At 45.3% G+C, this 115,343-nt stretch carries 105 protein-coding genes, 1 riboswitch and 1 other annotated feature (2 of these 107 only partly in view); of the genes, 49 read left to right on the top strand and 56 right to left on the bottom strand.

What is annotated here, in order from left to right:
• The 3 genes in view from VEJY3_RS06040 to VEJY3_RS06030 are tightly spaced (at most 52 nt apart) and all read left to right on the top strand, a layout consistent with a single transcriptional unit that may run on beyond the window.
• Window positions 1–2,062: the 3' portion of an OmcA/MtrC family decaheme c-type cytochrome gene (locus VEJY3_RS06040; RefSeq protein WP_014231554.1), read on the top strand. 251 nt of this gene lie to the left of the window's left edge; 2,062 of the gene's 2,313 nt are visible here — the last part of the coding sequence; its start codon lies off the left edge, out of view; its stop codon occupies window positions 2,060–2,062.
• A 52-nt stretch (window positions 2,063–2,114) separates the two neighbouring features.
• Window positions 2,115–3,101, top strand: a complete 987-nt coding sequence (locus VEJY3_RS06035; protein ID WP_014231553.1) for a DmsE family decaheme c-type cytochrome — start codon at window positions 2,115–2,117, stop codon at window positions 3,099–3,101.
• Window positions 3,102–3,111: 10 nt separating this feature from the next.
• Window positions 3,112–5,094 carry an MtrB/PioB family decaheme-associated outer membrane protein gene (locus VEJY3_RS06030; protein ID WP_014231552.1) on the top strand — a complete coding sequence of 661 codons (1,983 nt, stop codon included), beginning with the start codon at window positions 3,112–3,114 and terminating at the stop codon, window positions 5,092–5,094.
• Window positions 5,095–5,177: 83 nt separating this feature from the next.
• Here VEJY3_RS06030 and VEJY3_RS06025 read toward each other — a convergent pair whose 3' ends face one another.
• The 3 genes from VEJY3_RS06025 to rsuA all read right to left on the bottom strand — a co-directional run bounded on the left by VEJY3_RS06025 (window position 5,178) and on the right by rsuA (window position 8,178).
• Complete coding sequence (locus tag VEJY3_RS06025) at window positions 5,178–5,837, bottom strand: DUF2913 family protein (RefSeq protein ID WP_014231551.1); 660 nt, start codon at window positions 5,835–5,837, stop codon at window positions 5,178–5,180.
• On the bottom strand, window positions 5,837–7,039 hold the full coding sequence (locus VEJY3_RS06020; protein WP_014231550.1) for a Bcr/CflA family multidrug efflux MFS transporter: 1,203 nt from the start codon (window positions 7,037–7,039) through the stop codon (window positions 5,837–5,839). The genes VEJY3_RS06025 and VEJY3_RS06020 overlap by 1 nt, the downstream gene beginning before the upstream one ends.
• A 437-nt stretch (window positions 7,040–7,476) precedes the next feature.
• The gene (gene rsuA / locus VEJY3_RS06010) at window positions 7,477–8,178 is read right to left on the bottom strand and encodes a 16S rRNA pseudouridine(516) synthase RsuA (protein WP_014231548.1); all 702 of its coding nucleotides are present in this window, start codon (window positions 8,176–8,178) and stop codon (window positions 7,477–7,479) included.
• A gap of 121 nt (window positions 8,179–8,299) precedes the next feature.
• Here rsuA and VEJY3_RS06005 point away from each other — a divergent pair, with 121 nt between their 5' ends.
• From VEJY3_RS06005 to VEJY3_RS05975, 7 genes are all read left to right on the top strand, one after another.
• The gene (locus VEJY3_RS06005; RefSeq protein ID WP_014231547.1) at window positions 8,300–10,051 is read left to right on the top strand and encodes a DEAD/DEAH box helicase; all 1,752 of its coding nucleotides are present in this window, start codon (window positions 8,300–8,302) and stop codon (window positions 10,049–10,051) included.
• Between the two features lie 132 nt (window positions 10,052–10,183).
• Window positions 10,184–10,618, top strand: a complete 435-nt coding sequence (locus VEJY3_RS06000) for a PepSY domain-containing protein (protein ID WP_014231546.1) — start codon at window positions 10,184–10,186, stop codon at window positions 10,616–10,618.
• Window positions 10,619–10,629: 11 nt separating this feature from the next.
• Window positions 10,630–11,289 carry a response regulator transcription factor gene (locus tag VEJY3_RS05995; protein ID WP_014231545.1) on the top strand — a complete coding sequence of 220 codons (660 nt, stop codon included), beginning with the start codon at window positions 10,630–10,632 and terminating at the stop codon, window positions 11,287–11,289.
• Window positions 11,279–12,628: an ATP-binding protein gene (locus tag VEJY3_RS05990; RefSeq protein WP_014231544.1), complete on the top strand. Its 1,350-nt coding sequence runs from the start codon at window positions 11,279–11,281 to the stop codon at window positions 12,626–12,628. The genes VEJY3_RS05995 and VEJY3_RS05990 overlap by 11 nt, the downstream gene beginning before the upstream one ends.
• Before the next feature lie 284 nt (window positions 12,629–12,912).
• Complete coding sequence (gene rplY, locus VEJY3_RS05985; RefSeq protein ID WP_014231543.1) at window positions 12,913–13,191, top strand: 50S ribosomal protein L25; 279 nt, start codon at window positions 12,913–12,915, stop codon at window positions 13,189–13,191.
• A gap of 503 nt (window positions 13,192–13,694) precedes the next feature.
• On the top strand, window positions 13,695–15,398 hold the full coding sequence (gene ushA / locus VEJY3_RS05980; protein WP_014231542.1) for a bifunctional UDP-sugar hydrolase/5'-nucleotidase UshA: 1,704 nt from the start codon (window positions 13,695–13,697) through the stop codon (window positions 15,396–15,398).
• 419 nt (window positions 15,399–15,817) lie between these two features.
• Window positions 15,818–16,045 (top strand): hypothetical protein, encoded by a 228-nt coding sequence (locus VEJY3_RS05975; RefSeq protein ID WP_014231541.1) that lies wholly within the window; start codon window positions 15,818–15,820, stop codon window positions 16,043–16,045.
• Between the two features lie 98 nt (window positions 16,046–16,143).
• Here VEJY3_RS05975 and VEJY3_RS05970 read toward each other — a convergent pair whose 3' ends face one another.
• Window positions 16,144–16,392 carry a DUF1289 domain-containing protein gene (locus tag VEJY3_RS05970; protein WP_014231540.1) on the bottom strand — a complete coding sequence of 83 codons (249 nt, stop codon included), beginning with the start codon at window positions 16,390–16,392 and terminating at the stop codon, window positions 16,144–16,146.
• A gap of 178 nt (window positions 16,393–16,570) precedes the next feature.
• Here VEJY3_RS05970 and VEJY3_RS05965 point away from each other — a divergent pair, with 178 nt between their 5' ends.
• The 9 genes from VEJY3_RS05965 to VEJY3_RS05925 all read left to right on the top strand — a co-directional run bounded on the left by VEJY3_RS05965 (window position 16,571) and on the right by VEJY3_RS05925 (window position 26,774).
• Window positions 16,571–17,017: an META domain-containing protein gene (locus VEJY3_RS05965; RefSeq protein ID WP_014231539.1), complete on the top strand. Its 447-nt coding sequence runs from the start codon at window positions 16,571–16,573 to the stop codon at window positions 17,015–17,017.
• A 359-nt stretch (window positions 17,018–17,376) separates the two neighbouring features.
• The gene (locus VEJY3_RS05960; protein WP_014231538.1) at window positions 17,377–18,522 is read left to right on the top strand and encodes an ABC transporter substrate-binding protein; all 1,146 of its coding nucleotides are present in this window, start codon (window positions 17,377–17,379) and stop codon (window positions 18,520–18,522) included.
• Between the two features lie 9 nt (window positions 18,523–18,531).
• A complete protein-coding gene (locus tag VEJY3_RS05955; protein WP_014231537.1) occupies window positions 18,532–20,241 on the top strand; it encodes an ABC transporter permease in 1,710 nt (569 codons plus the stop codon).
• Window positions 20,207–20,854, top strand: coding sequence for an ATP-binding cassette domain-containing protein (locus VEJY3_RS05950; RefSeq protein WP_014231536.1), 648 nt, complete (start codon window positions 20,207–20,209; stop codon window positions 20,852–20,854). Before VEJY3_RS05955 ends, VEJY3_RS05950 begins: the two co-directional genes overlap by 35 nt.
• Window positions 20,847–21,458, top strand: a complete 612-nt coding sequence (locus VEJY3_RS05945; RefSeq protein WP_014231535.1) for a CDP-alcohol phosphatidyltransferase family protein — start codon at window positions 20,847–20,849, stop codon at window positions 21,456–21,458. The genes VEJY3_RS05950 and VEJY3_RS05945 overlap by 8 nt, the downstream gene beginning before the upstream one ends.
• A 124-nt stretch (window positions 21,459–21,582) precedes the next feature.
• A complete protein-coding gene (locus VEJY3_RS05940; RefSeq protein WP_014231534.1) occupies window positions 21,583–22,059 on the top strand; it encodes a glycine zipper 2TM domain-containing protein in 477 nt (158 codons plus the stop codon).
• Window positions 22,060–22,269: 210 nt separating this feature from the next.
• A complete protein-coding gene (gene norR, locus VEJY3_RS05935; protein WP_014231533.1) occupies window positions 22,270–23,799 on the top strand; it encodes a nitric oxide reductase transcriptional regulator NorR in 1,530 nt (509 codons plus the stop codon).
• A 174-nt stretch (window positions 23,800–23,973) separates the two neighbouring features.
• Entirely contained in the window at window positions 23,974–25,635 is a 1,662-nt protein-coding gene (hcp, locus tag VEJY3_RS05930) for a hydroxylamine reductase (RefSeq protein ID WP_014231532.1), read from the top strand.
• Between the two features lie 83 nt (window positions 25,636–25,718).
• Window positions 25,719–26,774 carry a hybrid-cluster NAD(P)-dependent oxidoreductase gene (locus VEJY3_RS05925; RefSeq protein ID WP_014231531.1) on the top strand — a complete coding sequence of 352 codons (1,056 nt, stop codon included), beginning with the start codon at window positions 25,719–25,721 and terminating at the stop codon, window positions 26,772–26,774.
• Between the two features lie 93 nt (window positions 26,775–26,867).
• Here VEJY3_RS05925 and VEJY3_RS05920 read toward each other — a convergent pair whose 3' ends face one another.
• The 3 genes from VEJY3_RS05920 to VEJY3_RS05910 all read right to left on the bottom strand — a co-directional run bounded on the left by VEJY3_RS05920 (window position 26,868) and on the right by VEJY3_RS05910 (window position 30,102).
• Window positions 26,868–27,800 carry a class I SAM-dependent methyltransferase gene (locus VEJY3_RS05920; protein WP_014231530.1) on the bottom strand — a complete coding sequence of 311 codons (933 nt, stop codon included), beginning with the start codon at window positions 27,798–27,800 and terminating at the stop codon, window positions 26,868–26,870.
• 30 nt (window positions 27,801–27,830) lie between these two features.
• Window positions 27,831–28,523 (bottom strand): TIGR01621 family pseudouridine synthase, encoded by a 693-nt coding sequence (locus tag VEJY3_RS05915; protein WP_014231529.1) that lies wholly within the window; start codon window positions 28,521–28,523, stop codon window positions 27,831–27,833.
• A gap of 208 nt (window positions 28,524–28,731) precedes the next feature.
• Window positions 28,732–30,102 carry a sodium-dependent transporter gene (locus VEJY3_RS05910; protein ID WP_237708178.1) on the bottom strand — a complete coding sequence of 457 codons (1,371 nt, stop codon included), beginning with the start codon at window positions 30,100–30,102 and terminating at the stop codon, window positions 28,732–28,734.
• Window positions 30,103–30,527: 425 nt separating this feature from the next.
• On the opposite strand from VEJY3_RS05910, the gene cls reads away from it, so the two are divergent.
• Window positions 30,528–31,982, top strand: coding sequence for a cardiolipin synthase (gene cls, locus VEJY3_RS05905; RefSeq protein ID WP_014231527.1), 1,455 nt, complete (start codon window positions 30,528–30,530; stop codon window positions 31,980–31,982).
• A gap of 240 nt (window positions 31,983–32,222) precedes the next feature.
• Window positions 32,223–33,428: a cystathionine beta-lyase gene (locus VEJY3_RS05900; RefSeq protein ID WP_014231526.1), complete on the top strand. Its 1,206-nt coding sequence runs from the start codon at window positions 32,223–32,225 to the stop codon at window positions 33,426–33,428.
• 59 nt (window positions 33,429–33,487) lie between these two features.
• Here the strand turns inward: VEJY3_RS05900 and VEJY3_RS05895 are convergent, their stop codons facing one another.
• The 7 genes from VEJY3_RS05895 to pspA form a co-directional block, all read right to left on the bottom strand.
• Window positions 33,488–34,057: a DNA-3-methyladenine glycosylase I gene (locus VEJY3_RS05895; RefSeq protein WP_014231525.1), complete on the bottom strand. Its 570-nt coding sequence runs from the start codon at window positions 34,055–34,057 to the stop codon at window positions 33,488–33,490.
• A gap of 63 nt (window positions 34,058–34,120) precedes the next feature.
• A complete protein-coding gene (gene vmeI, locus VEJY3_RS05890) occupies window positions 34,121–37,222 on the bottom strand; it encodes an efflux RND transporter permease subunit VmeI (RefSeq protein ID WP_014231524.1) in 3,102 nt (1,033 codons plus the stop codon).
• A complete protein-coding gene (locus tag VEJY3_RS05885) occupies window positions 37,219–38,304 on the bottom strand; it encodes an efflux RND transporter periplasmic adaptor subunit (protein WP_014231523.1) in 1,086 nt (361 codons plus the stop codon). Before VEJY3_RS05885 ends, vmeI begins: the two co-directional genes overlap by 4 nt.
• A 1-nt stretch (window position 38,305) precedes the next feature.
• Window positions 38,306–39,337: an efflux RND transporter periplasmic adaptor subunit gene (locus tag VEJY3_RS05880; protein ID WP_014231522.1), complete on the bottom strand. Its 1,032-nt coding sequence runs from the start codon at window positions 39,335–39,337 to the stop codon at window positions 38,306–38,308.
• Between the two features lie 159 nt (window positions 39,338–39,496).
• Window positions 39,497–39,886 carry an envelope stress response membrane protein PspC gene (pspC, locus tag VEJY3_RS05875; protein ID WP_014231521.1) on the bottom strand — a complete coding sequence of 130 codons (390 nt, stop codon included), beginning with the start codon at window positions 39,884–39,886 and terminating at the stop codon, window positions 39,497–39,499.
• A complete protein-coding gene (pspB, locus tag VEJY3_RS05870) occupies window positions 39,879–40,112 on the bottom strand; it encodes an envelope stress response membrane protein PspB (protein ID WP_014231520.1) in 234 nt (77 codons plus the stop codon). The genes pspC and pspB overlap by 8 nt, the downstream gene beginning before the upstream one ends.
• A gap of 14 nt (window positions 40,113–40,126) precedes the next feature.
• Window positions 40,127–40,798: a phage shock protein PspA gene (gene pspA / locus VEJY3_RS05865; protein ID WP_014231519.1), complete on the bottom strand. Its 672-nt coding sequence runs from the start codon at window positions 40,796–40,798 to the stop codon at window positions 40,127–40,129.
• 232 nt (window positions 40,799–41,030) lie between these two features.
• Between pspA and pspF the strand changes: the two genes are divergently transcribed.
• The 6 genes from pspF (at window position 41,031) to VEJY3_RS05835 (ending at window position 47,510) form a co-directional block, all read left to right on the top strand.
• Entirely contained in the window at window positions 41,031–42,038 is a 1,008-nt protein-coding gene (gene pspF, locus VEJY3_RS05860) for a phage shock protein operon transcriptional activator (protein ID WP_014231518.1), read from the top strand.
• 236 nt (window positions 42,039–42,274) lie between these two features.
• On the top strand, window positions 42,275–43,894 hold the full coding sequence (locus VEJY3_RS05855) for an ABC transporter substrate-binding protein (RefSeq protein ID WP_014231517.1): 1,620 nt from the start codon (window positions 42,275–42,277) through the stop codon (window positions 43,892–43,894).
• Window positions 43,894–44,856 carry an ABC transporter permease subunit gene (locus VEJY3_RS05850; RefSeq protein WP_014231516.1) on the top strand — a complete coding sequence of 321 codons (963 nt, stop codon included), beginning with the start codon at window positions 43,894–43,896 and terminating at the stop codon, window positions 44,854–44,856. Before VEJY3_RS05855 ends, VEJY3_RS05850 begins: the two co-directional genes overlap by 1 nt.
• A complete protein-coding gene (locus tag VEJY3_RS05845; protein WP_014231515.1) occupies window positions 44,843–45,730 on the top strand; it encodes an ABC transporter permease subunit in 888 nt (295 codons plus the stop codon). The genes VEJY3_RS05850 and VEJY3_RS05845 overlap by 14 nt, the downstream gene beginning before the upstream one ends.
• Window positions 45,730–46,725 carry an oligopeptide/dipeptide ABC transporter ATP-binding protein gene (locus VEJY3_RS05840; RefSeq protein WP_014231514.1) on the top strand — a complete coding sequence of 332 codons (996 nt, stop codon included), beginning with the start codon at window positions 45,730–45,732 and terminating at the stop codon, window positions 46,723–46,725. Before VEJY3_RS05845 ends, VEJY3_RS05840 begins: the two co-directional genes overlap by 1 nt.
• Entirely contained in the window at window positions 46,722–47,510 is a 789-nt protein-coding gene (locus VEJY3_RS05835; protein ID WP_014231513.1) for an ATP-binding cassette domain-containing protein, read from the top strand. The genes VEJY3_RS05840 and VEJY3_RS05835 overlap by 4 nt, the downstream gene beginning before the upstream one ends.
• Window positions 47,511–47,576: 66 nt before the next feature.
• Here the strand turns inward: VEJY3_RS05835 and VEJY3_RS05830 are convergent, their stop codons facing one another.
• Together VEJY3_RS05830 and VEJY3_RS05825 are read right to left on the bottom strand one after the other, a co-directional pair.
• Complete coding sequence (locus tag VEJY3_RS05830; protein ID WP_014231512.1) at window positions 47,577–47,966, bottom strand: DUF2750 domain-containing protein; 390 nt, start codon at window positions 47,964–47,966, stop codon at window positions 47,577–47,579.
• Window positions 47,967–48,041: 75 nt separating this feature from the next.
• Window positions 48,042–48,947, bottom strand: coding sequence for a manganese-dependent inorganic pyrophosphatase (locus VEJY3_RS05825; protein ID WP_014231511.1), 906 nt, complete (start codon window positions 48,945–48,947; stop codon window positions 48,042–48,044).
• 194 nt (window positions 48,948–49,141) lie between these two features.
• Here VEJY3_RS05825 and VEJY3_RS05820 point away from each other — a divergent pair, with 194 nt between their 5' ends.
• Entirely contained in the window at window positions 49,142–50,356 is a 1,215-nt protein-coding gene (locus VEJY3_RS05820; protein WP_014231510.1) for a putative manganese transporter, read from the top strand.
• Between the two features lie 60 nt (window positions 50,357–50,416).
• Here the strand turns inward: VEJY3_RS05820 and VEJY3_RS05815 are convergent, their stop codons facing one another.
• The 4 genes from VEJY3_RS05815 to torE form a co-directional block, all read right to left on the bottom strand.
• Complete coding sequence (locus VEJY3_RS05815) at window positions 50,417–52,156, bottom strand: glycoside hydrolase family 36 protein (protein WP_014231509.1); 1,740 nt, start codon at window positions 52,154–52,156, stop codon at window positions 50,417–50,419.
• A gap of 230 nt (window positions 52,157–52,386) precedes the next feature.
• On the bottom strand, window positions 52,387–54,849 hold the full coding sequence (gene torA, locus VEJY3_RS05810) for a trimethylamine-N-oxide reductase TorA (RefSeq protein ID WP_014231508.1): 2,463 nt from the start codon (window positions 54,847–54,849) through the stop codon (window positions 52,387–52,389).
• 25 nt (window positions 54,850–54,874) lie between these two features.
• The gene (gene torC / locus VEJY3_RS05805; RefSeq protein ID WP_014231507.1) at window positions 54,875–56,059 is read right to left on the bottom strand and encodes a pentaheme c-type cytochrome TorC; all 1,185 of its coding nucleotides are present in this window, start codon (window positions 56,057–56,059) and stop codon (window positions 54,875–54,877) included.
• A 50-nt stretch (window positions 56,060–56,109) separates the two neighbouring features.
• A complete protein-coding gene (gene torE, locus VEJY3_RS05800) occupies window positions 56,110–56,289 on the bottom strand; it encodes a trimethylamine N-oxide reductase system protein TorE (RefSeq protein ID WP_014231506.1) in 180 nt (59 codons plus the stop codon).
• Window positions 56,290–56,729: 440 nt separating this feature from the next.
• Between torE and VEJY3_RS05795 the strand changes: the two genes are divergently transcribed.
• Window positions 56,730–57,533 carry an ABC transporter permease gene (locus VEJY3_RS05795; RefSeq protein WP_014231505.1) on the top strand — a complete coding sequence of 268 codons (804 nt, stop codon included), beginning with the start codon at window positions 56,730–56,732 and terminating at the stop codon, window positions 57,531–57,533.
• Between the two features lie 245 nt (window positions 57,534–57,778).
• Complete coding sequence (locus VEJY3_RS25795; RefSeq protein WP_014231504.1) at window positions 57,779–57,916, top strand: hypothetical protein; 138 nt, start codon at window positions 57,779–57,781, stop codon at window positions 57,914–57,916.
• Window positions 57,917–58,016: 100 nt separating this feature from the next.
• On the opposite strand, the gene focA is transcribed toward VEJY3_RS25795, so the two are convergent.
• On the bottom strand, window positions 58,017–58,877 hold the full coding sequence (gene focA / locus VEJY3_RS05790; protein ID WP_014231503.1) for a formate transporter FocA: 861 nt from the start codon (window positions 58,875–58,877) through the stop codon (window positions 58,017–58,019).
• Window positions 58,878–59,179: 302 nt separating this feature from the next.
• Between focA and VEJY3_RS05785 the strand changes: the two genes are divergently transcribed.
• The 3 genes from VEJY3_RS05785 to VEJY3_RS05775 all read left to right on the top strand — a co-directional run bounded on the left by VEJY3_RS05785 (window position 59,180) and on the right by VEJY3_RS05775 (window position 61,191).
• Window positions 59,180–59,416: a TIGR02647 family protein gene (locus tag VEJY3_RS05785; RefSeq protein ID WP_014231502.1), complete on the top strand. Its 237-nt coding sequence runs from the start codon at window positions 59,180–59,182 to the stop codon at window positions 59,414–59,416.
• A gap of 312 nt (window positions 59,417–59,728) precedes the next feature.
• Window positions 59,729–60,556 carry an NAD-dependent epimerase/dehydratase family protein gene (locus VEJY3_RS05780; protein WP_014231501.1) on the top strand — a complete coding sequence of 276 codons (828 nt, stop codon included), beginning with the start codon at window positions 59,729–59,731 and terminating at the stop codon, window positions 60,554–60,556.
• On the top strand, window positions 60,553–61,191 hold the full coding sequence (locus tag VEJY3_RS05775; protein WP_014231500.1) for a YdcF family protein: 639 nt from the start codon (window positions 60,553–60,555) through the stop codon (window positions 61,189–61,191). The genes VEJY3_RS05780 and VEJY3_RS05775 overlap by 4 nt, the downstream gene beginning before the upstream one ends.
• 71 nt (window positions 61,192–61,262) lie before the next feature.
• Here VEJY3_RS05775 and VEJY3_RS05770 read toward each other — a convergent pair whose 3' ends face one another.
• Together VEJY3_RS05770 and cysS are read right to left on the bottom strand one after the other, a co-directional pair.
• Window positions 61,263–61,841 carry a thymidine kinase gene (locus VEJY3_RS05770; protein ID WP_014231499.1) on the bottom strand — a complete coding sequence of 193 codons (579 nt, stop codon included), beginning with the start codon at window positions 61,839–61,841 and terminating at the stop codon, window positions 61,263–61,265.
• A 78-nt stretch (window positions 61,842–61,919) separates the two neighbouring features.
• Window positions 61,920–63,302, bottom strand: coding sequence for a cysteine--tRNA ligase (gene cysS, locus VEJY3_RS05765; protein ID WP_014231498.1), 1,383 nt, complete (start codon window positions 63,300–63,302; stop codon window positions 61,920–61,922).
• Window positions 63,303–63,505: 203 nt separating this feature from the next.
• Between cysS and VEJY3_RS05760 the strand changes: the two genes are divergently transcribed.
• The 4 genes from VEJY3_RS05760 (at window position 63,506) to VEJY3_RS05745 (ending at window position 66,706) form a co-directional block, all read left to right on the top strand.
• Complete coding sequence (locus tag VEJY3_RS05760) at window positions 63,506–64,000, top strand: peptidylprolyl isomerase (RefSeq protein WP_014231497.1); 495 nt, start codon at window positions 63,506–63,508, stop codon at window positions 63,998–64,000.
• A gap of 60 nt (window positions 64,001–64,060) precedes the next feature.
• Window positions 64,061–64,789: a UDP-2,3-diacylglucosamine diphosphatase gene (gene lpxH, locus VEJY3_RS05755; protein ID WP_014231496.1), complete on the top strand. Its 729-nt coding sequence runs from the start codon at window positions 64,061–64,063 to the stop codon at window positions 64,787–64,789.
• A gap of 108 nt (window positions 64,790–64,897) precedes the next feature.
• A complete protein-coding gene (locus VEJY3_RS05750) occupies window positions 64,898–66,112 on the top strand; it encodes an EAL and HDOD domain-containing protein (protein WP_014231495.1) in 1,215 nt (404 codons plus the stop codon).
• A 90-nt stretch (window positions 66,113–66,202) separates the two neighbouring features.
• Window positions 66,203–66,706, top strand: coding sequence for a YchJ family protein (locus VEJY3_RS05745; protein ID WP_014231494.1), 504 nt, complete (start codon window positions 66,203–66,205; stop codon window positions 66,704–66,706).
• 68 nt (window positions 66,707–66,774) lie between these two features.
• On the opposite strand, the gene hisIE is transcribed toward VEJY3_RS05745, so the two are convergent.
• From hisIE to hisG, 8 genes are all read right to left on the bottom strand, one after another.
• Window positions 66,775–67,410 (bottom strand): bifunctional phosphoribosyl-AMP cyclohydrolase/phosphoribosyl-ATP diphosphatase HisIE, encoded by a 636-nt coding sequence (hisIE, locus tag VEJY3_RS05740; RefSeq protein WP_014231493.1) that lies wholly within the window; start codon window positions 67,408–67,410, stop codon window positions 66,775–66,777.
• Window positions 67,407–68,180, bottom strand: a complete 774-nt coding sequence (gene hisF, locus VEJY3_RS05735) for an imidazole glycerol phosphate synthase subunit HisF (protein ID WP_014231492.1) — start codon at window positions 68,178–68,180, stop codon at window positions 67,407–67,409. Before hisF ends, hisIE begins: the two co-directional genes overlap by 4 nt.
• Complete coding sequence (gene hisA, locus VEJY3_RS05730) at window positions 68,162–68,899, bottom strand: 1-(5-phosphoribosyl)-5-[(5-phosphoribosylamino)methylideneamino]imidazole-4-carboxamide isomerase (RefSeq protein WP_014231491.1); 738 nt, start codon at window positions 68,897–68,899, stop codon at window positions 68,162–68,164. The genes hisF and hisA overlap by 19 nt, the downstream gene beginning before the upstream one ends.
• Window positions 68,900–68,912: 13 nt before the next feature.
• The gene (gene hisH / locus VEJY3_RS05725) at window positions 68,913–69,527 is read right to left on the bottom strand and encodes an imidazole glycerol phosphate synthase subunit HisH (RefSeq protein ID WP_014231490.1); all 615 of its coding nucleotides are present in this window, start codon (window positions 69,525–69,527) and stop codon (window positions 68,913–68,915) included.
• Window positions 69,528–69,563: 36 nt separating this feature from the next.
• Window positions 69,564–70,637, bottom strand: a complete 1,074-nt coding sequence (gene hisB / locus VEJY3_RS05720) for a bifunctional histidinol-phosphatase/imidazoleglycerol-phosphate dehydratase HisB (RefSeq protein WP_014231489.1) — start codon at window positions 70,635–70,637, stop codon at window positions 69,564–69,566.
• 76 nt (window positions 70,638–70,713) lie between these two features.
• Complete coding sequence (gene hisC / locus VEJY3_RS05715) at window positions 70,714–71,754, bottom strand: histidinol-phosphate transaminase (RefSeq protein ID WP_014231488.1); 1,041 nt, start codon at window positions 71,752–71,754, stop codon at window positions 70,714–70,716.
• Between the two features lie 15 nt (window positions 71,755–71,769).
• Window positions 71,770–73,062, bottom strand: coding sequence for a histidinol dehydrogenase (gene hisD, locus VEJY3_RS05710; protein WP_014231487.1), 1,293 nt, complete (start codon window positions 73,060–73,062; stop codon window positions 71,770–71,772).
• Between the two features lie 5 nt (window positions 73,063–73,067).
• The gene (gene hisG, locus VEJY3_RS05705) at window positions 73,068–73,964 is read right to left on the bottom strand and encodes an ATP phosphoribosyltransferase (protein ID WP_014231486.1); all 897 of its coding nucleotides are present in this window, start codon (window positions 73,962–73,964) and stop codon (window positions 73,068–73,070) included.
• A 51-nt stretch (window positions 73,965–74,015) separates the two neighbouring features.
• Window positions 74,016–74,153: a sequence feature (His leader region), on the bottom strand.
• Between the two features lie 362 nt (window positions 74,154–74,515).
• Here hisG and VEJY3_RS05700 point away from each other — a divergent pair.
• Window positions 74,516–75,469, top strand: a complete 954-nt coding sequence (locus VEJY3_RS05700) for a sigma-54-dependent Fis family transcriptional regulator (RefSeq protein ID WP_014231485.1) — start codon at window positions 74,516–74,518, stop codon at window positions 75,467–75,469.
• Between the two features lie 174 nt (window positions 75,470–75,643).
• On the top strand, window positions 75,644–78,028 hold the full coding sequence (locus tag VEJY3_RS05695; RefSeq protein ID WP_014231484.1) for a hypothetical protein: 2,385 nt from the start codon (window positions 75,644–75,646) through the stop codon (window positions 78,026–78,028).
• 106 nt (window positions 78,029–78,134) lie between these two features.
• On the opposite strand, the gene tet(35) is transcribed toward VEJY3_RS05695, so the two are convergent.
• A complete protein-coding gene (gene tet(35), locus VEJY3_RS05690; RefSeq protein ID WP_014231483.1) occupies window positions 78,135–79,736 on the bottom strand; it encodes a tetracycline efflux Na+/H+ antiporter family transporter Tet(35) in 1,602 nt (533 codons plus the stop codon).
• Window positions 79,737–79,845: 109 nt separating this feature from the next.
• Window positions 79,846–80,026, bottom strand: a riboswitch (Lysine riboswitch).
• A gap of 591 nt (window positions 80,027–80,617) precedes the next feature.
• Between tet(35) and VEJY3_RS05685 the strand changes: the two genes are divergently transcribed.
• A complete protein-coding gene (locus VEJY3_RS05685; protein WP_014231482.1) occupies window positions 80,618–81,025 on the top strand; it encodes an H-NS family nucleoid-associated regulatory protein in 408 nt (135 codons plus the stop codon).
• 121 nt (window positions 81,026–81,146) lie between these two features.
• Here VEJY3_RS05685 and VEJY3_RS05680 read toward each other — a convergent pair whose 3' ends face one another.
• Together VEJY3_RS05680 and VEJY3_RS05675 are read right to left on the bottom strand one after the other, a co-directional pair.
• Window positions 81,147–82,451: an inosine/guanosine kinase gene (locus VEJY3_RS05680; RefSeq protein ID WP_014231481.1), complete on the bottom strand. Its 1,305-nt coding sequence runs from the start codon at window positions 82,449–82,451 to the stop codon at window positions 81,147–81,149.
• Between the two features lie 116 nt (window positions 82,452–82,567).
• Complete coding sequence (locus VEJY3_RS05675) at window positions 82,568–82,837, bottom strand: hypothetical protein (protein WP_014231480.1); 270 nt, start codon at window positions 82,835–82,837, stop codon at window positions 82,568–82,570.
• Window positions 82,838–83,028: 191 nt separating this feature from the next.
• On the opposite strand from VEJY3_RS05675, the gene mnmA reads away from it, so the two are divergent.
• From mnmA to purB, 3 genes are all read left to right on the top strand, one after another.
• Window positions 83,029–84,171: a tRNA 2-thiouridine(34) synthase MnmA gene (mnmA, locus tag VEJY3_RS05670; protein ID WP_014231479.1), complete on the top strand. Its 1,143-nt coding sequence runs from the start codon at window positions 83,029–83,031 to the stop codon at window positions 84,169–84,171.
• Between the two features lie 10 nt (window positions 84,172–84,181).
• Window positions 84,182–84,799, top strand: a complete 618-nt coding sequence (gene hflD, locus VEJY3_RS05665) for a high frequency lysogenization protein HflD (protein ID WP_014231478.1) — start codon at window positions 84,182–84,184, stop codon at window positions 84,797–84,799.
• A gap of 151 nt (window positions 84,800–84,950) precedes the next feature.
• Window positions 84,951–86,321 (top strand): adenylosuccinate lyase, encoded by a 1,371-nt coding sequence (purB, locus tag VEJY3_RS05660; protein ID WP_014231477.1) that lies wholly within the window; start codon window positions 84,951–84,953, stop codon window positions 86,319–86,321.
• A 97-nt stretch (window positions 86,322–86,418) separates the two neighbouring features.
• Here purB and VEJY3_RS05655 read toward each other — a convergent pair whose 3' ends face one another.
• From VEJY3_RS05655 to htpX, 9 genes are all read right to left on the bottom strand, one after another.
• Window positions 86,419–86,907: a DUF3833 domain-containing protein gene (locus tag VEJY3_RS05655; protein WP_041170322.1), complete on the bottom strand. Its 489-nt coding sequence runs from the start codon at window positions 86,905–86,907 to the stop codon at window positions 86,419–86,421.
• A 44-nt stretch (window positions 86,908–86,951) separates the two neighbouring features.
• On the bottom strand, window positions 86,952–87,548 hold the full coding sequence (locus tag VEJY3_RS05650; RefSeq protein WP_041170210.1) for a chalcone isomerase family protein: 597 nt from the start codon (window positions 87,546–87,548) through the stop codon (window positions 86,952–86,954).
• Window positions 87,508–88,020, bottom strand: a complete 513-nt coding sequence (locus VEJY3_RS05645; protein WP_014231474.1) for a DUF2878 domain-containing protein — start codon at window positions 88,018–88,020, stop codon at window positions 87,508–87,510. The genes VEJY3_RS05650 and VEJY3_RS05645 overlap by 41 nt, the downstream gene beginning before the upstream one ends.
• Window positions 88,021–88,026: 6 nt before the next feature.
• Window positions 88,027–89,283 carry a cyclopropane-fatty-acyl-phospholipid synthase family protein gene (locus tag VEJY3_RS05640; protein WP_014231473.1) on the bottom strand — a complete coding sequence of 419 codons (1,257 nt, stop codon included), beginning with the start codon at window positions 89,281–89,283 and terminating at the stop codon, window positions 88,027–88,029.
• On the bottom strand, window positions 89,277–90,086 hold the full coding sequence (locus VEJY3_RS05635; protein WP_041170321.1) for a DUF1365 domain-containing protein: 810 nt from the start codon (window positions 90,084–90,086) through the stop codon (window positions 89,277–89,279). Before VEJY3_RS05635 ends, VEJY3_RS05640 begins: the two co-directional genes overlap by 7 nt.
• 1 nt (window position 90,087) lies before the next feature.
• Complete coding sequence (locus VEJY3_RS05630) at window positions 90,088–91,380, bottom strand: NAD(P)/FAD-dependent oxidoreductase (RefSeq protein ID WP_014231471.1); 1,293 nt, start codon at window positions 91,378–91,380, stop codon at window positions 90,088–90,090.
• 13 nt (window positions 91,381–91,393) lie between these two features.
• Window positions 91,394–92,119, bottom strand: coding sequence for an SDR family oxidoreductase (locus tag VEJY3_RS05625; RefSeq protein WP_014231470.1), 726 nt, complete (start codon window positions 92,117–92,119; stop codon window positions 91,394–91,396).
• Complete coding sequence (locus VEJY3_RS05620) at window positions 92,116–92,535, bottom strand: nuclear transport factor 2 family protein (protein ID WP_014231469.1); 420 nt, start codon at window positions 92,533–92,535, stop codon at window positions 92,116–92,118. Before VEJY3_RS05620 ends, VEJY3_RS05625 begins: the two co-directional genes overlap by 4 nt.
• Window positions 92,536–92,738: 203 nt before the next feature.
• Window positions 92,739–93,608 (bottom strand): protease HtpX, encoded by an 870-nt coding sequence (gene htpX / locus VEJY3_RS05615; RefSeq protein ID WP_014231468.1) that lies wholly within the window; start codon window positions 93,606–93,608, stop codon window positions 92,739–92,741.
• 312 nt (window positions 93,609–93,920) lie between these two features.
• On the opposite strand from htpX, the gene VEJY3_RS25790 reads away from it, so the two are divergent.
• On the top strand, window positions 93,921–94,088 hold the full coding sequence (locus VEJY3_RS25790; protein ID WP_014231467.1) for a hypothetical protein: 168 nt from the start codon (window positions 93,921–93,923) through the stop codon (window positions 94,086–94,088).
• A gap of 69 nt (window positions 94,089–94,157) precedes the next feature.
• On the opposite strand, the gene bioD is transcribed toward VEJY3_RS25790, so the two are convergent.
• Genes bioD through bioB form a run of 4 tightly spaced genes read right to left on the bottom strand, consistent with a single transcriptional unit; the run spans window position 94,158 to window position 97,834 of the window.
• Complete coding sequence (gene bioD / locus VEJY3_RS05610) at window positions 94,158–94,841, bottom strand: dethiobiotin synthase (protein ID WP_014231466.1); 684 nt, start codon at window positions 94,839–94,841, stop codon at window positions 94,158–94,160.
• Window positions 94,838–95,644 (bottom strand): malonyl-ACP O-methyltransferase BioC, encoded by an 807-nt coding sequence (bioC, locus tag VEJY3_RS05605; RefSeq protein ID WP_014231465.1) that lies wholly within the window; start codon window positions 95,642–95,644, stop codon window positions 94,838–94,840. Before bioC ends, bioD begins: the two co-directional genes overlap by 4 nt.
• A complete protein-coding gene (bioF, locus tag VEJY3_RS05600; protein WP_014231464.1) occupies window positions 95,644–96,795 on the bottom strand; it encodes an 8-amino-7-oxononanoate synthase in 1,152 nt (383 codons plus the stop codon). The genes bioC and bioF overlap by 1 nt, the downstream gene beginning before the upstream one ends.
• On the bottom strand, window positions 96,782–97,834 hold the full coding sequence (gene bioB, locus VEJY3_RS05595) for a biotin synthase BioB (protein ID WP_014231463.1): 1,053 nt from the start codon (window positions 97,832–97,834) through the stop codon (window positions 96,782–96,784). The genes bioF and bioB overlap by 14 nt, the downstream gene beginning before the upstream one ends.
• A gap of 129 nt (window positions 97,835–97,963) precedes the next feature.
• Between bioB and bioA the strand changes: the two genes are divergently transcribed.
• Window positions 97,964–99,241, top strand: a complete 1,278-nt coding sequence (bioA, locus tag VEJY3_RS05590; RefSeq protein ID WP_014231462.1) for an adenosylmethionine--8-amino-7-oxononanoate transaminase — start codon at window positions 97,964–97,966, stop codon at window positions 99,239–99,241.
• A gap of 83 nt (window positions 99,242–99,324) precedes the next feature.
• On the opposite strand, the gene serS is transcribed toward bioA, so the two are convergent.
• The 5 genes from serS to lrp form a co-directional block, all read right to left on the bottom strand.
• On the bottom strand, window positions 99,325–100,632 hold the full coding sequence (serS, locus tag VEJY3_RS05585; protein WP_014231461.1) for a serine--tRNA ligase: 1,308 nt from the start codon (window positions 100,630–100,632) through the stop codon (window positions 99,325–99,327).
• 93 nt (window positions 100,633–100,725) lie between these two features.
• On the bottom strand, window positions 100,726–102,015 hold the full coding sequence (locus tag VEJY3_RS05580; RefSeq protein ID WP_308507399.1) for a replication-associated recombination protein A: 1,290 nt from the start codon (window positions 102,013–102,015) through the stop codon (window positions 100,726–100,728).
• Window positions 102,016–102,081: 66 nt separating this feature from the next.
• Window positions 102,082–102,708 carry an outer membrane lipoprotein chaperone LolA gene (gene lolA / locus VEJY3_RS05575; protein ID WP_014231459.1) on the bottom strand — a complete coding sequence of 209 codons (627 nt, stop codon included), beginning with the start codon at window positions 102,706–102,708 and terminating at the stop codon, window positions 102,082–102,084.
• A gap of 76 nt (window positions 102,709–102,784) precedes the next feature.
• The gene (locus VEJY3_RS05570) at window positions 102,785–105,865 is read right to left on the bottom strand and encodes a DNA translocase FtsK (RefSeq protein WP_014231458.1); all 3,081 of its coding nucleotides are present in this window, start codon (window positions 105,863–105,865) and stop codon (window positions 102,785–102,787) included.
• 152 nt (window positions 105,866–106,017) lie between these two features.
• Window positions 106,018–106,512 (bottom strand): leucine-responsive transcriptional regulator Lrp, encoded by a 495-nt coding sequence (lrp, locus tag VEJY3_RS05565; protein ID WP_005378234.1) that lies wholly within the window; start codon window positions 106,510–106,512, stop codon window positions 106,018–106,020.
• A 156-nt stretch (window positions 106,513–106,668) separates the two neighbouring features.
• On the opposite strand from lrp, the gene ald reads away from it, so the two are divergent.
• The gene (gene ald, locus VEJY3_RS05560) at window positions 106,669–107,793 is read left to right on the top strand and encodes an alanine dehydrogenase (RefSeq protein WP_014231457.1); all 1,125 of its coding nucleotides are present in this window, start codon (window positions 106,669–106,671) and stop codon (window positions 107,791–107,793) included.
• A 95-nt stretch (window positions 107,794–107,888) separates the two neighbouring features.
• On the opposite strand, the gene VEJY3_RS05555 is transcribed toward ald, so the two are convergent.
• Window positions 107,889–109,082: a methyltransferase gene (locus tag VEJY3_RS05555; RefSeq protein ID WP_014231456.1), complete on the bottom strand. Its 1,194-nt coding sequence runs from the start codon at window positions 109,080–109,082 to the stop codon at window positions 107,889–107,891.
• Between the two features lie 90 nt (window positions 109,083–109,172).
• Window positions 109,173–110,147, bottom strand: coding sequence for an HTH-type transcriptional regulator CysB (gene cysB, locus VEJY3_RS05550; RefSeq protein WP_014231455.1), 975 nt, complete (start codon window positions 110,145–110,147; stop codon window positions 109,173–109,175).
• A gap of 324 nt (window positions 110,148–110,471) precedes the next feature.
• Between cysB and VEJY3_RS05545 the strand changes: the two genes are divergently transcribed.
• The 3 genes from VEJY3_RS05545 to VEJY3_RS05535 all read left to right on the top strand — a co-directional run bounded on the left by VEJY3_RS05545 (window position 110,472) and on the right by VEJY3_RS05535 (window position 113,242).
• A complete protein-coding gene (locus tag VEJY3_RS05545) occupies window positions 110,472–111,236 on the top strand; it encodes a hypothetical protein (protein ID WP_014231454.1) in 765 nt (254 codons plus the stop codon).
• Between the two features lie 102 nt (window positions 111,237–111,338).
• Window positions 111,339–112,109 (top strand): tRNA isopentenyl-2-thiomethyl-A-37 hydroxylase MiaE, encoded by a 771-nt coding sequence (locus VEJY3_RS05540; protein ID WP_014231453.1) that lies wholly within the window; start codon window positions 111,339–111,341, stop codon window positions 112,107–112,109.
• Window positions 112,110–112,285: 176 nt separating this feature from the next.
• Window positions 112,286–113,242 carry an AEC family transporter gene (locus VEJY3_RS05535; RefSeq protein WP_014231452.1) on the top strand — a complete coding sequence of 319 codons (957 nt, stop codon included), beginning with the start codon at window positions 112,286–112,288 and terminating at the stop codon, window positions 113,240–113,242.
• Window positions 113,243–113,297: 55 nt separating this feature from the next.
• Here the strand turns inward: VEJY3_RS05535 and VEJY3_RS05530 are convergent, their stop codons facing one another.
• Entirely contained in the window at window positions 113,298–113,750 is a 453-nt protein-coding gene (locus VEJY3_RS05530; protein ID WP_014231451.1) for a MarR family winged helix-turn-helix transcriptional regulator, read from the bottom strand.
• A 99-nt stretch (window positions 113,751–113,849) separates the two neighbouring features.
• Window positions 113,850–115,343, bottom strand: partial view of an efflux RND transporter permease subunit gene (locus VEJY3_RS05525; protein ID WP_014231450.1) — the final stretch only. The gene runs 1,665 nt beyond the window's last position; only the last 1,494 of its 3,159 coding nucleotides appear in the window; its start codon lies off the right edge, out of view; it ends in the stop codon at window positions 113,850–113,852.

Genomic DNA, 115,343 nt, shown 5'->3' with positions numbered 1-115,343 from the left:
GAAAGCAATGCCGGCACGCAGTGACGTTGAAGATACCAGTGACCCCGCTTACGACTATAACGGGCGTAACGGCAATACCTTCTGGAAAAGTTTCCATCACTCCAGTGATGCTTCAAACAATAGAGCATCAATGGAGAGTGTTTGGGATGGCGATTTAGAGAAAACAGACGACGGCTATCGTTACACCTTTGCAATTACAGACATTTTGAAAGTCGCCGATCCGTATCCTGCCGATTCCGCTGATAATGACGGGTATATCAGCTGGGATGAAGATAAGTTGCACCGAATCGTGTTCGCTTACGGTGACCAAGAGGTCGGTTTTACTCATGTTTATGAGTGGGTACCAGGTACCAGTTCAGACAGTACTGTAACGAGGAATGTCATTGAAGACGGTACCTGTGCGAATTGTCATATGAACGAGCCCCTCCACCATGGTCCGGGTTATCGCTCAATAGACAACAACATCGCGGTTTGTACGTCTTGTCACAACGACAGTAACCCAGGTGCAGCACCCGCTCGTAGACCTCTTGCGGCCGTTGTACACCAATATCACGGCAACGTATTTAAACTTGGCAGTGACAGAAATGACCTGACTACGTACAAGCAGCCTGTTGATGACAGTGAACAGTTAGTCACTGACATAGACGGTCTTGTCGTTGAGGGCAGCCCATTCCCACAAGATGCGCGCAACTGTACGACTTGTCACTCGAGTGACACAGCAAAAGCATCGGATGCAAACAACTGGTTTGAACACCCAACCCAAGTTGCCTGTGAAACCTGTCACTTGTTCCGTGATCGCGGAGCTCATGCAAATCAAGTTGGTACAGCATGGATTCGAGACGGTTCCCCTCAAAATACTTGTACCGGATGTCATCGCCCTTATGAGCGCGATGAAAATGGCGACCCAATCATTGGCGAAGACGCAAGCAGAAGCGCTAAAACGGTTCACATGATGCGTTTAGCTAACCTATCAACCGCCAGAGACACGTTAGACGTCTCGATTGAACAAGCGCGTTTCATTGATGATAGCTTCGAAGTTCAAGTACGCATCATGAAAGACGGTGTGGGTATAAGCTCAATGGCTGACATTAGGCCTTTTATCAATAATGACGATCACTTCTACCTTCTTCTTAACTGGGATAACGGTGAAGGACCTCTATTGTCATATTTAAGTCCGCTAACTTTCTCGTCACCGTCGCCGCTCCCAACCGTTGATCTGAACATGTATGGAGACGGTGCGGTTGGTGATGGCTGTGTTGCAGAAGGTGATGGTATGTTCACCTGCCACAAAGACCTCAGTGCTTCTGATGTCAAACCAACCAGCACTTCTAAACTGACTGTCAACATTGCAGATGTACCTCTATGTGCTGACAGAAGAGAAGGCGTGCTAAGTGAGTGTGTCAACTTTACCGGTATTGATCTAATCAAGAGCCCGTTCATGATTGCAGCAAATAACACCTCTTCAGCCTTCGGCATTGGTGGTGTGGAAATTCCTCATAGTCTTCCAATGGGCGCGGATATTGAGAGCTGTAACGGTTGTCATAAAGAGCTGACAATCCACGCAGACTCTCACGCGGCGACTGATTTCCAGCAATGTAAAAATTGCCATAACTCAGAACGTCCATCTTTTTACACAGGCATACCGGCAGATCTGAAATACCACGTGCACTCGTATCACGCGTTTGGGTCTCATCGTAATGGTGAGGCGGTATTCCCAGGAGCAATCAACAATTGTGAATCTTGCCATACATCGTCTCAATTTAACCTGCCAAGTCAGGAAAATACGCGCCCATCATTGGCGATGAATACAGCTGGAGAAACAAAATACTTCAGCCCGGCTCTAGTGGCCTGTGGTGCATGTCACCTTGAATCAGCGCTCGCGGACGCAGATCCAGAAACTGTAGCTGGTGATGCAATACTGAGCCATATGATAAATAACGGCGCAGTCTTTGGTGCTGACACAGCAGCAGAAGCGATGGGTTCTGAGCAATGTTCGACATGTCACGCTATCGGGCAGTCTCAGGGCGTAGATAAGGTTCACAAGGTATATGACTACCGTTGAAAACGTCATTGATCATAAGTAATTAACGATTAAGGATGAAAAAGGAATTGTTATGAGAGCAATCATTCAGCGGTGGTTAGTGGTGTTAATACTCGGGTTTGGGGTAATTTCTTCAGTAAACTCTGAAGACGTTACCGAGCCCGAGGCAGAACCTGAAGCAGCGACCTTATCGAGAGAAGAGATACAGACCATACTGGATACGAAGTTTTCAGAAGGGAAATACTCTCGTCGTGGTCCTGATGGCTGTCTACGATGCCATGATGACACGTCTGATAAGCCTGCTACGGGTATTTTCGATAATGTACATGGTAAAGCTGCCAATATTCACGGGCCAATGAACGATAAGCAGTGTGAGGCGTGCCATGGCCCGGCAAATAACCATGAACGTAATCCTCGTAAAGGCCAAGTAAGGGAGCCAATGATCACCTTTGGTCCTAACTCCCCTGTTCCTGTAGAGAAACAAAATAGCGTGTGTTTGTCGTGCCACCAAGATGCTAAGCGTTCTACTTGGCACAGCAGTGAGCACGCTTTTGAAGGCCTATCGTGCTCGAGCTGTCACCAGTTGCATCAAAAGGACGATCCTATGATGGTCGCTGAGTTGCAAGCGGATAAATGTACAGATTGCCATATTAAGGCCAAATCTGACATTCATAAGCGCAGCAGTCACCCGGTACTGGATGGTGTGATGACCTGTTCGAATTGTCACAACCCACACCAGACAATCAACGAAGCGAGCCTCAATTGGTCATCAATTAATGACACCTGCTATGAGTGTCACGCGGAAAAACGCGGTCCAAACTTATGGGAACATGAACCCGTCACGGAAGATTGTACAACCTGTCACTCTCCTCACGGTTCAGTTAATAAAGCCATGTTAAACAAACGTCTACCAATGCTATGTCAGGAGTGTCACCGCGTTCCTCATGCTAACGTTGCGATGCCTGAAAACGACTTGAAGGTTCGTGGTGGTAGCTGTATGAACTGCCATACTCAAGTGCATGGCTCTAATCACCCACGCGGTCAGACGCTAAGATATTAAGGAGGGTGGCATGAAACTATCAAAAATCTGTATTGCTATTTCCCTTGCTTTATCTCTACAAGTACACGCAGAGGATTATTCGCTGCAGAATAGCCAAGAGGCTGATACCAGCCGCTGGAATTGTACTGACTGTAGTAGCGATGGTTTGTGGAGTGGTGATGTCAATGTGGGCGTCGGTTATCTCGATAACGACGGTTCAACACGATTCTATAACTGGAACCCACCTCTTCATGGCACTAGTTCAGACAACAAGCACCTAAATGCAAGCCTGAATGCGGATATTGAACGCTATGAAGATGATGGCTTCTACAATCGCTTACTGGTTGACGACTTAGGTCTTCAACGCTTCTTGATTCAATGGGAAATTGGAGAGTATGACGGTTTTCGTTTGGTAACAAGTTACAGCGAAACGCCCTACTACTGGAATCGCTCATCATTAAGTGCCTACCAAGGAAGTGACAACGTACTCACGAGTGGATCTTTGAGCAAATATGATCACGAAGTTACCCGTGATACCTTCAAATTTGAGCTCAAGTACACGCCTAAATCACCTTGGCAACCCTATGCATCGATGAAACATGAACGTAAAGAAGGTACAACGTCCCTCTATTCATCGACCATACCGGGTTATGGCAGCGGCCCCGGGTTCATTCCTAAGGCCGTCGACCATGAGACACTCAATACCCAAGTTGGTCTGAGTTATGTAGAAGATCTCTGGTTGGTTGACGTTGCTTACCGTGGTTCCTTCTTCCGCAATGACATGTCAGCGCTCTACTATGGCGATACTTCAGACCCGTATGCGAACCAACTTTCTAACGAGCCTGACAACGATTTTCATCAATTGGCTGTATCAGGTAATTATCGCGTGAACCAACAAACCTTTAACGGCCGAATTTTGTGGTCACAAGCCACGTCTGAAGGAGGTTTACTGCCATTTGCGTTGTCCCCTTCTAACTCAAATACATTTCACGGTGAAACCAGTACTTGGCAAATCAGTGGGGATTATCACAACAAACTATCACGTGATACCGCTCTGAAAGTGTCTGCTGATTACTCCGACAAAGACGACAAGTCTGATAGAAACGATGTGGTTGGTGCTACGCGCGAAAGCTATGACCGCACCAAAACAAAACTGGAAGCCTCGGTCACTCATCGCCTCAACAGCGATATCAGATTGAACGCGGGCTATGACTACACGCACGACAAACGAGAGTACGCTGATCGTAAAAGTATTGATGAGCAAAGTTTGTATTTCGGAGCTCGTTATCGTCCAGAAGCGCCATGGCAATTAGGCGGTAAATTATCCTACTCTTTCCGAGATGGGTCTTCTTGGCGAAATTCAAGTAGCGAGTCGCCAAACTTACGACAATACTACTTGGCCGATAAAAACCGCATAGAATTACGCGGAGACGGTAGCTACGACATCTCTGAAAACGTACAACTCCTCGCAGAAGCCTGGTACGGCAATGATGATTATGACAAACCTGACATTGGCCTGAGTGAGGGTGAAGACTACGGTTATGATTTAAGCGTCAATTTCAACCTCGCTGAGGGCTTGAATGGACATGTGTTCTATAACCAACAAATCATTCGTTCAGAACAGCAACAAGCAAATTCGGATGTCGTTGGATGGGATAGATACAAAACAAAACTGAAAGACGATGTAACCACCGTTGGCTTTGGGGTCAGTAAAGACGGGCTTCTTGAAGACAAGTTAACCCTCTCTCTGGACTACAGCTATAGTCAGGCAGACAGTAAATCGTCAACAACGGCCAGCGGGTATCAGTATCCGGACAATGAATACAAATCATCGCGTCTTGAAGGTGTTGCAGATTATGAAATCTCAGACAATCAAAGCGTTCAATTTAATGTTCGTTACGAAGATTACTCTGAAGATGATTACCTCTTCAATAATGAAGTAAGTAACATGGGTGACGTTCTGCAAGACTACAACGGCATCTATGGCGGCGTTTATTGGAAGTATCGCTTCTAGCCAATGTGCGTTGTTAAAACTAAAAAAGCATCAGAGACACTACGAATCTGATGCTTTTTTGTTTTTTTGTTTACTGGGGCAAATTATGCCTGAAAGCTGAGGGGAATTTCAGCTAATTGATTGCCTTCATTCGCAGGAAATATTAGGTATTCGCCGTGGTATTTCACCATCGATTTATAATCTGTTACCTTGTGGACCATAAAGCCCGCCTGCGATGCTTTTTCGACAAACTCAGCATGATTACCGCGCACAAACCAACTCATCGGTTTAACCAGTAACTCACCATCAAAACAGCTTTCACATTGGTCTGCACAGAGTGCTAATGAGTTTTGACCTTCGGTAAATATCTGAACCTTGCCGCATCCTACTAATTGCTCAGAGGTAGACACTTCCCAGCCCGCTTGCTCCATGACATCCAAAAAGGCTTCAATATCAGAGTCTTTAATCACTTTGGCATCTTCGCCTTCAGGGAAGAACTGGGCGTAATAGGCTGAGATACGTTTAAAGATAAACAACAAGCCTGAATCGTTACCCTTTGAACGCCCCGCTTTTTGCCAACGGGTCAAATCATCACCCACTACTCGGCCAAAATTTTGCGATTTCAGTGCTTTTGTTACCCAACGCACCAAGTAATGGTTGTTAGCCACAGGCGCATTCGCCAGCTTACCTGAGCGATGTTCCGCGTCCAAATCTGCCAACGCAGAGTTAACCAGATTCTGAATTTCTTTGGTGTAATCCGACATTACGCCTTTCTTCCTAAAGTCCAATAAAACAGTGCAGACAGCACTGCACAAGCAAACATAACAATGAGCATTGGCCATGCAGCGTCACCCGGAAGTGCCGCCACAAACGCACCAATCAACGACCCCATGCCGAACCTTAATGTGCCCGCCAGTGACGATGCGGTACCAGCCATTGATGGGTAACCACTTAAAAGTAGTGCCATAGCGTTACTGCCAATCGTCGATAACGTACCAATAAAGAGCACAACAAAAGGTACCGTGCCCCATAAGCCTAAATCCAACAACCAGGCCACTAACAAACCAATACCGGCCAAAAGCTGAACCGACAGGCCAAAACGAAGCATGGCATGCGACCCCACTTTTTTCACCAAGCGGCCGTTAATGCTGGTCATGATGATCATCGCCACAATATTCAGACCAAACAAGTAACCAAAGTAGTCAGGTCGAACACCGTATATATCAATATAGACAAATGAGCCCGCGGTAAGGAAAGCAAACATTCCTGAGAATGAAAATGCGCCAGCTAACATCAGGCCCAACGCTTCGGAGCTAGAACACAAACGAGCGTAGTTTCTTAGTGTCGTACGAAAGCGTAAAGGTTGACGATTTTCTGGTTTTAATGTTTCCGGAATCTTCCAAAATACGAGTGAAATAACCACAACGGCAAATATCGCCAGTACCCAGAAGATCGATCGCCATCCAAACCAGATCGCAAAGTGCCCGCCAATCATCGGCGCAACTAACGGCGCAATTGTGATAACTAGGGTGACAAAGGACATAGTACGGGCGAAGTCTTCACGTTCAAACATGTCGCGAACGACCGCCTGGATAATGACAGCCGCTGCCGCACCCGCAAAGCCTTGCGCGGTACGAACATAAGTAAGAGCGTCAATGCCATTTGTAGTCGCACTCACAACTGCCGCTAATCCAAAGAAAAACACACCTAAAATCAGAACAGGTCTGCGTCCAAAACTATCTGAAAGCGGGCCGTGGATTAACTGTCCGATCGCAAAGCCTGCGGTATATGCCGTTAATGTAATTTGCACCGCGCCAGGAGCGACACCGAGATCTTTCGCGATCGCAGGCATCGCAGGCAAATACATATCAATGGCAAGCGGAGTAAGTGCGCCAATCGCCCCAAGAACGATGAATAGTAAAAAGGAGAGTTGGGATTGCGGAGCACTTTGAACTTTTTCTGTCATTCTTTTACCTCTAGTTGAGTCCCAACCACTCGCACCCTTGCTTGGATACAGTGATCAATGAAGCTTCTCGTCACGTTGATTATAGGAATAACAGCGAATCCAAAATCTCGTTTACAAGGTTCAAAAGGACGAATGGATACCAAGGTGCTGCAAACGACTCAAACAATAAAGCGCATGATAACGATTCAAATTCATACGCTGACGATGAGAGTAAAGAAGATGGGCAATGAAGCTCACTCCACCATTTTTCACCACATCGGATGTTTTACGAGAAAAGTAAGTGTCTTAGATAAATGAGCCTCAGTTAATAACTTGAGGTTTGACACTGACTAAAACTGTCTGGCACTAAATCTATTTGGTAGGAGCCGCCATTTTGAGCGATTTCCTACCAAAAAACCAGTTCCCAATAGGAACTAAATAATTTCCTAGAGCTATGATTAATTCCAGATCGAATCAATTTCTTCTTGAGTCAAATAACGGTAATCACCCGGTTCGAGTGCTTCGTCAAGCTCGATAGAACCAATGCGTTCGCGATGTAGATACTCAACTTTGTTACCGAGCGCAGCAAACATGCGTTTCACTTGGTGATATTTGCCCTCAACGATGGTTAGTAACAACTCATTTTCAGCTTCATTCACGATCTCTAAACGCGCTGGTAACGTCGCTTCCTGCTCATTACGAAGCATGATGCCTTCGGCAAGTTTCTCAGCATAATCAGGCTGAATAGCATCAACTAGCCAAACACGGTAGGTTTTTTCACACTTGTGTTTTGGCGAAGTAATGCGGTGCGACCACTTACCGTCGTCGGTAATGAGCACCAGACCGGTAGTGTCAACGTCCAGACGACCAGCAAAATGTAGATTCTCGATTTTTGGCTCATCTAACAACATGAATGCGGTTTGATTAAAGCCATCTTCATGTGAACAAACGAAATCAGCAGGTTTGTACAACATAATGTAACGTGGCCCCGGCGCAGCAACTACGCGGTCTTCCCACATGACTTCCGCACCTTCCGGCACCTTGAATGATCCACTTTTTTGAATGTCACCATCAACGGTCACTTCGCCACTTTTGATGATCTTTGTCGCCTGCTTGCGCGTCGCACCCAGAGCGTCACACAAATATTTATCTAAACGCATGAATACCTCATTGAATTATACCCAAATGCTCTCCGAATCGTGGTTCTAAGATCACTTGGGTATAAAAGTCAGGTATTATAACGTCCCTGGTTAGAATAGTTGAGCAATTTCACATTTTTTCATGTATACACTTCGCCCCTATCAAGCTGACTCTGTAAAAGCGGTCATTCATTACTTTCGTAAACACTCGACACCTGCCGTGATTGTGTTGCCAACTGGTGCGGGCAAAAGCCTGGTGATTGCCGAATTGGCTCGTCTGGCTAAAGGGCGAGTGTTAGTTATGGCGCATGTTAAAGAGCTGGTTGAGCAAAACCATGCCAAATACGAAGGGTACGATCTCCAAGGCTCGGTTTTTTCTGCTGGCCTTGGACGCAAAGAAACCGATCAGCAAGTTGTGTTCGCTTCTGTTCAGTCGGTGGTAAGAAACTTAGATGCCTTCAAAAACCAATTCTCGCTACTGGTTATCGACGAATGTCATCGCGTGCCAGACGATAAAAACAGCAGCTATCAGAAAGTGATTACTCATTTGCGTGAGTTGAACCCAGGGATTAAAGTTCTTGGTCTTACCGCCACCCCATATCGATTGGGCATGGGTTGGATTTACCAGTACCATACTCGCGGACAGGTTCGAACTGAAGAACCGCGCTTCTTCCGCGACTGCATCTTTGAATTACCAATTCGCTACTTGCTCGATGAAAACTTCCTGACGCCAGCGCGAATGATGGACGCGCCCGTTTTGTCTTATGACTTTTCGCAGTTAAAACCCGCCAATACCGGGCGCTACAAAGAAGCGGAAATGGACATGGTGATCGACAAAGCCAAACGTGCTACGCCGCAAATCGTCGAACAAATTATTCAATACGCAAAAGACCGACATGGTGTGATGATTTTTGCCGCCACGGTTCGTCACGCGCAGGAAATTCATGGTTTATTACCTGAAGGCCAAACCGCAATTGTCATCGGAGATACGCCAACACCGGAGCGTGACGCCATCATCCAAGCGTTTAAAAACCGCGAAATCAAGTATCTGGTTAACGTGTCGGTATTAACCACTGGATTTGATGCACCGCACGTTGATCTGATTGCCATTTTGCGTCCGACAGAATCAGTCAGTTTGTATCAGCAAATCGTCGGCCGCGGGCTACGTCTGTCAGAAGGTAAGTCAGAATGTTTGGTGCTTGATTACGCAGGCAACAGTTACGATTTGTATCAGCCAGAAGTTGGCGATCCCAAACCCGATTCCACCAGCGAGATCATTACCATTCCCTGCCCTGCTTGTGGTTTTAATAACAACTTCTGGGGCAAATTGGATAGCAATGGCTTTTTGCTGGAACACTTCGGCCGCCGTTGCCAGGGTTACTTCGAAGATGAAGACACGGGTGAACGCGAGCATTGCGGTTACCGATTCAGAGCGAAATATTGTGGGGAATGTGGCGCTGACAACGACATTGCTGCGCGCATCTGCCACGAATGTGACGCCACATTAGTCGATCCGGACAAGAAGTTGAAAGAAGCGCTTAACCTGAAAGACGCGTTGATATTCGAGTGCACTGAGATGGACTTGTCTGTCTTCAAACCCAATGACGGTAAGTCTCAGTTAAAAGTTACCTACTCGGGAGAACCATACCAAGGTGAAGGGAACGCGTTAGTTCATGAGTTTTGGTCTCTCACTACCAAAAAGCAAAAACAGAACTTCAAAGATCAATTTGTTCGTCCTCACCTCGCAGACAAGCATCGCCCGTTTGAAGAAACGTCCCCGACTCGAGTCGTGGCAAATCAGCACCGATTTCGCTTACCGCAGTTTGTGATTGCCAGAAAGTCAGGGCGTTTTTGGAAACTGCGTGACAAAATTTTTGATGGTGAACTGAAGTAGCGTCTACCAATTCAGACGATTCATTTCAATGCAGGTAACCAGTGAACCTCTCGACTTTCTTGCTAACAGGTTCACCTTCTATTCATATACCGCTGCCTATAATCCTGCCAATTCTTATGAAAAGGTTTTATTATGAACAAATCAACGAATTCTCAGCGTGTTGCGTTGTTTTTAAGTTTGCTACCGATGGTAATTTCGGCACCTACGTTCGCACAACAAAAGGATCTGTTGGCATCGCAAGACGGCCATGCGATTGTGCAGGATGTCATAAAACCTGGCACCGAGATTGAATTTGATGAAGACCAGGATGAGGTCTATCGCGCGGTGCAAAACGGTGATATTCGACCATTCTCCGAACTCTACGCAACGGTCGAAAAGGACTTGTTTGGTCGTATTATTAAAGTAGAACTCGAAGAAGACAATCATGCGTGGGTTTACGAATTAAAAATTCTCTTTGACAGCAACGTCCTAAAAGTTGAGTACGATGCAGCAACATTAGAAATGCTCGAAGTGAAAGGTCGTAACTTCAATAAAGCGCTGAAACCACAACAACAAATAAATGAATAAAAGAAGCCACTATGAAAATACTTGTTGTCGAGGATGAGCCTCGCATTGGTGAGCAAATCATCGAGACGTTGGAAAACAATGGCTGGGTACCTGAACTCTCTCAAGATGGGATTGACGCACTATATCGTGCGACAACAGAAGAGTGGGATGCGATCGTTTTAGATCTCGGCTTGCCTAAGCTGGATGGCTTATCAGTATTGAAAGGCATCCGAGATGAAAACATTAACACGCCTGTCGTTATTCTCAGTGCCCGCGACGCGTTGACAGAGCGTGTTGAAGGCCTTAATGCTGGTGCCGATGATTACCTCACCAAGCCTTTTGAGATGGTGGAATTGATTGCCCGTATCCGTGCCCAGCTTCGCAGAGCCTCTGGCAATGCTTCTCCTGTCATGCAAATTGGCGATCTGAGTTTGGATACCCGCACCTCTAAAGTGATGTGGAAAGGTGAGCCGGTTAGCTTAACTGCGCTCGAGTACAAAGTGGTTGCGTACTTTGTACATAATCCAGAGAAAGTGATTTCACGAACGGAACTCGTCGAGCATATTTACAAACAAGATTTTGACCGAGACTCAAATACCATTGAAGTCTTTATAGGTCGTATCCGTAAAAAAATCGTACCAAAAATCATCAAGACTGTCCGTGGCTTAGGGTACCAACTCAATGCCAAATAAATACAGATTGCCACTGTATCCATTAAAGCGTCTGAGTATCAAAAGCCGACTGGTATTGGCTGCTGTCGTTTGGTTAACCGCGATGATCCTGGCTGCTGGCGTCACCATTCCGACTCAAGTGTATAACTACATGGTGGATGATACCCGCTCACAATTGAGCGTCTTCATGGACGAGATCGCCGCGCAGTTAGAAATCGACAAAACTGGCCACTTATCTCTCGCGGCACAACTTTCTGACCCGCGCTTTAACAGACCTTATAGCGGGTTGTATTGGAGCGCTTCGACCAAAACTCACCTCGAACGTTCTCGCTCTTTATGGGACAAAAGAATCGAATATAAAGAGCTCGACAAAGACGCTTATGGCGCTCGCGATGAGAAACTAATTACCTTGGAAAAGGTACTGTATTTACCCGATTACAATGGCCCGATTCATGTTGTTGTCGGCATCGATGAAGCTCCAATCAAAAATACACTTCAGACGTTAATTGGCCAATTATGGTTAATTTTAGGCTTGCTGTTTGCTGGCGTGCTTACTGTTATTCTGGTGCAGATAGCATGGTCTTTAAGCCCTCTGACTAAATTACAGAAAGAACTCGCCGAGCTTAAATCAGGAAATAAAACCAGCCTAGAAGAGACCTACCCTAAAGAGATCTCACCCTTAATCTCTGACCTTAACGCGCTACTCTTTCACTATCAGGAGCTTTTAGAACGGGCACGAAATCATGCCGGGAATTTATCCCATGCGTTAAAGACACCATTGTCTGTCCTGAAAAACGAAGTTCGCACCTTGGATACAACCGTCCAGTCCCGGTTAGATGAACCTCTGAATCAAATTCAATCGCACATTGATTACCACTTAGGTCGAGCGAGAATGGCTGGGTCAATGAATATCCTCTCCGTCAAAGCCAATCCAGCGCAGCGAGTCGATGCCATTTCTATGGCCTTTGATAAAGTGTACGTCCAACGTGACATCACTTTGGTCAATGAACTCGACTCTGAATTAAACGTGGCAGTAGAGAAAAGTGATCTTGACGAGATGTTAGGTAACCTACTTGAGAACAGCTACAAGTGGGCGAACCGTATGATCCGCGTCCATTCCACTCAAGATAAGGAAAATATCCGCCTTATCATAGAAGACGACGGCCCGGGAATTCCTCAAGAACAGTTAGAACGTGTGACTCAACGAGGGTTTAGACTAGATGAAGAAACGCCGGGCTCTGGGCTGGGGTTAAATATTGTCAGTGAAATGGCGCATAGTTACCGCGGACAGTTAGATCTAGAAGCAAGCAAAATGGGTGGGTTGAAAGCCACACTGATATTGCAGAGAAGCCGAGCATGAGCGCTTTATTAACACTCTACTCTCGCGTTAAGTAAACTGGGTAATTTGGTGAAAATAAACGCAAGTGGCACGATTTTTGTCCTACCGAATTAAAATGCCTCTATCAGACACACTTTATTAGCTTGTTTTTGTTGATTTAGATGCAATTTGGGTTGCTGAAGTTCGAGTGGAATGATAGTATCCGCGCTCGCTTGAACAGTTCCTGTTTCAAGCCTTACCACAAACAACAAGGTCGCATTGTTGATTGTGAAAACTTTATTTTTACTAATTTGAGAGTAAATACTATGAAATTCGAAGCAGTAGTACGTACTGAACTAGGTAAAGGTGCGAGCCGCCGCCTACGTCACGCTGGCAAATTCCCTGCAGTTGTATACGGCGGTGAAGAAGCAGCAGTAGCTATCGTTCTTAACCACGATGACATCGTAAACCAAATGGACAAGCCTGAGTTCTACGAAGGCATCGTTCTAGTTATCGATGGCAAAGAAGTTAGCGTTAAGCCACAAGACGTTCAACGTCACGCGTTCAAGCCAAAAGTTGAACACATGGACTTCATCCGTATCTAATTCCCTACCAAGGAATTACTCGGATTAAATCCAAACCTTTTGCATAAAAGATAACCGGACTTACCAACCGAACTATCTTAAAAAATTTCAAAGCCCCGGAGACTTACCACCTCCGGGGTTTTACTATTTTGGGCCCTTACTCAGCCTCTGAATAATCAACCGCTACCTTGCCCTGCATAAATCGCACTAACTGTCTGTTTCTTGATTGAGAAAGTTACAGAGAAATACAAAATTTCACTCTTACCTGTTTAACATCTCAAAATATGCACCTGATTCCACACAAATAAAGTGCACTTCTATTAACTACCTCACAAAAACTGCCTAAAGAAAATACAAATTTAGCGCTAAAAACCGTTTCTGTTTATTTGTAGACAATGCTTGCAGGCTGACTAACTCACTGATTTGATACAAGTATAAATAAGAGCTTGATCACTAAACTTTCATATTATTTCCGTATATTGCACGCCGTAACAATAACAAAATCACAAACAAAGGTTCTACTTATGCAATTTTCCAAATCTCTATTGGTACTTTCAGTAGGCGCGGTTTTAGCAGGATGTGGTTCAGACAGTGACAGCATCTCTATTACTTGTGAAACGGCTGATTCATGTACGAAATTCACTGTTCTTCATACTAACGATAACCATGGTCGCTTTTGGCACAATGATGACGGCGAATACGGCATGGCTGCACGTCACACTTTAATCCAATCTATTCGTGCAGAAGTGGAAGCGAACGGCGGTGAATCCATTCTTCTCTCTGGTGGTGACATCAACACTGGCGTACCAGAGTCAGACATGCAAAATGCAAAGCCCGACTTTATCGGCATGAACCTAATCGGCTACGATGCAATGGCGGTCGGCAACCACGAATTTGATAACTCACTAGATATCTTAGATATGCAAGCTGAGCTGGCAGACTTCCCTATGCTAGCAGCGAATATCTACAAGAAAGACACTGACGGTAATGTCACCGATGAACGTTACTTTGCTCCGTACAAAGTGTTCACGATTAACGGCCTAAACGTGGCGGTTGTTGGTCTTACGACAAAAGATACGGCAAAGCTGGTTAACCCGGACAACGTAGCGGACATCTACTTCGCAGATCCTCAAGACGAAATTAAGAAAGTTCTTCAAGAAATAAAAGACAACGAAAATGTCGACCTTGTATTCGCAACGACTCACATGGGTCACTATCACGATGGTAACCATGGCAGTGAAGCACCGGGTGATGTACTGCTAGCCCGCTCTCTTGAAGAGGGTCAATTGGATGCCATCATCGGTGGCCACTCGCAAAATCCTGTTTGTATGGAGCCAGGCACCAACGAGTATGCGGATTTCAATCCGGGCGATGAGTGTACACCAGACCAACAGAATGGCACTTACATCATGCAAGCGCACGAGTGGGGTAAATATGTGGGTCGCGCGGACTTTGAATACTTTGACGGCAAACTGCACCTGGCCAACTACGCTCTTATTCCGGTAAACCTGCTCGATGACAACGATCAAGTGATTGGTGAGTACATTCAGCCAGACGCAACGGTCCAAGATACGCTTCGTACCTATCAGGAGCAAGGACAAGAGCTGCTTGATGTCGTTGTTTCTAACACCGATGGAAAACTGGAAGGTGATCGCAGCGTTGTGCGTTCACAGCAAACTAACCTGGGGCATCTTCTGGGCAAAGCCTACCGAACATACAACCTAGTTAATGCTGACTTTGGCGTGATGAACTCTGGTGGCGTGCGCGACTCAATTCAGGCGGGCGATATCACCTACCGTGACGTCCTTACTGTGCAGCCATTTGGAAACTTCGTAACTAAAGCGACCATGACAGGCCAGGAAGTAAAAGATTACCTGGACGTTGTGGCAACGAAATCTGCAGGATCTGGTGCTTATGCGCAACTGGACAACATCACTCTGGATGTCGATTGTGATGCTGGCTCTGTATCAATCACGGATATTAATGGCAAAGGTTTCGACTTGGCCGCAACTTACACCTTCTCAGTCATTAGCTTCAGTGCCGCTGGCGGTGATGACTACCCTGTTATTGATGTTGAATCGACTCAAATGACCGATGCTTCTGTGCTAAGAGAGTTCTTCGTAAATAACCCTCAAATATCAGCAGCAGACTACGAGAAGAACTTAGGTAATATTCAGTACTTCAGCAACAGCCAGGCTGTGACAGGTTGTCCAGCAACCAGTAGCTAATTACTGAATTTCATAATTTTTTGTACAGAAGCTAAACGCTTTTACAAGCCGAAGTTTATTTTAAAAAAGCCGGGACGTTTGGGTTCCGGTTTTTTTATTTCCATAAATTGCTGAAAATTCTCCACCTTCACAAACTGTTCAAAAAATGTTCATTTGAGTTGTTGACGCCCCTGTGCTGGGCTTCTATGTTTGATAAGGTCTTTCGAAAATATAGGCTCGTTAATTAGCTTTTCCGAACATTTTAAACGGAAGTGAGAGCGAGTGTTAGAAAGATGGAAATGGCGTTGCAAACACTGCTCTCAAACAATTTGTCTTTGGACTCCAAACTACGGTGACTCGCCTCAACGCGGGCGCCAATGAGCAGCGATTCTAGACGTCAATATGTGTCAAATGCTGCCATCGAGTTCTGGAGGTCAAAAATGAAACGAGCCAGCAATAGCTACCGACTTCAAATGATAAAGGAAGTGGTTACCCGTAGAGAACGAGAAGCCTGTACGGATCCTATGGCGAAATACATCCATAGATTGATGGATGAAAATCCAACGAGCAAATTAGATGTTGAACTTAACCATCGATTTGCTGGAAATCACTTCGACGAACAAGCAGGAGGTTGGGTTAGCGATACTTGGTCCATGAAAATGAAGTAGCGCCAGATGCCTGTTTTACAGAGCATAATGTGGATAGGAGCTTCCCGGCTCACAAGACGTTAATGCGGGCCGGGAATAAACACACTAAAGCCCACTTTTTAAAATAAATCTTGTTGCGGTGAAACATCTTCTTTTGGCTGGTCAGCCTTCCCCTTCCCTGCTAACAGTTTTCTTCTGTACCGTTGACGGCATAACTTGATCACATGAAGCTGCTGAGCAGGTGTGTACTTCTGCCAGTTAAATCGTTCTTCTCGCTTACGCATACACCCTTTGCAGTAGCCTTTTTCATCAGCGCTACAAATGCCAACACAAGGGCTCGGGACGCTAAAAAACTCCAATTGCTCCATGCTAAAACCGTTCTTTAATTGTGAATGTCAAAAACGACTTAAATACAACAATACATTGCTGTTATCTGGCGGTAAACTGCGTTATGTCACGCTTATACGAAACTATTACCGTATGCTGACAAAAAACAGTGTTTTATTAATTACACTTCTTTTCGTTTTTTATAACGGAGTCTATTAAATGAAGCTTAGTCTAAAAACGTTAGTTGCTGCAATCTCCCTTCCTGTTCTGATGACAGCATGTGCAAGCAACGGTGATAATGTGAAAAAAATAACGGCTCAAGACTTACAGCACCACAATTGGGAGCTGGTTCAAATCGATGGTAAGAACATCGAACTTAGCGAACGTCAAAAAGCACCTCGCCTGGAAATTGGTGAAAACCTCACAGCTAACGGTAATGCTGGCTGTAATAATTTCTTTGGTCAGGCTGAACTAAAAGATAATCAACTACGCATTGAAAAGATGGGCATGACCATGAAAATGTGTATTGGTGACATCATGAACGTAGAACAAGCGATGTCATCGACACTGTCTGACTGGAGTGACATCACGCTAACTAAAGATGGCTTAGTTCTTAAAAACTCTGAGCATGAATTGACATTTACACTTCGTGACTGGATGAACTAATCCAATACAACGAGTAATTAGAAAGCAGCCTATCACGGCTGCTTTTTTGCTTTCAGCCGCTCAACGTCCTCTAGTCCCCTGCATGAAAACCAATCGATGTTCGACATTAATACATTCATCTGAAAGAATTTATTACACCGCACGGTCTCTCTTTTCTTGAAATAGCATTCACGTACTCACGCTATATTTTCTCTAATTGACCTCACATTGATCGTAATTCTATTAGTCAATGCGTTAACCCTACGGGCATTCACGTTGATAATAATAATAGATAGCTTACTATCCATGTAAGGGATTGAATTTTATAAGCCTTATTGCACTCATCGAAGTAAAACAATTTGACATAAATCGGATAATGTATGAATAAGCTACTAAGCACCATCGGGATTTTAGCTACGGCTTTTGCTACCAACACGTTTGCCGAAGACTGGCAGTCCATAGAAAAACAAGCTGACGGTCAAACCGTCTACTTTCACGCTTGGGGAGGCTCTCAAGAGATCAACCGCTATATCCAGTGGGCGGGTAAGGAACTCAAGTCTCGCTACAATGTGACGCTCAACCATGTCAAAGTCACCGATATTTCTGAAACTACCACTCGATTGATCGCAGAAAAAGCCGCTGGCAAGAATACCGGGGGCAGTGTCGATATGGTTTGGATCAACGGTGAAAACTTCAAGTCGATGAAGGACAACCAACTGCTATATGGTCCGTTTGTTGATGCTTTGCCAAACTGGCAATACGTAGACAAAACGCTCCCTGTTGATGTGGATTTTTCTGAGCCGACCGATGGACTTGAAGCGCCGTGGGGCGTGGGTCAGTTAGTCTTCATTCATGATACGGAGAATTTGAATAACCCTCCTCACTCTTTTGCAGAAATGCTCAATTATGCCAAAGCGTTTCCCAACCGTCTGACGTACCCTCGCCCACCCGAATTCCACGGTACCAGTTTCATCAAAGCGTTATTGATCGAGCTGACCAACAACGATCCCGCATTGCAGAAACCAGTCAACGCGGAGACATTTGAGCAAGTTACGCAGCCGCTATGGCAATACTTAGATAAGTTCCACAAAGTAGCCTGGCGTGGTGGTAAACAATTCCCAGCAGGCACAGCAGAAACGTTGCAGTTACTCGACGATGGTCAGATTGATTTAGCCATTACATTCAACCCCAATGCCGTTTTTTCTGCCCAGTCGAGCGGTACCCTTGCTGAAACGACTAAAGCTTATGCGATGGATGCTGGCGCGCTTTCCAATATTCACTTTCTGGCCATTCCGTGGAATGCAAACGCCAATGCCGGTGCGCAAGTTGCGATAAACTTCTTACTAAGCCCTGAGGCGCAGTCTCGTAAAGGCGATATTAATATTTGGGGTGATCCTTCCGTACTAAGCAGTGAGTATTTGACGGGTACGGCAAAGAATACGCAGCAATTTAAATCGATTAATGAACCACACCCAAGCTGGCAAAACGCGCTAGAGCAAGCGTGGTTAAAACGTTACGGGAATTAGTACGAACAAATGTTAAGAGCGCTGTATCTCGTTATTATCGCAGTTTGTATTTTGCCCACCATCCCCGGCCTGCTAGGGGTGGTGGTTTCTGCGCTCGGCTATGTCCCACCTATCGGTCTGACCCAGTTCTCATTAAATGGCTTTGCTGCTGTATTTGATTGGCAAGGGGTCTGGACCTCTATCGGACTCACGCTCTACTCTGCTATTTTCAGCAGTTATTTAGCGTGCATACTCACTTTTGCTATTTTGCAATCAGCTTGGAACAGTAGGTTCTGGCGAAAAATAGAGGTTTTCCTCTCGCCACTGCTTGCGATGCCGCATGTCGCTTTTGCCATCGGATTTGCCTTTTTGTTTGCTCCGACAGGCTTGGGCGTTCGTGTGGCGACTCAGTTCTTTGGTTTCGACACAAACGCACAAACCGTTGATGACTTAGCGTTGCTGATTAAAGATCCTCATGCGCTTGGTTTAATCATCATGCTGGCAATCAAAGAGACGCCTTTTCTACTGCTGATGAGCATTCCAATCTTGCAGCAACTCAATGTTAATAAAATTGAAAAAGTCAGCCATTCAATGGGCTACAGTACAGCCCAGACTTGGTGGAAGTGCATTTTCCCGCAGTGGTTAGCAAAACTCAGGTTCCCAATGCTGGCAGTGATTGCTTATAGTTTATCGGTTGTCGATATCGCACTCATCATTGGTCCAACCAATCCACCAACTTTCGCTGTGTTGGTTTGGCAATGGTTTAATGACCCCGATCTGGCACTTTGGCCAAGAGCTGCCTCGGGTGCAGTGATTTTATTTGTTATTGCCACAGGGTTGATTGGCTTAACTCGTTTTGTCGAATGGTTAGTCACAAAGGGCTTTAAACGTTGGCAATACTCTGGACGATCTGGACTCAAACTGCCCGGAAAAGTGCTGTTTTCTCTGATCACATTACTTACTTTTGTCATCGTACCTTTGATGGTGCTGTGGAGTTTTGCTCAACGTTGGCGATTTCCGGATCTCTTACCCAGTCGTTACACCCTACGCTTTTGGCAATATGAGTGGGAGAGTATTTTAGGCACGATAGAGCAAAGTATCACAATCGCCGTGATCAGCGCGTCCATTGCTCTAATCCTGGCGTTAATTGCTCACGAATATAAGCTTCGCTATCGCTGGCAGGTTCCGGATTACGTCATTGCCGTCCCTATGCTTATCCCGCAATTGTCGGTACTTTTTGGCATACAGGTCGCGACTTTGTATTTCAACAACAATGCCTACTTTTTCTGGGTTTGCTGGGCACATGTTTTCTTCGCCTTCCCGTTTGTCTACTTATCGCTGGACGGCCCTTGGCGCAGCTTCAACAACGGCTTAACTCGTGTCGCCCTTAGCTTAGGCAAAACACCGCTACAAACCTGGCTTAAAATAAAACTTCCAATCCTGCTGCCTGCCATTGTTTTTGCCTGGGCTGTAGGTATCAGCGTCAGCTTAGCGCAATACCTGCCAACGCTTGTGCTTGGTGCGGGTCGAATAAGCACAATCACAACCGAAGCGGTAGCGCTTTCCAGCGGTTTCGACCGGCGCGTTACGGCAATCTACGCGATTTGTCAGGCTCTTTTGCCATTAATGTTCTTCTCTTTTGCAATTTTGCTAAGCCGTTTAAACGGCAAATACCGCCGACTTTCAATGAAAGGTTTACTTAACCATGAGTCTTTGTCTCAAAAACCTCGCCATCCATAAAAACAATGGCGATACACTTTTCTCTGGATTTAACATCACTGTAGAGAAAGGCGAAATTGTTACCCTAATGGGACCAAGCGGCTGTGGTAAATCTACTCTGTTAGATGCCATTGCCGGACACCTCTCTAACGAGTTCCATTATTCGGGCTCCGTGACACTTAATGATGAAACGCTTGATCGAGTTCCTGCGCACAAGCGCAAAGTCGGAATCCTGTTTCAGGATGATATGCTGTTCCCTCATTTGACGATATGGGAGAACCTGGCCTTCGCACTGCCGAATGCCAAAAAAGGAAACACAAGAAAAGAAAGCGCGATACAAGCCTTGAAGAATATTTCCTTGAACAAGATTGCGAACTCTTTCCCCGACCAAGTTTCAGGTGGTCAACGAGCACGTATTGCACTGACGCGCATGTTGCTCGCACAACCTAAAGCAGCACTTTTGGATGAGCCTTTTAGTAAGCTCGATAAAGACCTGAGAGTGCAATTTCGCAACTGGGTGGTTGAGCAACTTCAACAAGCCAATATCCCGACGATAATGGTCACCCACGATGAAGATGACATTCCCGAAGGTAGTCGCTGTATAACGTGGCCATGGGAGACAGAGAATGCTTGATCGTTTCAGTATCAAAATCATCAGATGGCCACTGACTCAAAGTGCACAATTGGTCGACAAGTTCGGCATCACGGCTAATCAAACCACCCTATTTGGTTTTGCTGTTGGCTGCTTAGCTGTACCAGCCCTAATCACAGAACATTATTTAACAGCGCTGCTGTTTATCCTGCTTAATCGCTTTTGTGATGGACTGGATGGTGCCTTAGCTAGAATTCAGGGGATTACCGACGCTGGCGGCTTTCTCGATATCAGCTTAGACTTTCTGTTTTATTCACTGATCCCTTTCGGGTTTGTGCTCGCTAATCCGGAACAAAATGCCATTGCAGGTGCTTTCTTAATTTTCTCGTTTGTCGGAACGGGTAGTAGCTTCTTGGCATTTGCGATAATGGCCAGTAAACAGGGTATCGATAATCCGGTTTATAAACACAAATCGCTCTACTATATGAGTGGCTTGACTGAAGGCACTGAAACCATAGGCGCTTTCATCGCATTTTGTATCTTCCCGCAACATTTCGCACTGATTGCCTATCTATTTGGTGCGGCCTGCTGGTTTACTACCTTCACACGTATCTATTCCGGCTTTCATACGCTCAAAGACAATTAACACCGTTTGAGAATGCAAATTCCCTCGGGGTCAATTATGGTTAAGTCGCTGTTTTATAGAAACTCTCAGCACATACTAAAATAGGGTATATACTCTTTGAGTATCAAAGCCATTTGGAGGTTATATGAAAAAATACGTCAAGCTAGGCATGTTGCTTACATTTTCCGTAATCGCATTAGGAGGCTGTACCTCTCCTAACCCTTACGGTGATGCATATGGCTCGGCAGACACTCGAAAAGTTCAGCAAGTTTACTACGGAACGGTGGAAAAAGTTGAACCAGTGACCATTGATGCCTCCACGCAATCCAATGCTATCGGGACAATCGCTGGTGCCGCAATTGGTGGTATATTAGGCTCTAAAGTTGGTGGCGGTTCAGGCTCTGATATCGCAGCCATCGGTGGTGGCTTATTAGGTGGCTATGCAGGTAGTAAAACCGCCGAAGCGACCGCGAAACGAAACGGCGTCAATCTAACCATTCGCATGGAAGATGGAAAAATCATCTCTATCGTTCAAGAAGCGAACCCAAACATGATATTCCAGCCAGGTCAGGCGGTACAAATCAACATGTATGGTAGCGAAGCAAGGGTCGTACCTCGCTAATCTGAGCTCATGAAGTAGGAGTCATACCTCCTAACTTTCGACTCGAATTCAAAAGCCGCGCAAGCATTCTTAATGACATTATGCTTGCGCGTTTCTTTTGAGATCAAACTTGATCGTCGTCAATGGAACATCAAACTTCTGATATTTTCGATGTGAAAATGACATCAAGTTGCTAGCATCAGCCCTTTCCAGATAACTTTTGGGCTTGATATGACTCCTACTGTTGACCACGTACTCCTCAATATCGCATTAAACCTCAGCTCTAATCGCTCCCATGAGCAACAGTACCAAAGTCTTATTGATGGTGTGGCACAAGTATTTCCATGCGATGCAACCTGCCTGTTTATTTTTGATGAAGATGGCTTCCTTACGCCTGTTGCAGCGAAAGGGCTATCAAGCTCGGTATTAGGTCGTCGTTACTTTCCCAAAGCCCACCCTCGACTCGAAGCCATCATTCAGAGCAGAGATCCTGTTCGGTTCGATGCCCATTGTCCACTACCCGATCCATTTGACGGTACACTGTTAACCGAAGACCAATGTATTGATGTTCACGATTGCATGGGATTTAGCTTGTATGTAGAAGGTCAACTCGTTGGAGCCTTGACGATGGATGCTTTAGCAGTAGGTGCGTTTGATGATATCGACCCCGTTGCTATCGAAACCTTTGCGGCTTTAACCGCAGCAACGCTACGTAACATCGCTCAATTAAAAGCGCTCAAAACTCAAAACCAAAAGCAGAAAAATGTTACTCAAACGCTTATCCAACAAGCTCGTTCACAAAAAGGAGAGATGATTGGATTGAGCCCGCAAATCACTCAACTACGTAACAACATCGCCACGGTAGCTCAGTCTGACTATGCAGTTCTGATTACAGGTGAAACGGGTACGGGTAAAGAGCTGGTCGCGCATTCGGTGCATGCACAATCTCACCGCAGCGATAAGCCAATGATCTACGTGAACTGTGCTGCCCTGCCTGAAGGTCTGGCTGAAAGCGAACTGTTTGGTCATGTCAAAGGCGCATTTACTGGTGCCAATAGCCACCGCGCCGGTAAATTTGAACTGGCCGATGGCGGAACGATTTTTCTTGATGAAGTGGGCGAACTGCCTTTGATTTTGCAGGCAAAACTGCTGCGTGTTATTCAGCAAGGCGAACTTCAGCGTGTAGGTAGCGACCAGCATTTGATGGTTAACGTTCGCATTATCGCTGCAACCAATCGACAACTGGAAAAAGAGGTCGAAGCTGGTACATTTCGCGCAGACCTTTTCCACCGTTTAAATGTATTCCCAATTCAAGTGCCGCCACTGCGTGCTCGTGACGGTGACATTCCTGTTTTAGCGGGATATCTTCTTGAAAAAGTACGCCAGCAATTCAACGCGCCTAATTTACACGTTCACCCTAAAGTATTGACTCAACTCGAATCTTTACCTTGGTACGGGAACGTTCGCGAGCTCGAACACACCTTAACTCGAGCGGCTTTGCACGCAATTCAACAAACTGCTAGCACAATCATGCTGAGCCATTTTGACACCTCGCTTGCACTTGATGATGTAAAAAACACATCACACTACCTGCCAAAAGAAAGTCAACCAATGCGAGAGTTAGTCGAAGGCTATCAGCGTGATTTGATTGAACATGCTTTGAACCAAACTGGTGGAGTTTGGGCAAAAGCAGCGGAGTTTTTACAAATGGATCGCGGTAACTTATATCGAATGGGTAAAAAGTTTGGGATCAATAAATAGGCACACCTAACAATGCGATGTAATTAAGACATCAAACACGTTGTCTTAATTACATCACCCCGCTCATCAAAAACAAACAAAACCTATAATAATCAATAAGATAAAAAATGGCACGCATTCTGCTCTCTAGTGGTCATCATCACGACTATTAAAACAAACACTGGAGAACCCAATATGTTCTGTATTCAATGTGAACAGACAATTCAAACCCCTGCTGTTAAAGGTTGTTCTTTTGCACAAGGTATGTGCGGTAAAACATCTGAAGTATCTGACCTGCAAGACGTGTTGGTTTACACACTACAAGGGGTTTCTTTTTGGGCATCAAAAGCACTTGAATTCAACATCATTAACGATGAAATCTATCAATGGGCACCAAGAGCATTCTTCTCTACACTCACTAACGTAAACTTCGACCCTGAACGTATCCTTGAGCTAACATCTCAAGCCGCGAATTACAAAGCACTGCTCAAAGAGCAAGTAATGTCTGCTGCGACTTTGTCAGACACCAACCTTACTGACATTCCTGCCGTTGCCAACTTCGAGCTACCAAACAGCGCTGAAGCTATCCTGGAATTTGCGCCTCTAGTCGCGGTTAACCGTGGTAAAGACCAAGTGCATGAAGACGTGATTGGTTTGCGTCTACTTTGCCTGTACGGTCTTAAAGGTGCGGCTGCGTATATGGAACACGCACGCGTACTTGAACAAACCAACAACGACATCTACGCCGAATATCATGAAATCATGGCGTGGTTAGGTACCGACCCGGAAGATCTTGGTGCACTGCTCGATTGCTCAATGCGCATTGGTTTGATGAACTACAAAGTAATGGAAATGCTAGACCAAGGTGAAACGACGACCTTTGGTCATCCAGAGCCAACAACGGTCAACGTCAAGCCAGTAAAAGGCAAATGTATTCTGGTATCTGGTCACGATTTGCATGACCTGGAAAAGATTCTGCAACAAACAGAAGGCAAAGGCATCAACGTCTACACCAACGGTGAAATGCTACCTGCACACGGCTACCCTGAGCTTAAGAAATACCCTCACCTGGTGGGTAACTACGGTAGCGCCTGGCAAAACCAACAGAAAGAATTTGCGAACTTCCCTGGCGCAATCGTGATGACATCAAACTGCCTGTTGAACCCGAATGTGGGTCAATACGCAGACCGCTTATTCACACGTAGTATTGTTGGCTGGCCTGGTGTGGCTCACATCGAAGGCGATGACTTCAGCCAAGTGATTGAATGTGCACTCGCGCAAGACGGTTTCCAACACGATGAAATCGAACACCACATCACGGTTGGTTTCGGTCGCAATGCACTGATGAACGCCGCGCCTGCGGTTATCGACCAAGTGAAACAAGGCAACATCAAGCACTTCTTCCTGGTAGGCGGTTGTGACGGCGATAAAGCCGAGCGCAGCTACTACACCGACTTCACGGCAGAAGCACCTGAAGATACGCTAATCCTGACGTTGGCGTGTGGTAAATTCCGCTTTAACAAAAATACGTTCGGCGATATCAACGGTATCCCTCGACTGTTAGATGTAGGCCAATGCAACGATGCGTACTCAGCAATCCAGCTTGCTCTGGCACTGGCGAAAGAGTTTGACTGTGACATTAATGAACTGCCACTCACTCTTGTGCTTTCCTGGTTCGAGCAAAAAGCGATCGTTATCTTGCTAACGTTGTTCGCTCTGGGCGTGAAAGGCATTTACACCGGCCCTACTGCACCGGCATTCCTAACACCAAACCTAATCGCAATCATCCAAGAGAAGTTCGATATGCGCAGCATTGGCAATGTTCAGGATGACCTAAAAGCTATTCTGGCAGCCTAAGAGACCGCTCGCTATGCGCCTCCTAATCTGGGGGCGCTTTTATAATCTAAGATTTTGAACTCGCTCCAACCAAAGAGATTGTTATGTTTTTTGAATGGCAAGGCAACCAACCCGTCACGCTCCGTTGTATCGACAAATATTTCGAAACACACGATACCGTCAGCATCAAGTTGGCCGAATTAACCGAATCACTTCTGTTTCAATTTAAACCCGGTCAGTTTATTAACCTGGGTGTCGAAATTGATGGAAAATTGGAATTTCGTGCCTATTCAATCAGCTCTGTTAATGAAGACGATCACCTTCAACTTACTATCAAGCGTGTAGCTGGCGGTAAAGTCTCGAACTACATCGTCGACTCATTACTACTTGGCGATACCATTCAGGCTTTGCCACCAGCAGGCGAATTTAACTGCATTGACCACCCGCCTGTTCTACACGACGGAAAAACAAAAGCGCTGCTGATCAGTGCTGGTTGCGGCGTCACGCCAGTATTTTCGATGGCAAAACACTGGCTGAGTAATCAAGATGAAAACGACAACGATGTGGACATCGCATTTCTTCATATCGCAGGCAGCCCAGAAGAGACGATTTACTACGATCAGTTAGAAACGTTCGGTGCCGTGTATCCCAATTTCCATTTGAAGCTGTTGCTGAAGAACAGCGAAGGAACGTCACACCCACAAGGTCGTTTGAATGCCGACTGGCTTAAAGAGCTTGTTCCTGATTTTAAGCAGCGCACGGTTTACCTCTGTGGCCCAAGCCAGTTCATGCAAGATGTTCACGGATACTTGAGCAAACTCGGTTTTGACATGGCAAACTTCTATCAAGAGAGCTTTACGCCAGTAGCTACGGAACCTTCAGCGGTATCAGATGAAACCGCCAGTGTCTCCGTGCCTGACTTTGCTCAAACCATTAATGCACAAAAAGGTCAGGTATTGGCAGATGTGCTTGAAGGCGCGGGCTTACCCCTCATCGTCGCATGTCGAAGTGGCATATGTGGGTCTTGCAAGTGCAAAGTTCGTAAAGGCAGCGTCTCTTCCACCAGCCTAGAAACATTGACGCAAGAAGAAATTGAACAAGGCTATGTACTCGCCTGCTCATCAACCATTGAAGCAGATCTTGAAGTGCAGATTGGTTAATTTTCCAAATACAAAAAAGCGCCGCGATACGTCTTTTTAGATGTTTCGCGGCGCTTTTTGTTTAATTTTTCTTCTATTGCGACAGAGAGTTTTTTAGCTGAATAGCAACACTTTCAATGCCGCTTCGCTGTCCACGTCCGTAAACTCTGGCGGGTTATCCAGACGCTCGCGGAACGTCAGTTGTGGCGCTTCTTCTTGCATACTTTCAATCAAGAAATCACTGGTCACTGATGGTGAGTTCACACACGCCATCACTTGACCGCCTTCTGCCAACAAATCAGGCAATCGACGCAGAATCTTTTTGTAGTCTTTGGTCAGTGCAAAGCTGCCTTTCTGGAATGAAGGTGGGTCAATGATGATCATATCGTATTGACCAGACTTCTTGATTTTACCCCACGACTTAAAGATGTCATGCCCCATAAAGCTGACTTGGTTTGTGTTGTGACCATTTAGCTTATGGTTCTCGCGCCCTTTAGACAGCGACGCTTTCGCCATGTCTACGTTTACGACTTTATCTGCGCCACCCGCAATGGCAGCGACAGAAAAGCCACAGGTATAAGCAAACAAGTTAAGCACGTTTTTATGCTTGGCATTTTCGCGTACCCAATCGCGACCGTAACGCATGTCCAAAAACAGACCAAAGTTTTGGTTGCGGCCAATATCCAACTGGTATTTCAAACCGCTTTCTTCAACGACGGGGCGAGCATCTAACTCACCAACAAGCACTTCTGAAGGTGCGCCATCGGCATAACGGTGCTGAAGTACCATTGTACGGCCTTGTTTGCTTGCCCACAGATCTGATTCAGCTAACGCATTGAGGCCACTTTTCAGTTCAGCGAGAAACGCGTCGTCGACTTCTTTGAATAAGTTAATGATCAACTGACCTTGTAACCAGTCGCAAGTGATTTGCTCTAGACCTTCAAAACGACGGCCACGGCCGTGAAACAATCGACGAATTTCATTCGGAGCTTGCGCGAGCTCGGTTTCCAGATGCTGAAAAAACAGCGAAAGTTGTGATGCTTGCATCGAATTCTCTTATTAATTTCTTTGTGACGGTTATTTGATCGTAGGCCAGTTCAGTTCCCATGGGGAAAGCCAGCTATCCAAGCCTTGAGAGACAATTTCACTGTGCCATTTATTGCCAAGGGCTTCATAATCTCTCGGATCGCAGACAAAGCGATATTGCTCATCATGATATTGGAAGCAAAGTGAGAAGGCATGCAGATAACCGCGATCAGCTTCGTTACCCGCATTATAAATTGGATCGCCAACAATACCTGAGCCAACCGATTTTAATGCCACGCGGATTTGGTGCGTTTTACCAGTGTGTGGCTTACACAAAAATAGGCGCTCACCGGGTTCTGCAGCAAGGGAGAAAAACTGTGTTATCGCAGGATTATGTTTGCTGTTTACCAGTTTCCATGATGAACGGCGTGAACGTTCCATATCGCCAATCACCAAACCTTGTTTCTTTTTCGGCTTTTTCGAGCTAATCGCCAGATAGAATTTTTCCACTTGTCGATCAGCAAAGGCTTGAGACAAGACGCTGGCGGCTTTGGCGTTGCGTCCGAGGAGCAGAATACCCGACGTCATTTTATCCAACCGATGGATGAGATATAGCTGCTCATCCCCACTCTGCTTCGCCACTTCTTGCAGCAGCATAGTGTCACCATCGTCTTTGTGAACGGAGACGTTGGGATGCTTGTTGATGATCAGAAAATCTGGATGGGTATGTAGAATATCGAACATAAAAACCTAGCTCCACGTTTGGAGCCAGAAGTATACCGATTCTGATTGATTAGGCGAGCTTAAACTGCCCATTCCGCTTTCCCTACCCCTAGCTTACGCTCTAAAAGTTAACGTGTGTAAGCTGCCTACAAATTATCAAGTAAGCAAGAATCAGTAACTGGAATAAAAAAGGGAGCCGACCTGGCTCCCTTTTTAAAGATGTGACGGTTTACAGCTTCTTCGAGAAGATAGCTGCCAGGCCGATAGTCACGATACCGAGTACCATGATTTCACCTTTACCACTGTCAAATCCTGATTTGATGCCCATGAAAGCAACAATTGCAATCGCGACTGGAATAACGTACTTCACTAGGTTGTACCATAGACCGAATAGTGGGAAAGATACTTCACCATCATTCGTGATTTCTTTTTCAAGTTCATCACGCTTGAGTCTCCAGCCAGCAAAGATACACAGCAACATACCACCAACAGCCATAAAGATTTTGTCAGTCAGTAGGTCGAAGATATCGAATGCACCTGTACCAAACAGTGTTGGACCCATTCCGCCCAGTGACAAAGAAGCGAATACACACAATATTGCCATTACCGAGCTTGCTGAAAGCACCGCTTTTGAACGCTTCATACCTTTTTCGTCGATTAGGTAAGAAACCACAACTTCAAGCAGTGAAACCGAAGACGTTAATGCAGCCGCAGTCAGACCAACAAAGAACATGATCGCAAACAGGAAGCCGATTAGACCGCCCATTTCAGCGAACAGTTGTGGAACGACAACAAACACCAGACCTGGGCCTGCTGCTGGCTCAATACCGAAAGCAAACATCGCCGGGAACATTGCAATACCCGCAAGAATTGCGACGCCTGTATCCATTGCTGTAATCATGCCAGTGGTTTGAACCACGTTTTCTTTCTTCTTCAGGTAAGAGCCGTAAGTAATCATACAACCCATACCCAAACTTAGTGAGAAGAACGCCTGCCCGAGCGCAGCAAGTACCACACTGCTGTTGACTTCAGAGAAGTCTGGCATGAACAAGAACTCAACGCCTGCCATTGCACCTGGTAGCATCAGACCTTTTATTGATACGACGATCAAAATAAGGAATAGCAGTGGCATCAGAACTTTACCTGCTTTCTCGATACCGCCAGAAATACCTTTCATAACAATGAAGATATTCATGAACAGGTAAAGCGTCATCCAAATCAGAGGCTGGATAGGGTCAGAGATGAAAGCACCAAAGCTATCACCGATAGCGTCAGGAGTACTCAGCAAGCCCGAGCCCACCTTAAAGATGTAAGCCAGAGCCCAGCCGCCAACAACAGGGTAGAAACCCATGATCAGCAGGCCACTCAGTACGCCCATTACGCCTGTAAACGTCCAGCGGCGATCGGTTGATTTAAATGCACCAACAGCAGCTCGACCTGTTTTTCGACCAACGGCAAATTCGGTCAGCATTACGCTGAAGCCAATAAAGATGACGAAGATTAGGTAAATGGCAACAAATGCGCCACCGCCACCCTCTCCCGCCGTGTAAGGAAATTTCCATATATTACCCAAGCCCACAGCTGAACCCGCTGCGGCCATAACGAAGCCTAATTTAGACCCCCACGTATCACGTGGTGCTGTATTAGTTGTAGCCACGCTTTTTCTCCAAAATTAAATGTGTTGTGTTTGCATTGAGATAGGCGTCAAAAATGTGTGTTTATATTAAGTTATACACTTATGAAAATAATGTTAGACGCTCTATGCGGTCAGTAAACCAGTTCCCCATTAAAATTAAAAGCCTCAACAAGTATATTTATCGCACAATTGCTGCATCACGCATGTTATATGCTGCTTTTTCATTCACTGATTAAAGATTAACCTTGGTTTTCAAACATGAATAACAGATTCCCCTGTTATGAACTTAATCCCTCATATAAAATCACTCTAACTCTTAATAAGAAAGCAGTTTCCCCAACACACTTTTATGCCTAATATCGTAAATGGGCGTATAAATTTGAGCGTATATGGATAAGTTTTATCATTTTCTTACTCTTGCTGGCATTGGACTGTATTGGTTATTGGTCGCTGGTGTCACCATTCGGGTAGTTTTAAAACGCCGTGCCGTAAGTGTTTCGTTAGCGTGGCTGATGATCATTTATATTCTTCCGGTTCTTGGTGTCGCGTGTTATTTCCTGTTTGGTGAACTTAATTTAGGCAGAAAGCGAGCTGAGCGCGCGAAAGAGATGTTCGCCCCCTTTGCAGAATGGTTCAGCCAACTGAATGATTGCCACGCGCACATGCCTGAAACGATGGGGCGTCATATCTATCGCATTGATGAACTGTGTAATAACCGTCTCGGGCTACCCGCTCTCAGTGGTAACACGCTCTCATTGCAGCAGAAGCCAGACGAAATTTTGCACTCGATTATCGAAGATATCGAAAATGCACAAACCAGTATTCGGATGGTGTTCTACATTTGGCACCCCGGAGGTCTAGCCGATTCCGTCGCCTCAGCGCTTATCCGAGCATCCAAACGTGGTGTCAATGTAAAACTGTTACTGGATTCTGCTGGCAGCCCACGCTTTTTCAGAAGCCCGTGGTACCGCATGATGAAAGATGCGGGCATTGAAGTTATACAAGCCTTGGAAGTGAAAATGTGGCGTATTTTCTTGCGCCGTTTAGATCTTCGCCAACACAGAAAGATCATTGTTATTGATGACGAGATCGCTTACACCGGCTCAATGAACCTCGTCGATCCGGCTTACTTTAAGCAAAGCAGTGGTGTCGGTCATTGGATTGACATTATGGTGCGGATTACTGGCCCAACGGTTAATGTGCTAAGCGCCATTCACTGCTGGGACTGGGAGGTCGAAACCGGCGAGCGTCAACTTCCTAAGCGACCGGAATGCAAAATCGATAGTTATCAGTACCAGCACCCGATACAAGTGGTACCGTCAGGTCCGGGCATGCCGGAGTATCTTATTTATCAGGTGTTAACGTTAGCCATTAACCAAGCCAATCGTTCGGTTAGAATCACTACTCCGTATTTCGTGCCTAACACCGATTTGCTTGAGACACTGAAGATGACCGCGCAACGAGGCATTGAGGTAGAACTTATCATCCCTCATAAGAATGACTCGGTCATGGTTCAGTGGGCTTCTCGCGCCTTCTATAGTGAGCTTCTTGCCGCGGGTGTAAAAATTTATGAGTTTTATGGCGGGTTGCTGCATACAAAATCTGTCGTTATTGACGACCAATTTTGTTTAGTCGGCACCGTAAATATGGACATGCGTAGCTTGTGGCTGAACTTTGAGGTAACGCTGGCAGTCGATGATGAAGACTTCACCAAAGAGATGTCATCTCTGCAAGACAGTTACATCAAACAGTCCTATCCGGTGGAAAAAAAGGTGTGGGATAAACGGAGCCTGTTCTCTCGCTTCTTGGAGCGTGTTTTCTATCTGTTTAACCCTCTGCTTTAAAGCACTCTGGATTTAAGAACGACTTCAATCCCGCTCCAAACGGTTTGGCGCGGGATTGTTTTATCGGACTCCTGTACCCCCAAAATAAGTGAGATACCCCTCATCACACTCACTGAGTATTCCCTTAGGCTATTAGGTGTTCCAAGTGGTTATGGCTCGATAGTAGAGTTTTCCCTTGCAAACAACCCGTAGTCCATGTTTTAAATAATCAAAATCGTTTTATTTAAACAGGGAATTTATATGTCAGAGGGTAAAAAGACCAAGCTGATTACCGCAGGCCGCGATAAAAAGTGGACAAACGGTGTTGTTAACCCACCAGTTCAACGTGCATCAACCATCGTATTTAACAGTGTTGCAGAGAAAAACCAGGCAGCAATTAACCGCGCGAACAAAACGCTGTTTTACGGGCGTCGCGGTACCAACACACATTTCGCGTTTCAGGATGCGATGGTTGAAATTGAAGGCGGTGCGGGATGTGCTCTCTACCCTTGTGGAACTGCAGCTATTTCAAACACAATCCTGTCTCTAGTTGAGACTGGTGACCACATTCTTATGGTTGACACGTGTTACGAACCGACTCGTGATTTCTGTAACGTCATCATGAAAAAAATGGGGATTGAGACAACCTACTACGATCCAATGATCGGCGAGAACATTCGTGATTTAATTCAACCAAATACCAAAGTACTTTTCCTGGAATCTCCGGGTTCAATTACCATGGAAGTACAAGATGTTCCGACCCTTGCTCGTATTGCTCATGAGCACGACATCATTGTGGTACTCGATAACACTTGGGCCGCTGGTGTTAACTTCTCTCCGTTTGACCATGGGGTTGATATTTCAGTGCAGGCTGCGACGAAATACATCGTCGGTCACTCAGACGTTATGCTGGGCACGGCAGTCGCTTCAGAGAAATATTGGCCACAATTGAGAGAACAAAGCTACTTGATGGGACAGTGTGTTTCTCCTGACGATGTGTACCTTGGACTCCGCGGTCTACGCACTCTAGATGTTCGTCTTCGTCAGCATGCAGAGAGCAGCTTAAAAGTGGCTAAATGGTTAGAAACTCGCCCTGAAGTGGAGCGAGTGCTGCATCCTGCACTGGAAACGTCTCCAGGCCATGAATTTTTCAAACGCGATTTTACCGGCGGTAATGGTCTGTTCTCATTCGTACTCAAAACATCATGCCCTAAAGCGACAACAGCCTTGCTTGACGGGATGAAGCACTTCAGTATGGGCTACTCCTGGGGTGGTTACGAGAGCTTGATCCTAGCTAATGAGCCAAAGAGCTTTAACAGCTTACGCACAGTCTCGCACCCACATTTTGAAGGGACGTTAATCCGTCTTCACATTGGTTTAGAAGACGTTGAAGACTTGATCGCCGATCTGGAAGCAGGTTTAGCAAGATACAATGCCCTGATTCTAGAGGAAGAAGTTTCACTTTAGGAATCGATATCCACAAAAATGCCCTCAACACGAGGGCATTTTCTTATAGTTTGATTTAGTTAGTCCTGCACCGTTTTACAGGGACATCCGACGATATGGTCATCGACCATTCCGACCGCTTGCATAAACGCATAACAGATGGTTTCTCCGACAAATTTAAAACCTTTTTTCTTAAGGAATTTACTCATCGCTTTTGATTGCTCGGTAGAAGCGGGCACTTCGCTCATATCCTGCCATTGATTGATCACAGGATTATGGTCGACAAACTGCCACAAAGCCTCTGACAAACTTCCATACTCTTCAATCAACGCCTTAGCGGCTTTTGCGTTACTGAACACTGAATTGATCTTGCCGCGATGTTTGACGACATCATAATTTTCTACGATATATTCAGCTCGCTCTTCACCATGCTGCTCCAAAGCATCTAAATCGTAGTGTTCAAATGCTTCTCTGTAGCCTTCTCTTTTCTTTAGTATGGTTATCCAGCTTAGCCCCGCTTGTGCACCTTCAAGCGTAATAAATTCAAACAGTACTTTATCGTCATAAACGGGTATTCCCCACTCAGCATCATGATACTCACGTTCCAGCGGGTGGTTCATCGCCCAGGCGCAACTGTTATTTTCTGTCATTATACGTCCTTATAAAAACGCCCCTGACTCGCTAGCCAGAGGCGTTATCGATTTATACTCATTCTATTTCGGTACGGCGACTCTGTGGAATAGACGATACAGGACTGGGACAACAATCAAAGTTAATACCGTCGCAAAACCCAAACCGAACATGATCGTCACAGCCATTGGCTTGAAGAAAATATCGGGTAAAAGCGGAATCATGCCTAAAATCGTGGTGATTGCCGCCATACATACAGGACGGACACGACTCACTGCGGCGTCGACCACCGCATCATAGGCATCTTTACCTGACTTCATTTCAATCTCAATTTGATCAAGCAGAACGATGCCGTTTTTCAGTACCATCCCCGACAAACTTAGAAAGCCCAGTAAAGCCATAAAACCAAATGGCGTATTCAGGGCCAAAAGTCCTGTCGTAACACCAATCAGAGCCAGTGGGACAGTCAGCCACACAATCAAAGGTTCTTTAACCGAGTTGAACAGGAATACGGTAATAAGGAACATGAACAAGTAACCCATTGGCATTGTCGTAAACAACGACGCCTGAGCATCACCTGATGACTCGTATTCACCGCCCCACTCGATAGAGTATCCCGGCGGCATCTCAATCGCTTCGATTTGAGGTTGTAGACGCTTTTGCAATGTTGAAGCCGTTTCTTCACCCAATATATCAGGGTCGGCCATCACAGTGAGCATACGTTTACGATTTTTACGGACGACGATTGGATCTTCCCAACGCATATCGTATCCCATTGTCACTTGTTGCAGCGGGATAAATTCAGTTTTTGCCGGACTCCAAATTTTCATTCCTTCAATGTTACGAATATCGATTCGTTCATCTTCAGGCAATCGAGCCACGATTGGCATCAACGTCGTACCATCACGATAAAGACCAATCTTCATCCCCGAAAACGACATGGAGAGATAATCATCGACATCTGATTTGGTGATACCGTAACGACGAGCCTGGCTCTCGTTAAACTGAGGCTCCAAAACTTGAGTGCGTTCTCGCCAATCATGTCGAATATTCGTCGCGGCAGGGTCAGCGTACATAATATCCATTACCTGAGCGGCAAGCGTGCGAAGCACCGTTGGGTCAGAACCGATAAGTCGCGCTTCAATTTTCGCACCGCCACCCGGGCCTAACTCAATTTGTTTAAGTTTATAGTTAATTTCAGGGTAATTGGCTTTTAGATGCTCTCGGAAACGCGCCATCAAGGGCTCAAGCGCTTCATAGTTTTCCATTCGTGTGGTGATTTCACCATACGCGGCATAACTTTTCTCTGGTGCATACGTCAACATGAAGCGCTGCAAGCCTTTCCCTGCCGTCGTCGTAATATGCTGAACATGTTCTTGTTGCGCTAACCAATGTTCAAGTTCGTTCAGCTTATCATTGGTTGCTCTAATATCCGTCCCCTCAGGTAACCAAACATCCAACTGAAAAATCGGTGTTGTTGAAGATGGGAAGAAGGACTGTTTTACAAACATAAATCCGTACACACTGGCCGCGAGCCCAACAATTAACACCACGACAGTGAACCATGCACGACGCATGCAAAACTCGAGAAACGTCTTGTAGGCAACAAAAACAATACCATTATACGGGTCGCTATCTTCGCCTTCCGTTTGATTGATTTTCTGGCCTTTGAAGAAAATGTCGGCAAAAAATGGCGTCAATGAAATCGCGGTAAACCAGCTGAGCATCAAAGAGATGAGAAGCACAGTAAACAAGGTACCGCAGTACTCACCTGTGGAGTCCTGAGAAAGCCCAATCGGTGCAAAAGCAGTGACCGCAATGATAGTCGCGCCAAGCAAAGGCCACTTAGTCTGTGTAACGATATCGGTCGCTGCTTGTAAGCGCGTTCTTCCCTTTTGCGTACCTATTAATATCCCTTCAACAACGACGATGGCATTATCCACCAGCATCCCCAAAGCGATGACCAACGCCCCTAAAGAAATACGTTGTAGATCGATGGCCAGGTACTTCATGAAGATGAATGTACCAAGGACGGTTAGCAGTAAGATCAAACCGATAAGTAAGCCAGAACGAAGCCCCATAAAGAACAGCAATACGACGATCACTATCCCAATCGCTTGTGCGAGACTCACAACAAAGCCACTTACCGATTTATCCACTTCCTTCGGCTGACTATAAATTTCTGAGATCTCGATTCCGACGGGTTGTTGATACTTCAATTCAGCAAGTCGGCGATCAAACACTTTTCCGACTTCAACAACATTAACCCCTTGTGCAAACGAAACACCGACATTCAGCGCCAAGCTGCCATTGAAGTTGACGATATTGGTTGGAACCTCAATGTAGCCGCGTTTAATGTCAGCGACATCTTTAAGGAAAATCAGTCCCTGAGCACCCACTTCGGTCAGCAATAAATCACCCAGCTCGTCGACATTCTGAAACTGCCCGGTTGGTTGGATTCGAATATATTCATCACCAATTCTGATCGCACCAGCATCGGAGATTACGTTTTGAGTTGAGAGAAGTCCGAATACGGTATCGGGAGACAGACCCAAACTGCTCAATTTCTTCATCGAGATTTCAATAAAAACCTGTTCTTGTTGTGTGCCAGACACAGATACTTTACTCACACCGTCTACAAGTTCGAGTTCCCGTCTCAGGTAATCAACGTAATCCAGCAGTTCTTTGTAGCTATAACCATCTCCGGTCACTGCGAGCAAAATGCCGTAGACATCGCCAAAGTCATCAATCACCTGAGGATCATTCACACCAGGCGGTAACGTGCCTTTCAAGTCATTAACTTTTCGCCTTAATTCATCCCAAATTTGAGGTAAGTCATCCGGGCCGTAATTGTTTTTCATCGTTACGGTAATTTGAGACAGCCCACGACTCGAAATAGAATTCACCTCATCGACGTACGTCAATTGCTGAATGGCTTTTTCAAGTGGGTACGTCACCTCTTCTTCCACTTGTTGAGGTGTCGCTCCCGGATACGAAGTGACGACCATCGCGTCTTTGATGGTGAAAGCAGGATCTTCCAGGCGTCCTAATCCAAAAAATGCGGCGACCCCACCGATCAAGAAAATCAGTGACACCATCCAACTGATAACACGGTTTTTAATAAAGTAAGCCGCGATACCCGTTACGTCTTCGTCCGTTTGAGGCACTTTATTTTTCTCATTCATAAACCTGCCTCCTGCTCAACCACTTCTACTTGCATACCTTCTCTGAGTCTTGACACCCCAGCGACGACAACCTTGTCGTGTAATTCAAGCCCATCAAGCACTTGTATCGATGTCTTTGAAGCTTTACCTGTGCGTATCTGTTGGCGAGAAACGGTATTATCGTCGTTAAGTACCCAAACGAACTTGTTTTCTCGGCTCAGATCGTCGCCATCCGCGTTGAAAATCGCTTCGATTGGTACATTAATCCCGACATTCAAATTCAAACCGACTTTTTCATCTTTTGACGTGACTTCAACCGCCATTCCATCAAGGATGTATTCGTCTTTTGGCATCGGTAGTGAGAGGGTAACCGTGAACGTGCCAGTGGCGGGATCGGGCTCAGTGGTAAACTCTTTTACGGTTCCTATGTATTCATTACCGCTTGGAACACGCACAACCCCCTGAATAGAGGTGAGCCTTTCATCGGTCGGAGGCTCTTTGACGTACAAACGATCCGGAAATTGAATAAGTACTTCGAAACGATCCAAGCTGTGTATATTCACGATATACTGGCCAACTTGAATATTTTCGAACTGATCAACATTAACCCTGGAGATGATGCCATCCACTGGTGCTTTTAAAGTCGTAAATGACAAACGTAGTTGAGCTAGTTTCAGCTCTGCCAGAGCGATTTGGCGCTGAGCAGCAATTTCATCAAACTGCGATTTAGCCAGTAAGCCTTTATCGACAAGAGGACGAGAGCGGCGGTATTGACTATCCACTACAGAAAAACGGGCAGAAGCGTTGTCCACATCCAATTGATAATCAGTCGGGTCTAACGTAGCAATAACGTCATCTTTTTTCACCTTATCGCCCTCTTTGACCCTGATACTGCTAACTTCACCCGCAACTCTGAAACTGAGATGCGAACGATCAGCCGCATTGGCCACTGCAGGAAAGTACAGATTATCGTCGACCTTACTCCCCTCTAAAGAAACGACTCTTACTCGGGGGATTTCCACCTCTTTTTCAGGGCCTTTATCACCGCAACCAGAGATGAAAAACGGCAAGCATAAGACAGCTAAGGCTATAATTCTTTTCATATTACAACCCTCTTTCCTTAACCCAAGCTCTGACTTTGATACCCGGCTCTATCACGTTGACGCCAGAAATCACGATCACATCACCATCATCCAGGCCTTGTAGAACCTGATTTTTGTCATTCATTGTGATCGCGGCTTTGGTCACAATACCTTGCTCATCTACACGCCAGACGTAGCTTTGTCCTGACTCTTCAAACAGCGCTGAATTGGGAATGGTTGTAACGCCAGAGTTCAGTGAAGTAACAAGCACGTTACCGGACATACCTGGTAAGATCCCAACGCCTTCAGGACGCTCCATTACCATAGTGACTTTATAACTGCCCGTTTTAGGGTCGGCTTCGGTATCGATCTCCTGAAAAGTTAAATCGAATGACCGTTCTGGAAAGGCATCAAATTCCATTTTTGCTGTGACGTTAACCCCTGGTGCGTAACGATTGAGCAAGTGGCTAGGAAGCTGGAATATCACCTTCATCAATTGATTGGTTTGGATATTCATCACGCCTTCTTTGGCGGCAACGTATTCATGGTTTTCCGCAGGAAGGTATGAGATCGTACCATCATAAGGCGCAACGAGTTTGGTGTAACTCAAATTCGCTTTCGCCTGATCCCACTGAGCTTTGGCAGAATTGTGATTGGCTTTCGCTTCATCAAAGTCCTGTTCTGACACAACCTGATCGACACGAAGCTTTTTATAACGTTGGTATTGCACGTCCGCGAGCGCAAAATTTGCTCTCGCTTGTTGTTCCAGAAGCGTGTATTCGTCGGGGTTGAGTGTTGCCAACACATCACCTTTACTGACGAGTTGACCTTCGTGAACGTCAATCGACTGAAGTAGCCCGGGAACCCGAAAAGCTAAAACGGCTTTATCGCCAGAGTCAGTCGTAGCAGGGAAATGACGATCAAACTGTGAGTTACCAACAGAGACCGTAAAAAGTTTAGCGGGTCGAGATTCTGGTTCGGGAACGGGTGGTAGTTCTTTACCACATCCCGACAAAGCAGCCGTAACGGCTATTGGAATGAGCAACTTTTTCATCATATTCATCCAACGAATATAGAGACTACATTTAAGTTAGATGAACAATGCTCAAGCTGCCATGTGAGGCGGAGATAATATTGATTTAAATGAGGAATTTGTGAGCAAAAAGCAGGCTTGGGGCCTGCTCTTTAAAACAAAATCCTAGTTGCATAATCCTCAGAGTTTGTTGAACTCTCTGTTGACTCTGAATGTATCGGAAGTGACATACGCTTCCATATTGCGAATTTTGCCATCAATGCGGTTAAAATCGCGCTCAAGCACACTCAAGAACTGCTCCGGACTTTGGCCCTTCTGCCATGGCTTACTCTTTAGAGTATGATCCTGCTGGGCCTTGATATTTTCTGAATAAGTCATTGGCTGCTTTTCCAACATAAACGCCAAAGCGACATAGGCGAGAAGCACCAAAAACGTACCGCCGAGCAAACCTGCAGAAATAACCAAGATACGAATCAACCAGACTTCCACACCAAAGTAGTTAGCAAATCCGGCACACACACCGGCAAGCTTGCCATTTGCTGGGTCACGATAAAGCTCTCGACTATTCATACTTACGTCTCCACGTTGGTGACTCTGCGTCTAGAATGCGTTCAAGTGTATCTACCCTAGCCTGCATCGATTCGGCTTTTTCGGATAGTACCTGAAGGCGCTCCAGATCCTGGCTCGACAGTGCACTATCCGTTTTACGTTTACTGCGATAGTGTAAGAAGAGCCAAAGTGGAGCGACAAAGATCAAAAAGACAATGACTGGTCCTGTTATAAAAAATGTCGTCATAAATGGCTCCTCTTTTATTTATCTTGTGATGACATCTGTTCTTTCAGTTTTGCCAACTCTTTTTCAATTTCATCTTGCGCCTGAAGCTCTGCAAACTCCTGCTCTAACGATTTTGACTGGCCAGTGCTTGAATATAGGTCAGCTTCTGCTTCCAACTCATCGACTTTACGTGAGTATTGTTCAAACTTAGCCATCGCTTCATTGGTACGGCTAGTGTGAAGATGTTTTTGCACATCACGACGATTAGTTGCGGTTTGATTACGGATTGCCAGAGCTTGCTGTTTCGCTCGTGTTTCCGCAATTTTGTTTTCCAGCTTACCAATTTCACCGGTTAACTTATCAATGGTCTCTTCAACCAAAGTTTGTTCTGTATGAAGACCTTTGATTAACTGTTCAAGCTTTTGCTTCTCTATAAGAGCAGCACGCGCTAAATCTTCACGCTCTTTCACTAACGCAAGACTGGCTTTTTTGCCCCATTCGTTGATCTGTTCTTCGATAGCCTCAACTTTACGAGCCAGCTCTTTTTTGTCTGCAATCGCTTTCGCTGAGTTGGTACGCACTTCGACAAGTGTGTCTTCCATTTCTTGAATGATGAGACGGATCATTTTCTCAGGATCTTCCGCCTTGTCCAACAATGCACTGATGTTTGAGTTAACGATATCTGCAAAACGAGAAAAAATACCCATGACGGAACTCCTCTTTTTTCCTATTAAAACCCGACAAGGTGGTGATTTACCTTGTGTCTACCTAAATACATAACAAGTTACGTGCCAACTTAAGTTCCACCATAAAATCAATAGGTTATGCATTTTGTTGTTGTTATGCACCATTATGCTATGATGTTTTTCACCAACTGTTGGTGAATTTCACCAATTCCCTATTGAATTCACACCTAGGCAGCTAAGTAAGAAGGAATCTATGAAGCAAAACCTGATTGGTGAATCGCCCGCTTTTCTCGCTGTATTAGATAAAGTATCACAACTTGCGCCAATTGAACGCCCGGTACTCATTATTGGTGAGCGTGGTACCGGTAAAGAGCTTATTGCTCAGCGTTTGCATTATTTATCAAGACGTTGGGACAAGCCACTTCTGTCATTAAATTGTGCCACATTGAGCGAAGGTTTGATTGATTCTGAATTGTTTGGCCATGAATCTGGCTCGTTCACTGGGTCAAAAGGCAAACATAAAGGTCGTTTTGAGCGAGCGGAAGGCGGTACCCTTTTCCTTGATGAACTGGCGACTGCGCCACTGTTAGTGCAAGAAAAGTTGCTGCGTGTCATCGAATATGGTGAATATGAACGCGTTGGCGGGCACACTGCTTTGAATGCCGACGTGCGATTAGTCTGTGCGACCAATGCCGACTTACCCAAACTTGCTGAACAAGGTGATTTCCGTGCCGATCTGCTCGACCGGCTTGCTTTTGATGTCATCATGCTTCCTCCTCTCCGCGAGCGAAAAGAAGACATTCTTTCTTTGGCGGAATACTACGCCATTAAGATGTGCCGCGAACTTCAGCTTGAATATTTCGTCGGTTTCACCGCAGAAGCAGAACGCTCGTTACTTGACTACCCTTGGCCAGGGAACGTTCGGGAGCTGAAAAACGTTATTGAGCGCGCGATCTATCAACATGGCTTAAACGCCGATCCAATTGATCAGTTGATATTCAATCCTTTCGCAACCGTCTGGGACAACGCTTTGGGTCACTCGAATGAGCAAGAAGAAGAACAAGATGTGGCCGAACAAAGCACTCAAGTTCATTTCCCGCTCGATTACAAACAGTGGCAAGAAGAGCAAGATATTAGCTTGCTCAACCGTGCGCTGGAAGAAGCTAAGTTCAATCAGCGTCAGGCTGCAGAATTGCTCGGGCTAAGTTACCATCAATTACGTGGAATGGTTCGCAAATATGGGTTAGTCGGGCAAAGTTGATGCCGGGTTGAACTCAATATTTGCTATCACAAACAGAAACGAGACCTAAACATGCGTAACAATTTAGGTCTACAGTGATAATTAGACTAGGTCTTTTTATCTAACACACTGCGAGCAAAAGATTTTGTATTTGGAGCGAGTTCACAAAGGTGTTAAATTAGCGGGATCATTTTCGCTTGTAACGCCAGATGAGTAACTTCGATGAAACAAGCAAGATCCAATGAACATTTCATATTATGAATGCTTTTATAAGATTATCGCTGAGCCTTATCGGGATTAGCTTACTTACCGCCTGTGGCGATGAGATCGACCACAATGATATTCGCCAAACAGGATTTGTGTTTTGTGGGCAAGGTAAGCCAACAACATTTAACCCACAATTGGTTGATAGTGGTATTACTGCTGAAGCATTGAGCCCTCAGTTGTATGATACGTTGCTTACGCTCGATCCGACATCCCATAAGCCGGTTGCCAATATTGCACAAAGCTGGTCAGTAAATGCAGATGGGACTGAATACACGTTTAAGCTCAAGCACGGTGTTCAATTTCAGTCGACATCTTGGTTTACACCCAGCCGAGCACTGAATTCGCAAGACGTCGTGTTTAGCTTCAAACGAATCATTGATGACAACCACCCTTTCCATCAAGTGGGCGGTGGTTTGTATCCATGGTTTGCCGGTCTGGATTTCAAGAACTTGCTGCAAGATGTCATTGCCATCGACAATGACACCGTCATGTTTAAGCTTTCAAAGCCAAACTTCTCTTTTCTGGCCAACATTGCCACCAGCCACGCAGTATTGCTATCAGCTGAGTACGGACAACAACTCGCGGCTAAAGATCATAAAGAGCAGATTGATCAATTTCCCATTGGTACAGGCCCATTCCAGCTAAAAGAGTTCCAGGTGAATGATTTAATTCGCTTAGAGCGTCATGCTCAATACTGGAACTCTCCAGCGAAAATGGAACAGGTGGTTTTTGATATTTCGCATCGTGGAACCGGCACACTGGCAAAATTACTAAGAAATGAATGCGATGTGTTGTCTTCGCCAATTTCAAGCCAGATACCAGTCATTCAGGAAAATGAAAATCTGGAATTGAAAGCGACACCAGCGAACAACGTCTCTTTCATCGCCATTAATACTGGCAACCCTGCGCTGACTGATCCTCGAGTTCGTCAAGCGCTTAACCTTGCGATTAACCGACAAAACATATTGGATTCCGTCTATTACGGAACAGGGACTCAGGCCTACACCTTGCTCCCGCCAAACTCATGGGCTTATCAAAAAGACAGTGTCAAAATACGCTACGACAGAAATTACGCTCTCGCGCTTCTTCGTGAGGCTGGCTATCAAGAAGGCTTAGCGCTCACCATGTGGGTGCCGCTAGAACCTCGCGCGTTCAACCCAAGTCCTCGTAAAACGGCAGAGTTGATACAAGCTAACTTTGCCGATATTGGTGTGGATTTAACCTTGTTGACAGATGATAGGTTTGAACGTGTCGATTTGGATAATCTGGACAATCTTGATTTGCTGCTTACGGGGTGGATAGGTGATACGGGTGACCCAGATAACTTCTTCCGACCGTTATTGTCATGTGAGTCTGACCGAGTTGGCCTGAACGTTTCGATGTGGTGTAACGATGATTTCGATTTCCTACTGGATTTAGCGATAGAGACGCAGGAACCACGATACCGTTTGAACCTCTACCGTCAGGCGCAAAACATATTGAATGAGCAATTCCCTGTTATTCCACTAGCGCATGGTGTGCAATTCCGTGTTCACGACAAATCGCTGACAGGCTTTAAATCAAGCCCTTTCAATGCACAACCATTTGATAGAGTTGAGAGAGTTCACTGATGTTTTTGTATACCATTCGACGCTTTAACCTGTTTTTCATCACATTGATGATCCTCACTTTAGTGGGCTTCTCTCTACTGCGTCTCGATCCTCTATCGCATTGGGCACAAGTTGAGTTTTGGTCGGGTTGGCAAAGTTATCTTGTTAATCTGTCACAGCTTGATTTCGGCTACAGCAAGAGTGGCAATGCCATTTTCGATGAGTTAGCCATCGTGTTCCCGGCAACGTTAGAGCTGTGCTTTTTTGCTTTTCTGGTTTCGCTGTTTATTGGGATTCCATTAGGAACTCTGGCGGGGATGAAACAGGGAAAAGTGTTAGATACCAGTATCTCGTTTTTAGCCATGTCCGGGTATTCCGCGCCAATTTTTTGGGTGGCGTTGCTACTTATCATGGTATTTTCACTCGAGTATCAATTTTTCCCGGTGGCTGGCCGCTATGACCTGCTGTATGAAATCGATCATATGACTGGCTTTGCCATCGTCGATGCCTTTATGGCAAAGGGCGAGTATCGTGCCCATGCATTGCAAAGTGTTATTGAGCATATGGTGCTGCCTTGTTTGGTACTGGCACTCGCACCAACGACCCAAGTTATTGGTTTAATGCGTTCGTCGGTTGCCGAAGTAATGAGTCAAAATTACATTCGTGCCGCTCGAATTAAAGGTCTTTCCAACCGAGAGATCATCACACAGCACGTACTGCGCAACGCGATTCCGCCAATCGTGCCAAAAGTCGGCGTTCAACTATCAAGCATGATCACCCTTGCGATCATTACCGAGTCTGTTTTCAACTGGCCAGGTATTGGCCGCTGGCTATTAGATGCGCTGGCAAACCAAGATTATGCCTCTATTCAGGCAGGCGTTATGGTGCTTGCAACCCTGGTTCTGACCGCCAATATCCTTTCGGATTTGATTGGTGCCATGATCAACCCTCTGGTGAGAAAGGAATGGTATGCTAACAAATAACGTTTATCAGGAAGAACACATTCCAACTCAGTTCGAACGATTCTGGCGCAGTTACCGCGCTAACGGTTTGGCAATGTTTGGCTTATGGTGTCTCACTTTCATTGTATTAATCACCCTATTTGCGCCGTTAATCGCACCTTTTGACCCTCAGGCTCAATCTGGCGAGCTACTTGTACCGCCTTCTTGGTCACCATCAGGTTCTGTCGATTACTTTTTAGGAACGGACGACTTGGGACGCGATATTCTGTCACGTCTTATCATCGGGTCTCAGCTCACGTTTGGTGCAGCAGTGGGTATAACAGTCACGGCAGCCATCATCGGTTGCCTGATTGGTGTATTGGCCGGCATGACTAAAGGTCTACTATCCAGTACCTTGAACCACCTTCTCGACACAGTAATGTCCATTCCCTCGCTACTATTGGCGATCATTTTTGTGGCATTTCTGGGGTTCGGCGAGTTCAATATCTTGCTGGCGATTTGTTTGGCGCTCATTCCGCGTTTTATTCGCTCGGTTTACATTGCAGTCCACACCGAGGTAGAAAAAGACTACATCATGGCGGCACGTCTGGATGGTGCAAATGATTTCTATCTACTTTGGAGCTCGATACTGCCAAACGTGCTTACCGTCATCGCCGCAGAGTTCACTCTGGCGCTTTCTACTGCGATTTTAGATATCACCGCGTTGGGCTTTCTGGGTTTGGGAGCACAAGCACCAAGTACTGAATGGGGCGCTATTTTGGGCGATTCAGTCGAACTTATTTACATCGCACCGTGGACGGTAACCCTGCCAGGCCTCACTATCATGTTTACTGTCATTACCCTAAACTTAGTAGGTGAAGGGGTACGCCGATCGCTTAATGCGGGGATCGAATAATGCCGTTATTAGACATTCGTCATTTGACCATTGAAATTGAAACACCTCAGGGAATGGTACGAGCTGTAGACAGAATGAGCCTAACGTTAAACGAAGGTGAAATTCGCGGCTTAGTAGGTGAATCCGGCTCAGGAAAAAGTCTGGTTGCTAAAGCCATTGTTGGCGTTAGCAAAGATACCTGGCGAATCACCGCAGACCGAATGCGCTTGGGAAATATCGACCTCTTGCAGCTTACTCCTAAGGAACGGCGTAAAGTTATCGCACGAGATATTGCGATGATTTTTCAGGAGCCTTCGACCTGTCTGGATCCTTCAGAGGAAGTGGGCCGCCAACTAATTGAATCGATCCCTTCTCGATCTTTTGATGGTAAATGGTGGGAGCGATTTAAGTGGCGTAAAAAACAAGCCATTGCCCTACTCCATAAAGTTGGTATCAAAGATCACAAGCGGATAATGGGCAGCTACCCTTACGAGCTCACGGACGGTGAGTGTCAAAAAATCATGATTGCCATGGCGATTGCCACTAAGCCTAAATTGCTGATCGCAGACGAACCGACCAATGACCTTGACCCAATCACTCAGTCGCAGATCTTGCGTCTGTTGAGCCGGATGAATCAGCTCAACAACACAACGATTTTGCTTATTGGCCATGACCTAACCACCATCACACAGTGGGCAAACCGCATTACCGTGATGTATTGTGGTCAGTCTGTTGAGTCTGCTGACACACGTAAGATAATTGCAGCACCCAAGCACCCTTACACAGATGCTCTGCTAAAGGCGATGCCAGACTTTAATGACTGGGTGCCACACAAGCAGAAACTCCAGTCTCTGCCTGGCTCGATTCCACCTTTGCAGCATTTGCCAATCGGTTGTCGATTAGGTCCGCGTTGTCCTTATGCGCAAAAACAGTGTGTTGAAATTCCGCATACCCGACGAATCAAAAATCATAAGTTTAACTGTCACTTTCCACTGAACACGGAGAAAAAGTCATGAGCGCGCTACTTGAAGTCGATAATTTATCGAAGCAATTTGTCACGCGCTCACGGTTTTTTAAACGTCAGACGAATGTCGCGGTAAAACCGGTCAGTTTCACCCTTGAACCAGGGCAAACTATCGGCTTTATTGGGCAAAACGGTTCAGGTAAGTCGACTCTGGCTCGTATGCTGGCTGGTGTTGTTGCGCCAAGCTCTGGCGAGATTCGCGTAAATGGTGAACGTTTGGAACATAAAGATTATGCGACGCGCTGCAAGCTGATTCGTATGATTTTTCAGGATCCGAATACCTCGCTAAACCCACGAATTCAAATTGGTCGCATATTAGAAGGTCCGTTAAAACGAAATACCAACATGCCGCCGGATGCGCGAATGAAACGTGTAAAAGACACTCTTCGCCGAGTTGGCTTACTACCTGAACATGCCTACTTTTATCCGCAGATGCTGGCCGCCGGACAAAAACAACGTGTCTGTCTGGCTCGCGCTTTGATACTTCAACCTTCGATTATTGTGGCGGATGAAGCGTTAAACGGTCTCGATATGGCTATGCGCTCACAGATTCTGAATTTATTCTTAGAACTACAAGAAGAGATGGGCTTGTCTTTCGTTTATGTGTCGCAGCACATTGGTATCGTCAAACACATTACGGATAAAGTCATGGTCATGCATGAAGGCGAAGTGGTGGAATGTGGTGATACTCAACAGGTTCTTACCCACCCTGAGCACCCAATTACTCAACGATTGGTTGAAAGTCACTTTTACAAAGCGCCCAACCACTCAATGTAATGAAAAAGCCTGCATTATGTGCAGGCTTTATTAATTCATGGGCTAGTCAATGATCTTGCGATTTAACTATCGTCTACCAGCGAGTTTACGAAGTTCGAAATCAAACTCATCCGGAAACAGAACAACACCCTCTTCGTTCTGATTTGGGAATACCACAACCGAAAGCTCGTCATCTTCCAGTCCCACAGTCCAGCGGCTGTGCCACTTATTAAGTGAGATGGCTTCTGGTTCGCAATTTTCCCATTCACCTGTTGCCCATTGCTGAGCAAACTCTTCGTTCGGCCATACTGGGACACAATCGTCATCTTCTGTATTCAGCATCACGCAACCGTGTTCATCTTTTAGAATCCATACCTTGCGATTCGCGACGATCTCTTTTACGCAGTACTTCAACCGTTGTTCTTCATTATAACGATTGATGGTATCCATTTGCTCTTGGGTCAATGCCTCGGACATGTTGGTCTCCTGTTTCCCATAGAAAAATGCCCACCTATCGGCGGGCATTTCAATTATAAGCTGGTAATGTGAAAATTACGCTAATTCAGTTTGAAGCCAAGGCCAGCCTTGCTTCTTACGGCTTAGAGTATTTTCCATCATTAGCATGCCGTTGTCTTCATGCTTAACTAGCTTCTCTGCCCACTCACCTTTGTATAGAAGACGAGTTTGAGCAGTAGTGATGTCTGTTAGCATCACAGCAGCGAACGCTAGGTTATCTTTCTCACAACGAGACTCCAGGTCTGCTTCTAGTGCTTCGATCATACCGTCAACTTGCTCTAGTGTTGCAAGTTCAACCTGACCTACTACTACGTCACGACCGTTGAATGGGTAACCTTTCAGGTCTTTTTCAACTAGCTCAGCTGCTGACAGACCTTCGATGTTTGTTTTCGCGATCAGAAGATCTTTCGTGAATGCGTCAACGTCTTGTACGTCTGCGATTGCAGCTAGCTCAGCAACGGCATCTTTGTCTTTTTGAGTACAAGTTGGAGAAGCGAAGCCCACTGTGTCAGATAGGATTGCTGACATCATTAGCTTAGCGATTTGAGGCTTGATCTCGTGACCTTCAATCTTGAACATGTTGAATAGTACCGTGTTAGTACAACCAACAGGCCAGATCCATGCTTCCATTGGGTTTACTGTCATCACGTCACCTAGACGGTGGTGGTCAACGATACCCGCAATTTCAGCTTCAGCGATGTCGTCTGGTGCTTGCGCTAGATCTGAGTAGTCTACTAGCCAAACAGTTTCACCCGCTACTGAAGTGCGAAGTTCTGGAACTTCTGCGCCAGCTACTTCAAGGATGTGCTGAGTTTCACGGTTGATTTCGCCCTGACGAATTGGCATTGCTTCAACACCACGCGCCGTAAGAAGTTCAGTTGCAACGAGTGCACTACAAATACTATCACTGTCTGGGTTCTTATGACCTACAACTAGAATCATGTCTCTTCCTATTCAAGTCAATTTGATACGCTTCCGGATAATGGCATCTTGTGCCTTGGAAGCTGTTTGCTCACAAAGGCCCGTACTTTACCTGATTTGACGGACTTTGACACGAAGAAAAGTGCATAACTCTATTGCGAATAAATCTCATTACAATATAATGATAATTATTCCCATTTGCATTTGAGCCTAGAATGAACGCGACGAGATTTTTGCATTCAGCCCAGCACTTGCTTCGGCCAACTCAGTTCCGCCTAGCGTATAAACGCCTGCTTATTCCTGTCTTTATGCTCGCGTTGTTGATCAATGAACACACTCGTGATGTCGCAGTTACAACACTGTCCGACTCCTTTTGGGCAGTATCGTGTTATGTCTGTGCGACTCTGGTGATTTATCATTACCTTTCCCACTTATTATCGAAACCGAATCGTTTTACCGAGCTCTATCGTCACTCTCAAACTCATCAGGTATTATTCGCTGCGCTGCTTGGTGCCTTGCCCGGATGTGGCGGCGCAATTGTTGTGACGACTCAGTTTATCAGTGGACGAGTTGGTTTTGGCGCCATTGTCGCTGTACTGACATCAACAATGGGTGACGCGGCTTTTTTACTACTCGCGGCAAAACCCATGGTTGGGTTGGGCGTAGTTATTACAGGCATCGTTGTCGGCACGATTTCCGGGCTGGTTGTAAATGCTTTTCATAAAGAAGATTTTTTACGCCCTGTCCATAAAATAGATCCAAATGAATCTTTTGATACGCAAAGCCAGAGCGAGCGCTATAACGAACAAGAACAAAAGGCGATCAATTTACAAGGCACATTCTGGAAATGGCTGCTATTGCCGACCAGTATTATCGCACTGATGATGTCTTTCCAATTGGATATCAACAAGTTGCTTAACTTGCCATCAAATACCATTGAATGGGTTGGGGCGACTTTCTCGGTAATGACGATGTCACTTTGGGCAATGACCAAAGAGCTGGGCTGTTACCAATCGACGGTATCCGAAGATGCGAAAATTACCGACTCCCATCCGATTCAAAAAGCGGCGCAAGATACTAACTTCGTCAGCGCGTGGGTGATCATTGCCTTCCTCGCTTTTGAGTTTACGACGTACTTTTCGGGGCTGGATATAGCCAGTTCTCTCTCGGATTGGGGGATCTGGATGCCATTGGCCGGTCTGGCAATTGGCACGCTTCCAGGGTGTGGACCTCAGATTTTAGTGACAAGTTTGTATCTTTCCGGTGCTGCACCATTTTCAGCGCAAATAGCCAATGCAATCTCAAACGATGGTGATGCCCTTTTCCCGGCTATTGCAATGGCCCCAAAAGCAGCACTTGTTGCGACTATTTACTCATCGATTCCTGCATTTATTGTTGGTTACGGTTACTACTTTTTATTTGAGCTTTAACCGCTTCAAAATGTAAAAAGAGCCCCATTTGAGGCTCTTTTCTACGCTTAATTCATCACACTATACCGTGACGATGGCTTTTGCATTCAAGCCCTTATCCAGGCTAACTAAAAACATCTGACAAGGGTCTTGATTCAGCTTTTCTCCCGTCCAGAAATCATACCAGTCGACAGGCTTGTCCGAAGTCAGCGTAAACTCCGTTGCGTCTTGATTTGAGAAGTTAAACAAACAATGCAGATCATTTTTCGATGTTAGCTTCAAAAATGCGTGATTTAAATTCAATGACGAAAAGATGGCAGACTCTTGGCTGCGACGCTGGCGCAACATAAGTTTCGACAACGTTTTGCTCGCAAATGGGGTAATCTCTGGCAGTGGATCGCCAGAAAGTAACAAGCCGCCACAAGCCAAAAGTACAGTACGATGAAATTCGTAGTCCTCACGCGAAGCCGCTTGATTTGGTAACGAGGTAAACGTTGCGCAGTCTGGGTCAATCTGCCAAAGCTTTCGGTGCTGCCAACTGCGGTAAAATGTTTCTTTTGCGATCTGTTCGAAGCGATGACTATGACGTTCAACGTCATCGGAAACACGCATCGCATCCACCAGCCCCAGTGAAGGCCACATTGGCGCATTACAACCCAGCAGCCAAGCGTCACCCGCCCCTTTCGCTATCGCTTCCATTCCCATTCGGTACGCTTCAACGCCTGTCACTCCAGACTGGCTGCGTTTTCCTTTGAGGGTCCCCCAATAGTTGGCATCCAGCTTAAACAGTTCGACGCCCCACTCTTCACGCATAACAGACACCACATGGGTAAGGTGATCTTGGACTTCTGGATGAGAAGTATCGAGAATATACCACGGTGTGCATCGCCAGCCTCCGTAGGTAACATCTTCAGCTTTCATTAAACTGCCATCATGATGGCGCACAAACCAGTCAGGGTGTTGTTTGAACACTTCCGACTCTGGTTGAGCAATAAATGGCGCCATCCAAATCGCTGGCTTTTTCCCCTTAGAACGAATGTTCTGAATTAACTCTTTTACACCACCAGAAAATTTATCCGAAGGCGTCAGCCAGTCCCCCATGAACGCCTGATAGCCATCGTCAAGTAACACCCACTCAAGATCCGCCAGCTTATCGTTCATACACTCGACGTTTTGCAGAATGTTCGTTTCTGTCACGTCAGCGTAATAGGCGTACCACGAGCACCAACCTACAGGAGCGCGTTGTGTGACACCGTTACGTACCGGATGATTGTCTGTAATCATCTTGCTGAATTGTTGGTAAAGTGCTGACAATGATGTTCCGCTCAGCACGGTAACAGACTCCAAAGCATTACTTTCCCAGTCGGTCACTTGTGTATGCTCGCCATCAATAGCCGCAGCCAGAGTCCACTGATCTTCATGCAATCGCACATCAAAATAGCCAGCGAAGCGACGGCAACTGGTAAAGCCAAATAACGTATACCCATCAGAGTCTTCAACCACTAAGTAGTTGTAGTAACGCTTGGGTTCATCTTGAGAATAGATCCGATAACTCGGATTGTTATCAGGACAACGACCAACATCAATGGGCTGGCTTATAGTCCCCGAGGTTTGTGCCAGCATCTGAAAACCGTCTCCGATCACGCGAGCGCCATGTTCATATAAAAATGGGACTTCAAAGAGCACTTCGCGATCAGTAAAGGTCTTCTGGTGGATACCAGCAAAAGAAAAGTGTACTTGATTGCCGATGACATCGGCGCGCAGGTCGTTATCAACGACGGTAATTTCTATGCGATTAGCGAACTGAAAGGTTTGAGTCATATTAGATCTACTTAGTTATTATTATCTTTATACCCAAGAGACTTGGTTCAATATGAACCGTTTAGGTACGGTCACCATTATCCTACGGTTTAGAAGCGTAAATCGTTAGTTGCCTCACGAATACACCTTAGCTCTTAGTGAAACATAATTATTGAGATAACGCTCCCCAAAATTCAGCTAAAAAAATACCAGCCCGGAGGCTGGTATTGGATTTTGTATTTGTGCTTGTATTAAGCAACTTCGATTGGACCACCGAATGATGTGACCGGCGGCACTTTACCTGTGAACTTCTCAAAGTCGACGATACAAGTGTTCGCAGAAGTAGCCTGTGCAAGCTCAGACGAACCGATGTCTTGCGTTAGCGTGTTAGGGTCACCGTACGTACAGATAGCGCCTTCTTTCTCATTGAGAGGACCATACCAGGCACCTTCTTCGATACGAACAACGCCACGTGGGTAACTATCGGTCAGAACCGCACCCGCCAAAAGCTGACCACGACCGTTAAATACACGCACCAGGTCACCATCTTTAATGCCTTTCGCTTTTGCATCAACCGGGTTGATGTAAACAGGCTCACGACCTTGCACCGCGTAAGTGGCGCGGAACTCTTCAGATTCACACATTTGTGAGTGCAAGCGCTTGTCTGGGTGACAAGACTGCAACCAGAATGGGTATTTGTCTGAACCCGGACCACCGTGTGAACGTTCTGATTTTTCGAACCACATTGGGTGCTCTTGGCAATGTTCGTAACCGTAACGGCCGATCTTACGAGAGGTAATCTCGATGAAACCAGATGGCGTACCCAGTGGATTCAACTCTGGGTCTTTACGGAAATCCGCGTGACGAACCCAAGGTTTGCCTTCACCAAAGTCCAGTACACTCTTCTCCCAGAATTCGTTGAACTCTGGCATTTCGAATTTACCTTCATTGGATTTCTTACAATCGTTGTACAGGCTTTCGATCCATTCCATCTCACTCATACCACGAGTGTACTCTTCACGGCGACCAAAGCGCTGTGTCAGTTCACTCATGATCTGGAAGTCAGGTTTAGATTGGAACAGTGGATCCACCAAACGGTGCATCGCCACCAAACCACGGCTTGAGTATGATCCATAAACGTCGATATCGTTACGCTCCCACTGAGTACAAGCTGGTAATACGATATCAGAGAAGCGACAAGTTGCCGTCCACGCAAATTCAATGGTCACAACCGTTTGTAGCTTCTTGAACGCTTTCTTCATACGGTTGCGATCTTGGTGATGGTGCCATGGGTTACAACCCGAGATAACCATCATTTTGAAATCTGGCAGTTTAACTTTGCCGCCGTTGTAATTGATCTCTTTACCTGGCTCCAGAATAGCATCAATCCAACGTGCTACCGGGATAGTACGGCTGTAGCCGTTGAAATCATTATTATCCCACTTCGGCTTCATACCTTGGTCAAGGTTACGCGGGAAGCCACCAGGGCCTGCGAAACCCGTTGATGGAACACCGATACTTGAGTAGTGGTGACCATAAGAGATACCGCCGCCCGGCAGACCAATCTGACCAACCATTGCCGCAACAACCGCAGCCGCCCAATATGGTTGCTCGCCGTGTTCCTGACGCTGAATACACCAGCCCATTAAGATTTGTGTACGACCATTAACCAACATGCGGGCGAATTCGCGAATCTTATCCGCCTTCACACCACAAATTGATGCCGCCCACTCAGGAGTCTTCTCCGTTTTATCTTTGGTTTGACCCTGAACGTATTGAATGAACTCTTCAAAGCCTAAACAGTAGGTCTCAATGAATTTCTTATCGTATAGCTCTTCGTTGTACAGCACGTGTGCAACAGCCAGCATGAACGCTACGTCGGTCATCGGGTTGATGTACAGGTGATCGTTCTCTAGGTAGCGCTGAGTTTTGTTCTTCACCGGGTCAACAGACAGAACGTTGATCTCACCTTTCGCGACTTTCTCTTTTAGCTGTTCAAGATACTTGAAAGATTCGTGCGTTTCACAGTTCCAACCTACCTGAAGGTTTTTCACTGGATCGTTTGCCCACAGAACAATGTTGTCCGAGTTGTCTAGGATTTCAGACCAAGAGGTACCTTGTGCATAAACTTCTGTTGAACCGAGTACGTAAGGCATGATGGTTTGACCCGCACCGGTCGAGTAGTCGCCAACTTTCGTAATGAAGTTACCATGCATGCCCACCGCACGTTGCATGTGTGCGGTACAATTGTTGAACGCACCCGTTTGGTTCCAGCCAGTTTGGCCAGCGTGTAGCGCCCACGGACCGTATTCTTTCTGTACACGCTCTAACTCACGGTAGAACAGATCCAGCGCTTCATCCCACGTTACACGGATAAAACGGTTGTTGCCGCGAGTATCTGCGCTGTACTTGTGCTTTTTCAGCCAATCCAGACGAACCATTGGGTAACGAACACGCGATGGGCTGTAAATGATGCCTTTGATGCCGTTCAGCATCTCTGTCGGGTTCTTATCAAGCTCTAGTGGTTTGATCTCCTGAACCTTACCCGCGTAGATATGAGCGCGGAAAGCGCCCCAGTGCGAGCCCGTCACTTTCCAGGTACCAGTCGATTCCGCGGCTTTTGCAGAAGCTGACGCTAATAAGCTTGGACCGATAACTGACGCGGCACTTGTCGTTGCTACGCCTTTAAGAAAACTTCTTCGTGTAATAGCCATTTAAAATTCTCCAATCCGACGCTTATTAGTGGTGGCCTTCAGCATAATCTGAAGAGTGCTTCTGTAGATATTTCAAGATAAGCGCTTCGCTGTCCGTATCCAGGTTCACGAACGCTAACATACCGTCGAACATACCTGGCCAGGTGTTCGCGTCGAAGTGCGCTTCAGCAGGTTGCGTGTGACATACTGAACAGTTGGTTTTATACGCTTCACGAGATTTTTCCCATACTGGATTGATATCGTTCAACGCCGACTCTTTCTTCAGCCAAGCTTTTGCTGTCACTTTTTCCCATGGAAGACCAGTGAGTTCGTCAACACGTTTTTCACCTGTCGTTACCATGTTGCTGTCGGTAGACGCTTCTTTTAGCAGAGATGCTGTAGCAATGTTCTTACCGAAATCTTCTTGGATTACACGACCAAAGCCTTTCGCTTTACGCCAGCCATCGATTTCGATTTCAACAAAGTCGCCTTTTTCTTCGATAACTTTTACGGTCGATGCCGGGTTTAGAAGACCCGCTTCTTTAGTGCCTTGCTCATCAAAGTAAAGTGGAAGATGACGAATGCTGACTAGCTGCTGACCTACTGCGTAATCCGTGTTTGATGTCATTTGTTCCAGATCGCCGACAATACCGCCGATGCTATCCATACCAGCAGGTAAGTTGTGCGCAATGCCTTTGTGGCAGTCGACACAGCTTTGATCTTTCTCTGCGGCTTGTTTCATTTGAATACGCGCGGTCGGAGACATCTGGTCGAAGTCCATCGAGTCGTAGTTGTGGCAGTTTTTACATTCAAGAGATTTGTTCGCAGAAAAACGATCCCATTCATGTTTGGCTAACTCGATACGGCGCTCTTCAAACACCCCTTCTTCATCGTAGTTACCAAATACTTGTGCAAATACTTCTTTAGAAGCCTGCATCTTACGAGCGATTTTATCTGTCCAGTTATGTGGCACGTGACAATCAGGACAAGTCGCACGTACACCAGAGTGGTTTTTCCAGTGAACCGTGTCTTGCAGTTCAACATAAACGTTGTCGCGCATGGTGTGACAGCTGATACAGAACTCTTCCGTGTTGGTTGCTTCTAACGCTGTGTTGAAGCCACCCCAGAAAATAACGCCTGCGATAAAGCCACCCATAGTTAGCACACCAAGGCTGATATGCACGGCAGGGCGTGTCATCGTACGCCACAGTTTAATGGTTAATGATTTCATTATTTGCTCTCTTAAAATCTTTTCAAAAGTGTGGTTATGAGCTCAACGGCTTACATACCGTGCGCACCAGGAGGTCCAAAGAAGAACACCTGCAACATCCATACGATGAATCCGTAACCGCCAACGAAACCCACACTTAAAATTGGAAAGAGAACAACCGCGATAAAGAAAAACGACTTCCATTCAAGGGAGCGTTTTTCACCGCACTCAATATTATTAACATCTTTCATACATTTGCCTACTTTGTATTTAGTGTTATTGAAAAGCTCAGGAAATAGAGCTTAAGTTTTTTACAATTTATAACCGAAAATGTTAGTCCATATTAATAGTAGGGTTCAATCAAATAACGCCCTTCAACCCTTGTTATTCAACACTTTTTTGAGTTCGAACGGAGATGTGTGGGATTGATATTATTTATTAAAAAACATGAACAGATATGAAAAAATAAGTCTTTTAAATAAACGTTAAATTAGTAACAATATAAAAACACAAATAACATTTTCACGTTAAACATTACGGGGAAAATGCATTTTCATAGCGAAGAAAAACCAAATAATGTAAACAAATTGATAAGAAATGATTTATAAAGGAGGCTTTAACTCGCATTTAAAGTCATTCGAAAAATATGAGTTAATATAGAAAGGGTAAAGACGAGAACTTAGGAGAATTGATGGACAGCGTAGTAGATATTAGCTGGATAAAACTGGCGTTATTCAGCTTGATTTTGCTCATCCCACTGGCAATTAACTATCGCTACAAATTGGGAATTGCGAAAGACACTACGATCAGTGTTCTTCGTATGACAGTGCAGCTGATCCTGATAGGCGTTTACTTAGAGTACCTTTTCCACCTAAATAGTTTACTGATAAACGTGCTATGGATAGCTGTCATGATTGTGGTTGGCGCAAGCACGATTGCGGGTAAAGCTCACTTACCTAAAAAACCATTGATGCTGCCTTTGATCACAGGGCTTGTTTGCGGTCTATGCCCGCTTCTGATTGCCATGACAGTAGGTTTAGTTCAGCCGACTCCTCTTTATAGTGCCCAATACATGATTCCTCTGGCGGGTATGTTGTTAGGTAATAGCTTAAGCAGCAACATCATCGCGCTACAAAACCTCTTTACCGCCTTTGAAGAACGTAAGACAGAGTATGAAGCCGCTATTTCACTTGGTGCATCTCCTAAATACGCTTCATTTCCCTTTGTTCAAGAGGCGCTAAGAAAATCCATGGCTCCAATCTTAGCATCAATGACTGCAACTGGCCTTGTCACGCTTCCAGGGATGATGACAGGGCAGATCTTAGGAGGAGCAAGCCCTCTGGTCGCGATAAAGTATCAATTGGTGATCATGTTAGCGATTTTCGTCATGTTAAATATATCTGTGGTTATCACCCTAGAAATGACATTGAGCAGCGTGCAAACCAAAGAAGGCCGAATTAGAGTAAAAATTGAGCAAAAAAGTTCTACAAAATAAGCTCGACTTACTCGCATATAACCGTTTAATTTTATAATATTTTCTGCAGTCAGATAGATACACACGATCTTTAAGACAGGTTATCCACAGAAAATGTGGATAAGCAATGAAAAAACATACGCAATCAGAAACATAACAGGTTGTCTGGAAAAAGGTTTTTCCGAAACGTAACGGTCATAAATTGATCACTTAGCTGAAATACTCTAGTTTTAGAGTGCAGGGAGTAGCATAAAGGAGCAACTATCATGGATGTATTAATGGTCTCTGAAAAGTATGATGAATTGTTGTCTGACACGCCGCTGGAGTGGCTGGTTCAGGTACCAAATGAAATGACGTCACACTGGGTGCCGATCGAGTTTGGGATTAACGAAGAGTTGGTATAGCTGCATAGGTTTAAAGCGAGCAGACGCAAGACAACAGAAAAGAGAAAGGCGAGCTATTTGAGCTCGCCTTTTACTAATCTGAAATAGAGAAGATCACTGATTATCTCAGGTGCTTGTCTTCATCACGCAGGTAAATCATCCAGTACCACATACCGACAAACACACCGCCACCGATAATATTCCCTAACGTAACAGGGATCAGGTTGTTGAGAATGAAGCCTGTCATGTTCAAATCCGCGTAATTCGCAATATCTGCGCCAGTCATTTGCCAGAACGCTTCTGGAGCAAAGTATTTAATCCCAATCGCCATTGGAACTTGGAACATGTTCGCAATACAGTGCTCAAAACCTGCTGACACAAACATGGCAACGGGTAGAATCATTACCGCAATCTTATCGGTTAAGGTGCGTCCACTGAATGTCATCCAGACAGCAATACAAACTAAAACGTTACACATTATGCCTAGAGCGACTGCCGCGAAGAAACCGTGATGTAATTTATGCTGGGAAATAGCCATGGCATTTAAGCCGACCTGCCCACCATCAAACATATACTGCTTGCTGACCAGCATACAAGCCACCAGCATAGCGGCACCAGCCATGTTACCAAAGTAAACCACAAACCAGTTTTTAACTAGCGCCTTCCAGGAAATTTTTCCACTGGCGCGCGCTACCAGTGTCAACACCGAGCTGGTGAAAAGCTCTCCGCCTGTGACCACAACAAGGATCAATCCAAGACTAAACGCAAGACCACCAATTAAACGCGTCATGCCCCAAGGTAAGTCGCCTGCACCCGTTGTTACGGTTGTATAGAAAATGAATGCAATACCAATATGAAGCCCTGCGGAGATGGCAAGTAAGAAGGATTTAACAGGTGCTTTAGTCGCTTTACCTACACCAACTTCGGCAGCGCGTTCAGCAGCTTGCGGCGGTAGTAATGAGTCAAACTGATTGAAATTCATGGTGGCGTAACATTTAGAAACAATTAAGGAGGCGGCGATAATCGCGCGATTTTCACACTTTTTCAAGGGGTATTTGTAGTGTTAACTAAAAATATTGTTTGCGGGATGTTTATCACCAAATCTGGGACACTAAAATGGCAAATTTTTACTGTCATTGATATGTGACAAGAATATTTTCTTTCGAACAAAAATCCCACGTTATATCAGCCTGATAGCAATACAGTTAACACTTCTCGCGGTTTTGTGTTGCTCTAGTTGGTTTTTGAGACTAGCTTGGATAAAAAAGCGCAAAGGAATTATTTATGAAATATTCAGCGGAACACATGGCCGAATTGAATCTACTTCTTCAGTTCGATTTAAGCAGTGCGGCAACGGGCATTAAAGTTCACAAAGATGCGTCCGAAGAAACGCAAACTGCCATTGCTCGTCTGTATGAGAAAAAACTCTGCACACAGCCTGATGGTGGCTATTTAACTGACGAAGGTATCGAGGTCGCAGAACACGCAGAAAAAATCTTACGAGTACTAGCAGCAAGCTAATCTAAACGTCAATGGCTGCATGATTAGCGTTCAAGCCGTCAAAAGCGGTTTGAAACTGTAACATCGCTAGCTTGATCGCTCAAATATCAATCACCTTTCCTCCTATAAAGTGCCATCATCATTGATGGCATTCACATATTTTCCCAATAGGTTTACACTTATTTCTAATACACTGAAGTTTGACTATTGCAATCAATAACGTACATCGATACCAGATTAGACGCCTGATAAGGTATCCCCTCCCTTGCTTCAGTGAACAATACAACGCGCATAACTCTGTTTAACAATTTTAATTTAGTCGGGAAGAGACATATGGCAAACACATTGATTGTAGGTGCAGGCTGGCTAGGTACACCACTCGCCCAAGCGTTAGTAGACGAAGGACAGACTGTTGTAGTGACTCGCCGCAGCCAGGAAAGGTTGGATGAATTACCATCGATACTCATGAACGCTGAGATCCTCGATCTCACTCAACCACACGCAGAAATAAAATTGCCAGAGCTTATCCAGCGGTATCAAATTAAGCACATCGTCGGTGCGTTTCCCCCTGGATTTAGAAAAGGTGGTGGTCAAGAGTATGCTCAGCAATGGGCAACCTTAGTTGAAACCGCAAAGCAGCAAGAGATTGAAAAGTTAGTGATGATCAGTTCCACGACGGTCTACCCTAATTTGCCCTCTGACATGAATGAAGATTCCGCCTCGTTGAAACTGGCACAAAACCATCCTCATTTTTCTGAAAACGCGCAGATCATGTTGCAGGCGGAGCAGTCTGTCATCGACTCTGGTATTCACTATGCCATTTTAAGATGTAGCGGGTTGATTGGCCCGGACAGAAACCCAGCTCGCTTTGCTGCGCGACTCAAACAAGTTAGCCGCAAGGCCCCTGCAAACATGCTTCATCAAAAAGACGCGGTTGCCGCTGCAAAATTTGCACTGGAACACATTGATAATGAAATTGTTAACGTGACAACACCCAATACCGTAAGCAAAGCAGAGTTCTATCAGGCTGCAATCACTAAGAGTGGCGCTGAGCTTTCTCTTCCTCCAGTGACAGAAGATGCCGACAAGCGCATTGTCGCAGATAAGCTCGTTTCGCTCGGTTATCAATTTCAATTTAACTCAACGCTGGATGCACTATGAAGCTTTATCAACATATCGAAACACTCTGGGATTACATGCAACTTAAGCATCAGCTAAAACCAGCGGATTGCTTATTAGTCATGTGCAGTAACGACCTTCGTGTCGCAGAACATGCCGTAAAGCTTTATCAGCAGAAACTTGCACCACTCATTGTGTTCTCTGGCGGTAAAGGGCGATTTACAGATGGTTTGTTTGACAAAAGTGAAGCTGAAACTTTCGCAGAAATCGCACAAGCGGCAGGTGTCCCTGGCGATGCAATATTGTTAGAAACCCAATCAACAAATAGTGGTGAAAACGTACGCTTTACTCATCAGCTACTCGAAAACAGCGGTATTTTGTGTGACTCAGTGATTTTGGTGCAAAAACCATTTATGGAGCGTCGAGCCATCGCTACGTTCGAGAAACAATGGCAATCGCCCTATTCTCAACTTCAAGTGAGCTCCACTGCACATCCGTTCTTCGAGTACATTAATGAAGACATGCCGTTGATGATGGTGTTAGAAGCACTGATGGAAGACTATTCTCGCGTCAAAACCTACCCTGAAAAAGGTTTTCAGACTGAGCAAGTCATTCCGGAAAATGTCGAGTCGTCTTATCAGGCATTACTGCAACGTTTCGGTTTTAACTTCACATAATTGAATAACGCCAAATCGCAAAAAAGCCACCGATTTTGGTGGCTTTTTGGTATGCGTTTAGCGAATCAGGATTATTTACCTAACGCTTCTTTGTAATGCTGACGACAAACTGAAACATAGCGTTCATTACCGCCAATCGCGACTTGGTCGCCCTCTTTGATAGCAACACCATTTTCATCGGTACGAATAACCATATTCGCTTTGCGCCCACAGTGGCAAATCGTCTTAAGTTCTACCAACTTGTCTGCCCAAGATAACAGGTACTTGCTGCCTTCAAAAAGTTCACCAAGAAAATCGGTTCTAAGGCCGTAACAAAGTACAGGGATATGCAGCTTATCCACCACTTCTGTTAGTTGATATACCTGCTCTTTGGTTAAGAACTGGCACTCATCAACAAGAATACAATGTCGCTTTTCAACCTCGTTTAGAGCAGTAATCTCCTGATATAAATTGGTATCCTGGCCAAAAAGATGAGCGTCTGACTGAAGACCAATTCGTGAGCTTACTTTGCCCACACCGTAACGGTCGTCAAGTGCTGCCGTAAATATCACTGGCGTCATGCCGCGTTCTTGGTAGTTAAAAGAAGATTGAAGAAGAGTCGTTGATTTACCCGCATTCATCGCAGAGTAGTAGAAATACATCTGAGCCACAGAGCATTACCTGAAGTTAAAATTATAGAAGTAGAAAATAAAAGGGCTGAATTATCAGCCCTTTAAAAGAAAATTCAATTACTTACGACGCCAAGTTGTGCCTTCTGGACCATCTTCCAGCACGATGCCCATTTCGGTTAGCTTATCGCGTGCCATATCTGCGTTCGCCCAATCTTTAGACGCACGAGAGTCGTTACGCAGTTTGATCAACGCTTCAATTTCTGCCACTTCATCATCATTACCTGCGTCACCTTTTAGGAAGGCTTCAGGATCTTGATAAAGAATACCGATAACATCAGCAAGCTCACGCATTAATGCGCCAAGTTCGCTCGCTTTCTCGACGCTTTCTGTCTTCAGGCGGTTTACTTCACGCGCCATATCAAACAGTACTGAGTAAGCTTCAGGCGTGTTGAAATCGTCATTCATCGCGTTAGTAAAGCGAGAAACGTACTCTTCACCACCAGCTGGTGCTGCTTTTAAATCAAGACCACGTAGCGACGTGTATAAACGCTCAAGTGAAGCACGCGCTTGGTTTAGGTTATCTTCGCTGTAGTTTAGTTGGCTACGGTAGTGACCAGACATCAGGAAGTAGCGTACAGTTTCCGCATCGTAGTGACCTAGAACGTCACGGATGGTGAAGAAATTACCCAGAGACTTAGACATTTTCTCGCGATCGACCATCACCATGCCACTGTGCATCCAAGTGTTCACGTACTTAGTGTCGTGTGCACAGCAAGACTGAGCGATCTCATTCTCGTGGTGAGGGAACTGAAGGTCAGAACCGCCGCCGTGGATGTCGAAGTGGTTACCAAGAATTGACGAGTTCATTGCAGAACATTCAATGTGCCAACCTGGACGGCCAGGGCCCCATGGAGATTCCCAAGTTGGTTCGCCAGGCTTAGACATTTTCCAAAGTACGAAATCTAGTGGGCTGCGTTTTGCTGTTTCGATATCAACACGAGCACCAGCCTGAAGCTGATCCAAGTCTTGTTTAGACAGTTTACCGTATTCGTCAAACTTGCCTACTTCAAACATGACATCGCCGTTATCAGCAACATAAGCAAAGCCACGTTCAATCAGCTTTTCAACCAACTCGATGATTTCTGTGATGAACTGCGTAGCGCGAGGCTCAACGTCTGGGCGCTTCATATTTAGCGCATCGAAATCAGCATGCATTTCGCCAATCAGGCGCTCAGTCAATGAATCACAAGATTCACCGTTTTCTGCCGCACGCTTAATGATCTTATCGTCGATATCGGTGATATTGCGAACAAACGTTAGATCGTAACCCAAGTAACGCAGGTAGCGAGAAACAACGTCAAAAGACACAAAAGTACGACCGTGGCCGATGTGACAGAGATCGTAGATGGTAACTCCACAGACATACATGCCAACTTTGCCGGCTGTAATTGGTTTGAATTCCTCTTTCTGTCTTGTGAGTGTGTTATATATCTTTAACATGATCTCTATCTATGATTGTGAATGATTACAAGAAGGCCGAGTATAACAACTCCGACCTTATTAGGTAATAGGAATTAACCGATAAAACGATAATCGGCTAAACTTCAAGCACAAAACGATTAATTTCTTCTTCCTGAGTTTTTAAAGCGTTGTAACTTAGGCTAGAATCTCGGGCTCAATACAACACAGTAAAGGACAGTAGCATGATCACCCTTCACACTAATTTTGGTGACATCAAGATTCAACTAAACGAAGAGAAAGCGCCAGAAACAAGCGCAAACTTCCTACAGTACTGCCGCGACGGTTTTTACGACAACACTCTATTCCACCGTGTTATTGATGGTTTCATGGTTCAAGGTGGCGGCATGGAATCAGGTCTACGTGAAAAAGCAACACGTGCACCGATCAAAAATGAAGCAAACAACGGCCTTAGCAACAAAGTAGGTACTCTTGCTATGGCACGTACTATGGAGCCGCACTCAGCAAGCTCTCAGTTCTTCATCAACGTAAACAACAACACATTCCTAGACTTCCGTAGCGAAAGCCTAGACGGTTGGGGTTACTGTGTATTCGGTGAAGTTGTAGAAGGTATGGACGTAGTTAACCAAATCAAAGGCGTTAGCACTGGTTCTTACGGCATGCACCAAGACGTACCACTAGAAGACGTGGTAATCAATGGTACAACAATCGAAGAGTAATTCTTACGAATTATTCCCACCACTTAATTAAATGGGGAGGCCTCGCCTCCCCTTATTTCTATGACAACATTATTTATATCAGACCTGCACCTTACGCCGTCACGCCCTGACATTACAGAGTGTTTTGTGACGTTTATGCGCACAGAAGCCCCAAAAGCCGACGCTTTATACGTATTAGGCGATCTTTTCGAGTTTTGGGTCGGTGACGACGACAAAACGCCTTTCGCAAACCAAATTCGGACCGAATTTAAAACGCTTACCGACAGCGGTGTTCGTGTCTTCTTTATTCAAGGCAACCGTGATTTCCTGTTAGGAAAACGTTTTTGCAAACAAACGGGGATTACGCTTCTTGATGATGTTTGTACTATTGATCTTTATGGCAAAAAAGCGGTGATCTTACATGGCGATACGCTATGTACAGACGATGTTGACTATCAGAAATTTCGCAAAACCGTTCACCAACCATGGTTGCAATGGGTCTTCAACCATATCCCTTGGTTTATAAAGAAAAAAATCGTCGCCAAAGTTCAATCTGATATTCGAGATGATAAACGCAACAAATCTTTAGACATCATGGATGTTAACCAAAGCGAAGTAGAAAACGTGATGTCTCAATATTGCGTCGACCTGATGATTCATGGTCACACACATCGTCCAGATACACACCATTTCGACGTCAACGGGGTTAAGAAAACACGCATAGTTTTAGGTGACTGGTATACGCAAGGCTCAGTTTTACAAGTAAATTCTGACGGCTTTCTTCTGGAAACAAGGCCTTTCAACTCATAAATTACGCAAAACCTGTTAAGAGCTTACAATATTCGGACTTAAAGCATAGATATTTTATCAAAAATTGTTATCATCCTATGACTCAGTTAAGCAGAATGAAGTACCTAATTGAAGTATTCTTACGTAGCTCGCCAACCAATTCTAGATAGAGAAAAGCGAACCATTGGTTATGAACTTCTCTTTCGCGACGGCCCCAAAAATACCTTCCCTGAAGTAGAACCCGAGCTGGCTACTAGTCGATTGCTGTCTGATCATTTTCTATCGACGCATTACAATACATTAGGTAACAAGCTGGGGTTTGTTAACTTCCCCCAGCAGAGTCTGATCAATTTGGTTCCCACTTTATTTCCTAAAGACTCATTAGTTATTGAGGTCTTAGAAGATTGTGAGCCGACAGAAGAACTGCTTAAAGCGATTAAATATTTGCATGAATGTGGGTACAAAATCGCACTGGATGATTTCGTACCAACCAAGGCTTGGAAGCAATTTCTTCCCTACGTCTCGATCATCAAGTTTGATATTCGCCTGGTGCCGATAGAAAAAGCGGCAATTTTTATTCAAACCCTTCGTCACTACAACATCGAATTTCTTGCCGAGAAAGTGGAAACTTATGAAGAGTTTGAACAGACTCTAGAGGCAGGGTTCAATTACTTTCAGGGCTACTTCTTCAGTAAACCTGAAATGATCAAGAAAAAGCAGCTGAAACCGTCATTTTTGGCAGTTATCCAGTTGTGTAAAGAGATTGCCGATAAACCCATCAACTTTGATGAAGTTGAACGTCTGTTTTCAATCGACATTACGCTTTCATACAAGCTACTGACTTACGTCAATTCCGGATACACACTCGCGACCAAAATTAAGTCCTTCAGACAAGCTCTGATTTACTTGGGTGAAGATCGCCTGCGACGGTTCATCTCACTCGTTGCCATCGCTTCAGTTCAAGATGACAAGCCAGACTCTCTCTATACGCTTGCAATCCAACGCGCTCGAATGTGTGAGTTATTGCTGAGCTTGATGAGAACCAAATATGATCCGGGACAAGCCTTTCTAACGGGGATGTTTTCGCTGCTAGACTCACTGCTCGACCAACCTCTGAGCGATGTGATTAACGATATTCCTGTGGACGACGATATCAAATTAGCGCTCACAAGCCACAAAGGTGTATTGGGTTACTTACTGTCGATGACTATCGCGTATGAACAAGCAAACTGGGAGCGAGTTGAGAAATATTGCACGGCTCTAAAGCTCACAGAAGAGCAACTTGTCGAAGCATTTAACCAGTCTACCGTCTGGGCTCAGGAACTCCTTTCCCAAAGTTCTTAAGCGTTGCATCTTCTGATAACGTCGTTCGGGTGTATAATCCTATCTATCTCACCGACGTGAGCCTGTTTAATCAAATAGAGATTTCTTTTTATGTCTTCTACCTGCCCATGCGGCTCTAATCTCCCTTATCAACAGTGTTGTGAAATTGCCCATAGCAATCACAAAAATGTAGAAACACCAGAGCAGTTAATGCGCTCACGCTACAGTGCTCATGTTTTAGGTTTAGTGGATTATGTTGTCGCGACTTATCACCCGAGTTGTCATGCTGAAGATCAGCGCGAAGGCATTGCACAATCTATCGATAGTGACTGGTGCCAACTTGAAGTAATAAAAGCTGAAGCAGGCAGCAATGAAAATGAAGGGTTTGTTGAATTCAACGCCTACTTCAATGAAGAAGGTAAACGCTACTGCCTGAGTGAGCGTTCACGCTTTGTCAAAGAGCATGGCCTTTGGTACTACATTGACGGAACCTTCCCACAAGACGAACAAGAACCAGATCCTCGTCTGAGCCAGCCAGTAAGTAGCCTGAAAGTCGGCCGTAATGACCCATGTATTTGTGGCAGCGGTAAGAAATTTAAGAAGTGTTGTGGTTAATCCAAATACTTGCTGATAGACAAAAGGCTTCCTGTTGGAAGCCTTTTTCGTGTGAATGATAAGCAAAGTTACTTGTGGCGCTCTTTAAGCTTATTCACTACGTCGTTCATAGACAGACCTTGGTCTTGCAGCAGGACCATCAAGTGATAAATCAAATCCGCCGATTCGCACACTAGTTCCGCCTTGTCACCCGACGTTGCCGCAAGCGCGACTTCAACGCCCTCTTCGCCCACTTTCTGCGAAATACGCTTGGTGCCACGGGCATAAAGACTGGCGGTATAAGAGGACTCTGGGTCGGCGTCCTTGCGGGCAGCCAGTAGCTGCTCAAGTTGATGAAGCCACACCATTTGCGACTCTTCTTGCGGGTCTCCATCCCAGCACGTTGTAGTGCCAGTGTGGCAAGTTGGACCAATCGGATTCACTTTGACCAATAAGGTGTCATTGTCACAATCCAGTGAAATGTTCACCAACTGAAGAACATTGCCCGAGGTTTCGCCTTTCGTCCACAAACGCTCTTTGGTGCGAGAGAAAAATGTCACCTGACCAGTTTCGCCCGTTTTTACTAGCGCGTCCTGGTTCATGTAACCCATCATCAGCACTTGGCTGGACTGGAAGTCTTGGACGATAGCAGGTACCAGACCATCCACCTTCTCCCAGTTGATTCGCTCTTGTAGCGAACTTACTTCGGCGGCTGCAAAACTCATACTCGTACCTCTATACCTTGCTGTTTTAAATACTGTTTCAACTCGCCAATATTTATGACTTGTTTGTGGAATACTGACGCGGCTAATGCGCCGTCAACATTCGCTTTTTGGTAAGCTTCTGCAAAGTGCTCCATTGCACCCGCACCACCTGAAGCAATCAGAGGCACCTTACACACTTCACGAACCATATTGAGCTGTTCAATGTCGTAACCGTTGCGGACGCCATCTTGGTTCATCATATTCAGAACGATTTCACCAGCGCCGCGCTTTTGCACTTCTTGTACCCAGTCACGCGTTTCCCATTTTGTCGCTTTTGTACGCTCTTCATCACCAGTGAACTGGTAAACCTGATATTTGCCCGTGTCCTTGTCATAGTATGAGTCGATACCAACCACAATACATTGAACACCAAACTTATCAGCCAGATCTGTAATTAGTTGTGGATTCGCGAGAGCCGGAGAGTTGATCGAAACTTTATCAGCACCAAACTCCAGAATACGCGCTGCATCTTCTGCTGATTTAATGCCACCAGCTACACAGAAAGGAATATCGATGACTTCAGCTACGCGCTTCACCCAGCTCTTATCAACCACACGACCATCGCTAGACGCCGTAATATCGTAAAACACTAACTCGTCAGCGCCTTCTTCCGCGTAGCGCTGCGCAAGAGGAACAATGTCACCGATGATTTCGTGGTTACGAAACTGTACTCCTTTCACCACCTGACCATCACGTACATCAAGACATGGGATTATTCGCTTTGCCAACATGTGAATGCCTCCTCTGCGGTAAATTTACCATCAAGTAACGCGCGGCCAACGATTACACCTGCCACTCCGCTGCCTTTCAGGGCTTCAATGTCGGCCAGTGAGCCGATACCACCTGACGATTGAAACTGAACTTGTGGGTATTGCTTACAAAGATCCACGTATAACTCAACGTTAGAGCCTTCAAGTGTGCCGTCACGGGAAATGTCCGTACATAGCACGTGCTTCAGACCAACTGTAAGGTAGTCATCAATCAATGCTTCAATGGTTACGCCGGAGTCTTCCTGCCAACCAGAGATAGCAACTTTACGTGTACCATCCTGATCGATGTTGATATCCAGCGCCAGAACGATTCTTTCTGCTCCGTATTTTTCCATCCAGCCTTTTACTAACTCTGGTTGTTTAACGGCGGTAGAGCCTACTACAACACGCTGAGCACCCGCTTCTAACAGATCCACAACGTCCTGTTCAACGCGAACACCACCACCAATCTGAATGTTGGCTGGTGTGCTTGCCAATAGTTTTGCAATCAGATCAAGCTGTCGTGCAGACGTGTCTTTTGCACCCGTTAAGTCAACCAAATGCAGCCAATTTGCACCCGCTTGATGATACAGATTGAACTGCTCTGCTGGATCCACTTTGTATTCAGTTACTTGTCCGTAATCACCTTGGTAAAGGCGAACCACCTGTCCTTCAATTAAATCAAGAGCTGGAATAATCACACTAAATTCCCTTTTATAATTCTAAGAAGTTTTGAATAAGCTTCGCGCCCGCTTTTGAAGAACGCTCAGGGTGGAATTGCACTCCGTAGTAGTTGCCGCTCTGTACTGCTGCGGTGAACGGATTGCCGTAATTACACTCAGCGATGGTGTAATCTCCGATTGGCATCGCAAAGCTGTGTACAAAGTAGAAGTACTCACCCTCTTCGATGCCTTTAAACAATGGGTTACCCGGTTTCGCAGTAACCGTATTCCATCCCATGTGTGGCAGTGGTAAATCGCCCGTTTGAAGCAATTTTACTTCGCCATCACAAAGACCCAAACATTCAACCAGCTCATCGGCTTTTTGGCCTTTCTCTTGAGAAACCTTACCCAATAGTTGCATGCCCAGACAAATGCCAAGAAGCGGCTTTTCGACCTTTTTAACCAGCTCGATTAGATCGCGCTCCTCCAGGTTTTTCATCGCTTCACTTGCTGTACCTACGCCAGGTAAGAAAAGCTTATCCGCCGCCAAGACAACTTGAGGATCTTTTGAAACAGTTACTGTGTAGCCAAGGCGCTCAATGGCAAATCTCACCGAAGAAACGTTGGCACAGCCAGTATCAATAATCACAACTTTCTGTTCTGTCACTGTACTCATCTCCTATTAATACTTTAAGGAATGACCTTAAAGAACGCCTTTACTACTTGGCAGCTCGTTACCTTCTACTTTGATCGCCTGACGCAACGTTCGGCCGAAGGCTTTAAACAAACTTTCAATGATGTGGTGATCATTGTCACCAGCAGAAGACAGGTGCAGCGTACATGCTAATGTATCAGTCAATGAGCGGAAGAAGTGCACAACCATTTCTGTCGATAAGTCGCCCACTTGCTCACGGCCAAATTCCGCGTCGAATTTAAGGAATGGACGGCCTGATAAATCTAATGCACATTGAGCCAAACACTCATCCATCGGTAAGCTAAAACCAAAGCGGCCAATACCACGTTTATCGCCTAGTGCTTCTTTTAGTGCTTGTCCAAGTGCAAGCGCGGTATCTTCAATAGTGTGGTGATCATCGATGTGAAGATCGCCCTCTACTTTGCATACCATCTGGAAACCACCGTGAGTTGCGATTTGATCAAGCATGTGATCAAAGAACCCCAACCCCGTTGAAATATCGTTACCGCCTTGCTCATCAAGATTCACGGCAACTCTGATGTCCGTTTCTTTGGTGGTACGAATAACTTCAGCAACACGTGCTTTTACCGTCAGATCTTTCAGGATTTGCTTCCAACCCATGGTCTCTGGGTTGTATTGAATACCACGGATGGCCATATTCTCAGCAAGCTGAAGGTCTGTCGCTCGGTCGCCAATCACAACCGAATTCTGGAAGTCCACTTTGCCGCCTTGAAGGTATTCTTTCACCATACCTAGCTTAGGTTTACGGCAAGAACAGTTATCTTCGTCAAAGTGTGGACAGATAAGAACGTCATCAAACTTCACGCCTTGAGATTCAAAAATCTCCATCATCATGTTGTGTGGCGCATCAAAGTCGTCTTGTGGGTAGCTATCTGTACCTAAACCATCTTGGTTAGTCACCATGACTAGACGGTAACCTGCATCTTGTAAAGCAAGCAAGCTTGGAATTACGTATGGCTCTAACTTCAACTTGTCGAGGCGGTCTACTTGGAAATCAATCGGTGGCTCAACAATCAGTGTGCCATCACGGTCAATAAAAAGGATTTTTTGTTGTTTGCTCACTAGAACATCCTTATTGCTAATCTTGGTTGGCTCTCACTCAAGTGTGAGAGCAAGGTAACTTTATGACTTTACAGCTTTACGAATAGTAGTTTCTGATAAATCCAAGTGTCTTTTCGCACTCTTCGCGATTGCCGATACTGATACGCACACAGTTTTCAATCGGCGAGTTACGTAAAATAATGCCTGTATCCCATGCAGCTTTAAACAGAGCGTCACCATCTGGGAATTTCACCAGCAAATAATTCCCCCAGCCTTCGAACACTTCAAGCCCAGGAATCATAGACAATCCAACTTGCAGGTAAGCTCGGTTGGCGTTGAGGTCCAGAACCTGAAACTTAGCGCGAGCCAAACCTGCTTCCGATAATGCTTGTGTCGCAATGTCTGCAACCGGAACGGGTACCGGATAAGGGGCGATAACTTTAAGAAGTACATTAATCAGCTCTTCGTTTGCAAGCGTAAATCCACAGCGCAGACCAGCAAGTGCAAATGCTTTCGATAACGTACGCAGAATCGCTAAGTTCGGGTATTGCTCCAGCAAATCTACCGTTGAGGCTTCAGGACAAAAATCGATGTACGCTTCATCCATAACCACGATGGCGCGATCTTTTGTCATTTCAAGCAGCGTAACGATATCCTCACGCTTAACTAAATTGCCGGTAGGGTTATTTGGAGAACAAACAAACACCAGCTTCACGTTATCGAGATTCGCTTCAATACCCGCCAGATCCAGTTGCCAATCTGAAGTAAGTGGCACGGTCTTACGCTCGACACCAATGGTTTCTGCACTGATTGAGTACATACCGTAAGTCGGCGGACAGTAAAGAATGGCATCTTCGCCAGGCTCACAAAAAGCACGAACAAGTAGCTCAATACCTTCATCAGCACCACGAGACGTCAGTGTCTGCTCTAGTTTTACGCCAGCGTAAGCCGCGTATGCCGCAATCAGTTCTTTTGGCTGACACTCGCTGTAGCGATTAAGACGAGCAAAATCGGTTTTGTATTCATTATCAAATGGTGATTCGTTTGCATTCAGCCATACATCACCCGTACCACCAATACGGCGAGCCGATAAGTAAGGAGTTAATTCCTGGACTTGTTTACGCGCTAGCTTTTCCATCTCAATGTTTCCTTCTTACTTCGCTGCCAGTTTTTCTACACGAATCGTTACTGCACGTTTGTGCGCATCCAGACCTTCCGCTTCCGCCATAGTAACAACCGTAGGAGCCAGGTTTTTCAGGCCTTCAGCAGAGAGTTCTTGAACGGTCATACGTTTAGAGAAATCCGCTAAGCCAAGGCTAGAGTATGTGCGAGTGTAACCATACGTTGGAAGCACGTGGTTCGTACCTGACGCGTAGTCACCCGCAGATTCAGGCGACCAGTCACCCAAGAAAATTGAGCCTGCGTTATCAAGTAGAGGCAGCAACTCACGCGGGTTTTTGGTTTGAACAATTAAGTGCTCTGGGCCGTAGTAGTTCGAAATAGAAACCGCTTGAGTCAGGGATTCAGCGATAATGATCAAACTTGATGCAAGTGCCTTTTGTGCGATATCAGCACGCGAAAGCTGTTTCAGTTGACGTTGTACGGCATCCGTTACTTGGTCCGCAATGATTGCTGAAGGAGTAACCAGTACAACTTGGGAGTCAGGGCCGTGCTCTGCCTGGCTAAGTAGGTCAGCAGCAATAAAATCTGCGTCAGCCGTGTCATCAGCAAGAACCAGCACTTCAGACGGACCAGCAGGCATATCAATCGCTGCACCACGGAAATCGTTACTTACCTGGCGTTTTGCCTCTGTAACATACGCATTGCCCGGACCGAAAATCTTATCAACTTTAGAAACCGTTTCCGTTCCGTAAGCCATCGCTGCAACCGCTTGACCACCACCCACATTGTATACTTCATCGATACCGCAAAGTTTTGCAACGTACAGGATTTCATCAGCAATTGGCGGAGGAGAACAAAGCACCACTTTGCGACAACCTGCAATTTTTGCTGGTACACCAAGCATCAAAACGGTTGATGGCAATGGCGCGCTGCCACCCGGGATGTACAAACCGACTTTTTGGATTGGACGAGTCACTTGCTCACACATTACGCCCGGTTGAGTCTCAACTTTAATTGGCTGAGGCTTTTGCGCTTTGTGGAACTTAGCAATATTGTTATAAGCTTGATTCAACGCGCTTTTCATCTTCTCAGAAAGACGATTTGCAGCTGCGTCAATTTCATTAGCAGAAACACGAATTGATTCTGGCTTTACGCGGTCAAACTTTTCCGTAAGTTCTACAAGTGCAGCATCACCTTCGCTACGTACTTTCGCAATAACCTCTGCAACCGCAGCAGTAATGTTTGCGCCTTCTGCGATGGCTGGACGCTCTAAAATCGAATCTTGTTGATTCTCACTCAGTGATTGCCAAACAACTGTTCTCATGACCCTTACTCCATCATTTTTTCAATTGGTAGCACGAGAATTGAGCTCGCACCTAGCTCTTTTAGCTGTTCCATTGTTTCCCAGAACAGATTCTCAGAGCTCACCAAGTGAACCGCCATTTTCTGCTTGTCTGCTGATAATGGTAATACAGTTGGGTCTTCCGCACCCGGTAGTAGCGCTTTAATTTGCTCCAGCTTTTCTGCTGGCGCGTGCAGCATGATGTATTTTGACTCTTTTGCTTGCTGAACGCCTTGCATACGAGTAAGTAGCTTATTGATCAGCGCCGTCTTATCAGCGTCAAACTCACCTAAGCGTTGAATAAGCGTTGCTTTAGATTTAAAGATGACCTCAGCTTCTTTAAGACCGTTGGCTTCTAGTGTTGCACCGGTTGAAACTAAGTCGGCAATCGCATCCGCCAGACCAGCGCGTGGTGCAACTTCTACAGAACCTGTCAACATACAAGTTGAGAACGGCACACCGGCTTTATCCATGTATGCCTTTAGTAGGTGCGGATAAGTCGTAGCAATGCGTTTACCCGCTAAATCTTGAGGACCGTTATATTCTTCGTCTTTATCGATAGCAATAGACAGACGACAACCACCAAAATCAAGGCGACGAAGTTGAACAAATTCACATGGCTCACCTTGTACTTTACGGTCTAAACGCACTTCTTCCAGTTCGTTTTCACCGATGAAACCAAGGTCAACAACGCCATCCATAACCAGACCTGGAATATCGTCATCACGTACCAGCAACAAATCAATTGGCATATTTTCTGAGTGAACCACAAGACGCTCACCCATGAGGTTAAACTTCACGCCGCACTGTTTAAGTAGAGCTTGGCTCTCTTTGCTAAGACGACCTTTTTTCTGAATTGCGATTCTTAAGCGTTGTGATTGCATTGCTATGTCCCTGTACAAGATATTGAAAAATAAATATTTTTTAAACCAAAAACGAAAAAACCCTCGGAAGAATGTTTTCTCCCGAGGGTTTTAAATCTGAATTTCTTTGATTTTAACCTCCGGGAGTATCCTGTCTCCCGGGTATGCGCACATCTCCCGAAAGACTAGACTGGGTGATGATGGTGATGAATGTTCATTACAAAATTGCGCATACTTATTTACTGCTCTGTTTCGTTGCTCTGTTGGTAAACACACTAACCAAGGATTCTGTTTTTTTCAACACTAAATTTTACCTTTTCTAACATTTTTTACTAATACGTTGTTTTTGTTTGATTTTTATTTATCTAACCTGTACTAAAAACCAATGAAAAAAGTCTCTATTCAACCGGTATCCTAGTAAATAACGTCGAATTTATAAATTTTGCTATAAACAGCTAGTTAGCATTTTTCATCACTGTAATTAACAATTTTCTCAATAAAAAGACAATAACTCGCCTTACGGCAACTAATTAAAAACTATTATTTTATTGGGGCAAAAATAGTGATTAATGATGAAACTGCATAACAATAGTGCTAACAAAGTTGTGGATTTCAGCGATGCCGATTTATATCCATTAATCGGTAACAGCGCATGTATCCAAGAACTTCGTAATGCAATTAAAAAATACGCTCGATGCGATGCAGAAGTGCTCATTCAGGGAGAGACTGGTGTGGGCAAGGGCTTGTGCGCCCGCCTTATTCATCAACTGTCGAAAAGACGAGAATGGCCTTTTATTGAGGTAAACTGTGGCGCGATTCCGAGCGGCCTTATTGCGTCTGAACTTTTTGGTCATGAAAAAGGCGCATTTACGGGTGCTATTGCTGATCGCATCGGTTTTATTCAAAAGGCTCATAAAGGCACTTTATTCTTAGATGAGATTGGAGACATGCCTCCCGATCTTCAAATTCACTTATTACATTTTTTAGAAAGTAAGCAGATACATAAAGTCGGCGCTGATAAGTTTATCGATGTCGATTGTCGTGTGATTGCTGCCAGCCATGTTGATTTGAAAAGTGAAGTGGTACAGGGAGAGTTCCGAGAGGATCTATTCTACCGACTCAATATATTGCCTTTGACGATCCCTCCTTTGAGAAAAAGAGGCAGGGACATTCTTATGCTTTCAGAGCATTTCCTAAACAGTTTATCGAATGGCCAAGTAAACAAGATGTCTGCTGACGTCGAAGAGATGCTACTCAAGCACCGCTGGCCGGGTAACGTGCGCGAACTGCGTAATGTCATCCAAAGAGCGATAATCATGTGTGACGACAACACATTGTTGGTTGAAGATTTAGGGCTCGATTGCAACGAACGACAACTCCTTCCATCAGTCGACCAAATCGATCTTGATTATTTGCTGCAAGCTATCGAAGAAAACAAACACAACATGAGTGCTGCGGCAAGAGATCTTGGTATATCCAGAACAACACTCTACCGCCTTATCAAGAAATACAATTTGAGCGTTTAACACTGTACAGCTGTAACGTAACACTGTGTAACAGTAAACTTATCTATTATCATTCACTTAAAATTTTCACGCCAAAAGCTGAAATTCAGCCCCTTATAAATCAAAAAGTTAAAACAGGCATACTCTTTGCTCTCTACTCCTTAGTCATTAAACAAGATGACACAGGAGCAGAAAATGAACACCAACAGGCAATTTTCCAGAATAAGGACAGCGACTCTTGCGGTATCTGCACTGGCTCTCATGTTTTCAATGTCAGCTTTTGCTAGATTAGATGGCGCTATTTTCACAACCACGCCTCTGGGCGACATCGTCAATGAAAATGTCCGCTACCAATCTAAAGAAGAAGTCTTTTTAGATGGTGGCCCTGGGCCTCAAGCCCCAAGAACGGCGGCAGCATTACCTGAAGGGCTTTATTACTTTCAGGTCACCGATCCATCAGGTAAATGTTTGTTATCAAGTACGCTAGAAAGCGCTGATACAAACGGCGGTACCTGCTACCAAGATGTAAAAATCAAAGGTAAGAATGCCAAAAACGCCGAGGCATTTTACGCAGAACCATTATCATGCCGACTTTTCTACTTTGATGGTGAAGATGGCGTGACCTTTATCAACGACTCGTACACTATGACTCAAGAAGTGAAAGTTCGCGGTAAAATGGAAACGCAATCCATAGTCGTAGAATGTAGACATCAGCTTGGTAGTGAGTATTTGGAAATAGACCCGTCAGCAATGCCAGATGGTGAAACTATTCAACTCTTCCCGTTTGCAAATACGCCTAATTCGGGTGGTGTTTATAAAGCGTGGGTCTCCACTGCGGAGAGCGTAGAAGCAGCTTGCGGTAACTACATCAATAACGAATTAGAAACCGGTGAAAACTGTAATGGTTTCTTTGGTTTTATTCCACGTAACTCGAAAACGGATAACTTTAAAGCTTTAACTGCTATTCCTGAACCACCTAACTTTGATATTGCACTTCGTTCTTTCCACGATAAAAATCTGAACTGTCAATACGATCCACTTATTGATGAAATTATCCCAAATTGGGAGTTTGGTCTTCGTGATTTAGATGAAGTCATGGGAGGTATGCGCAATACCAAGTTATCTAATGACTCCCCTGATGAGCCAGTTAGATTTAGCGTAATGGGTGTTGAAGATCACCCTTGGAGTGTCGACCAATTTATGTGGTGGGCTCAAAGCGTTGGTTTTGCGGCCATGAATACTCCGTTTACCCACTTCACAACTTTTGCTGATTTAAGAGATTTCGCACCAACATTTATGGATGGTGAGCTCAAGATCGGCTTTGCTAATGCACTAGCCTGTCATGACAATATTACCGGCAATGTAAGACGATCCTCTGGTGAGGACACCGATGAAGCAAGCGGTGAAGAAGAAAGTGATACTGGGTTTATTCCTAGTGCTTGGGCAGAGCCTACCTACGATGATGAACCCGTACTATCGATTCGCTTCGGTTCTATTGGTGTTGCAAGACTAGAAGTTTGTAAGTCATTCGATGCAGATGGTAGCGGCACGCATGATGAAGGTGAACCACTTATCGCTGACTGGCCGGTAACGTTAGTGATTCCAGACAGTGTCCCAGTACCAAAACCATTCGCTCCGGACGGTATCATCGGTAACTACGAAGATGACGCGTTTGAACGTCTTGAAAAACTACTGCTAGACGCAGGGTACTTAAAAGAAGGACAAACACTCACAGCCGTAGAAGCTGATGGTTCTGTTCATAAAACGACTGGTAGTGATGGATGTGTTGAATTCCACGTTCTCGTACCTAATGTAAGAGGCGAAGATCCAGCACCATATTCAATTAGCGAGGATGTAGCAAGTCTTACCCCTACATGGATGAATACCAGTGCTTATAACATCACCTTTGATGTTGAGTCAGTATTAAGTATGGTCGACGGCGCACCGAAGATAGATGGTGTGGTACGCAATCGTAGTGATGGCGAAGAAGGTAACCAAGTTTACTTTAACAACGTTTGTAAAATCACCGTCGATTTTGATACCAAAGGCTACTGGCACAACAAAAATGGTTTGGCTGAGCTGACAGAAGCAGACCGAGACTATGTCAATGGACTAGACCCATACGACAGTCCTACCGTTTACTTTGGCGCAGGTGATGAACCATTCGACGGTGAGTACATGGACGGCACTGCTGTCGCTGCAGCCTTCTCTGACGGTTCAGCAATATGGGGAGCAGGTACCTGGCAATCAGAAGTGTCACACTTCCTAACCGATAACAATGGTAATGCCGATCTTAACGAGCACAAAGAACAGTTAGCGCAACAATTATTGGCGTTTATCTTTAATACTCGTCATCGCCCTGTTGATTCAGGCTTAAGTCCAGCAACCAAACTTTGGTTCGGCGGTGAATGGGTATCTGTAGAAGACATCATCGACAGTGCAATTGCTGCATGGCAGGGTTCTGATATTTACACAATCGATCATATTAAAACCCTACTAGATGGTATGAATAACAATGATGCAGTTGAAATTCCTGTGTCATCACCAGAGGAGTGCCCTGCTGCTTATCCACCTGAATAATAGTTAACCCCAAAAACGCGATTGCCCCCCTCACCTAAATCGCGTTTCAAAAAAAGCTCCGCTATTACTAGCGGAGCTTCCTCTTTTGCAATTAAATCAAAAGTTGTTAAACGTTCTGATAAGACGCCATCTTAGATTTAGACAACCAAGAAAGAACGCTACACACAATCACAAAAGTAACAGCTGCTGCTGAGAATGAAATTGCGATAGATGCTGTCATACCCAGAGTAATGAAGCCAACGCAAGACACTAATGCTACAGATAGCGCGTAAGGTAACTGTGTTGACACGTGGTCAATATGATTACAACGTGCACCAGTAGATGACAAGATTGTAGTATCCGAGATTGGCGAACAGTGGTCACCAAATACCGCACCTGCTAAAACGGCGCTTAACATAGGCAGCATAAGTGCGATATCCGTCGCACCCGCCATGTCACCCGCGATAGGCAGCATGATACCGAACGTACCCCAAGATGTACCTGTCGAGAATGCCATCAGACCAGACAACAAGAACAGAATCACTGGCAGCCAGTGTGGGTCAATATTACCTTGTGCCAACGTTGACAGGTAAGAACCCGTTTTCATGTCACCGATAACAGAGCCGATCGTCCACGCAAATACTAGGATCAAAATAGCGCCAAACATTGATTTCGCACCGATCCAAAGCGTACGGATGATTTCACCCATTGGAATACCCTGCTTAAGCACAGTAAATAGACCAACCGCCAGACCAAGTAAGCTACCGTAAATCAGAGACATACCCACATCGGTATTCTCGAATGCGCCCAGTAGAGCAAACTCTTTACCATCCGCAGCCAAAGCCTGACCACCGGTGTACATCATCGCAGCAATTGTCGCGACAATCAGTGTTACGATAGGCAATATCAAGTCAGATACCTGACCTTTATCGCTCTCGCGAATATCAAGTTCTTCGTTGATTTCATGAGCTTCAGGCGCGTCGTTCTCTGTATCCTTGTCAAAGCCACGGCCTTGAGACGCAGAGATTTCATGCTCGCGCATCTTACCGATGTCCAGACCAAACCACGCAACAGCAAACACCATCAATAAAGCGAATACCGCGTAGAAGTTCATAGGAATCAGACGAATGTATGCACCCAAAGCTGAGTATTCTGTGATGCCATGAGAGACTAAGATGCCGCCAATAATAGTGATGATGTAAGCGCCCCAGCTCGATGCAGGCATAATTACACACATTGGAGCCGCAGTTGAGTCCAAAATGTAAGCCAACTTAGCACGAGAAACATAGAAGCGATCGGTAACCGGACGAGAAATCGCACCAACTGCCAGGCTATTAAAGTAATCGTCGACAAAAATGAATACGCCTAAGAAGGCAGCAAGAAGTTTGGAGCCACGCTTACTTTTAACACGAGATTGTGCCCACTCAGCGAATGCTCGAGTACCACCAGATAGTGTCAACAATGCCGTTGTCATCCCCAACAGGATAAGGAAGCCAACAATGCTCATATTCCAGGTGTTAAGGCCACCATCTTCAACAAAGACAGAGGAGACTTGAGTACCAACATAGCCAGCGGTATCACCAACCGACCAACTATTTAGCAGTACCGCACCGAGTACGATACCTACACCAAGAGAAATTAATACACGTCGAGTCAAAATAGCCAGTGTCAAAGCGACTAGCGGTGGCAATAATGAAACAGGAGAACTAGAAAAATCTATTAAATTCATGATCTTCAAAAACCAAAGTTTGGCTAGAGATCTACTGCAGACAAGTTACGTTTTACTTAAAACGTACTCATGTTGAACTTAGCGACAGGGAAGCGAACACTCCACCCAACCCTACAGTAGCGCTCCATAGTTTAATGTAAATATACTATGGCAGTGTTGTTCCTTTCGGATACAACCCCAGCAAATAATGTTGATGGATTACTTGCTTCGGCAATCTTCGCCTTCCACTATTATTCATTGGCATCACCCCAATAATAGCTACTCTTCGAGACTGCGCCTCTACGGCAACAGCAAACAATTGACCGCTAATTATACAAATTAGCAACAATTTATCTGCAATATTGCATCAGGTAGCGCTATTGTACTTATGATGGGAACCAATGCAACACATCAAACTAAATTAAACAGATAAAACTCAGTTAAGCCAACTGGAAGTGTTAACTCACTCTAACGTTATCCAAATCATTATTGTGCAACTGACATCACTTCAATTAGGCTTTCTATGAAACCTTATTACTACACAAAATTACCATGCCTTATGTAATATTGATAAATAAGGTAAATGTAATGCGAATACAAAGAGACTTTATCTTTACCGACAAGTAAAAACATCTCGGCGCTTAATAAAAGTAATTACACAATTTCTGTGATTAAAATTATGCGGACTAACTTGAAATTCCATCTTATAAGTTTTAATTCTCAATAATAATATTACTTTCTCTAAAAAAGTGGCCAAAATTAAACGAAATCATGATTTAGTATTTGCACATAAGTAAAAGATAAAGTTAAATATAAGGACTTACTATTTATTTGTAGCATGGCATTATTTCATCGTAACGATAAAAGGTGCCAAACACATTAACCTATTAATAGGAATCGTTATGTCTGAGCTGACTAAAACACTTCTAAATATCCGTAGCCTTCGTGCGTTTTCTCGTGAGCTGACTCTTGAACAATTGGAAGAAGCTCTAGATAAACTTTCTACTGTTGTAGCAGAGCGTAAAGAAGCGGAAGAAGCGGAACTCGCAGCACAAGCTGAGCAAGAAGCTAAGCTTGCTGAAATCGCAGAAAAAATTGCTCAAGACGGTATTGACGTTGAAGCTCTTATTAATGCGCTATCAGGCGAAACTAAGACTAAAGCAAAATCTAAGCGCGCACCTCGCCCTGCAAAATACAAGTACACGGATACTAACGGTCAAGAAAAAACCTGGACAGGCCAAGGTCGTACACCTTCTGCAATCCAAGAGCAGCTTGATGCAGGTAAATCACTAGATGATTTCCTAATCTAATTGCTGGATATATAAAAGGCTCCTCAGGGAGCCTTTTTTGTATCTATTGGACAAATAAAAATGGCGCATATCATTATGCGCCATTTTTACATTTGTAAATGAGCTGTTAACTTTAACTAAATTAACGTTCCCAATACGCTTCTTCTAAACTATCTTCTCGCTCTGGCAAGCCACGTGAAAGACGTGGAGAATGCTGAACAAGAACTTCATAACTTGCACGGTTTGCGTATTTACAAACTTGTGAAAAAGAAGAGTAAGTTAAATACTCATTGCTGTGCTTACTTGAATTAGGCACATTTTCTTTGTGGTATTTATTCGCAGCCATGTCATGTAAAACCGCAGACAAAGCCGCATCACCTGCGCCATTGGTATTCTTAATTTTCTCCGGGCCACCCATATATGGTGAAATATGAGAATACACTTTGATCGGTGTTTCACACGCGTCTTTTTGTGCAGGTCGGCTAAATTCGTAACGGTTAAACTCTGCAATTGATCCTGGCAACAATGGCAAAGTAGTCTCACGCTTCGCGCTATCTTCTGTATAACCCGCCATAAATAAACCAACAGGTCCAGCAGTACACAATACCAAATCAGCCCAATCCAACGTCTTGTCTGATGCCGCTAAAGGATCGGACTCTCCAGTCAGTGCTTCGGCTTCATCTTCATTCATTGCGACAACAGAAACATGGTCACGAATAAACGCTTGCCAGTATTGAGGGTCGTCCTGAATAACAAATTTTGTACCCAATGTCAGTACAACTGGCACATCATACTTTTTCGCGTACTCGATCGCCTTCATGGTTGCTTCCGGCATTGGGTCGCCCTCTTTGCAACGCACCAGGTAAGACGTCAATAAAAGCGCAGAAGCGTTCTTGAAGATTTTCTCTGGGATGCTATCGGGATGAAGTTGGTTCATCTGACCTTCGCTGATGGCAAAAGTACGTTCACCGTCTTCTGTAATTAGAGCAAAACAACGCCCTATTGAGCCATTAACACCTTGAAGGTAGTTAAGGTCCATACGGCTTGATGTATTACACAAATAACGGTAGCCGTAGCTACCAATTCTAATGTCCTGACTCATTACCCCAAGCAAAGTGGAACGATCATCAGCAAGAACAGAGTAATTGTGCAACGTATTGCCAATCGTACCACCAGCGTATTCGTTAGTGATTAGGTTCTCTTCTTTTAATTGCTGATAAAGCGCTTCTGCTGTTTCATCATTAATAACTAATGAGTGGCCTTTACTCAAACCATATTTTTCAATCACATCTGTCGTAACTTTTGCTTCAATATCGACCAGTGTTTGATCAATACCGATGATGTGAGTACGCGTCATCTTCTTGCTTTCTTGTGCTTGACTGACTAAAGGGTCACGAGCATGAACAGGAAAATAATGCTTGGATTTGCGTTGTCCAGGAAATTTCATATTGTTAGTCTGAGTAAGGGATGAAAAAGAAAACGGATTCTATACCGCGAATAATATTGCGGCAATAACAGCCATTATAGCAAACGTTTGCCCGTCTCTTTTTTCTCCGCGATGACTTATTCGCCTTCCATAAAGCTTAAATCTGGCAGTTGATCCAGGTGCTCGCTATAACGTTTCAGACTAAACTCACCTTCGTTTTTCATCACATCAAACACTTCAATCGACATCGCACATGCCATCATTGCCACTGCATCTTCGCGAGGCGTCCCCGTCATCACTAGACGCATAAGTGTTTCTTTGGCTTTCATCGGATTGCCGTCTTCTAATTGATTTTCAACAATCTCAATTAACTCAGCTTCTTGCATAAATTGGTTTTCTTCAGTCATCTTGATATTACCTCTTGGATTTTCGGCAACTATGCCATATATATCCCTTCTATACTTATCGAATTCTCACACAGTGCTCTCTTTCGGTTAAATTTACATCAAAATCGAAGTGTGATTTCGCTCTCGGATCTGTCACCGGTTTGTGGATTCTGGTAGAATCTGCCTCCCGTTTATTTAAGTGGTGTTTAGTAATGTCTGATAACAGCCAAAAGAAAGTCATCGTCGGTATGTCCGGCGGCGTTGATTCATCTGTTTCTGCGTATCTTCTAAAGCAACAAGGCTACCAAGTAGAAGGCCTGTTCATGAAGAACTGGGAAGAAGATGACAACGAAGAATATTGCACAGCAGCAGAAGATTTAGCCGATGCTCAGGCAGTATGTGACAAGCTTGGCATCCACCTACACACCATTAACTTTGCTGCCGAATACTGGGATAACGTATTTGAGTATTTCCTTGCTGAGTACAAAGCAGGTCGTACGCCTAACCCAGACATTCTTTGTAACAAAGAAATTAAGTTTAAAGCATTCCTTGAATTTGCTGACGAAGTATTGGATGCAGATTACATTGCAATGGGCCACTACGTACGCCGTTCTTTCCCAGAAAGCTCTTTACCTGGTGAAAAACAGGAGAAGCCACAAATGTTACGTGGCTTGGATAGCAACAAAGACCAAAGCTACTTCCTATACACATTGAGCCACGAACAAGTTGCGCGCAGCCTGTTCCCGGTTGGTGATCTGGAAAAACCTGAAGTACGTCGTATAGCGGAAGAACAAGGGCTAATTACAGCGAAGAAGAAAGACTCGACTGGTATCTGCTTTATCGGTGAGCGCAAGTTTACTGACTTCTTAGGCCGTTACCTGCCAGCTCAACCAGGCAACATCGAAACGCCAGAAGGTGAAGTCATTGGCCAACACCAAGGTTTGATGTACCACACGCTAGGTCAACGCAAAGGTCTGCATATTGGCGGCCGTAAAGGCGGCGATGGTAATGAAGATCCATGGTTTGTTGGAGAGAAAGATCTTGAACGTAACGTACTGATTGCGGTTCAGGGTAAAGACCATCCGATGCTAAAATCAGAAGGTCTACTTGCATCACAGCTGCATTGGGTAGATCGTGAGCCAATTCGCGATGTTATGAAGTGCACGGTAAAAACTCGTTACCGTCAGCAAGATATTCCTTGTACAATCATCCCTATCGATGATGAGAACATTAAAGTGATCTTTGATGAGCCACAAATTGCAGTGACTCCAGGTCAATCCGCTGTGTTCTATAAAGATGACGTTTGTCTGGGTGGCGGTATCATCGAACAACGCATTAAATATTCTCAAGCTTAGGAGTTGTTACGTGGCGAATACACTTTATGACCGTACTATCGCGTTTGCTGGCATTTGCCAAGCTGTTGCTTTGGTTCAACAAGTTGCGAAAAACGGACATTGTGATCAAGATGCCTTTGAAACATCCATTAACGCCATTTTGAACACCAGTCCAGCCAACACGATTGGCGTGTTCGGTCGCGAAGCCGACCTTAAGCTCGGTCTGGAGTGTTTGGTTAAAGGAATCGATAGTACGCCGTCTGGAAGCGAACTCACTCGCTACATCATTAGCCTGATGGCATTGGAACGTAAATTGACGGCGCGCAACGACGCCATGTCTCAGCTCGGTGATCGAATCCAGATGGCACAGCGTCAAACCGATCACTTCGAGTTGATGGACGACCAAATGATCAGCAACCTGGCAAGCATTTACCTGGATGTAGTTAGCCCTATCGGTCCGCGTATTCAAGTAACTGGTACGCCTGCTGTCCTGCAACAGACCTCGATTCAGCATAAAGTTCGTGCACTACTATTGTCTGGTATTCGCAGTGCGGTACTTTGGCGTCAGGTTGGTGGTAAACGTCGCCACTTGATTTTTGGTCGCAAGAAAATGGTCGAACAGGCACAAATCCTGTTGGCCCGTATGTAAGAATAACAATAACAAGCTCGCGTTTATCGCGAGCTCGTTTTTTTTAGCTTAAAACCACTCTCGCGCAAACGTTTGCGCAATGTTCGTGACAATTGCCACAGTTATTGGTATAACGCTCACGAAATTTAGAAACCCAATTCAGGAGAACATCATGGAACTGTCAGCATTGACTGCTGTTTCACCAGTAGACGGCCGTTACGGAAGTAAGACGATTGCGTTACGCGAAATTTTCAGTGAATACGGTCTACTTAAATACCGTACTATCGTTGAAGTCCGCTGGTTACAAAAGCTAGCTGCTACTGCTGAAATCGCAGAAGTGCCAGCATTCAGCGCAGAAGCTAACCAATTCCTAGACGACCTTGCTGCAAACTTCTCTGAAGAAGATGCGCGCCGAATCAAAGAGATCGAGCGCACAACTAACCACGACGTAAAAGCGGTTGAGTACTTCCTAAAAGAAAAAGTGGCCGATGTACCTGAACTGCACGCAGTTAATGAGTTTTTCCACTTTGCATGTACTTCTGAAGACATCAATAACACGTCACACGCTCTAATGCTTAAAGAAGCACGTGAGACGGTAATTCTTCCAGAAATCCGCAACCTAATCGACGCAATCAAAGCACTTGCTGTTGAATACCGTGACATTCCACTTCTGTCTCGTACACACGGTCAGCCAGCTTCTCCATCAACAATGGGTAAAGAGATGGCTAACGTGGCGTACCGCATGGAGCGTCAATACAAGCAGATCGAAAACGTTGAGATCCTAGCGAAAATCAACGGCGCAGTAGGTAACTACAACGCTCACCTTTCAGCTTACCCAGAACTAGACTGGCACAAATTCAGCGAAGAGTTCATCACTGAATCTCTAGGTGTAACTTGGAACCCATACACAACTCAAATCGAACCACACGATTACATCGCTGAATTGTTCGACGCGGTTGCACGTTTCAACACAATCCTAATCGACTTTGACCGTGACGTTTGGGGTTACATCGCACTAGGCCACTTCAAGCAAAAAACTATCGCTGGTGAGATCGGCTCTTCTACGATGCCACACAAAGTTAACCCAATCGACTTTGAAAACTCTGAAGGTAACCTAGGTCTTGCGAACGCTGTATTCGGCCACCTAGCGCAAAAACTGCCAATCTCTCGCTGGCAACGTGACCTGACTGACTCAACAGTTCTACGTAACCTAGGTGTTGGTGTTGGCTATGCAGTAATCGCATACACTTCAACGCTAAAAGGCATCAGCAAGCTAGAAGTTAACCGTGAAGCGCTTCTTGCTGAACTTGATAAGAACTGGGAAGTTCTAGCAGAGCCAGTGCAAACTGTAATGCGTCGTTACGGCATCGAGAAGCCATACGAGAAGCTAAAAGAGCTAACTCGTGGTAAGCGTGTAGACGGTGAAGCAATGCGTGTATTTATCGATGGTCTTGAGCTTCCTGAGCACGAGAAAGCTCGTCTTAAAGAAATGACGCCAGCAAACTACATCGGTCAGGCAATCGAGCTAACTGATAAGCTGTAAGCGCTAATTTAATTAGCCAGACATTGAAAAGGTTGACGTGAAAGCGTCAACCTTTTTTGTTTTATACGGGTTTTGATAATGGCAAAGATACGTAACGTTATTGCTTTTGAAAAAATAACGTTATGGTCCCTACTTCGACACCAAACTTCTTAATTTTAGTCAGGTTAAACACGTGTCTGTCATCTTGACGATAAAGCCAGTCATCAAAAGCGACAGTGATGGTGTCGTCATCCATTTTCAACTCAAAGTCATACTGCCACTGTAATGCGTTACCTTGCTCCTGGCCGGTTGCCACGCCAATAATGTCGTCTGCTTTGCCCTCATAACGGTTATTCTCTAATCTGGTGATCACCCAAATTCGCTGGTCCACTTCGCCATCATCAAACAAGAAGTCTTCTACCAGTGTTATTTGATTACCTTGTACCGTACCAACAATCTCTACTTCGAATCGTCTGGTTTGTTTATCAGAGTAGTCTTGGAGCATTCCCCATGCTTTTACATTGCCATCGAAATAGCCAAACAAATCAAAGCTGGGTTTCGTCGTCTGGTAATTGTCTAACTCTGCCGAGCAGGAGCTAACAAGCATAGTAACGGCGCTCACCACCAAAACGATGAACAATTTGAAGATCTTCACTGCGAAACCTGCCCTATCAATTGTTTACGAAGTTTCGGAAACTCGGTTTTTGGTGACAACCAAATGGAGAGAAAAGCATCGTTTAATGCTTCATCTTTGACATAGCCAACCGTTTGAGGATAAGCATCTCCAGCACGACGATGAAGAAGATGCCCGGTTTGACCATCTGTTACATAGGCAAGCTCGTCGCCTTTTTTAATGGTTGGATACATCATATTAAGAATGGATAACCATTGTTGACGAAGGGATTTTTCTATTCCCAGCTTTTGCCACTGCTCATCGGTTACTTCTAACAACTGTTGCTTGGTGACGTCGCGCTTATAATAAATTTCGAGCGCAATTGGATGAGGAGATACATCCGCACTCACCTGATAGCGTCCATCCGGAGCTCTTAACCGTGACTCGTAAATATCAAAGATGAACCAAGTCAGCTTTGCTTCACCGACCGTTTTCCATTGACGCCATTGCGCTGTATTCACATGGGCGGTATCGGCACCCGCACTCTGTGCATACAGCGGAACCGGCAGAATCAGCCCAGAAAGGAGTAACACGCTAATTAGATTCTTGGTTAACTTTCCCTGTAAACTTTTCATTTCCATACACCCTGAGTATCAATTGGGTTACAACGCACCATTCCAAGAATAAAACCATCAGCGTGAAGGTAACATCGTAACCAAAATCAACAGCCTGGAGTTTGTAGCCAGCGAAATAACTCGCAGCTCCCCCAATGCCGCCTATTATTGATACGTAAGTTTTAGGAAAACGATACAAAACGGATTTTAGCTGGTAGGCATACCAGGCAAACATTGCCCATAAGCACAGCAACCATATTGGCAGCCAAATCGTTAGGAAGCTCAGAAGCGAAAGCTGTTGGTTAAGACTATCCAGGGCGAGCCCGAAAATAACGATGACAGCGATGGGTTTCAATGACGTCGCATCGCGTATCGCACAGTAGGCAATGGTGGCCAAAGTAAAACCAAGGGTAAACCATTGCCACTGATAGGTACCTAGTACCGCAGCAAACCAGCAAAGTTGAAACCAGGTTGATGCAATCAATACTCTCATGACGAATTAAGGTCGCTGAAAAGTCATGTGTACTGTGCTAATGGTTCGTGCTAAAAAACCACCCTCGCAATAACTCATGTAATAACGCCACATTCGAATAAATCGGTCATCATAACCTAGCGCGCGAACTTCTTTCTCAGCTTGATTAAACCGGCGATGCCACTCATTGAGTGTTTTCGCATAATCGAGGCCGATATCGAACAGGTCTCGAACGACAAGATCACTGTACTTTGTTGCCGCTTGAGTCAGAGAGGTCACTGAAGGTAAAAATCCACCTGGAAAAATGTACTTCTGAATAAAATCGACGTTATTGCTGTAATAGTCATAACGCTGATCGGCAATAGTGATCGCCTGAATAGCCATTAAACCACCGGGTTTCAGCAGTGACTCACACTTCTTAATATAAGACGGCAAAAACGCTTTCCCCACCGCTTCAATCATCTCTATCGAAACTAACTTGTCATACGTGCCATCAAGGTTGCGATAATCTTCTTTAAGCAAGGTGATTTTATCCGACAAGCCTTTCTCTTCAATCTGTTGCTTGGCGTAGGCGTGCTGTTCTTCTGAAATGGTGGTGGTGGTCACCCGGCAGCCATACTGCTCAGCCATATAAATCGCCATCGCGCCCCAACCGGTACCAATCTCAATAACGTGATCGGATGCTTTTAGATCGATCTGTTGGCAAAGACGATCCATTTTATTGATTTGCGCCTGCTCTAGTGACTCACTATCTTGGCGATAAAGCGCAGATGAATAGAGCATATTGCTGTCTAGAAATGACTCATACAGCGCATTGCCGAGATCATAGTGCGCATGAATATTTTTACGAGAATTCTCTTGAGAATTGCGGTTTGCCCAATGGCTGACTTTGTAAAACAGCTTGGTTATCCAACTACCCTGCTCTTCGATTTGATCTAATGCTCGCATGTTTATCGCCATTAGCTTCATCAATGCCGTCAGGTCTGGGCTATCCCACCAGCCGTCCATGTAAGCCTCACCTGCAGCGATACTGCCACCTCGTAAAATACGTGAGTACAAACCGGGATGTTTCACCTCGATGGTCGCCGACACAGACTCCTCGCGATACATACCAGCCGGTGCTGTAAAACGTTCGCTTTTTTCTGCTGCGCCGGAATTAAAGCTCTCGATTAAGGTTAAACAACCAAATTCCATTTTTTTCAAACATTGAACGATCACTCTGCGAGCCGCTTTTTGAGTGGTACTCAATTCGCACGGCAATGTGATTGCACTACTATTCAACATGCAGAATTCTCCTTGTTATTGCTTTCCTTTTTTTTCTTTTCTGGCTGCGTGTTATTTTCGTTGGAGTATTTAGGGTGAGAATAAAAAGGCGCACCTTTTCTCCATAACTTCAATGCGTGCCAGTAAATTCCAAACACCACTTTGACTGTTTGTATCGGTGTGATGACCAAATACTTCATCAAGCTTTTACTAGATAATACTGTCGCTTTCATTGCCATGGTTGCATCAAAATGCTTACCATCTTTATGGCACTCTAAATGAATATTGAGCTTGTCGGTCAGTGGTTTAATCTTCCAGTGGTACTGCTGGTCAATTGGGTTAAACGGGGAGACATGGAACGCTTTTTCCTGCTTCCAGCCAAATTGTTCATCATCCTGATCAGCAGAAACGGCATAATAATGACGCTCATTCCACGGTGTATTGCTTACTTCAGCCAGCAAATATTTCCATTCACCCTGCTTGTTATAAACATAGTAGAAATTAACCGGACTAAAATAGAGCCCTAAATAGCGCAAGTGGCAAACCGCAATGACTCGACCATCACATTTCACGCCTGTCAGGCTTTCTAATTTGTCTTGTACTGCCTTTTTAAGGCTGCCCTCACCGACATAGTCACTGCGCTTAAACCGCGCCCAATGCCACCAGCGTGTTCCAAATCCCCACACTTTCTTTTCAAGCTGATCAATCTCGTCAACATCAATGGCTGGCATGAATAACGAATAGTTCAATTCGTGCGACACGGGAGTGAAGCGACGATGTCTTACATTGCCAATAAACAATCGGCTGTTCATACCGCTAGCCATGTTATGCTGCGCCTCTTTGTAGCGTAGTAACATCTTGTACTTTCGTTTTCTCTTTCATCGCTTTGACTACATCCAAAGCACTACGCACACCATCTTCATGAAACCCGTTATGCCAATAAGCCCCACAGAACCAGGTATGTGCAACGCCCTGAATCTCACTCCTTCTCTGTTGAGCCGCTATAGATTCGGTCGTAAAAACGGGATGATCATAAGAGAACTTACGAAGAATTTTGTTTTCATCGATCTGCTCAGTGCTATTCAACGTTACGCAAAAAGTATGAGGAGAATCTAAATGCTGAAGTATGTTCATATCGTACGTGAGTGACGGTAATCGTTGTTTCTCGCTGTCGCTCCCCTCTAAAAGATAGTTCCAGGAAGCCCAGGCTGCTTTGCGTTTCGGCAGCAAACTTGTATCAGTGTGCAGAACCACCTCGTTGGACTGATACGCCATATCACCAAGAATACTTCTCTCCTCGTCAGACAGCTGACTGAGCATTCTCATTGCCTGATCACTGTGGCAAGCAAATATCACTTCATCGAACCACTCCGTAGTCCCATTGACGTGCAATAGCACACGATCTTTACTTCGCGTAACGCTTTCAACCGGACTGTTGAGACGGATATTTTGTGCAAACCCTTGAGTCAATGGCGGAATGTAAGCGCGAGAACCACCTTTGATCACATACCACTGTGGACGATTCGTCACATCAAGCAATCCATGATTCAAGAAGAAACGTAAGAAAAACATCAACGGAAATGCACGCATATCCGCAAGTGTAGAAGACCAAATGGCCGCCCCCATAGGAAGAATGTAATTGTCAGTGAAGAACTCACTAAATTTATGTTCATCGAGAAATTCGCCAAGCGTTTGCAAATTGGTGTTTTCGTTCTTGGCGAAGGCTTTCGCTAACTTGTTGAAACGAAGTATCTCGTAGATAAAGCGATAAAACTTTGGATTTAACCAATTACGCTTTTGCGCGAACAGTGTAGAAATCGTGTGACCATTGTACTCTAACCCGTTTCCGTTGTTACGGACGCTGAAGCTCATTTGAGTTGGTATACCTTCTACGCCAATTTCATTCATCATCTTGATAAAATTTGGATAGGTACGGTCGTTAAAAACGATAAAGCCAGTGTCAATTGCATACTCTTTTTCATCAACAGTGACATCAACGGTTGCTGTGTGCCCACCGATGTAATCATTCGCTTCAAATAAAGTGATGTCATGTTCTTTATGCAAGTAATAACCGCACGTCAGTCCGGATATCCCTGTGCCTATAATTGCAATTTTCATATTTTCTTCCTTTTTACGACACGAGTTTACGCATTAAGCGGGCTTGCCAGCGGTATGGAAACAACGAAATGAAGCGAAGAATGCTGGTAAACCTCGCAGGGAAATAGATGTGACTTTTATTTGCTGAAAGCTGCTTCCTGATCGAATCAGAGGCTTGCTTGACGGAAATGATCATCGGCATTTCAAAGGTGTTTTTGTCGGTAAGCGGCGTCTCGACAAAGCCAGGAAAGACCGTGATAACCTTTATCCCTTTCTTGGCGAGATCTAAGGCGAGTGTGCGGGCAAAGTAGCTCACAGCCGCTTTCGATGCCCCGTACGCCTCTGCTCTCGGTAAAGCCACTTCAGACGCAATAGAACCGACAATCACCACTCTGTGCCCCGCTTCAAAATAGCTCTGACAGGCTTCGACGCAGTTGGCCACTCCAATTACGTTAACGTTCAGCACTCGCGCCATGAGTCTCGCGTCAACGTGGCCATTGTCCATATACTCGCAATCGCCAGCGTTGAAAAACCAGGTATCTGGAACAAAGCTGAGTGATGACAGTGCATGCATGGTTTCTTCGTAATTCGTCACGTCAAACCGAAGGGTGTCGATCTGCGGTGAAACATCACTTAGCTCACTGAGTACGGATTCGTTACGCCCACAAGCAATGACACGCCAGCCAGAATTGGCGTAATCCAACGCAAGCTGCTTTCCTATGCCAGACGTCGCACCAGTAATCAAAATCGAGCCGCTCATTGCGATAACCTCTGCTTCACGATTTTTACCACCGCGCCAAGTAGGGGTAAGTTTTCATAAAGCATCTCGCCGAGATCAAAGTAGTCGCGATGATAAATAACTTGTCCTTCAGCAAACTTCAGATGAGAAGCTCCATTTACCAAAATTGGCGATCCGCCCTGTAACTTTGGATGGAGTAATTCCATGGTCCACGTAATAAACCCCGTATCATCCACCTGTTGGTGTTCATGAATGACAAAGTCACAGCGGATAACGTTGGTATACAGTGATTGAAAGTATTGGTAGAGAGCGGTTCTCCCCTCTAATCGATGCGCTGCGTCTTCAAACACCACATCAGGGTGATAAATTTCATCCAGCAGATGTAAGTTATCTTTGCTGAGCTGCTGGTAAATATCGACGACAGACCGTAATTCCATTTCGTTGCTCCTACGCACCTTCAACCGTTCATGTTGTACAAAAATATTATACGTACAACATAGACTAATCACATAAAGTTGTACAAAAAATATTTTGTATAACTTTGTTTCTTTTAGGTGTGATACGTGAACAAGGAAGGTAGCGATCAAACAAACGAAAAAAAGGCTTGGTAAAAACCAAGCCTTTTCAGAAAATTATTCGATTAGTACTGTTGATTGCGCAGAGCGTTAATACGCTTGTCTAGTGGTGGGTGGCTCATTAGTAGCTCTGTCAAAGACTGCTTACCGTTGATACCAAACGCCATCATAGTGCCATCTAACTTCGACTCTTGGCTCATTTTCAAGCGCTCAAGAGCAGCAATCATTTTTTCTTTGCCGACCAGACTAGCGGCACCAGCGTCTGCATGGAACTCACGATGACGGCTGTACCACATGGTGATGAAGCTTGCTAAGAAACCAAACACCAGTTCCAGTACCATAGAGACACCAAAGTAAACCATCATGTTTGAACCTTGACCTTCTTCCTCATCGTTAGACGCCACCATATTGGCGATAAAACGTGACAAGAAGATAACAAACGTGTTCACAACACCTTGCATCAGTGTCATCGTAACCATGTCACCATTAGCAATGTGACTCACTTCGTGCGCCAATACTGCTTCAGCTTCATCGCGAGTCATGTTATGTAGCAGACCCGTAGAAACTGCAACCAATGAGTCATCACGCTTTGCACCTGTTGCGAAGGCATTAATGTCTGGTGAATCATAAATTGCCACCGTTGGCATGCCGATCCCCGCTTGCTGAGCCTGACGACCTACTGTCTCCAGTAGCCAGTGCTCTGTTTCGTTACGTGGGCTTTCGATAACCATACCGCCAACCGAACGCAGTGCCATGCCTTTTGACATCATTAACGAAATCAGTGCACCACCAAAACCAAAGACCGCAGCCATAACCAGCAAACCAGACAAACTGCCCGGCTGCATTCCCGTTGTAGCGTAAACAATATTCAGAACAACACTAAGAACTAGCACAACGGCTAGGTTAGTTGCCAGGAATAACATAACTCGCTTCATTACTTTTCTCCGAGGAAGCTTATTGTTGTAAAAGCCGATCCCATTTGGTTTCGTACTCCGTTGCGTTATAGATATAGTCTATCGCTGTTAAAAACAAGGTTAAGCAATAAATTGCAACATTTGTTTTCTCAACTGAAATAAATCGTAAATTTTTATAGCCTAAAAACAGTATTTTAGACCAGGTTTAGACTTTGGTCTTATTGTTCGATTGTTTCAGCGTGCTAAATTCAGGTCAGATGAACAAAAACAGAGCAAACTCTAAAGGCTTTCCGAAGCCGAGTAGCTCCAAATCCATGTCTTGAGGGAAAAATCATGGTAGAAACGAACGACTATCAAATGGCTATCGATTTACTACGTTGTCACCTAGGTATCTCAGAGGACGAGGCAAAGCAACAACTTGGTATTTCGACTGATGATCATATGGCTAATCGTATTGCAGAAACGCAACACGCATTGATGGGTCTCGGTAACGAAAAATAAACCTGAATTAGGTTTTCGAATTCGAATAATGGAAAGGGCTGCGCAATGCAGCCCTTTCGTTTTTCTGCTTTAGCGTTCAAGCAAAGGATCGATGTTAATGTATTTGCCGAGTTCTTTGCGCTTAGCACTAGGAACATAAGGGATCTCACCTAATTTGGGTGCACCTAAGCGAGATTCCAGCATCTCGATGATGTCCGCATAGTGCTCCGTTCCCGGGTTCACGCGATTTGCTACCCATCCAACAAGGTTCAAACCATCGGCTCGAATTGCCTCTGCGGTTAAAAATGCATGGCTCAAACAACCCAGTTTAATACCAACAACTAAAACGACAGGAAGCTGTTCTTGTTTGACCCAAGTAGAAAAATTGTCTGTATCCGAAACCGGGACACGCCATCCCCCCGCACCTTCAACCAATACCACGTCAGCCTGAGATTTATGCTGAGCCAGTTTTTCACTTAAAACGTCGTATTTAATTTCAACATCTTCATGTTTCGCGGCGATATGCGGCGAAGTTGGCAGCTCCAGTGCATACGGATTTATATCATCGTAAGCCACTTCTAGTGTCGCTGCTTTTTGTAAATGCAACGCATCTGAGTTGCGCCAACCTTGCTCTGTCTTTTCGCTTCCTGCTGCCACTGGCTTATAACCAATGGTATTTAACCCTTTTGCCGCTAACGCTTGCAGAATGGCTTTAGACGCTACCGTTTTTCCTACATCAGTATCCGTACCAGCAATAAAAAAAGCATCAATCATAGATGTATTACTCCAAAACAAACCTGATAACTTGCAGGTAAAAGACCTTTATCGTTTTTGAATTCTTGGTACGCACGTTCTACGTGTAAAAGTTTGCGGCGGCTTGTCAGCGCAGGAGAGCGCCCACTAACATGGGTTGCTCCGATACCTTTAAGGTCTCGCATAACAGAAAACGCAGAGTCGTACCAAACTGTGATGGAGGTCAAGTCTAGATGATGGTCATTGCAGTGAGCTTGCGCCAACGCAATTTTTACCTGATTGATCGTTATAAAGTTATTGACGTGTTGATATGCATCAATTTTTTTCCATGATTCACGTAGCTCATAGAGAGAACCATCAACCAGAGTAGAGAAAAAGCCAGCGCCCCCGTCCTTGAGAACTCGGCGTACTTCGCGTAACGGATAGCTTAAATCACGACACCACTGCAGCGCCAAACTCGAAAAGACAAAATCAAAGTGATGATCATCAAAAGGCAAGTTTTCTGCGTCGGCTAAAACATAGCGTGCTCTTGCATCGCCGCATCGTTGATGGGCCTTGTTTAACATCTCTTGAGAGATATCCACACACACCACTTCGGCACCACGTTGCTGGAGTAACTCAGAGAAGTAACCCGTCCCACAACCTAGATCTAATACGCGCTTCCCTGATAAATCTTCTGGAAGCCTTTCTAATAACCGATGCCCTACATCGCGTTGAAACGCCGCATGTGCATCATACGTATTGGCGGCTTTACTGAATGAAGTAGCGATAGCACTCTTATCTAGACTTTCAAGAGCCAGATCTCTCTGTTCTGCTTGATTCATTACCGCGCTCCTAGTGCTTGTTCAAGTACGTGAGATAATGTTTTGATTTGATCTTTGGTGTGATTCGCCGTCAAGGTGATACGCAACCGGGACGTCCCTGCTGGAACCGTCGGCGGTCGGATCGCCGTAACCCAGAAACCGTGTTGGCGACATGAGTCAGCGACACTTAACGCTTTCTCTGCATCACCGATAACAAAAGGTTTAATCGGTGTCAGTGTTTCAATAAAGCCGCTCATGCCGTGTAAGCATTCCTGATAGTAAGCACTTAACTCCGCCAACTTCTCTCTCCGCCAACCTTGCTCCTGAACGATGGAAACCGCATGAGTTAACGCATACGCTTGTGCAGGAGGCATGGCTGTCGAATAGACGTGATGGCGCGCGAACTGTGTCAGGAAGTCACCTGTCACGCGGTCACACAAAATGGCAGCACCGGAAACGCCAAACGCCTTGCCAAATGTGACTACGAGTATATCTGGCTTGATATTGGCCTTCTCGCACGAACCACCACCAGTATCGCCCAACACACCAATGCCATGAGCGTCATCCACTGCCAGCCAGGCATCATTTTCTTGAGTTATCTGGGCAAGCGCCGCAAGAGGTGAGCAATCACCATCCATACTAAAAACGCCTTCCGTCACCACTAAATGATTACATTCGGTATTGATAAGCGAGCTGAGATGTTCGAGGTCATTATGTTTAAAGCGTTTCATTTTAGCGGGAGACAACGCACCGGCTTCCATTAAAGACGCGTGATTGAGTCGGTCTTGCAATAAGACGTCTGACTTTTCCAGCAGAGTAAACAGCAATGCCTGATTGGCGCTGAAGCCCGAGCCAAACAATATTGCGCGCTCATAACCCAACCACTCCGTCAGTGCGGCTTCTAGATTACTGTGCGCAGCGCTAAACCCTGTCACCATAGGTGAAGCTCCGCTGCCACTGCCGTAAACACTTAGCCCCTGCTGCCAAGCCCGAACCAAAGATTGATCATTGGCCAAACCAAGGTAATCATTACTCGAGAAGTTGATATAGCGTTTGCCCGCGTGTTCCAGAACAGACTGGTTACCGGCAAACACTAAGTTCATTGAGCGATCCAGCCCCTGCTCTTTACGTTGAGAGAGTGCTGATTCGATACGAGATTTAAACGCTGGCATCGTAGAAAAGGTCGTCTTTAGTCGGACGAGCGGCAACACGTTCTACCACACGATCAAGCAATTCGTTCTCTTCAATTTCATCCGGCTTTTGCGAGACTTGCTGGCTGTTTATGCCTAACTTATCAAACAGCATCATATCTTTGTCTTCAGAAGGGTTTGGCGTTGTAAGTAGCTTACAACCGTAGAAAACAGAGTTCGCACCAGCCATGAAACACAACGCTTGCATCTGCTCATTCATGTTTTCGCGTCCCGCAGACAAGCGAACCGCAGATTGAGGCATCATGATTCGTGCGATAGCAATGAGACGAATAAAATCAAATGGTTCAACATCTTCGACTTTTTCAAGCGGTGTGCCTTTCACTTTAACCAGCATGTTGATTGGTACACTTTCTGGATGAGTCGGCAGATTAGCAAGTTCAACTAATAAACCAGCACGGTCGTTGGCACTTTCGCCCATACCAATGATGCCGCCCGAACAAATTTTCATGCCCGCATCACGAACATGAGATAGCGTATCCAGACGATCCTGATAAGTACGAGTTGTGATGATATTGCCGTAAAACTCAGGTGACGTATCGAGGTTGTGGTTGTAGTAATCCAAGCCCGCGTCGGCGAGTTGATTCGCTTGCTCTGGCGTCAACATACCCAGCGTCATACAGGTTTCTAAACCCATACCTTTCACGCCTTTGATCATATCCGTCAGGTGTGGCATGTCGCGCTCTTTAGGGTTTTTCCACGCAGCGCCCATACAGAAACGGGTAGAGCCTGCATTTTTCGCTTTTTGCGCCGCATCGAGGACACGTTCCACTTCCATTAGACGCTCTTTTTCAATGTCTGTGGTGTATCTCGCGCTTTGAGGACAGTACTTACAGTCTTCTGGGCATGCACCCGTCTTGATTGATAGCAATGTGCTAACTTGAACATGATTGGTTTGCTGGTATTGACGGTGAACAAGCTGTGCTTCGAACAGAAGATCCATAAATGGTTTTTCCATTAGCTCTTGTACTTCTGCATGCGTCCAGTTATGACGTACTTCCACGTGTATTCCTTAGATTACTTTTTTTGTTGTGTTGACAGTCTACTTAGTCTCGATAAACTGTCAACACAATCGCAAAATCAAAAGTTTACAATTGATTAATTTTTAATCTTTACAATATTGGAATTACACATGGATCTTGCCTTCGATCGCCAACATATCTGGCATCCCTACACTTCAACGCTGACTCCTCTGACCTGCTATCCGGTTGTTTCAGCTGATGGGGTCTACATTAATCTAGAAGATGGCACCCAATTAGTTGATGGCATGTCGTCTTGGTGGTCAACGATTCATGGCTATAATCATCCGCATCTGAACCAAGCGGCGCATCAGCAAATTGATCAGGTTTCTCATGTTATGTTTGGTGGTATTACGCACCAACCCGCTATCAATTTGTGTAAGAAGCTGCTCTCCCTCGCACCTGACAATCTCGAACACGTTTTTCTTGCCGATTCAGGCTCGGTCGCTGTAGAGGTAAGCCTCAAAATGGCGTTGCAATATTGGCATGCAAAAGGCGAACGCAGACCTAAATTCCTTACCTTAAAACACGGCTACCATGGTGACACGTTTGCCGCAATGTCGGTCACTGACCCCGACAACTCGATGCACTCGCTATACAAAGGCTTTCTGCCAGAACATATCTTCGCGGACTCTCCGACATGCGGTTATTGGGATGAATGGAACCCCGACGACTTGGCTGATTTTGCACAGAAGATCGAGCAGCATCACCAAGAACTTGCCGCAGTGATTCTAGAGCCAATCGTACAAGGTGCCGGGGGGATGCGTATTTATCATCCTGAGTTCCTTAAAGGTGTCAGAGCACTCTGTGATAAATATGAACTTCTATTGATTGCTGATGAGATTGCGACAGGATTTGGACGCACTGGAAAGCTTTTCGCATGTCAGCATGCCGATATTCAGCCAGACATCCTTTGTGTTGGTAAAGCATTAACGGGTGGCTATATGACGTTATCCGCCACTCTTGCGACCAAACATGTCGCCGATACGGTTTGCGGTGGCGAAGCAGGTTGCTTTATGCATGGGCCCACTTTCATGGGAAACCCGCTCGCTTGCGCGGTAGCAACCGCAAGTTTAGAGCTTATCGAGCAAGGAGACTGGCAGCAGCAGACTCGGCAAATTGAAACGCTTTTTTCTGAGTTGTTACCCAAGCTAGAACAATATGATGTGGTGAAAAATACACGTTGGCTTGGTGCAATAGGCGTTGTGGAAACTCATCGTCCCGTTAATATGGAAACGATTCAGGCGCTATTTGTTGAGCAAGGTGTATGGATTCGTCCGTTTGGCAAACTCATTTATATGATGCCACCATTTATCAGCGAGCCAGAACACATTGAAAGGTTGGTAAACGCGATTGAAACAGCGCTTCAACGTGAAGACTGTTTTTTATAACAACCACGCCCACTGATTTTGGTTTTTAGATATTAAAAAACCCAGCTCAAAAGCTGGGTTTTTGTATTTATTCAGTTTACTAATTAACCGATGTGCGTTGCGCCGCCCATGTACTTCTGAAGTGCAGTTGGGATTGCAATACGGCCGTCTGCTTCTTGGTTGTTTTCAAGGATAGCAACCATTGTACGACCTACCGCTAGGCCAGAACCGTTTAGCGTGTGCACAAGCTCAGGTTTCTTCTCGCCTTTACGACGGAAACGCGCTTGCATACGACGAGCCTGGAAGTCCCACATGTTAGAACATGAAGAGATTTCACGGTAAGTTTCTTGCGCAGGAACCCATACTTCTAGGTCGTAAGTCTTACGAGCACCGAAGCCCATGTCACCTGTACACAGAACGACTTTACGGTAAGGAAGCTCTAGAAGTTGCAGAACTTTCTCAGCGTGACCTGTTAGCTCTTCAAGTGCATCCATTGAGTCTTCTGGCTTAGTGATTTGTACAAGTTCAACTTTGTCGAACTGGTGCATACGGATAAGACCACGAGTATCACGACCGTAAGAACCTGCTTCTGAACGGAAACATGGCGTGTGAGCTGTCATCTTAAGCGGTAGATCCGCTTCGTCAGAGATCGTGTCACGTACCATGTTAGTTACTGGTACTTCAGCTGTAGGGATAAGTGACAGTCTACGCGGCTCTTCGTCGTTCACTTTCTCTTCAAGCGGCTCTGTGTGGAAAAGGTCTTTACCAAATTTAGGTAGCTGACCTGTACCAAATAGGCTGTCAGAATTCACTAGGTACGGTACGTACATTTCTGTGTAGCCGTGTTCTTCGGTGTGAAGATCTAGCATGAACTGAGCGATTGCACGGTGTAGGCGCGCGAACTGACCTTTCATCACGATAAAGCGTGCACCGGTAATTTTAGTCGCGCTCGCGAAATCAAGACCGTCGCCCATTTCACCTAGGTCAACGTGATCTTTCAGTTCGAAATCGTAAGTTTTTGGCTCGCCCCAACGAGAGATTTCTACGTTGTCTTCTTCATCTTTACCGTCTGGCACATCGTCAGCTGGCAGGTTTGGAACAGAAAGCGTGATTTCCTCTAGTTGAGACATCACTTGCTCAAGTTCCACTTTTTTAGCATCAAGATCGCTACCTAATGTACCGATTTGTTTCTTGATTTCTTCTGCGCCTTCTTTGTCGCCAGCTGCCATTTTTTGGCCGATTTGCTTGGAGATGGAGTTACGCGTGGATTGTAAATTTTCAACTTCTACTTGAATGGACTTACGTTGTTCTTCAAGGTTACGGATAGTCTCGACGTCTAGCTTAAAGCCACGACGCGCCAGTTTAGCAGCTGTTTCATCCAGCTCAGTTCGAAGTAATTTAGAATCCAGCATTGTTAATCCTATGCTTTTGTAGTTGTGAAATCGCGCACCAACATCTTGCTAGTACGCTATAAAAATTTACCGAATAAATGTATCCAAAAATGCCTACTTTTCATAGCGCTTTTGTGGGCTATTTGCGTCTAAAGTAGCCAAGTAATCTAACTTTTCGCCGATCTTGGTCTCTAGACCTCGATTTGTCGGCTCATAGTACTTACGATCATCCATTTCCGGTGGCAGATATCGCTCACCCGCGGCATACGCTCCCGGCTCATCGTGAGCATACCGATATTCAGCGCCGTACCCCATGTCTTTCATCAAACTTGTTGGTGCATTACGCAAATGATGAGGGACTTCGTACTCGGGTAAGTTATGCGCGTCTGAAAGCGCTTGTTTCCAAGCCACATAGACCGCATTACTCTTAGGCGCACACGCAAGGTACACGATCGCCTGAGCAATCGCACGTTCGCCTTCTGCCGGACCAACACGCGTAAAACAGTCCCAAGCAGAGAGCGCAACTTGCATAGCTCGAGGATCCGCATTTCCGATATCCTCGGAAGCAATCGCAAGTAATCGACGTGCAATGTATAAAGGGTCACAACCTGCAGCGATCATTCTCGCAGCCCAGTACAGTGCTGCATCTGGGTTAGATCCGCGAATTGATTTATGTACCGCAGAAATCAAGTCGTACCAAATGTCGCCTTTGTTATCAAAACGAGAGACTTTTTCCCCTGCGACTTCGGCCAGTAGCTTAAGCGTGATCTCTTTCTCACTTTGAGCGTTGTCTTCGGCCATATCGTAGAGCAACTCAAGGTAATTAAGCGACATGCGAGCGTCACCGTTAACCAGTTCTGATAAGCGATCGAGCACGTTATCAACAAAGTGGGCAGGTATCTTACCCAGACCACGCTCTTTATCGTGAATTGCTTGATTGAGCGCCTGTGCAATCTCGTCTTTATTCAGTGAGGTCAGTTTATAAACACGCGCCCGAGACAACAATGCGTTGTTGAGTTCGAAAGACGGGTTTTCTGTGGTTGCACCGATGAAGGTAACCGTACCATCTTCAATATGCGGAAGGAAAGCGTCTTGCTGAGACTTGTTAAACCGGTGTACCTCATCCACGAACAATATCGTGCGGCGACCCGTCATTTTATTTTCTCGTGCTTTCTCAATCGCAGCACGTATTTCTTTCACGCCAGACGTCACTGCAGAAACACGCTCCACCTCTGCATTCGCGTAATTCGCTGCGACTTCTGCCAACGTCGTTTTGCCGGTACCCGGAGGCCCCCACAAAATCATTGAGTGGATATTCCCGGCTTCCAATGCACGACGTAAAGGTTTCCCCAGACCTAAAATATGCTGCTGTCCGATATACTGTTCGACCGTTTGCGGCCTCATACGCGCAGCAAGGGGACGAAAATCTTCGTCCCCCGAGAAATCTAGTGTGTAATTCGTCACTACCCGTTAATTCCTTTGGTCATCCACTTCCACTCCTTTTGGAATCGTGAATGTGAATCGGTTGGCTTTTGGTTTTCCTAGCTTCACGTTACTGAATTTGAACAGGCCTCTTTGACCATCTTGTTCAATCACATTGAAGCCTTTTACGATACCTTTTGCATCGATATTAATCTGGAAACGACCTTGCGTTGAATCGACGGCTGTCGGGATCAGTGTGAACTCGTTACCTTTTTGAGAGACTTTGTAATTATCCCAATCACTTGCGCGATTACGAGTCAAAAGCACAAATGGTGTTTGTTCTGCCGCTTGTTCTTGCCAGTAAATGCTCACTTGTTCGATAAATGGGCTGTAATACCAAAGCGTTTTACCATCAGACACCAACAAGTTTTCGTCTGGGAATGTCGTACTCCAACGGAACAAACTCGGACGGGCAATCTCAACGGTCCCTTCCCCTTCCATCACCGTTTCCCCTTCAGGGCTGATGACTTGTTGAGAAAAGTCGGCACTGAAGCCTTCGTTAATTGATAAACGCTTGCTTAACTCTGCTTTTGGGGATGCGGCATACGCAGTTGAGAATATAGAGAAGCTTAAAACAAGCGCGGAGATGAGTTTCGCTGAAAATCGTTGTTTCATTCAAATACCTATCACTATGGTCGAAAAGACCGAATTTTACTCACCTCTTTGGACTGAGGTGAGTAAGACAAGTTCATTAATCTTTTGGCGGCGCAGGCGCGAGAACTTCGCGGTTGCCATTGTGGCCCGGTGCACTGACGATACCTTGAGCTTCCAGTTGCTCAACGATTCGAGCCGCTCGGTTGTAACCGATTTTGAAGCGACGTTGCACTCCTGATACAGAGCCACGACGTGACTGAACGACGTGCTCAACCACTTGATCGAACAACGGGTCTACATCTTCATCAGATTCCATCTGTTCGCCCGGGAGTAAGCTTTCCGGACTCTGATCGCCGCTGATAATCTCATCGATGTAGTTTGGTTTGCCGCGAGCTTTCCAGTTATTCACGACAGCATGAACATCGTCATCTGAAGCAAATGCGCCGTGCACACGTATGGTGTGGCTTGAACCCGGCGGCAAGTAAAGCATATCACCCATACCCAATAGCGATTCAGCACCACCTTGGTCTAGTATCGTACGCGAGTCCGTCTTGGTTGATACGGTAAATGCCACACGCGTTGGGATGTTCGCTTTAATCAGACCGGTAATAACATCAACTGATGGTCGCTGAGTCGCAAGAATCAGGTGAATACCCGCTGCACGTGCTTTCTGTGCCAAGCGTGCAATCAGTTCTTCGACTTTTTTACCGACGACCATCATCAGGTCAGCAAACTCATCTACGACAACAACGATGTATGGTAGTTTCTCTAACAGCGGTGGCTCAGTGTCCATGCTGTCACCTTCTTGCCAGAATGGGTCATGAATTGGGTGACCCGCTTCCGCAGCCATCTTCAGTTTTTCATTGAAGCCTTTAACGTTACGAACGCCTAGCGTTGACATCAGTTTGTAACGACGTTCCATCTCGCCTACACACCAACGGAGAGCGTTAGACGCGTCTTTCATGTCTGTCACAACTTCAGAAAGTAGGTGCGGAATGCCTTCATAAATTGAAAGCTCCAACATTTTCGGGTCGATCATGATAAAACGCAGATCTTCCGGAGACGCTTTGTAGAGCATACTCAAGATCATCACGTTTACACCGACCGACTTACCCGAACCGGTTGTACCAGCCACCAGCACGTGAGGCATTTTAGCAATATCGGCAATGACCGCTTCACCAGCAATGTCCTGGCCAAGCACTACCGTTGTCGGTGATTTAGCCTGCTCAAATTGAGGGCTGTTGATAACGTCGGAAAGGTATACGGTCTGACGGCTCATGTTCGGCAGTTCCAAGCCAACGTAAGGTTTACCCGGAATCACTTCAACAACACGTACTGCCATGGCAGACAGCGCACGAGCCAAGTCCATTGAAAGGCCAGAAATACGGCTGACTTTTACACCCGGCGCCAAATCCAACTCAAATCGAGTGATAACAGGGCCTGGATAAATACCTACCACGTCCGCCTTAATTTTGTAATCTGCCAACTTACTTTCAACCAATCGAGCGACCTGCTCTAACGCGTCACGATCAATAAAGTTCTCGCGTTTTTCCGGATGATAAAGAAGCTCTAGAGTTGGTAATGGCTCTTCTGGCACAGGCAGGTTTTCTTCTTGTTTCATCAAGAATGGGTTTTGTGTTGCTGCCACTTTAGCTTGAGCACCAGCTACCATGTTCTGGAATGCAGCCACATCTTGATCGCCCTCAGAAACCTCTTCAACTTCGACCACAGGAGCAGGCTCAAATGTCTCACGTGGTGACGGTTCAGACCTTACAAACGGCTCGCTTGATTGCGTTATTGAAGCCTCTGATTGAGGAACAACTGTCGGCTCTGGTTGAGCAGCAACGTACTCGTCCTCATCTTCGTCATCAACAACATCAAAGTTCGAAATCGTTGGCTCAATATGCTCGCCGGGTTCTGTCTGCTCAGAAATGTTATCCAAAGAGGCAGGGTCTATCACTGGCTCTTCAAATGGTACTGAATCAACGTGAGCCTGCTGTGCTTGCTCCGCTGCGAACTGAGCATACTCAGCGTAGTCCGGTTCACTTTGGAATGATGTTGTATCAGTCTCTTCATGTTCAGCAGGGCGTTGTGGCTCTGAATAATTCTGTTGTGTCGAGGTTAGCGTTTGTTCAGGTTGCTCTTCCAACGCCCAATCGTCAGCCTGATGAGCAGCCGCTTCCAGCTCTTCAATCGTGACATTCAGCTGTTTAGTGCGTTCCACTGATGGATCAACATGACTCGCGCTGAATGCCTGCGTTTGAGGTTCTGGTTTGGAATACGCCATTGCCGGCTTTTCTGCTGCAACCGAAACAGGTTTTACCGAATCCGCCAACGGTTTTGACGCGCGCGGTTCCGGCTGAGTTTGCGGCATATAAATAGGATATTCGTGCGGCGCTTCTTTAGGCTCTTCGACATCATATGCGGTCAAGTGAGGAAGTGGTTCTTCTTCCTGTTCGACCTCAGCGCGTCTTGTGGTCACTTTATCTTCAATAAACTCATCAAGTTGAGGTTCCAGTGTCTCCTGCTCTGAGCCTCTGAGTTTATTAGCAATACCATTGACTAACCCTAGGGAGCGATCGCCTAACCATTCGACAATGTTTAACCAAGATATTCCGGTAAACAGAGTAAAGCCCGCGCCCCACAAGAACAACAGAACTAACGTTGTCCCCAAAATATTGAGTGTAGGTAATGCCAGGCTGGAGAGTACGTCGCCTACAACGCCACCCGATGAGAAATACCAGATATCATCGAAATTAATATCGGCCAAACCACAACTGGTCATAATTAGAACAACAAGACCAAGTAGTCTTGTGCCCCAAAGCATAAGATCGATTGGCTCGTCTTCGCCGCGCTTACGACAAAGCACCCATGCCGCCGCTGCCAATAAGAAAGGTAGAGGGTAAGCCAATGAGCCAAACGTGAAAAATAGAGTATCGGCTAGCCAAGCGCCAAACAGGCCACCAGCATTATCGATCTCCCCTCCCCAAGCAGTTTGGGACCAGGAAGGATCGGCAGGGCTAAAGGTAAATAACGCTACAGCAAGCAATACCGAGCTAAGAACGCCCACAATAAAGCAGCACTCTTTCAAGCGTTGGAAGCCATTTAAGCGTGAAGACTGAGGCTCTTCACTTGTTTTGATGATGGTTTCGACTTTCTTTGCGTTCTCTTTGAACATAAATCAACTTGAATATGGAAATGAATTAGGAATTTGCAAAACATTCCGAGCGGCATAAAGCCGCTCGGTAAATTGATTTAACCATATCAAAGAGAAAAACCCAATTACTCAATGCCGAAAGCGGAAGCATATACCGCTTTCTTTGCAAGAAATTAACGAGTTTTAATCACAAGCTGGTTAGATTGTTTCACTTCTTCCATAACAACGTATGTACGAGTGTCGTTTACACCAGGTAAACGTAGAAGCGTATCGCCAAGTAGTCGACGGTAAGCACCCATATCTGATACACGAGTTTTAAGAAGATAGTCAAAGTCACCTGATACTAGATGACATTCTTGGATATCATCCAGTTTTTGAACCGCAGAGTTAAACTGCTCGAACACATCTGGTGCGCCACGGTTTAACGTAATTTCAACGAACACTAAAAGTGAAGCGTCCAAAAACTGCGGATTCAGTAACGCAGTATACCCTGTAATGTACCCCTGACGTTCTAATCGACGTACACGCTCCAAACACGGCGTTGGCGAAAGGCCAACACGCTTTGAAAGTTCTACGTTCGAAATACGACCGTCTTTCTGCAATTCATTAAGAATGTTGCGGTCGATACGGTCTAGTTCCTTGGACGGCTTTTTATAGTTGTCTGCCATTTTTTATTCCACCTTATTACTTCCTTGCAAAAAAATATACTACAACTTTTTAATATTTGGTGCCAAATATTACAAATCTATAACTATACTAGCTATTAATTCGATAATAACACCCTACAAATAGTTAAAATAACCATTATAGAAAGAGGATACAGGATGATCATTGGCGTACCTAAGGAAATCAAAAACCACGAATATCGTGTCGGTATGATCCCAGCAAGCGTGAGAGAGTTAATCTCACATGGTCACCAAGTTTTAGTTGAGACCAACGCAGGTGCCGGCATTGGTTTTACAGACGATGATTACATCGCTGTCGGCGCATCCATTCTCCCTCATGCTGCAGACGTTTTCGCGCAAGCAGACATGATAGTAAAAGTTAAAGAACCCCAAGCAGTCGAGAGAGCAATGCTCCGCGAAGGGCAAATTTTATTTACTTATTTACACCTAGCACCAGATTTTCCACAAACTGATGAGCTAATCAAGAGCAAAGCTGTCTGTATAGCCTATGAGACTGTAACAGATAATATGGGTCGTTTGCCACTGTTAGCACCAATGTCTGAAGTAGCAGGTCGGATGTCTATTCAAGCAGGTGCACAAACGCTAGAAAAATCACACGGTGGTCGTGGTTTACTGCTTGGCGGCGTACCTGGTGTTGAACCTGCGAAAGTGGTCATTGTGGGCGGCGGTGTCGTTGGCGCAAACGCAGCTCGTATGGCTGTGGGCCTTCGTGCAGACGTCACTATTCTCGATCGTAATGTCGATACTCTGCGTAAACTGGACGAAGAATTCCAAGGCCGTGCTAAAGTCGTTTATTCTACAGAAGACGCGATTGAGAAGCATGTCGTAGAAGCTGACCTAGTAATTGGCGCAGTTCTTATCCCAGGTGCAGCTGCACCTAAACTGGTGACAAAAGAACACATTGCGAAGATGAAGCCAGGCGCAGCGGTAGTTGATGTGGCTATCGACCAAGGTGGTTGCTTTGAAACATCGCACGCAACCACTCACGCTGAACCTACATACATCGTCGATGAAGTCGTGCACTACTGCGTAGCAAACATGCCAGGTGCCGTTGCCCGTACTTCTACTTTTGCATTGAACAACGCAACGTTACCTTACATTTTGAAACTAGCGAATAAAGGCTACCAAAAAGCCCTTCTCGACGAGAAAGGTTTCCTTGAAGGACTAAACGTTATTCACGGCAAAGTGACTTGTAAAGAAGTTGCCGACAGCTTTGGTCTTGAATATGTAGAAGCAGAGCAAGCGATTGCAATGTTCAACTAATGACAAAATAATTCATTTTTGTCACGTTTTGTTTACAAAAGCCCACTGGCAGGTGGGCTTTTTCCTATAGAGCATTTAGATATAAATAATAACCATCACTTATATGCGCAAATTAAAATATTTCGAGGCGTGACAGTTTTAGCGCAAAACTCCGACAAACTGGCACGATAACCACGTTGCTCAAGATAAAGTACTTTATCTAATGCGAGCCAAAGCTCTAATGGACGCTGAAAAACCAGCTGAACTAAGCTCATTCTTTCCATATGCCAAAAGCGCTGTTCCGCTAAAGTTTCGAACTTATTAAAGTCAATCGACTGACTAATATCGATCGCCTTTTTCTCTGCCGCCCACAAACAAAATGCCTCAAACCCTTCACTCAACTGTGATTTGCGGATACTCGGGACCGGTTGGTATTCTTCAATACCTAGCACCTGACGAGTTATCAGATCAAAGCCCAGCCTGAAAATCATTTCTTGCTGACGATGACGGCGGACACGCTCCCCACCCGTCACCGTTTGTTGCAATGGAATACGAAGTTCTTGTTTCGACAGCGTTAACGTGGAGTGTTGAGCAATCTCGGACAATGGTTGATACGTTTCGCCCTGAATAAGGTGATAACAGCACGGAGAAATCGTCATTGCCGAGACTTCTGCTTCACAGCCGCACTGAAGCAAACGAATATGTAAGTCACCACAAGCATGCAGCGCTACGGCATGTTGCGTAGGCTTAAAAACCGCTTTCGCTTTGGCATCAAATGCGTCGCCTTGAATAAACGTCATCTTCCATTGATGTTCATTAGCCGCCGACTGTCCCGAATCGCATAACGCTTGTTGATATTCAAAGCTGGTAACAGGCTGATCCGTTTGTGTGGTAAGAATACGTCCAAGGTAGCCCTTACCCGAGCACCACTCGAGCCATTCTTCACCATAATGGCTTTGGATTGCGGCTTCTCCCATGGCAACTATTTGCTCAAGTTTACGACCAGGAACACCGCTGTCTAAACCGCGGTCGAGATCCAAACCTTTGAGTGGTACCGTTTCTAAGTGGGTATGCTCAGACAGTAATTTAAGTACTGGTAGGTAAGCGCTAATTTCAGCCAACGCTTCTTCAGGTTTTGCTTTTAAGCGTTCAATTTCAAGAGGAGACAGTGACGCTAACCACTGACAAAGATCGGGATACTGTTCTTGCCAAGGTAATACTGGATGAATGCTGCTTTGGAATGGATCAAATCGCCACAACGATTGGTTGTCAATCAGACAGTCATTAATAAATTGGAATCGAGTGTTCATTAAGCCCCCACCACACTAGCGGGGGCGGATTATATACCTAACCAGCCCTTTCCGAAACACTCGGCTTGGGTATGGGCATGTAATTCATCGTTATCGGACTGGAAGGTCGATATCTTTAAACATCTCTTCAATTTCCACATTTGACTTCAAAGAGATAGCTTGCTCTACCACTGGTCGAGTCAAGTGTGGCGCAAATCTTTCCATAAAATCAAACATATAAGAACGAAGGAACGTTCCGCGACGGAAGCCGATACTGGTGGTACTTGCCCCAAACAAGTGGCTAGCATCGATAGCAACTAAATCTGTGTCTTGCTTTTCATCAACAGCCATACTTGCAATCACACCAACACCAATACCCATTTTTACGTAGGTTTTGATCACATCCGCATCGGTTGCAGTAAATACCACGCGAGGAGTCAGGCCTTCACGGTTAAATGCAGTATCGAGTTCAGAGCGGCCTGTGAAGCCAAATACGTAAGTCACTAACGGGTAAGCGGCAAGGTCATGGATGCTGATGTTGGCCTTCTTCGCCAGAGGGTGATCTTTCGGCACTACAATAGAGCGGTTCCAGTGATAACAAGGCAACATAATTGCGTCTTGATAAAGGTGCAATGCTTCAGTCGCTATCGCAAAATTCGCCGTACCTTTAGCGATCGCTTCTGACATTTGGGATGGCGTGCCCTGATGCATGTGCAAAGAAACTTTCGGGTAACGAGTCGTAAAACCTTTAATGACATCGGGTAAGGCATAACGCGCTTGTGTATGCGTCGTCGTAATGTTCAGGGTTCCCATTTCAGGATGCGTATGCTCACCCGCTACCGCTTTAATACTTTCGACACGTCCAAGGATTTCTTGAGAAATTCGAACAATCTCTTCGCCCGCGCCAGTCACCTGAGTTAAGTGCTTACCACTTCGCTCGAAAATTTGGATGCCCAGTTCATCTTCCAGTAACCTCACCTGCTTACTGATACCAGGCTGTGAGGTGTACAAACTTTCTGCGGTGGCAGACACGTTCAAATTATGGTTTACAACCTCAACAATATACTTCAGTTGTTGCAGTTTCATCGTAATCCCTTACTCGTTCCCGAGACACTAAAATCGAAAGCAAAAATCATCACTCTTTTGAGTGATATAATAATTAGTTATAACGCGACATCTGCCAAATGAACAGTACTTTCTAACATATATCTCAAACTCATACTAAAAAATTAGAAGCAAATTAATATGCGCATGATTGAATCGTTTAAATGCTGCTTTATAGATGCGAGTGAATCCATATAAATTAAAACGTGTGACGGGCTAAATAATCCGATAAATAGGGTGCCTTGCTTGTTGAGATTCATGTATTCTTTAGCGCTAGCCGTAGAAACTAAAAGCAGACGCAAAGATATGAATATTGGTTTAATAATCGCTTTGGTAGCCATCTTATTGGTCTTGATCCTAGGCTATAACATGATGTTGCAATACAAGGTCAAAGTCGAAACGGCAAGAAGACAGGAATCCGCTCGTTACGTTGCTTTAATTGACGGTACTGAAGAACTTATTGGTCACGCTCACCATATTCCTTTCAGCCATGATCTTCTGCTATGCCTGAACAATCGAATTCTTGACGCCTTAGAAGCGATGCAACAACTCGATCCAAAAAATAAACAGCTCTCCCAGCGGGTTGAAAATCTCAAGCAGCAAATTGTCCAGTTAAAATTAAACGAGCAAGCTGGTGACAGTACGACATTCAAAATGCCAAGCAGCGATAAGCAAGCCATTGCGATGCTCAAACTGGTGAAACGCCTGAGAGACACGGTACGTAACGAGCACAATAAAGGTCGATTAGATACTCAGACTTACGTTAGTGAGAACGCGCGCTTGGAAACAATCCAAATCCGCATCAATATCGAAAACGTGATTAAACGAGCCAACGACTCTATTGCGCGTGGTCAACCAGGCACTGCACTTCAGCTTCTACGTAAAGGCATTGACGCGTTAAGTACCAAAAATGATGCTTATTCAATTCAGGCCAAACAAAAGCTTGAAGAGATGCTGGGTGATTTAGATAAAAGACGCCAAGATAAAAACAACGCAGAAATTCAGCAACTGGCCGATAAAGAGCGTGACAATGATATGGAAGTGCTCTTCGGTGAGAAGAAAAAGTGGTAATATCTGCTTAGCTTTCCACTCATGGAAAAGGCTGCTCTGGCAGCCTTTTTTGTATCCAGGTTACCAGTGGATAAAAATCAGAACGTAAAGTATTAAATTAACATGATAAATTTAGACGCCTATCAAGATCTTCTTGCTCCTATCAACCAGTTTCTACAGTGCAGCACACCTGACGAGTGGGTTGAAGAAGCGAAAAAACCAGAAAATCTTCAAACCATTTTGTTAGACCACCTACTTTGTGAGCTCAAAGCAGGCCAGTCAGCCATGTTTTTGATCCGGAAATACGCCGTTGATCAAAACAGTTCACACGCGTTACTAGACTGGTTTAAACCCTACGAAGACTTCGCTTATCGCAATGTTGGCTCATTAGAAACATTGAAAGGCAAAAGTAATATTTCCAAATCAATCATGGCGAAATCAGACTCACCATATAGCCAGGATCTGATTGATAAGATGGTGCTTTTGATAAAAGAAGAGTTACACCACTTTTATCAAGTGCTCGAGATTATGGAAAGCCGTGGCATTGAATACCAGAACATCCCGGCGAGTCGCTATGCTAAAGGGCTCATCTCTCATATGAAAACCCACGAGCCGGAAACATTGATCGATAAGCTGATCATTGGCGCATACATAGAAGCTCGCTCATGTGAGCGCTTTGCGAAACTGGCACCACATATGGAAGAAGATATCGCTAAGTTCTACATTTCTCTGTTGCGCTCTGAGGCCCGCCATTACCAAGACTATTTGGTACTGGCTGAGCAAATCGCAGGGAAAGACATTACCGAACGCATCAAATACTTTGGACGTGTCGAAGCGGATCTCATCTTAACGCCAGACGAAGATTTCAAATTCCACAGTGGCGTACCCGCTTAATCGTCGGATAAAAAATAGAATAAAGCCGGAGCATGCTTCTTTAAGGGGTCACTTCAAGTCCCGGCTTTTTATTAATTGAAAAAACTGAATAGAATTTCATCATTCTACTGTTCCTCTCCCCCTAGTTTGTGGCTTAATAGCTTAAACAATAATAACTTTTCTCAACGGGTACCCGAATGGACTCGGTTTTAAATCAGTTGCAATTTTCTCTATCGATTACAGGCCCTATCTGTTTGATGCTAGTGCTCGGGGTGGTCTTTAAACGAGTTGGCTTGATTGATAATAACTTTATCGATGTGGGGTCAAAGCTGGTCTTCAAGGTGACACTTCCAGCTATGCTATTCATCAGCATTGTGTCTTCAGAACATGACTTCGCTTCAGCCAGTAATTTCGTCAACTATGGCATCATCGCCAGTATTTCATTTTTTGTTTTTACCTACATTTCCGTCAAGTTTTTGTTTCCTAATTCCCCTGATCAAGGAGTGCTGGTGCAAGGCGGATATCGTGCTAATACGGGCATCATAGGTCTTGCTTATGTGTCTAGTGCTTATGGTCCATCAGGCGTCGCGTTAGCCGCTCTTTATGTAGCTGTCACCACCTTTATCTATAACGTACAAGCGGTGATCTGCTTATCACCTAAAGGCGCGACATCCGTCTCTCAGGCCGCGAAATTAATGTTTCGTACACTGACTAAAAACCCGTTGATTATATCCATCGTGCTCGGGATGCTTTTTTACATACTGTCGATCCCTGTGCCTAAAATCGCGATTGATGCAGGCAATTACTTGTCGAAGATGACATTACCACTTGCATTGTTATGCACGGGCGGATCGTTGAATTTGCGCTTAATGAGGCAAGAGAAAGGCCCATCATGGTTTGCCAGTAGTTACAAACTTCTGGTAGCACCTGCGGTAATCACATTAGGTGCGTATTTGGTCGGATTCAGAGGTGTTGAGCTAGGCATTTTGTTCTTTATGAACGCTTCGCCCGTTGCGGCGGCAAGTTACGTCATGGCCCGTTCTATGGGCGGAAACTCTGTGCTGGCGGCAAACATTATTGCTATGACAACCGTCCTTTCCACACTAACTTGCACCCTCGGGATCATCATGTTGAATTCTCTGGATTTGATTTAAACATGAATTCAGCAGGTCCGAACTTACGTTGACTTGTGGGTTTCGCTAGCTATTGTCAGTCGTGATTGGCCAGCGTCACCTTCCTGATCAGACGAACGAACTCCGAGGTTTCCGACTCAGACAAGCAAGAGAAGAAATCCCGCTGCAAGTTAGTCATGATTTCATGAACCTTTTGCAACGTTTGCTGGCCGTCAGTAGTCAGACTTAGCATCTTGATTCGACGGTTTGATTCACATTTAGAAACCTGTACCAAACCACGCTTTTGCAAATTATCTACCATACGCTTCGCAACACTACGTTCGCAGATTACGGCATTCGCTAACGCTTGCTGACTCATTGGCTGAAATTCTTCGATCGCCGCCAGCGCACTCGCCATCTCTAAGGTGATCAAACTTTGACGCGATAGTTCGGCCTGCGCACGATTTCGATACATACGTTGCATTACGCCACAAACAAACATCGGGCTTTTGTCTAAAACGGTAATTGGAGAAATCTTTTTATCTTTCATGGATGGCTATTTTTAAGTAGAGCAGATAAACAAAGAGCGCCGAAGCGCTCTTATATTACAAAAGTATCAGTAGTATAACTTAGTTCAAGCTATTAAGGTCTACTTTGAAGATTCAGATTCTTGAGCCAACGCTTGTTGTTCTTCTTCCTGCTCTTTTCTCGCTTTGCGGTCAAACAAACGTTCTACCACGACGAAGAAGATCGGAACAAAGAAGATCCCCAACAATGTTGCACTGATCATACCGCCAAGTACACCTGTACCTACTGCGTTCTGACCTGCTGAACCTACACCAGAACTAATAGCCAAAGGCACAACCCCAAGACCAAACGCCAGTGACGTCATGATGATTGGGCGTAGACGCACTCGAATTGCATGCAACGTGGCTTCAATAAGCCCAGCACCTTTCTCGTAGTACTCTTTAGCAAATTCAACAATCAGAATGGCGTTTTTGGTCGCCAGACCGACAGTGGTCAATAGACTTACCTGGAAGAACACATCGTTATCCAAGCCTCGTCCCATCACCGCAAGTACCGCACCAAGCACACCCAGAGGCACCACCAATACAACTGCGAACGGTACAGACCAACTTTCATAAAGTGCAGCCAATACGAGGAATACAACAAGAATCGACAACGCGTATAGCATTGGAGCCTGGTTTCCGGATAGGCGCTCTTCATAAGAGATACCCGTCCACTTCACTTGGAAACCTTCAGGTAACTGTTTTACCAACGATTCAATCTCGGCCATCGCATCACCAGTACTAACGCCAGGCGCTGCGCCACCCTGAATGTTCATCGCAGGCAGGCCATCAAAACGTTGTAACTGAGGAGAACCGTACGTCCATTCGCCATGAGCAAACGCAGAGAATGGCACCATGTCACCATTGGAGTTACGCACGTACCAAGAATCAAAGTCTTTAGGTTGCATACGGAACTCGGCATCACTCTGAAGCATTACCTTTTTAACACGACCACGGTCAATGTAGTCGTTGATGTAAGCGCCACCCCATGCCGAAGACAGGATTTGGTTAACGTCATCAATACTCACATTCAAAGCGCGTAGCTTCGCGTGGTCAACATGTACTTGGTACATCGGTGCATCCGCCTGACCGTTAGGACGCACACCAACCAAGTTAGGGTTTTGTGCTGCCATACCAAGCAACTGACCTTGCGCTGCAACCAATGCATCGTGCCCTTGGTTTAACGAGTCCTGAAGATAGAAATCAAAACCGGTGGCATTACCTAACTCTTGGATTGCTGGCGGTGCAAAGGCATAAACCATCGCCTCTTTGATGGTCGAGAAGTAACCCATCGCTCGACCCGTTAATGACGCGGCGTCCATTCCTGGCTCTTTACGTTCTGACCAATCCTTCAAGTTAATGAATGCCATACCCATATTTTGTCCCTGACCGGCAAAACTAAAACCAGCCACGGTAAATATCGAGTTAACCGCATCTTTTTCTTCTTCAAGGAAGTACTCACGCATCTTATCGAGCGTTTTCTCGGTTTGTTCCTGCGTTGAGTTCGGAGGCAAAATCGACATAGAGAAGATCGTGCCTTGGTCTTCATCAGGTAAGAAAGACGTCGACAGATT

Origin of the sequence: Vibrio sp. EJY3 (assembly GCF_000241385.1) — a bacterium.
Taxonomy (GTDB): Bacteria; Pseudomonadota; Gammaproteobacteria; order Enterobacterales; family Vibrionaceae; genus Vibrio; species Vibrio natriegens.
The sequence above is the reverse complement of the archived record's forward strand: the minus strand, read 5'-3'. Positions and strand labels throughout refer to the sequence as shown.

Excerpts from the sequence above, each read along its gene's own strand:
- VEJY3_RS06035 (WP_014231553.1), top strand. The coding sequence starts at position 2,115 with ATGAGAGCAATCATTCAGCGGTGGTTAGTGGTGTTAATACTCGGGTTT.
- VEJY3_RS06030 (WP_014231552.1), top strand. The coding sequence starts at position 3,112 with ATGAAACTATCAAAAATCTGTATTGCTATTTCCCTTGCTTTATCTCTA.
- VEJY3_RS06025 (WP_014231551.1), bottom strand. The coding sequence starts at position 5,837 with ATGTCGGATTACACCAAAGAAATTCAGAATCTGGTTAACTCTGCGTTG.
- VEJY3_RS06020 (WP_014231550.1), bottom strand. The coding sequence starts at position 7,039 with ATGACAGAAAAAGTTCAAAGTGCTCCGCAATCCCAACTCTCCTTTTTA.
- rsuA (WP_014231548.1), bottom strand. The coding sequence starts at position 8,178 with ATGCGTTTAGATAAATATTTGTGTGACGCTCTGGGTGCGACGCGCAAG.
- VEJY3_RS06005 (WP_014231547.1), top strand. The coding sequence starts at position 8,300 with ATGTATACACTTCGCCCCTATCAAGCTGACTCTGTAAAAGCGGTCATT.
- VEJY3_RS06000 (WP_014231546.1), top strand. The coding sequence starts at position 10,184 with ATGAACAAATCAACGAATTCTCAGCGTGTTGCGTTGTTTTTAAGTTTG.
- VEJY3_RS05995 (WP_014231545.1), top strand. The coding sequence starts at position 10,630 with ATGAAAATACTTGTTGTCGAGGATGAGCCTCGCATTGGTGAGCAAATC.
- VEJY3_RS05990 (WP_014231544.1), top strand. The coding sequence starts at position 11,279 with ATGCCAAATAAATACAGATTGCCACTGTATCCATTAAAGCGTCTGAGT.
- rplY (WP_014231543.1), top strand. The coding sequence starts at position 12,913 with ATGAAATTCGAAGCAGTAGTACGTACTGAACTAGGTAAAGGTGCGAGC.
- ushA (WP_014231542.1), top strand. The coding sequence starts at position 13,695 with ATGCAATTTTCCAAATCTCTATTGGTACTTTCAGTAGGCGCGGTTTTA.
- VEJY3_RS05975 (WP_014231541.1), top strand. The coding sequence starts at position 15,818 with ATGAAACGAGCCAGCAATAGCTACCGACTTCAAATGATAAAGGAAGTG.
- VEJY3_RS05970 (WP_014231540.1), bottom strand. The coding sequence starts at position 16,392 with ATGGAGCAATTGGAGTTTTTTAGCGTCCCGAGCCCTTGTGTTGGCATT.
- VEJY3_RS05965 (WP_014231539.1), top strand. The coding sequence starts at position 16,571 with ATGAAGCTTAGTCTAAAAACGTTAGTTGCTGCAATCTCCCTTCCTGTT.
- VEJY3_RS05960 (WP_014231538.1), top strand. The coding sequence starts at position 17,377 with ATGAATAAGCTACTAAGCACCATCGGGATTTTAGCTACGGCTTTTGCT.
- VEJY3_RS05955 (WP_014231537.1), top strand. The coding sequence starts at position 18,532 with ATGTTAAGAGCGCTGTATCTCGTTATTATCGCAGTTTGTATTTTGCCC.
- VEJY3_RS05950 (WP_014231536.1), top strand. The coding sequence starts at position 20,207 with ATGAGTCTTTGTCTCAAAAACCTCGCCATCCATAAAAACAATGGCGAT.
- VEJY3_RS05945 (WP_014231535.1), top strand. The coding sequence starts at position 20,847 with ATGCTTGATCGTTTCAGTATCAAAATCATCAGATGGCCACTGACTCAA.
- VEJY3_RS05940 (WP_014231534.1), top strand. The coding sequence starts at position 21,583 with ATGAAAAAATACGTCAAGCTAGGCATGTTGCTTACATTTTCCGTAATC.
- norR (WP_014231533.1), top strand. The coding sequence starts at position 22,270 with ATGACTCCTACTGTTGACCACGTACTCCTCAATATCGCATTAAACCTC.
- hcp (WP_014231532.1), top strand. The coding sequence starts at position 23,974 with ATGTTCTGTATTCAATGTGAACAGACAATTCAAACCCCTGCTGTTAAA.
- VEJY3_RS05925 (WP_014231531.1), top strand. The coding sequence starts at position 25,719 with ATGTTTTTTGAATGGCAAGGCAACCAACCCGTCACGCTCCGTTGTATC.
- VEJY3_RS05920 (WP_014231530.1), bottom strand. The coding sequence starts at position 27,800 with ATGCAAGCATCACAACTTTCGCTGTTTTTTCAGCATCTGGAAACCGAG.
- VEJY3_RS05915 (WP_014231529.1), bottom strand. The coding sequence starts at position 28,523 with ATGTTCGATATTCTACATACCCATCCAGATTTTCTGATCATCAACAAG.
- VEJY3_RS05910 (WP_237708178.1), bottom strand. The coding sequence starts at position 30,102 with ATGGCCGCAGCGGGTTCAGCTGTGGGCTTGGGTAATATATGGAAATTT.
- cls (WP_014231527.1), top strand. The coding sequence starts at position 30,528 with ATGGATAAGTTTTATCATTTTCTTACTCTTGCTGGCATTGGACTGTAT.
- VEJY3_RS05900 (WP_014231526.1), top strand. The coding sequence starts at position 32,223 with ATGTCAGAGGGTAAAAAGACCAAGCTGATTACCGCAGGCCGCGATAAA.
- VEJY3_RS05895 (WP_014231525.1), bottom strand. The coding sequence starts at position 34,057 with ATGACAGAAAATAACAGTTGCGCCTGGGCGATGAACCACCCGCTGGAA.
- vmeI (WP_014231524.1), bottom strand. The coding sequence starts at position 37,222 with ATGAATGAGAAAAATAAAGTGCCTCAAACGGACGAAGACGTAACGGGT.
- VEJY3_RS05885 (WP_014231523.1), bottom strand. The coding sequence starts at position 38,304 with ATGAAAAGAATTATAGCCTTAGCTGTCTTATGCTTGCCGTTTTTCATC.
- VEJY3_RS05880 (WP_014231522.1), bottom strand. The coding sequence starts at position 39,337 with ATGAAAAAGTTGCTCATTCCAATAGCCGTTACGGCTGCTTTGTCGGGA.
- pspC (WP_014231521.1), bottom strand. The coding sequence starts at position 39,886 with ATGAATAGTCGAGAGCTTTATCGTGACCCAGCAAATGGCAAGCTTGCC.
- pspB (WP_014231520.1), bottom strand. The coding sequence starts at position 40,112 with ATGACGACATTTTTTATAACAGGACCAGTCATTGTCTTTTTGATCTTT.
- pspA (WP_014231519.1), bottom strand. The coding sequence starts at position 40,798 with ATGGGTATTTTTTCTCGTTTTGCAGATATCGTTAACTCAAACATCAGT.
- pspF (WP_014231518.1), top strand. The coding sequence starts at position 41,031 with ATGAAGCAAAACCTGATTGGTGAATCGCCCGCTTTTCTCGCTGTATTA.
- VEJY3_RS05855 (WP_014231517.1), top strand. The coding sequence starts at position 42,275 with ATGAATGCTTTTATAAGATTATCGCTGAGCCTTATCGGGATTAGCTTA.
- VEJY3_RS05850 (WP_014231516.1), top strand. The coding sequence starts at position 43,894 with ATGTTTTTGTATACCATTCGACGCTTTAACCTGTTTTTCATCACATTG.
- VEJY3_RS05845 (WP_014231515.1), top strand. The coding sequence starts at position 44,843 with ATGCTAACAAATAACGTTTATCAGGAAGAACACATTCCAACTCAGTTC.
- VEJY3_RS05840 (WP_014231514.1), top strand. The coding sequence starts at position 45,730 with ATGCCGTTATTAGACATTCGTCATTTGACCATTGAAATTGAAACACCT.
- VEJY3_RS05835 (WP_014231513.1), top strand. The coding sequence starts at position 46,722 with ATGAGCGCGCTACTTGAAGTCGATAATTTATCGAAGCAATTTGTCACG.
- VEJY3_RS05830 (WP_014231512.1), bottom strand. The coding sequence starts at position 47,966 with ATGTCCGAGGCATTGACCCAAGAGCAAATGGATACCATCAATCGTTAT.
- VEJY3_RS05825 (WP_014231511.1), bottom strand. The coding sequence starts at position 48,947 with ATGATTCTAGTTGTAGGTCATAAGAACCCAGACAGTGATAGTATTTGT.
- VEJY3_RS05820 (WP_014231510.1), top strand. The coding sequence starts at position 49,142 with ATGAACGCGACGAGATTTTTGCATTCAGCCCAGCACTTGCTTCGGCCA.
- VEJY3_RS05815 (WP_014231509.1), bottom strand. The coding sequence starts at position 52,156 with ATGACTCAAACCTTTCAGTTCGCTAATCGCATAGAAATTACCGTCGTT.
- torA (WP_014231508.1), bottom strand. The coding sequence starts at position 54,849 with ATGGCTATTACACGAAGAAGTTTTCTTAAAGGCGTAGCAACGACAAGT.
- torC (WP_014231507.1), bottom strand. The coding sequence starts at position 56,059 with ATGAAATCATTAACCATTAAACTGTGGCGTACGATGACACGCCCTGCC.
- torE (WP_014231506.1), bottom strand. The coding sequence starts at position 56,289 with ATGAAAGATGTTAATAATATTGAGTGCGGTGAAAAACGCTCCCTTGAA.
- VEJY3_RS05795 (WP_014231505.1), top strand. The coding sequence starts at position 56,730 with ATGGACAGCGTAGTAGATATTAGCTGGATAAAACTGGCGTTATTCAGC.
- VEJY3_RS25795 (WP_014231504.1), top strand. The coding sequence starts at position 57,779 with ATGGATGTATTAATGGTCTCTGAAAAGTATGATGAATTGTTGTCTGAC.
- focA (WP_014231503.1), bottom strand. The coding sequence starts at position 58,877 with ATGAATTTCAATCAGTTTGACTCATTACTACCGCCGCAAGCTGCTGAA.
- VEJY3_RS05785 (WP_014231502.1), top strand. The coding sequence starts at position 59,180 with ATGAAATATTCAGCGGAACACATGGCCGAATTGAATCTACTTCTTCAG.
- VEJY3_RS05780 (WP_014231501.1), top strand. The coding sequence starts at position 59,729 with ATGGCAAACACATTGATTGTAGGTGCAGGCTGGCTAGGTACACCACTC.
- VEJY3_RS05775 (WP_014231500.1), top strand. The coding sequence starts at position 60,553 with ATGAAGCTTTATCAACATATCGAAACACTCTGGGATTACATGCAACTT.
- cysS (WP_014231498.1), bottom strand. The coding sequence starts at position 63,302 with ATGTTAAAGATATATAACACACTCACAAGACAGAAAGAGGAATTCAAA.
- VEJY3_RS05760 (WP_014231497.1), top strand. The coding sequence starts at position 63,506 with ATGATCACCCTTCACACTAATTTTGGTGACATCAAGATTCAACTAAAC.
- lpxH (WP_014231496.1), top strand. The coding sequence starts at position 64,061 with ATGACAACATTATTTATATCAGACCTGCACCTTACGCCGTCACGCCCT.
- VEJY3_RS05745 (WP_014231494.1), top strand. The coding sequence starts at position 66,203 with ATGTCTTCTACCTGCCCATGCGGCTCTAATCTCCCTTATCAACAGTGT.
- hisIE (WP_014231493.1), bottom strand. The coding sequence starts at position 67,410 with ATGAGTTTTGCAGCCGCCGAAGTAAGTTCGCTACAAGAGCGAATCAAC.
- hisF (WP_014231492.1), bottom strand. The coding sequence starts at position 68,180 with ATGTTGGCAAAGCGAATAATCCCATGTCTTGATGTACGTGATGGTCAG.
- hisC (WP_014231488.1), bottom strand. The coding sequence starts at position 71,754 with ATGGAAAAGCTAGCGCGTAAACAAGTCCAGGAATTAACTCCTTACTTA.
- hisD (WP_014231487.1), bottom strand. The coding sequence starts at position 73,062 with ATGAGAACAGTTGTTTGGCAATCACTGAGTGAGAATCAACAAGATTCG.
- hisG (WP_014231486.1), bottom strand. The coding sequence starts at position 73,964 with ATGCAATCACAACGCTTAAGAATCGCAATTCAGAAAAAAGGTCGTCTT.
- VEJY3_RS05700 (WP_014231485.1), top strand. The coding sequence starts at position 74,516 with ATGAAACTGCATAACAATAGTGCTAACAAAGTTGTGGATTTCAGCGAT.
- VEJY3_RS05695 (WP_014231484.1), top strand. The coding sequence starts at position 75,644 with ATGAACACCAACAGGCAATTTTCCAGAATAAGGACAGCGACTCTTGCG.
- VEJY3_RS05685 (WP_014231482.1), top strand. The coding sequence starts at position 80,618 with ATGTCTGAGCTGACTAAAACACTTCTAAATATCCGTAGCCTTCGTGCG.
- VEJY3_RS05680 (WP_014231481.1), bottom strand. The coding sequence starts at position 82,451 with ATGAAATTTCCTGGACAACGCAAATCCAAGCATTATTTTCCTGTTCAT.
- VEJY3_RS05675 (WP_014231480.1), bottom strand. The coding sequence starts at position 82,837 with ATGACTGAAGAAAACCAATTTATGCAAGAAGCTGAGTTAATTGAGATT.
- mnmA (WP_014231479.1), top strand. The coding sequence starts at position 83,029 with ATGTCTGATAACAGCCAAAAGAAAGTCATCGTCGGTATGTCCGGCGGC.
- purB (WP_014231477.1), top strand. The coding sequence starts at position 84,951 with ATGGAACTGTCAGCATTGACTGCTGTTTCACCAGTAGACGGCCGTTAC.
- VEJY3_RS05655 (WP_041170322.1), bottom strand. The coding sequence starts at position 86,907 with ATGCTTGTTAGCTCCTGCTCGGCAGAGTTAGACAATTACCAGACGACG.
- VEJY3_RS05650 (WP_041170210.1), bottom strand. The coding sequence starts at position 87,548 with ATGAAAAGTTTACAGGGAAAGTTAACCAAGAATCTAATTAGCGTGTTA.
- VEJY3_RS05645 (WP_014231474.1), bottom strand. The coding sequence starts at position 88,020 with ATGAGAGTATTGATTGCATCAACCTGGTTTCAACTTTGCTGGTTTGCT.
- VEJY3_RS05640 (WP_014231473.1), bottom strand. The coding sequence starts at position 89,283 with ATGTTGAATAGTAGTGCAATCACATTGCCGTGCGAATTGAGTACCACT.
- VEJY3_RS05635 (WP_041170321.1), bottom strand. The coding sequence starts at position 90,086 with ATGGCTAGCGGTATGAACAGCCGATTGTTTATTGGCAATGTAAGACAT.
- VEJY3_RS05630 (WP_014231471.1), bottom strand. The coding sequence starts at position 91,380 with ATGAAAATTGCAATTATAGGCACAGGGATATCCGGACTGACGTGCGGT.
- VEJY3_RS05625 (WP_014231470.1), bottom strand. The coding sequence starts at position 92,119 with ATGAGCGGCTCGATTTTGATTACTGGTGCGACGTCTGGCATAGGAAAG.
- VEJY3_RS05620 (WP_014231469.1), bottom strand. The coding sequence starts at position 92,535 with ATGGAATTACGGTCTGTCGTCGATATTTACCAGCAGCTCAGCAAAGAT.
- htpX (WP_014231468.1), bottom strand. The coding sequence starts at position 93,608 with ATGAAGCGAGTTATGTTATTCCTGGCAACTAACCTAGCCGTTGTGCTA.
- VEJY3_RS25790 (WP_014231467.1), top strand. The coding sequence starts at position 93,921 with ATGGTAGAAACGAACGACTATCAAATGGCTATCGATTTACTACGTTGT.
- bioD (WP_014231466.1), bottom strand. The coding sequence starts at position 94,841 with ATGATTGATGCTTTTTTTATTGCTGGTACGGATACTGATGTAGGAAAA.
- bioC (WP_014231465.1), bottom strand. The coding sequence starts at position 95,644 with ATGAATCAAGCAGAACAGAGAGATCTGGCTCTTGAAAGTCTAGATAAG.
- bioF (WP_014231464.1), bottom strand. The coding sequence starts at position 96,795 with ATGCCAGCGTTTAAATCTCGTATCGAATCAGCACTCTCTCAACGTAAA.
- bioA (WP_014231462.1), top strand. The coding sequence starts at position 97,964 with ATGGATCTTGCCTTCGATCGCCAACATATCTGGCATCCCTACACTTCA.
- serS (WP_014231461.1), bottom strand. The coding sequence starts at position 100,632 with ATGCTGGATTCTAAATTACTTCGAACTGAGCTGGATGAAACAGCTGCT.
- VEJY3_RS05580 (WP_308507399.1), bottom strand. The coding sequence starts at position 102,015 with ATGAGGCCGCAAACGGTCGAACAGTATATCGGACAGCAGCATATTTTA.
- lolA (WP_014231459.1), bottom strand. The coding sequence starts at position 102,708 with ATGAAACAACGATTTTCAGCGAAACTCATCTCCGCGCTTGTTTTAAGC.
- VEJY3_RS05570 (WP_014231458.1), bottom strand. The coding sequence starts at position 105,865 with ATGTTCAAAGAGAACGCAAAGAAAGTCGAAACCATCATCAAAACAAGT.
- lrp (WP_005378234.1), bottom strand. The coding sequence starts at position 106,512 with ATGGCAGACAACTATAAAAAGCCGTCCAAGGAACTAGACCGTATCGAC.
- ald (WP_014231457.1), top strand. The coding sequence starts at position 106,669 with ATGATCATTGGCGTACCTAAGGAAATCAAAAACCACGAATATCGTGTC.
- VEJY3_RS05555 (WP_014231456.1), bottom strand. The coding sequence starts at position 109,082 with ATGAACACTCGATTCCAATTTATTAATGACTGTCTGATTGACAACCAA.
- cysB (WP_014231455.1), bottom strand. The coding sequence starts at position 110,147 with ATGAAACTGCAACAACTGAAGTATATTGTTGAGGTTGTAAACCATAAT.
- VEJY3_RS05545 (WP_014231454.1), top strand. The coding sequence starts at position 110,472 with ATGAATATTGGTTTAATAATCGCTTTGGTAGCCATCTTATTGGTCTTG.
- VEJY3_RS05540 (WP_014231453.1), top strand. The coding sequence starts at position 111,339 with ATGATAAATTTAGACGCCTATCAAGATCTTCTTGCTCCTATCAACCAG.
- VEJY3_RS05535 (WP_014231452.1), top strand. The coding sequence starts at position 112,286 with ATGGACTCGGTTTTAAATCAGTTGCAATTTTCTCTATCGATTACAGGC.
- VEJY3_RS05530 (WP_014231451.1), bottom strand. The coding sequence starts at position 113,750 with ATGAAAGATAAAAAGATTTCTCCAATTACCGTTTTAGACAAAAGCCCG.